This is a genomic window from Veillonella seminalis, assembly GCF_003992065.1.
GTDB lineage: Bacteria > Bacillota > Negativicutes > Veillonellales > Veillonellaceae > Veillonella_A > Veillonella_A seminalis.
This window is the reverse complement of sequence record NZ_RQUZ01000009.1, coordinates 1-115,343: the sequence shown is the minus strand read 5'-3', so window position 1 is coordinate 115,343 and position 115,343 is coordinate 1. Positions and strand designations below refer to the sequence as shown.

The following is a 115,343-nucleotide window of genomic DNA, read 5'->3' as shown; positions in this document are numbered from 1 at the left end:
GTCCGCGCGACATGGATGTGCATGAATTTACACCGGTACAATATCCGGCCAACAAAAAAGAAAGTGGTATCATCACGACGCACTTCGATTATCACTCCTTCGAAGGTTGTATGACGAAACTGGATATTCTCGGCCATGATGATCCGACAATTATTCGTATGTTGGAAGATATTACCGGTATTGACGTTCAAACTATTCCGTTCGACGATCCGGAAACACTCAGTTTGTTCTCTTCTACTAAAGCTATCGGTTTAACGCCGGAACAGCTCATGGGGGATAAAGTGGCGTCTTTGGCTGTACCTGAATGTGGTACCGGCTTTGTACGTCGCATGTTGGAAGACTCTAAACCGCAATGTTTCTCCGATATTGTACGTATTTCCGGCTTTTCTCATGGTACCAATGTTTGGCTCGACAATGCGCAAACTTTAATTAAAAACGGTACTTGTAAATTGAATGAAGCCATTTCCACCCGTGATGACATCATGAACTTCTTAATGCATCGCGGTATTAAGCCTATTACATGCTTTAAGGTCATGGAAAACGTGCGTAAAGGTAAGAAAATCGATAAATTAAACAAACTGGGTGAAAAGGAAACGGATTACGAAGAACAAATGCGTGACGGCGGTATTCCGGAATGGTTTATTGAGTCTTGTAATAAAATTTCCTATTTGTTCCCACGTGCTCATGCGGTGGCTTACGTTATGATGGCATTCCGTATAGCATGGTTTAAAATTAATTATCCGCTTGCTTTCTACGCCGCTTATTTCTCTATTCGTGCCAAGGCTTATGATATGAGAATTATGGCCGGTTCGCTCACTGAACAACGTGCCGAATTTGATCGTTTGAAGGCTTTAGACCGCAAAGCTTCCAATAAAGACAAAGATATGATGAGTGCCCTGGAAGTATCTATGGAAATGAAACAACGCGGTTTTGATTTCCTGGTAGCGGATCTTAATTATTCGGAAGCACGTCGCTTTACGATTCATAATGGTGCTTTATTGCCACCGTTTTTGGCTGTAGACAGCCTGGGTGAAAAAGTAGCGGATTCGATTGTGGCCGAACGACAAAAGAAAGCGTTTACTTCAATAAAGGATTTACAACGTCGTTGTAAAGTATCCGCCAGCATCATTGCAACTATGCGTGATATGGGGTGTTTTAAAGATTTACCGGAAGACGAACAAATGAGTTTATTCTGATAAATAGTATTGAAAATTTGTTAACAGGCATTGTTAATCAAAACAATGTTAAAAAATACAACTGTTAAATAATACACAGTAGACAGTAAAAGGAGGTTTTTATGACCTTAAAAGTAAAAGTTCCGGTATGGATTGGTGTTGATGTAGGTACGACCGGCGTGCGTGCCACGGCGTATACGGCTACCGGTAAAGCAGTAGCTTCAACCGAAGCGTTTTATAGTTTGGAAACGCCACAGTATGATTGGGCAGAACAAAACCCACAGCAAATTTATGATGCCGTTGAAGAAGTAGTTAAAGGCACAGTGGCTGAACTACAGTATAAGTTGGTGACCATTTCCGGTCTGGCTTTAAGTTCTGTAATGCACAGCTTTATTCCGCAGGATGATAAGTTCCAGCTCCTGGGCAATATGATGACTTGGGCCGATAGCCGCAGTGCAGCTATTGTTCGTCGTTTGGAACAGGATCCTAAAGTTAAAGAATTTTATTTTAATACAGGATGTCCGTTACATGCGTGCTATCCATTGGCTAAAATTTTGTGGGTGAAAGAAAATCAGCCGTCTGTATTTGAACGAATGACTCATATCGGTTCTATTAAAGACTTCATTTTTCGCAATTTGACCGGTGAATGGGTGACAGATAAATCTGTTGCCAGCAGCAGCGGTCTCTATAACGCTCATAAAGAGTGCTGGGATGAAGAAATTTTAAACTTTATCGGTATTACAGAAAAATGTTTGCCTGAAGTTGTGTCTACTACTCACAGCAATGCGTTGCTACCGGATGTGGCTAATCGTTTAGGTTTACCGGCCGGGTTACCGGTTGTTATCGGCGCTACCGACGGTGTATTGGTAAATGTCGGTATCGGTGCTGTTTCGGCAGGCCAACTCAGCTGTACAATCGGTACTAGTGGTGCGATTCGTATGTTGACTGAAAAGCCGCGTATGGATAAACAGAATCGTACATGGTGCTATAACTTAACCGATAATATGTGGGTTGCCGGCGGTGCCATTAATAATGGCGGTATGATTTTGCGTTGGATGCGTGATCGTATTCTTCACTTACACGGGCCGCAAATGGAACAGCTTGATGTGGATCCGTACGACTTAATGACAATGAAAGCTCGTCACGTACCGGCCGGTTCCGGCGGATTACTCTTAATGCCGTTCTTTACCGGTGAACGAGCACCATACTGGAACTCCGATTTGCGAGGTGCTTTTATCGGTTTATCTTTAAATCACAGTCGTTCCTATATGATTCGTGCTACCATGGAAGGTATTTGCTATAATCTTCTCTGTGTTTTACAGGCTCTTCGTGATTTTGAAGACGTTAAAGATATTCGCGTAAGCGGTAGCTTTACCAAGTCGGAATTATGGATGCAAATCATGGCTGATGTATTCAACGAATCCATTACATTGCCGACCAACAGTGAAGGGGCTTCCTTCGGTGCTGCTGTGTTAGGTTTCATCTCTGACGGCACTTTAAAGGATATTAAAGATACCGCTGAACTTGTTACGGCTCAGGAAGTATATACACCAAAAGCGGCTAATCGTGAAGTGTATGACGAATTATTCAGCATATATGAGTCTTTATATGTAAATATGAAAGATGATTTGGCTCGTTTAGTTCACTTCCAACAGAACCATCCGTTTAATAGTTTATAACATAGTTTTTGGGGAATGAGTTAGTGTTATTTGCTTAGTTACATGCAACAGTACTTGAATATTAATTGCTTTACTGCGTGATTGTCGAAGAATCTTGTACGGGGTGATTATAGGTAACATGTAGTAAAGTGCGAAATTATTACTATTTGTATTCGAGTTCTGTTGCCGTAATGATATATTATTTTTTTTGAACTTATTGTGTTGGTTCATGTGAAAGGAGGCGCTTCTATGCCACTGGTTATATTGGCATTAGGCATCGTGCTATTGTTCTTCCTTATTGTAAAAGTGAAGTTGAATAGCTTTTTATCTCTTATTTTAGTGTGTATTTTATTGGCTTTCGGTGAAGGCTTGCCGATTGATAAAATTTTCCCGACCATTCAAAAAGGTTTGGGTGCTACCTTGGGCGGCTTAACAATTGTAGTCAGCTTTGGTGCAATTCTCGGCAAACTCATGGCCGACAGTGGTGGGGCACAGCGTATTGCTACAACCTTAATCAACATGTTTGGTCGTGAAAACGTAAAATGGGCAGTTTGTTTAACCGGATTTATTGTTGGTATTGCTCTGTTTTATGAAATCGGCTTCGTACTCTTAATCCCATTGGTATTTACCATTGCTGTAGCAGCTGATATTCCGCTTCTTGAAGTAGGTATCCCTATGGCGGCCGCCTTATCCGTAACTCACGGTTTCTTGCCACCGCATCCGGGTCCGACTGCTATTTCCGTTATTTTTAACGCTGATATCGGCAAAACCTTAATCTATGGTTTGATTATCGGTATTCCGACTGTTATTATTGCCGGTCCTTTGCTTTATAACACTGTAAAAGATATTAAAACGGAAATTCCGGAAGGTCTTCACAATGATAAAAACTTCACTGATGAAGAAATGCCTTCCTTCTTGAGCAGTATTTTAACAGCTTTAACGCCGGTTATCTTGATGGCTATCAGTGCTGTAGGCAAAATGATGGGTATTCCTAAAGATGCGCCTATCATGCATATCTTTAACTTTATCGGCGATCCGAGTGTAGCTTTAACGATTTCCATCATCGTTGCATTCTATACTTTCGGTTATGCGCGTGGCAAAACGACTAAAGAAATTATGGAAACTTCCGAAAAAGCAATTCTTACAGTTGCCATGATTCTCTTCATTGTAGGTGCCGGCGGTGCTTTGAAACAAGTCCTCATCGACAGCGGTGTAGGCGACTATATCGGTCATTTGGTAATGGGCGCTAACTTATCCCCATTATTATTGGCTTGGATTATTGCATCCGTTATTCGTATTGCTGTTGGTTCCGCGACTGTTGCGGCTCTTACAGCCGGCGGTATCGTAGCGCCGCTTATTCCGCTTACCGGTGTAAGCCCTGAATTAATGGTACTGGCTGTTGGTGCCGGTAGTGTAATCTTCAGTCCGCCAAACGATCCCGGCTTCTGGCTTTTCAAAGAATTCTTCGGTCTCACCGTTAAACAAACCGTTCGTACCTGGTGTGCCGTAGAAACAGCCATTGCCGTATGCGGTTTAATTGGTGTAGAAATCTTGAATTTATTTGTTTAGAATATTGATTGTTTGTGTATTACAACCATTTTATAAACAGGTGATAAAAGAATAACGTAATTGGTATAATAATGACTATAACAATTACTCAAAGAGGTTGCTTCATTGGAAAGCAACCTCTTTTTTGTTGAAAAGGTATATTTTATTTTTATTTATATTCAATTTGTTTAAAAATATAATTCTTTTTTATTTTCGTTATGTTTAATAAAAGTAATGTAAAAAGTATTTTTTTAGAAAATAAAAACCTATCTTATTAATAGATTTATCACTTAATTATATAATGTCTTGATTTACAATTTGATTTATTTTGTAATATGAAAATATTATGATTTATTTCATTGTGGGTTGAGATTAGTTAGGTGATAGTATGAAGAAGAAACAAAGAGATATACTGACAGCACTTGCTTTGGGGGCATTTGCTATATGTGGCGTAAATGAAGTGGCAGCAGCTACAGATTATTTGGCTGTTAATTCCGATGATGCAGTTCCGGTAGCAACCGGGACTAACAGTTTAGCTGTGGGACCGGAATCTACAGCTGAGGCAGTAAATAGTATTGCCATAGGTAATGGTACCGGTGTTGTCAATGTGGCTACTTATGGCATAGCGGTAGGAACTAATGCCAAAGTATCGGCCTCGGATAATTATAGTGATACTATGTCAAATTCGGATAAACGAAAAACAAGCGGACAGACTTCGGTAGCTATAGGTGTTAATGCTGAAACAAAGTGGAGTGGCGCAACAGCCGTAGGAGCGGGCGCTAAAGTAAATGGTCTAAATGCGTCCGCCTTCGGCAATGGAGCTAACGCCGTTGGCGAAAACAGTATTGCATTCGGCGGTGCTTCGATGAGCGAGACTTATACGTATTTTGATACTATTTACAATATGAATAACGCTATTGCAATTGGTAAGGAAGCTTATGTTGGGGCCGGTCGAGGTATTGCCATCGGCTTGAAAACAAAAGCAACGGGGATTGCTTCGACAGCTCTCGGGGCAAAGGCAGAAGCTTTGGGTGAGAGTGATACGGCAATCGGTAATCAAGCACATGCTAATGGCTGGGGCGCTTCAGCATTTGGCACCATTGCTAAAGCAGATGGCCTGAATGCTACGGCTATCGGCAATGACGCACGTTCTCAAAATACATATGCTGTAGCGTTAGGGTCTGATGCGATTGCAACCGCAGTGGGGAGCACTTCATTAGGGACTAATACTCAAGCTGACGGTCGTATGTCTACATCGTTAGGGTATAATGTACAAACATCAGGACTTCACGGCATCTCAATCGGTACTAACACTGTGCGAAATGCAAATGCCAATAATGATGCAAATGCCGGTGGCGATTACGCCATTTCCATGGGATCGGATACACATGCAAGAAATACGGATTCTATTGCTATAGGACGTCAAGCTGATTCAACCAGTGCCGGCGGTATAGCAATAGGAGCGGAGTCTTTTGTTGAAATACAAGGCGGAGTAGCATTAGGCAATCAGGCAATTGCTAATCGGTATAGTTTGAAGGATGTGTCGGTAACCAATAAAGTTTCTGCGTCTGAGAATGAAGTGTACGGTGCCGAAAAGTCTTCGGCCACCGATAAAACTTCAATTGCCGGTACTGTTAAAGGAAATTACGGAGCTGTTTCGGTAGGTAATGATGATGGAACCCGTCAAATTACGAATGTAGCTGCCGGCTCGGAAGACAGTGATGCCGTTAATGTGGCACAACTTCGTTCTGTTGAAAATGACATTGGAGCTACGGTTAAAGAATATACTGATGGCTATACAACGATTATAAATAAACACACTAATCAAATTAACGATTTAAATAATCGCGTTGATGATTTGGACGGTCGTGTTAATACAGTAGAACGAGATGTTACCGGGATGAAAGGGGAAATTCATGATGTAGGTGCCATGTCGGCTGCTTTAGCAGGACTTCGAAATTTGGCATTTGATCCGAGCAGTAAATTGAACTTTTCAGTGGCCGGTGGCTTTTATCGGGAAGCTTCAGCCATGGCCTTAGGTGCATCGTATCAACCTAATGAAGATGTGCTTCTGGCATTTGGTACCAGTGTAGGTAATAATGACAACATGTATAACGTATCCGCTACCTTTAAAATCGGTCCGAGCGAAAAACGTCGTGCCGAAATAAACGGCGAGCGCATGGCTCCGATTAGTACCGTTTACATATTGAACGATTAAATGACCATGTTAAAAGAAGATAATCAAAAAGCCAATCAGCGAATTGACCAGCTCGCAAAAGAGAATGAAGAACTTCGTCAAAAACTGGAATTATTTATGACAAAACTTTCAGTTTGAAAATCAAAAATATAGTATATAAAAATAAACACAGATAGCTATACCGGATAACTATAACAGTTTTATAAAAAGGCAGTATTGCCGCCGAATAATAATAAACGTGCCGTATAAGTCTTATGACTCACATTCCTTGATAGATAGTAACTAACAGTACTAAGCATAATCCTCCCAAATCCTTGCTTTTGTACTCCAAAACCTTCTAAAGAGTAATTGTGTTATAATAAAAAGACCTATACGGCACATCTTGCTTTTAATTTCATACTTTTATAGCACGAGAACCTATGCTACCGGCAAGCCGTTCGAGAGAGTAATATTTTAGAGGGAAGCGATGCAGCAATTAGATAGGCTGTATGATAGTGAAGAGGGTGGTGTGAACGTTTGAAGCGACTTTTTTTGCGAAGCAAACCAGGAGCAAAAACGGTTACACCACCCTCTATAACGATTTAATTGCTGCATCGCATAAGAGATAAAATATTTTGCCTCAAACCGCTTGCCATAGTAACAGTTCGTGTGATATACTCATAAAGTATGAAATTACGCACGCAGATCTGATCCGACATCTGTGTCAGGGCTTTTCCTGATTTATACTCGGATATGAAGCTGCGGAGGTTTATTAACAGGAGGTGCCAACATGGCAGTAGTATCAATGAAACAATTATTGGAGGCCGGCGTACACTTCGGTCACCAGACAAGAAGATGGAACCCTAAGATGGCTAAGTTCATCTTCACTGAACGTAATGGTATTTATATCATCGACCTTCAGAAAACAGTTAAAAAAGTAGAAGAAGCTTACGATTTCCTTCGTGAAGTTGCTCAGAACGGTGAAGTAATTCTTTTCGTGGGCACAAAGAAACAGGCTCAGGAATCCGTTAAAGAAGAAGCTATCCGTGCTAACATGTTCTATGTAAACGAACGTTGGTTAGGTGGTATGCTTACTAACTTCAAAACTATCGAAACTCGTGTAAAACGTTTAAAACAGCTTGAAACAATGGCTGAAGACGGCACATTCGAACTTCTTCCTAAGAAAGAAGTTATCGGCCTGCGTCATGAAATGGAAAAATTGGAAAAATACCTTGGCGGTATCAAAGATATGCCAAAAATGCCAGGCGCATTATTCGTAATCGATCCTAAAAAAGAACGCATTGCAATTGCAGAAGCTAAAAAATTGGGTATCCCTGTAGTAGCTACAGTTGACACTAACTGTGATCCTGACGAAATCGACTTCCCAATCCCTGCAAACGATGATGCTATCCGTGCCGTTAAATTGTTAACAGGCAAAATGGCTGACGCTGTATTGGAAGGCCGTCAAGGCGAATCCTTGGATGACCAGGGTGAACACCAAGAAGCTGCTGACCAAGCTTTAGAACAAATGGTTTCTGATTCCGTTGATATGGTTCAGGACGGTCAGGGCTGATATAGCTTTTAACAGCACAGCTTTACAAACTTAAAATGTATCTGACATTGGATAAAGTTTTGCTTAAAAATATTTGATGAATAAGCTTTTTACGGTGAGGATAAACTGCGAAAACAGCAATATTGCTTTTTTCAGAGTGAATACTCCGTATAAAGTATAAAATATTATATAATCGGCAAAAATTTATTTGATAAAAAATGTAGAACGATATAAAATTAAGGTAAGGCTATCAGACCTTACCTTAATTAATGTATAGGAGGTATATATTAAATGGCAATTACTGCTGCATTAGTAAAAGAATTGCGCGAAATTACAGGCGCAGGCATGATGGATTGCAAAAAAGTATTAACCGAAGCTAATGGCGATATCCAAAAAGCAATCGACTTACTTCGTGAAAAGGGCTTAGCGGCTGCTGCTAAAAAAGCAGGTCGTATTGCTGCTGAAGGTGTGGTTGCTTCCTATATTCATGGTGGCGGACGTATTGGTGTTCTTGTAGAAGTTAACTGCGAAACTGACTTTGTAGCTAAAACCGAAGACTTCCAAGACCTCGTAAAAGATATTGCTATGCAGATCGCAGCAGCAAATCCTACGTACTTAAAACGTGAAGAAGTTCCTGCTGAAGTTATTGAACATGAAAAAGCTGTTCTTTTAGAACAAGCTAAAGCAGAAGCTGAAGAAGACGTTAAAGCAGGCCGCAAACCAAAACCTGAAGCTGTGCTTGAAAAAATGGTTAACGGTCGTGTTGAAAAATTCTATAAAGAAAACTGCCTTATGGAACAAGTTTTCATTAAAGATGGTGACAAAACTATTACTGATGTTATTACTGAAAAAATTGCTAAAATCGGTGAAAACATTAACGTACGTCGTTTCGTTCGCTACGCTTTAGGCGAAGGAATTGAAAAGCGTCAGGATGACTTCGAAGCTGAAGTTCGTGCAGCCGCTGGTCAATAAGAGTTAAAGAGATAAGAGAACACCGTCACGTGTTCTCTTATTTTGTAATAGCAGAGGAGTAATAAAGCAATGAGTAATAGAAATTTTAAACGAATCGTCTTGAAGTTGAGTGGTGAAGCCTTAGCCGGTGATCAGGGCTTTGGTATTAACCCGGTAGTAGTTGAAGAAATTGCTAAAGAAATCGCTGAACTCGCTCGTACTACTGATTTGCAGATTGCTATAGTAGTAGGCGGCGGTAACATTTGGCGTGGTTTGGCGGGCAGTGCTAAAGGCATGGACCGTGCTTCCGCTGACTATATGGGCATGATTGCCACTGTTATGAACTCCTTAGCATTACAAGACGCCCTTGAAAATGCCGGTGCGGCTACACGTGTTCAGACTGCTATTGCGATGCAGGAAGTAGCTGAACCATACATTCGTCGTCGTGCTATTCGTCATTTAGAAAAAGGTCGTATCGTTATTTTTGCCGCCGGAACGGGCAACCCATATTTCTCCACCGATACTACAGCTGCACTTCGTGCTGCCGAAATCGAAGCAGATGCCATTTTAATGGCCAAAAAATTTGCTGATGGTGTATATGATTCTGATCCACGCACCAATCCGGATGCTAAGAAATTTGATGAGCTTACATACATGGAAGTAATCAGTCGTGAACTTAAAGTTATGGACGCGACTTCTACGACCTTGTGTAAGGATAATAATATTCCAATCGTAGTGTTCAGCATGGATATTCCAGGCAATATTACACGCGCTGCGAAAGGGGAAGTTGTTGGTACTATTGTAAGAGGTGAAGAATAATGGAAATTCAAGAGTTATTAACCCGTGAAGAAGGCCGTATGGACAAAACCATCGAGGCTTTAAAACATGAGTTTGCTTCCATTCGTACCGGCCGCGCCAGTACAGCCTTATTGGACAAAGTAATGGTTGATTACTACGGCACACCATCGCCAATTAACCAGGTTGCTAATGTAACGGCTCCGGAACCACGTTTGATTTTAGTAAAACCATGGGAAAAATCCATGATCGGACCGATTGAAAAAGCAGTTTTACAATCCGACTTAGGACTTAACCCTAGCAATGACGGCGATACCATCCGCTTGGCTATTCCTCAGCTTACCGAAGAACGTCGTAAAGAACTCGTTAAAGTAGTAAGCAAAAAAGCGGAGGAAGCTAAAGTTGCGGTTCGTAATATTCGCCGTGATGCCAACGATGCTCTTAAAAAAGAAGAAAAAGCTAAAACCATCACCGAAGATGATGCTAAACAAGGTCAAGATAAAATCCAAAAATTAACGGATAAAAAAATTAAAGTTATCGATGACTTGAAAGACAAGAAAGAAAAGGACGTATTAGAGGTATAATGAATACGCCGAACTTAATTGTTGGATTACCTTGGCAGCTTGCACAGAAGATGTTGCAGGCTGCCAATATCCCTTTTTCAGTAACTATGGGGGAGAACTACAATAGATTTTTTACTGTTGCTGACAATGATTTTTACGTAGGCCGAGTGGCGTATGTAGAGGAAGAGGGCTTGTGGCAGATTTTGCTGTATCGCCCTATGATAGCAAGCGGTTTTGAAAACTGCACTGAGGTACAATATGCTAAAGAATTTACTTCGTAAGAAAGAGGCGACCGGTTCAACAAATGATGTTGTGCTGGATCCTAACAATATACCTCACCATGTAGCTATTATTATGGATGGCAATGGTCGTTGGGCGAAACGCCGTGGTTTACCGCGTACGATGGGACATCGTGCGGGGGCTGATGTATTAAAGAAAATCGTAATTGCCGCTGACGAAATCGGGATCAAAGCATTAACTGTATACGGTTTTTCCACCGAAAACTGGAAACGTCCGGCTACGGAAGTGTCTTTATTGATGAGTTTGATTCGTGAATATTTACTGGGAAATGTGCGTGATATGCATGAACATAATGTGCGTATTCGTTTTATCGGTTATATTGGCGGTTTATCGGAAGAATTGCAACAGATTATTGCTGATGCAGAACAATTAACTAAGAATAATACGGGTCTTACCTTGCAGTTAGCGATTAACTATGGGGGACGCGATGAAATAGTAAGAGCTGTTAAAGCTACAGTAGTGGAAGTACAAGCAGGTACTTTGGCGATTGAAGATATTAATGAAAAATCATTTGGTGAACATTTATATACCAAAGAGTTCGATAATGTGGACTTATTGATTCGACCAAGCAATGATTATCGAATCAGTAATTTCTTATTATGGCAATTGGCATATGCTGAGTTTTGGTTTACCGAAACTCACTGGCCTGATTTTACAGCTCAAACTTTATTGGATGCTGTGTATGCCTACCAGCAACGAGAACGGCGCTTCGGCGGTTTGAAGACGGAGGAATAATATGCTGAAAACTCGTGTGATTACGGCATTAATCGGCTTACTGATAGCAATCATTGCTATTACAGCAGGCGGATATATTTTTAACGGTATTATTCTCATACTGGCTTTGTTAGGCTGGCGAGAATATGTGCGAATGTTGAGTAAAGTTAATGTAGTATTACCGGAGCGATGGGGCTATTTATTTACCATCCTCTTGATGGGAGCCTTGGCTTTCGGTTTATATAAGTGGGCTGTTATTGCGGCTGCGGCAGCAATTATGACTATCGGTTTACTTTATATTTTCGGACCTGCCAGACTTGATTTATCAGTAATCAGTTGTTCGATTTTCGGCTTTTTCTACATTAATGGCGGTTTTGCCGCTTTTATGGCTTTACGTGAGAACTCTATTTATGAATTGTTATCGGTTTCTGTGGTTACTGATCATATAGGTATACTCGTTATTTGGCTTTTATTGCTCACAACTTGGGCCAGCGATACTTTTGCTTATTTTGCCGGTGTTAAATGGGGCAAACGCAAAATTGTGCCTACTATCAGTCCGAGTAAGTCTTTGGAAGGCTATGTAGGCGGGTTTATCGGGTGTTTATTAACCGGGATTCTGTATGCTGTCATTGTAGGCATTCCGTTTTCTTTGGGATTCGGAGCCGGTCTTTTAACAGGTATTGTGGCACCGTTAGGTGATTTGTTTGAATCCAAATTGAAACGTTATTGCGGCGTTAAAGACTCAGGTGTTTTATTACCGGGGCACGGCGGTGTATTAGACCGTTTTGACAGTCTTTTATTTTCAGCACCAATGGTATTAATTTACCTTTTGTAATTGAATATAATAAATAATAGAGAACAGTAGTAAAAATAAAGCAAAGGAGTTTCTATGAAAACACTGAGTATTCTTGGGAGTACCGGTTCTATCGGCACGCAAACATTGGATGTGGTACGACAACATCCCGATTTATTTTCGGTAAAAGGGCTGGTAGCATACCGAAATGTGGATATCTTGGAAGCTCAAATTAAAGAATTTCAACCGGAAGTAGCCGGACTTGTAGATGAAACAGCGTTTTTAGAGTTAAAGAAACGCTATCAGGGGCCTACCCGTTTAATCGGCGGGAAAGAAGCGTTAATTGAAGCCGCTACTTTACCGAGTGCCGAACTTGTGGTTACTGCCGTAGTGGGAGCAGCCGGCATTGAACCTACAGTTGAAGCTATCAAAGCTAAGAAAACGATTGGGTTAGCCAATAAAGAAACTTTGGTGGCCGGAGGTCCTTTGATTACGTCTTTGTGCAAGGAATACGGTGTTCAATTATTGCCGATTGACAGTGAGCATAGTGCAATCTTTCAATGTTTGGAAGGTCAGTCTCGTGAAAATGTAGACTCATTGTTGATTACGGCATCGGGCGGACCGTTACGTACTTGGTCGTCTGAAAAAATTGCAACGGCTACGGCCGCTGATTGCTTGCGTCATCCAACGTGGAATATGGGCAATAAAATTACAATCGACTCGGCAACTTTATTTAATAAAGGCCTCGAAGTAATTGAAGCTCATTGGCTGTTCGATTTTGACTTTGATCATATTAAAGTGACCGTTCATCCGCAGAGTATTGTTCATTCTATGATTATGATGAAAGACGGTGCAATTTTGGCACAGTTGGGTAATCCGGATATGCGTGAGCCTATTCAATATGCGCTTACTTATCCTGAACGTAAACCTCTCAAGATGGATACGCTTACCTTTGCTGATGCATTGACATTGGAATTTTTCCTACCTCGCTATGAAGATTTTCCGGCTCTTAAATTGGCCTTTGAAGTAGGGCGTGCAGGCGGCTTCAAACCGGCTGTGTTCAATGCGGCCAATGAAATCGCAGTTTATGCATTCTTGGATGGCAAAATTCGTTTTGCCGATATTTATAAAACGGTTGTTGCTGTTTTAGATAAAATGGAATCAGAACCGACATTTACGCTGGAACATTTGCGTGAAATTGATTTATGGGCTCGTGACACGGCCCGGGCTTTGATTAAATAGGAGAGACTATGTTAACTATTCTTGCCACAATCTTTGTGTTTGGCATTATTGTGTTTATACATGAATTTGGTCATTTTATTACGGCCAAAGCCAGCGGTATGCGCGTTGACGAATTTGCTATCGGTTTCGGTCCTGCTATTGCAAAGAAACGCAAGGGTGAAACTTTATATTCTATTCGAGCTATCCCACTGGGCGGTTATAATAAAATTGCCGGTATGGATCCGGAAGAGCCGTTGGATGATCGTTCATTTTTAAATAAACCGGTATGGAAACGATTTATCGTTATTGCAGCCGGTGCTGTTTTTAACTTTTTATTGGCTATCGTTATTTTCTTTATGATTTATGCCGTAAACGGTATTCAGACTCCATCTATGGAACCGGTTGTAGGGAATATGATGAGCAATTCACCGGCTATGACTGCTCATATGACGGTGAATGACCGTATTGTATCGATTAACGGTAAACCGGTTAATGAGTGGACCGACATTTCTAAATCTTTACAGGGGACAGCTAATACTTTAGTGCCGATTGTAGTTAACCGTGACGGAGTTAATCAGGAATTGACCGTTATTCCGGAAGCTGTTGGTAATGAAGGTCGTGCTGTTATCGGGATTAATCCGGTTATGAATTCCATGCCGTTAAATGTGGCTGAAGCTGTGGTTCAATCCTTGCATACCACCGGTTTTGTATTGGTTAGCATGGTTGACGGCATTTGGTCTATGATTACGGGCCATACGAATGCTGAATTAGCCGGCCCTATCGGGGTAGCCCAAATGGCCGGGCAAGTGGCGGAAAGCGGTTTTGCCAATTTGCTTCAATTTACGGCCCTTTTAAGTTTAAATCTCGGTGTCATCAACTTATTGCCGATTCCGGCCTTGGATGGTGGCCATTTAATCGTATTAATTATTGAAGGAATTACGAGACGACGTTTGCCGGCGAAAGCATTGCAGTATATTCAAATGACGGGGATTGTCATTTTGTTGGCGCTCTTCGTATATGCTACGACTCATGACATCAGCCGTCTGTAATATAGGAGTTAACCTATGATTAACAGAAAAGAAACAACTCGAATTAAAGTGGGTTCGGTACCGATTGGTCATTTTGCACCGGTCAGCGTTCAATCCATGATTACCACGAATCCGGTAGAAACGGAGAAGGCTATTGCCGAAATTAACCGCCTTGCTGAGGCCGGTTGTGATTTGGTGCGCTTGGCCGTACCGGATATGGCCGCTGCCAAGGCTATTAAAGCCGTTAAAGCAGGCGCCCGGATCCCGTTGATTGCGGATATTCATTTTGACTATACATTGGCTCTGGAAGCGATTGACAGCGGTGTTGACGGCTTACGTATTAACCCTGGCAATATCGGCGGTATCGACAATGTAGTAGCCGTTATTAAAAAGGCCAAACCAAAACAGATTCCGATTCGTATCGGTGTAAATGCAGGTTCTTTACCGACTCATATTTTGGACGCCTATGGCGGCCATCCTTGTGCCGACGGTATGGTAGAAGCCGCACTGGAACATGTGCGCATTTTGGAGTCATTAGATTATAAAGAAATGAAGCTTTCCATTAAAGCTACCGATGTACCGCTCATGATAGAAGCGTATCAGAAGCTGTCCGCTAAAGTACCGTATCCGCTTCATTTAGGAGTAACGGAAGCCGGTACTATTACGCAGGGGACTGTTAAATCTTCTATCGGTATTGGTGCATTATTGGCTCAGGGTATTGGTGATACTTTGCGTGTTTCCTTGACAGGGGATCCGATTCATGAAGTTGAAGTAGGTAAAACCATTTTAAGTTCCTTAGGTCTTCGTACTTACGGGGCTACCATGATTTCCTGCCCAACCTGCGGTCGTTGTCGCGTTGATTTGTTCAGCATGGCGGAAACTGTGGAAGCACGTTTAAAGAGCATTAAAGAACCGATTCGTGTAGCCGTTATGGGCTGTGTTGTAAACGGTCCGGGCGAAGCACGTGAAGCCGATTTTGGGATTGCCGGCGGTGACGGTCGCGGTATTGTCTTTCGCAAGGGTGAAGTCATTAAAACTGTTGATGAAAGTGAATTAGTGGATGCTTTATTCCATGAAATAGAAATGTATTTAGAGTCAAAAGCAAAGGAGTCGTAATTCAATGTTAGCCAGTAAGTTATATGCCCCTACATTAAGAGAAACACCTGCTGATGCAGATGTAGTCAGTCAACAATATATGTTGCGTGCCGGTATGATCCGCAAAATGGCAGGGGGGATTTACTCCTATTTACCATTAGCATGGAAGAGCATTCGTAAAATCAAAGCCATTATCCATGAAGAAATGGCGTCTATTGATGCTCAGGAAATTATGATGCCGATTATTCAACCGGCTGAAATTTGGCAGGAATCGGGCCGTTGGAATGTATATGGTGCGGAAATGATTCGTTTTAACGACCGTCACGACCGTTCTTATTGCTTAGGACCGACTCACGAAGAAATGATTACGACACTCGTAAAAGACGAAGTTAAATCGTATCGTCAGTTGCCTTTGACTTTATATCAAATTCAAAATAAATATCGTGACGAACGTCGTCCACGCTACGGTTTGATGCGTAGCCGCGAATTCATCATGAAGGATGCGTATTCTTTCGACCTTGATGAAGCCGGTTTGGATAAATCCTATTGGGATATGTATCATGCCTATGAACGCGTATTCAGCCGTTGCGGTTTGTATTTTAAGCCGGTAGAAGCTGATTCCGGTGCTATCGGCGGCAGCAACAGTCATGAGTTTATGGCTTTAGCTGATTCCGGCGAAGCTGATGTTATTCACTGCGATAGCTGTGATTATGCAGCCAATATTGAAATTGGTAAACCGAGTGTGATGAAACAAGCGGAAGAACCTTTATTGGAACTTACCGAAGTGGCTACTCCGGATGCTAAAACAATTGATGCTGTAGCCGAACAATTATCCTTGCCTTTGGATAAAACTATGAAAGCCGTTGTATTATCCGTTGACGGTGTCGTAGTTTTAGCTATGGTACGCGGTGACCATGAAGTGAATGAAATTGCCGTACAACATGCTGTTGACGGCGGCGTTGAACCGGAAATGGCCAGCGAAGAAGAATTGCAAGCGGCCGGTTTGACCGGTGGTTTCATCAGCCCTGTAGGCTTGAAACAGACGGAAACATTCAAAATCGTGGTGGATGAATCCGTAATGGAAATGTTCAATGCTTGCGGCGGTGCCAATAAAAAAGATGCTCACTTCATTAATATCAATCCTAAACGTGACTTCAATTTGGAAGATATTATTGTAGCCCCAATTCGTTTAATTACGACTGACGATGTATGTCCTAACTGTGGCGGCCATTTAGGAATCGCTAAGGGCATTGAAGTAGGTCAGGTATTTAAATTGGGCACTAAATACAGTGAATCCTTAAACGGTACTTTCCTTGATCAGAATGGCCGTCCTAATCCATATATTATGGGCTCCTACGGTATCGGTGTATCTCGTACCTTAGCGGCTGCTATTGAACAGTTCCATGATGAAAACGGTATCATTTGGCCACGAGCTATTGCACCGTTTGAAGTAGTGGTTGTACCTATTAATGCTAAAGACGAAGCACTTATGGAAGCAAGTACTAAGATTTATGAAGAACTTAAAGCGGCAGGCGTAGACGTATTGCTTGACGATCGTAAAGAACGTGCCGGTGTTAAGTTTAAAGATGCTGACTTGATTGGTTATCCTTTGCGTATTACGGTAAGTAAAAATACCTTGGAATCAGGTGCTGTAGAATTAAAAACTCGTAAAACCGGTGAAGCTGTTGAAGTCGCTATTGCAGATGTTCAAAAAGCTGTAGCCGATACGTTAAATACTTTATAATCTATGGCAGTCGATGGGATTCTATCGACTGCCTTTGCTGTCATTAATTCTTGTTGCGTAATAGTCAATATAAGGAGGTAATGATTATGTTAGTAGATTTTCACATGCACAGTACGGCATCTGACGGCGTAATGCGTCCCTTGGATTTGCGCGATGCCAATAAAGCGGCCGGTATTAAGATGATGTCCGTAACCGATCATGATACGATTGAAGGCTTTTTAGCTATGTTGAAAAAGCCGGATTTAGATATTACCGTTATTCCGGGCTGTGAATTTAGCTCTACCTATAAAGACAAAGATGTTCATATCCTTGGTTATGCGTTTGACTACACAAATAAAGAGTTAGTAGACTATTTAACATTCTTTAGAGAGTCTCGTGAAAACCGTATTTTCAAAATGATTGACTTGTTGGCCAAAGACAGTTACGATGTGTCCGTTGAAGAATTTAAAGCCATGTTTCCGGATGCCAATTCGTTAGGTCGTCCGTTGTTGGCACAGCTTTTAATCAAAAAAGGTTATTTGAAAACAGTAGATGAAGGCTTCGAAACTCTGTTAAGACGGGGCAGTCCTTATTATGTACCGAAATTTAAAGCAGATCCGGTTGATGTGATTAACTTAATTCATGATTCCAACGGTTTGGCTGTGATGGCTCACCCGAAACTTTTAAAGAATGATGAATATGTTAAAGAATTGCTCGAATTACCGTTTGACGGTATCGAAGCCTATCATATTATACAGAAGGCAGAGGATTCGGCTTGGTACCGCAAGATGGCTATACAGCGTAAATTATTGGTTACCGGCGGTTCGGATTTCCACGGTATTCCCGATAAATTGCCATTGGCTATCGGTGACTATTTAATTCAAAGTGAAAAAGTTGCAGATTTTTTACATGTATTACAAGCACATTAATCGACAGGTAAAACATCTGAATTTTTAGGCACAGTTATTTTTTAACTCAGCTGAAATTTTAGTTTTAGCAACTATGTCCTAATAACATATACAGTATTATTGAGAAGACGGAGATACACTATGGAAGTTATTGCTTTTGTAGGACCCAGTGGTACAGGCAAAAGCCATCGTGCGCTTGTGGTCGCTCATGAGAATAATGCAGAATGCATCATTGATGACGGCATTTTGATTCACAATAATAAAATTGTTGCAGGTTTTTCCGCCAAAAAAGAAGCCAGTCGTTTAAAGGCGGTTCGACGTGCTATTTTTCAGGATCCGGAACAAATTCGTTCAGTTAAAGAACAATTAGATATCATAAAACCGGCTCGTATTCTTATCTTGGGCACATCTGAAAATATGGTAAGCAAGATTTCAACGGCATTGGGGATTGGCAAGCCATCTCGTTATATTCATATCGAAGATGTGGCTTCCACTCGTGAAATTGAAAAAGCACAAAATGCACGCCTTAAAGAAGGTAAGCACATCATTCCGGTGCCTACCATGGAATTAAAACCGCATTTTAAAGGATATTTGATTGATCCGATAAAATCTATTTTGCGACGTACGCGCAGCAATAAACCGAATGGCAACGGAACCGAAGATTTTGAAAAGTCGGTTATTCGTCCGGTATTCAGTTATTATGGGCGTTTAACATTCTCAGATCAGGTGATTGAGGCTTTAATTAAGAACAGTTTGGTTAAAGTTCCGGGAATTGTCGGTTGTGAAGATATTAAAATCAAAAAGACCACTAAAGGTACAAATGCATTAATGCTTGAAATGGGTGTTTCCTTATATCGCGGACGTCCCGTGAAGAAGATAATGAATGAAATGCATAAAGCCATCAGTAATGAAATAGAATATATTACGGGTATGTCGGTAGAACGATTGGCAATTGTAGTCAATAATTTGGTAGAACCTAAGCATGCTTAAAGAAGTAACAGAAGAATAAAGAAGGAATCTAAGGAGACGATATGAAGCAGTACTATATATTTACGTATGGTTGCCAAATGAACGAAAGTGATTCGGAACGTTTGGCCCATCAGTTGGAAACAGCCGGATATACGAATACAGAAAATTTTGAAGAAGCGGACTTAATTATTTTAAATACTTGTTGTGTGCGTGAAACCGCAGAACATAAAATTTACGGCCGCATCGGTGAATTAAAACACTTAAAGGAAAAGAATAAGAATTTAATTATTGCAATTACCGGTTGTATGGCCCAGAAAAACCAGGCGGATATGTTTAAACGAGCTCCACACATTGATATCGTGTTGGGAACTCATAACTTGCGTCATATCAATGAAATGGTAGCAGAAGTACAACGTACTCATAAACATCAGATTAATATTGAAATGGATAATACAGTGCTTCATGAATTGGAAGCAAAGCCGATGGGGACATTCTCCGCATGGGTACCGATTATGAACGGTTGTAATAAGTTCTGTACCTATTGCATCGTTCCACATGTGCGCGGTCGTGAAATCAGCAGACCGATTGAGGCCATTGTAGAAGATGTTAAAAAATTAGGTCAAAGCGGTCATAAAGAAATTACTTTATTGGGCCAAAATGTTAACTCTTATGGTTTGGACTTTAAAGACGGTACTCATTTTGGCGATTTAATCGATGCACTCGACGGTATTCCGGGGATTGAACGTATTCGTTATATGACAAGCCATCCTCAGGATATGAATAAAGAAATGATTGATGCTCTAGGTCGTTCAACCAATGTGGTTACCCAGTTGCATTTACCGATTCAATCCGGCTCTAACCGCATTTTACAAAAAATGAACCGCCGCTATACGGTAGAACATTATAAAGAATTAATCGACTATTGTCGTGAAAAAATCAAGGGACTTACGTTGACTACCGACTTAATTGTTGGTTTCCCCGGCGAAACGGAAGAAGATTTCCAAGCTACTTTGCAATTATTAAAAGATATTCGCTATGACATGGCATATACTTTTATTTTCTCTAAACGCTCGGGTACACCGGCTGCTACGATGGCAGATCAGGTGCCTGAAGAAGTGAAACGCGTACGTTTACAAGCTTTGATGGACGTACAAAATGAAATTTCCTTAGAACTTAACAAGGAAATGGAAGGTAAAACGTATGAAATCATTGTTGAAGGTCCGAGCCGTAATGATGAAGATGTTTGGTTTGGCCGCACTTCCGGCAATAAGATGATCTTATTCCCTAAAGATGAGAATTTAAAAATCGGACAAACTGTAAATGCCCGTGTTGATCGTGCACAAACGTGGATTTTATACGGTACAATCGTATAATTACTAATTGATGGCAATATGAGATAATCAAGTTAAAATGTAAGTATTTATCGTAAAAATACAGTATTCTTGATTATTGACTCTATATAAATAGATTATTAGAAAGTGGAGGCGTCTATGAGTAAAAAACAAACGCCTATGATGGATCAGTATTTTTCCATAAAAGAAAAATATAAAGAAGAGTTGTTGTTCTTTCGCCTCGGTGATTTTTATGAACTCTTTTATGATGATGCTTTAACGGCTTCAAGAGAGCTCAATATAACCCTGACCGGACGCAACTCAGGCGAGGCAGAGAAAGCGCCTATGTGCGGGGTGCCGTATCATGCAGCAGAAAGCTATATTGAAAAGTTAATAAAAAAAGGCTATAAGGTAGCTATTTGTGAGCAGGTAGAAGATCCGAAAGAGGCTAAGGGCATTGTTAAACGCGATGTAATTCGCGTTATTACGCCGGGCACGGTGTTAACCGAAAATGGTACGGAAGCTCGCGAAAATAACTTCCTGGCACTTTTCTATCGTACCGATGAGGCGTTAATTCTGGTTTTCTGTGATGTCTCCACCGGTGAAGTCATTTGGGATAGAATTAATCATGGTGAGCGCCAAAGTGCCATACAAGATGCATTGACTATGTATCGTCCATCGGAAATTGTAACGGTTGGTAGTTTGCCGCTGGGCAAAGAATTACAGGACTTTATCGATGTTCAATTGGAAAACGTTGCATTATCGCCGTTCATGCCTAATTTACCGGTAGCCGATGTTCGTGAACAGGGCATGATTCACTTTGCCGATGCCGGTTTGTTGGAAGAAGATGTATTGGAAGGTTTGGGATATTTATTAACCTACCTTGCTACAGTCATTAAAACAGACATTTCGCACATTAATTACATTCATCCGCTTCATATCGGCGATCGCATGGTGCTCGATACATCGAGCCTTCGTCATTTGGAAGTAACTCATAATTTGCGTGATGGCGGTGTAAAGGGAACGCTCTTGCAGGTTTTGGACAAAACCTTGACTCCTATGGGGGCCCGTCTTCTGAAACAATGGGTGGAAAGTCCGCTGATGGATATTCATCACATTGAACGACGCCAACGAGCTATTACGGAACTCATTGTGAAACCGACTGAACAGGGTCGTTTACGTGAATTATTGAAGCTTATTTTTGACTTTGAACGTATTTTGGCTCGCGTAGAAACAGGCTCCGTTTCACCGCGTGATTTTACGTCACTTCGTGAGTCTTTGCGTATTTTGCCGGACTTGGTAACGATTGCCGGTGTTTTTGAAAGTACGCTTTTACAAGAAACAGTAAGTCAAATTGATTGTCATACGGATGTGTATGATTTATTAAATCGAGCTATTGCGGAACAGCCGGCCCTTACTTTGAAGGATGGCCGTGTTATTCGAGACGGTTTCAATCAAGAACTTGATGATTTACGTTCTATGGCAACAAACAGCCAGGAATGGTTGCATCGTTTGGAAGAAGAGGCTCGTTCCAAAACAGGGATCCGACTAAAAACCGGTTACAATAAAGTATTTGGTTATTATTTTGAAGTATCGCATGCCAATGCGGCCGATGTACCGGATTATTTTATTCGTAAACAAACCTTGGCGAATGCAGAGCGATATATTACGCCTGAACTCAAGGAATTTGAAGTTAATATCTTAAGTGCCAAAGATAAAATTATTTCCTTGGAGCAGAAATTATATCAGGAAATTCGTGAATCTGTTAAAGCCGCAGTTAAACCAATCCAGGCAACGGCTCATGCGTTGGCGAATCTTGATGTATTATCCGGTTTGGCCCAAGTGGCCTACGAAGAAAATTATATTTGTCCGACTATGACGATGAACGGTCAAATCACAATTCGTGACGGTCGTCATCCGGTAATTGAGAAGTTTTTAAAACGAGAAGTGTTTGTGCCGAATGATGTTACGTTAAATCATAACGGTGAAGAATTCCTACTCATTACTGGACCTAACATGGCCGGTAAATCCACCTATATGCGTCAGGTTGCGGTACTCATGATTATGGCCCAAATCGGTTCTTTTATTCCGGCTCGTGAGGCTGTAATTTCACCGGTTGACCGTATTTTTACACGTGTCGGGGCCAGTGATGATATTTCTACCGGTCAAAGTACATTTATGGTAGAAATGAAAGAAGTAGCGTATATTCTTAATAATGCCACATCCAACAGTTTGCTCATCCTCGATGAAATCGGGCGTGGGACAAGTACTTTTGACGGTCTCAGTATTGCTCAAGCCGTGGTGGAATATATTTGTAAACATATTCACGGTAAAACATTGTTCGCTACACATTATCACGAGCTTATTTGTTTGGAAGAACAATATGAAAAGCTTAAAAATTACACCGTAGCAGTTAAAGAAAAAGGCAAAGATGTTGTCTTTTTACGCCGTATTGTGCGTGGCGGTGCAGACCGAAGTTATGGTATTCATGTAGCCAAACTGGCAGGTTTACCAAATTCCGTATTAAAGCGTGCCGAAGTAATCTTAGCTGCACTGGAAGGCTCGGCTACGGAACAGGCCGCCGTATCTCACGTAAATAACGGTAGTGTCCGCGAAGCTGCCATGACCGGTACAGCCGGTCAAGTTATTATAAATAATACGGATCCTCAAACAGGTACGGGAACAACGAATCCTGTTCATTCCGGTAATAGCAATGATACGACATTTTCTATGCCCACTAATGCCAATCTGTTTACCACATCCGTTCTTGATGATTTGTTGGCCGTCGACGTGATGAGTTTGACACCGATTGAGGCACTTAATGTACTTTATAAATTACAGGAAGATGCCCGTAAGGGAGGTGGCCGTTAATGGCTTTGATTCATGTCCTTGATGAAGTGACAATCAATAAAATAGCGGCCGGTGAAGTCGTAGAAAGACCGGCATCGGTTATTAAAGAGTTATTGGAAAACTCGCTTGATGCCGGAGCTACGTCCATCGAAGTTGAAATTGCCAACGGCGGCACTACATATATGCGTGTTACCGACAATGGCTCAGGTATGTCAGAAGAGGACGCTCGATTGGCGGTTTTACGCCATGCAACGAGTAAGATTCGTTCCGTTGATGATTTATTTGATATTGCTTCATTAGGATTTCGTGGTGAGGCATTGGCCAGTATCGCTTCGGTATCCCATTTTAGCCTTACAACGCGTAAAGTAGATCAAGAACTGGGGACTCGAATTCTTATCGATGGCGGTAAGTTTACCGATTGTTTGCCTTTTGGGGCACAGCCTGGAACGACCATTGAAGTACGGGATTTATTTTTCAATACACCGGCTCGTCGTAAGTTTTTAAAAACGGAACGAACCGAAAGTGCCAAAATACAGGATATTGTAGGGAAATTGGCTCTCAGTAACCCGCATGTAGCCTTTAAATTAATTAACAATGATACGGTAAGTATTGTTGTACCGGGTAATGGCAATCTTATTGATACAGTGTCTGCTTTATATGGTTATAAAGTCAGTGATGATATTTTTCCCATTGTTTATGAATCGGAAGGCATACATATTCAAGGCGTTGTAAGTAAGCCTACTTTGTTAAAGAGCAGCCGTATTTGGCAAACCGTAGTAGTCAATAATCGTGTTATCGGCGATAAAGCTATCACTAAGGCGATTGATAATGCGTATCATGCATTATTGCCAAAAGGCGGCTATCCTTTAGTATTACTCACTATTACCGTACCGCCGGGAACTGTAGATATTAATGTGCATCCGCGCAAGAGTGAAGTTAAATTTGAAGACGATAAGCCTGTTTTTAAGGCCGTATATCATGCAATTTTACAAGCGTTGCAAAATCCTATGCAACAGGTAGCAGGCCGTAATGACGTAGCTATGTCGGCTATGGATGGTTTCGTGACCGGTGATGACAGCATTACGACGGCGGTTAATTATGATAAAGCTTTTACTCGTCATGATATAGCAAAAATTAATGATATCGATATTAAGGTAGACGGAGAAGGTGCCATTAATCTTGAGTTCGATTCAGTTAATTCTAGTAATCCGGGAAATACATCTCAGCCGACATATCCGTTTACCGGGGTAACCGAGCAGGCTCGTGAGAAAACAAATGAATTTATCAATAAAATTCGCAGTGAAGGCTATGAAGCTCCAAAACGAACAACCTATGAGCAAAGTTCTTGGATTGAATCCGGTGATTTTGAAGATGCCGTGATACCTAAGAGTTATACGGCTGAGGACAAGGAACGATTTCGTCAGTTAGCCGCCAATCTACGGAGTAATTCCGAGTACGGCGAGGCGGGCCAAGCACCGATTTCTCAAAATACAGCCGGCGCAAGTGAATCAAATACACGTTCCTTCAGTGTTAATACTACCGGTTTATTGCCGTTGGGACAGGTAGCAGCTTGTTACATATTGGCTAAAAAAGGCGATAATCTTTATATTATTGATCAGCATGCGGCTCACGAGCGAATTCGTTATGATCAACTCTGCAAATCGGCAGAATCGATTCCCATGCAGGAACTTTTGATATCGCAATATATCGATGCCAATGAAGAGGAGTTAATTATTGCGGAAGAACAAAATGAGACTCTTTTAAATCTAGGATTTCAAGTGGTTCAAGGCGGTCCGACACAATTAAAAATCGAAGGTATGCCTATTGATTTAGTGGAAAGCAAAGGGGAAGAAATCTTGCGCTATGTATTTTCTTTGTTAAAAGATTATCAGACCCCAACGAAAGCACAATTGCGTCATGAAATGCTTGCATATGCTTCTTGTCGCGGTGCTATTAAGGCCGGTCATACCTTGAATACCTATCAAATGTCTGTTTTGATTGAAGATTTATTCCACACCGATAAACCATATGTATGCCCTCACGGACGTCCGACGATTATTAAGTTTACACCGGACGAACTGGGTAAATTGTTCTTACGGAGCTAATGATGAGTGATAGTAATTTAAAGAGTTGTTCTATTGTGATAACTTCACAAAAAGGCAAGGGGAATCTGATAGAAGAGGCTAAGGCAGTCGCTCTTTTATTAGGAGCATCCTATGTAGAGCGTAAGCGCGTATCATTGGCTAATTTGCAAGCCGCACATAAAGGCAAGGATATTTTAATATTCAGTCAAAAAGGGCCTCAACTGTATACGGGTGAAGGTAAGGCTCATGAGTTTCATCTTTCTATGGCGCACTTGCGTTTAATTGCTTATGACCGGGGACAAACAGACCATTTAATTGAAGCTGTCGGTACTGAGCCTATTACATCATTTTTAGATTGTACAGCCGGTCTTGGCAGTGACAGTATTGTTGTGGCCTATGCCAAGCCCGAGTGTAAAAAGATGGTAGCTCTTGAAGGTAATCCGCTTTTGGCCTATGTGACTAATTATGGTTTACGTCATTTTGTCCATGAGAATGATAAGGTTACGGCTGCCTTACGGCGAATTCAAGTATGTGCTATTCGCTTTGAAGATTTCTTGAAAAAATCTGCTGATAACAGCTTTGATATGGTTTATTTTGATCCCATGTTTGAAGTACCGGTGACAGAAAGTCCGCAGTTCTTAAGTTTGCGGGGGCATTTGGTGGAAACTGGTTTTACCGAAGCTGTATTACAGGAAGCTAAACGGGTAGCTAAAAAGCGAGTTATCGTTAAAGAGCGTCCGTTTAGTTCGATTTTTCAAACGCTGCCGCCGGATGAACTATTTGGTGGTAAATATAGCCGTGTCGCTTTTGGTGTTTATAAAGTTTGAAATAGTTTGCAGCTTTGAGTAACATTGAATTATTCGTTGAGTTTAATAGAAAGGAGGTATCGTATGGAGCAATTGATTACAATTTTGGGACCTACCGCCGTAGGCAAAACCGATTTGACATTGAGCTTGGCAAAACGTCTGAACGGTATCGTCATTTCCGGCGATGCCTACCAAATCTATAAAGGCTTGGATATCGGTACGGCCAAACCTTCTATTGAGGAGTTGCAAGCGGTACCTCATCGTCTAATTGATATTCGCATGGCTGATGAATCTTATAGTGCGGCTGATTTTCAGCACGAGGCACGTTTGGAAATTACGGCAGCTCATAAAGACGGTCATATGCCGATTTTATCAGGCGGTACCGGGTTTTATGTACAGTCTCTTCTGGAAGGGTATGATTTTTCCGTCGAGGGACCGAATACACAAATACGTGATCGACTTGATGAGTTATGGCAGACTAAAGGTGATGAAGGACTCTTAGCGTATGCTAAGGTATTGGCTCAAAAAGCTAATATAGAACTTCGTTTTACCGATAAACACCGTTTATTCCGAGCCATCGAATTGATGGAGCAGGGAAATTATGAAGCTCTTACCAATCAAACTAAGGCGGGGCTGTCCTATGAAGGACCTGTAATCGGCTTACGACGCAATCGTAATGAACTGTATGAACGCATTAATTTGCGCGTAAATATAATGGTGGAGCAGGGTCTCTTTGAAGAAGTAGAACAACTTTTGGCGGCCGGTGTTTCACCTCAGTGTCAGGCTTTTAAAGGCATCGGCTATAAAGAAGTGGTGGCCTATTTTAACGGTGAGTATACGAAGGCCGAAGCCATTAATGCTATTCAGCAAAATACGCGCCATTTTGCCAAACGTCAGCTTACTTGGTATAAGCGTATGCCATATATAACTTGGCTTGATTGTGATTCTAATCGCACAGGGGATTCTATTTTTGAAGAGGCTTTAGAAATAATTCATAAATCGGGATTAATGGTTTAAACAGCTAATGTTTAGGCGTATAATTGAGCAGATGATTAAAAATTAATTACTCAATTAATCGTCAATGTTATTTTTTAGGGAGCTTACTGTTTGGAGCTCTAATATTAATTTTTAAGTTAGGAAGTTATTAGATAATGAATTTAGATAGTATACGGGACGAAGCTTTGCGTATGGCAGAGCCTCAATTTAAGAAATTTAAACCTATTGCATTACATAATACGAAGAAAGTATTGGAAGCTTTTAAAGAGTGCCAATTAAGTGATTATCACTTTAACGGGTCCAGCGGCTACGGCTATAATGACAGCGGTCGTGAAAAATTGGATGAAGTTTTTGCCCATGTTTTTAAAGCGGAAAAAGCGTTGGTTCGTGCTCACTTTGTTTCCGGTACGCATGCTTTGGCAACAACCTTAATTGCCTTATTGGGCAGTGGTAAACAGGGTAAAGAGTTTGTATATGCTGTAGGTGCCCCGTATGATACGATGCAATCAGTAATCGGTGTACCGCATCCGGTGCGCAATTCTTTGGTTGAACGTGGTTTTATTTATAAAGAAGTGCCTTTAAAAGACAATACCTATGATTTGGACGGTATTGTGGCTGCGGTTAACGAAAGTACACGTGTTGTCGTTATTCAGCGTTCACGCGGTTACAGTACGCGTGAACCGCTTTCCGTATTGGATATTGAAAAGATTTGTAAGGCTGTTAAGGCTAAGAATCCGAAGACAATTTGTTTCGTTGATAATTGTTACGGTGAATTTACGGAAACTACAGAACCATTGGAACACGGCGCCGATATTATGGCCGGTTCTTTAATTAAGAACGCCGGTGGCGGTATTGCTCCGACCGGCGGTTATGTAGCCGGCAAAGAAACGCTAGTGGAAGACGTGGCCTATGAATTGACGGCACCGGGCTTAGGTGATCACATGGGTTCTTATTCGCCGGGTTATCGCTTATTCTTCCAAGGCTTATTCTTGGCTCCTCATGTAGTATTGCAGGCACTGAAAGGTGCTGTATATACAGCAGCGGTAGGTACACTTTTGGGGTATGAAGTATTTCCGAAAGTTGATTCCGATCGTTTTGACTTGATTCAAGCTATTAATCTTAATAATGCGGATGAAATGGAACAGTTTTGTCGCGGTATGCAGGCTTATTCGCCGGTAGATGCGCATGTTCGTCCGGTTCCGGGCGATATGCCGGGCTATACGGATCAAATTATCATGGCCGGCGGTACTTTTGTACAAGGTTCATCCATTGAACTCAGTGCCGATGGTCCGGTACGTGCACCATATACTATTTTCATGCAAGGCGGCCTTGTATTTGAACATTCGATGCTCGGTATTTTAGGATCAGCTGAAGAAATTTTAGCTAATCGAAAAGCGTAATAGTTTTTGAGCCGTAAATAGCAGTAGTTCTTACGAATCATGTAAGATTTAGATCTGAGCTTTAATGTAAGTGCAAATTTAAGATGTAAAATAAGGCGTAAGTATAGGATGTAATGTGATTCCAAAAATCATAAGATTAAGATATCTCTATATATTACGCCTGTTTTATGGTATACTAACTGTTGCTTTAGTATAAGTAATGTGTATTTTTTAGAATAATTGAGATTTTTTAGAACGATAAGATGCTAGTTCTGATTAATAGCGATTTTTCTTGAAAAAATTAATTACTTTAAAGCATTTGTGTATTTTTATTTTTATTAGTCGGTATATACATATTCGGACTTTCACTCTGTATGATGTATATTGAGTTTACTGAACAGGTCAGGCGACCTACAGAAGGAGAAAGCATGGAAAACGTTGTAGCAGTTGCAATGAGTGGGGGCGTCGACAGCTCCTTAACAGCGTCGATGCTGTTAGAACAAGGGTATAAGGTATTTGGTATTACCTTGCGTTTATGGGTAAGCGATGCAGATCCTGAGGATGTGCCGTTAGCCGTAACGGATGCTAAGAAAATGTGTGATTTTCTCGGCATTGAGCATCATGTAGTAGATGCTCGGGATGTTTTTTACGAAAATGTAGTTGATTATTTTGTTAACGAGTATGCCGCTGGGCGTACACCGAATCCTTGTGTATTCTGCAATAAAAATATTAAATTTGATCTGTTGTTAAAACGTGCGCTTGAATTGGGTGCTACGCATATGGTAACAGGTCACTATGCACAGGTGCGTTATAATGAAGCAACAAAGCTTTATGAAGTTCATAAAGGGGCAGATCCATCCAAGGATCAGAGTTATGTACTCTACACCTTGAATCAAGATATCTTAAGCCATTTGATGTTCCCATTGGGCGCTCAGAAGAAGACCTTGACTCGTGAAATGGCAAATGACCGCGATTTACCGGTAGCTAACAAGCCGGATAGCGAAGATATTTGCTTCTTACCAAATCACAATTATCAGGGCTTTATTCAAAAACAATTGACTGAAGCACCTAAATCGGGCAATATTGTTCATGAAAACGGTGAAATTTTAGGCCGTCACAACGGTTTGTTCAACTACACTATCGGTCAGCGTAAAGGTCTCGGCGTTGCTTATAAGTATCCGCTTTACGTAGTACGCCTTGATGGTGAAAAGAACGAAGTTATCGTCGGTCCTGATGAAAGTTTATTCACAAATCGCATGATTTGTAAACATTACAACTTCTTATCCGGTACGATTCCAAAGGAATTACATGCAGCCGGCAAGATTCGCTATGCAGCGAACCCTTCGCCATGTGTAGCCCGTATCCTTGACGATGAAACCATGGAAGTTGTCTTTGAAACGCCACAACGCGCTATTACACCGGGTCAATCCGTAGTATTCTACGAAGGCACTCAAGTATTAGGCGGCGGTGTAATCGAAACTGTTTGCTAAAGATTGGTAAGCAAATATAATACTATATGCAGAACGCCTGTAACCAAGTGCGGTTACAGGCGTTTTTGTACCTTAGTAATAATAGACGATATGCCATACTAATGTTATAATATTTAAATAGATTATAGTATATGTATATAGTAAGCAAAGTTAAACTAGAATTATTTAATAATTTTAGTTCTTTTATATTTATCGAGATTTAAGTGCTATTCAATTATTTTGCTACTTAAATCGTTGAAAATGACGAAGTTAAGCCATTTGTGAGGAGAATAGAGCATGTCAACTGACCATATTCGTAATTTCTGTATTATTGCCCATATAGACCACGGGAAATCCACCTTGGCTGACCGTTTGATAGAAGCAACGGGAACGCTCACAAAACGTGAGATGGAGGCTCAGGTGCTTGATTCCATGGATTTGGAACGTGAACGTGGGATTACCATTAAAGCCCAATCCGTTCGCTTATTGCATACCGCTAAAGACGGTAACCAATACACCTTAAACTTGATCGATACCCCGGGCCACGTGGATTTCAGTTATGAAGTATCCCGTTCCTTAGTTGCTTGTGAAGGGGCTTTGCTCGTTGTAGATGCAGCACAAGGCGTTGAAGCACAGACTTTGGCCAATGTTTACTTGGCGTTGGAACACGACTTGGAAATTATTCCGGTAATTAATAAAATAGACTTACCGAGTGCCGATGTGGAACGTGTAAAAAAAGAAATTGAAGATATTATCGGTCTTGATGCATCCGATGCGATTTTGGCGAGTGCTAAATCCGGTATCGGTATTCAGGATATTTTGGAAGCCATTGTTGAACGTATTCCGGCACCGGAAGACAAATCGGATCAACCGACACGCGCTCTTATTTTTGACTCCCGTTTTGACTCTTACAAAGGCGCTATCGCTTATGTACGCGTTAAAGAAGGTTCTCTTAAAAAACGTGACATCATTCGTATGATGCACGATAATAAAGACTTTGAAGTGACCGAGCTTGGCGTTTTCACACCAAACTTATTGCCGGTGGATGAATTGTCATGCGGCAGTGTAGGTTGTGTGGCGGCGAGCATTAAAAATGTAGGCGACTGCCATGTAGGAGATACAATTACTAAAGCTGACGATCCGGCGGCAGAACCGTTACCGGGTTATCGCAAAGCGGTATCCATGGTGTATTGCGGTCTCTATCCGACAGACAGCAAGGATTACGACAATCTGCGTGATGCTCTTGAAAAACTGAACTTAAATGACGCAGCTCTTGAATATGAACCGGAAACATCCATCGCTTTGGGTTTCGGTTTCCGTTGCGGTTTCCTTGGTCTTTTGCACATGGACGTTATTCAGGAACGTTTGGAACGTGAATACAACTTAACGTTAATTACGACGGCGCCGAGCGTAAACTACAAAGTACATAAGACAAACGGTGAGATTTTAGAAATTGACAATCCGTCCAAATTGCCGCCACCTACGGAAATTGACTTCATCGAAGAGCCGTATGTAAAGGCAACAACCATTGTTCCTAAGGACTTTGTAGGTGCCATTATGGAATTATCGCAGGATAAGCGCGGTGAATACCAATCCATGGAATATTTGGACGAAACTCGTGTATCCATCGTATATCACTTGCCATTGGGCGAAATCATTTACGATTACTTTGATAAATTGAAATCCGCTACGAAAGGCTATGCTTCATTAGACTATGAACTCATCGGTTATCAGGCATCGCCGATGGTTAAGATGGACATTCTCTTAAATGGGGAACCGGTTGACGCTTTGAGTATTATTGTTCATAAAGACAGAGCGGCTACACGCGGACGTGCCTTGGCTGAAAAGTTAAAAGAACTCATTCCGCGTCAAATGTTTGAAATTCCGATTCAGGCAGCAGTCGGTAATAAAATTGTGGCTCGTGAAACGGTTAAAGCTTGGCGTAAAGACGTGTTGGCTAAATGTTACGGCGGCGATATCAGCCGTAAACGTAAATTGTTGGAAAAACAAAAAGAAGGTAAGAAACGTATGAAGGCGGTAGGTAGTGTAGAAATTCCGCAAGAAGCGTTCATGGCCATTCTTAAAGTTGACGACAAATAATTCAGATTAAATTTTAAATTATATTACCACTTCAATTTGGGCTTAATAATAGTTCAGATACTGGTTTTTCAAAAAGATAAAGGAGATTGTGTATGGATTTAACATTCACACCCTCTTTTGCGACTTCTCGGGATATGGGGGTGTACCTTCATATCCCGTTTTGTCGTAAAAAATGCTCTTACTGTGATTTTGCCTCCTACGAAGGTTTGGAAGCCTATTATGATGATTATGTTGATGCTTTGTGTGCTGAAATAAAACTATGGGCCGAAACATATCCTAAAAGTGCTAAAATTCCGGTAAACACGGTTTATTTTGGTGGCGGTACACCAACACAGTTATCGTTAATTCAGTTAGAGCAGATTTTAGATACTTTATATACTTACTATCCTTGTGATTCTGTCCGTGAATTATCCATGGAAGCGAATCCGGGGGAAATCGACATTGACTACCTGAAAGGGCTAAAATCCCTAGGTGTTACTCGCCTTAGCTACGGCGTTCAGACTTTTGATGATGATTTGTTGCAGCTGCTCAGACGTGGTCATAATGCGCATATGGCGAAACAGGCGATTACCGATGCTTTATCCGTTGGTTTTCAATCGGTAAGTGGTGATTTAATCTATGCACTGCCGGGACAGTCCTTAAACGACATAAAGACCAATGTAAAAACATTGGTCGATTTGGGTGTCAGTCATATTTCGATTTACGGTTTGCAGTTGGAAGAGGGCACTAATTTACATAAACAGGTGGAATTGGGGGACCTTGATTTGCCGTCAGATGACGAAAACGAAGCCATGTATGATTGTATGCTTGATGAACTTAGTGCTAACGGCTTTGAGCGTTATGAAATCTCCAACTTTACCAATAACGGTTCCTACAGCTATCATAATCTGCGTTATTGGCAGTATAAAGACTATTTAGCTTTCGGTGCCGGGGCCTATTCCTTCTATAATAATGTACGACGCAATAACGAGCCCTATGTAGTACCTTATATAAATCGTTTGCGGCAGGAATTATTGCCGGTTGTGGTTGAAGAGAAAATCAGTGAAGACCGCGCAGTAGAAGATTTTTGCTTTTTGGCATTGCGTACGAAGTGGGGGCTTTCCGAAAAAGCCTTTAATGAACGTTTCAATATGTCCGTTCGAGATATTTTCGGCGATGAAATAGATTTGTTAATAAAGCAGGGTTTACTAATAGCGGACGTAGATACTTGGCGACTCACTCGTGACGGAGCTAAGCATGGTAATTATGTGTTTAGTCAGTTTATTCGGTAAGTGAAGATTGGTATACCGACTTGTTGATTGGTATAATTCAATCAGATAACAAAAAAAGACGCACTCATGTGCGTCTTTTCTAATGTGGTGGAGATAAGCGGGATCGAACCGCTGACCTCTTGAATGCCATTCAAGCGCTCTCCCAGCTGAGCTATACCCCCATGCATTACAGATAATATAATACTAAATAGATTAGACTTTTGTCAATAAAAATTTACGTGACAGTGACAAAATAAATATGATAAATTTACATAGCTCGATCAAGGGAGAATATACATGTGTAACTTGTCAGAGGTATGTATTCGTGGTATGCTTTTACTATTAATAAATGGAATATTTTAGTGATGTAAAGTAAGGAAGATTGGACCATGAAAGACTATGTGAATTTTGGCTGGCGAGCTTGCTTTGCCGGCATAATTTTCGACTTATTAAGTTTATGTGCTGTATTTTTAGTGAGTAAAGGCATTTACGGATATGTAACGGGTGACAGATTTTATTTAGTTTCCGGTGTTGTTTTATTTGTTGTTATTACCGTTGCCGGACTTTTATGTCGTAATTTATACACCAAAGGTTTGACTAAACGGTTTCCCGATACACATGTATCTAATACTGCCTTTCTTTTTATTTTATATGCGGTAGCGTTAACCGTGGCGATTGTGCTCGGTATTATTGCTATGTTGATTATGGTGCTTTTAATGCAGGAAATGCAGTCGGGACAGATAGTCGATACATATAACGGTATGAATATTTACTTGCTTTATATGGGGGCATCGGCAGCTACTTATTTTTACTTTTTACTATATACGACGGCCAGTGTGGAATATGTATGGCGACGTTTTTTACAGAAGAATGTGGCCTTACTCAATACGGAAGAGGCTAAAGATAAGGTGGATGCTACCGACGTAATAACGGCTATTATTGAAGCCGGTGAATCATCTCTCGATAACAGTAATCGTGAGAAAAGGGGGCGTTTTGAAAGGGGAAAATCTTCGTATGCATCGGATGACAGTTTGACAGGTATGACCGAGGCTGCGGTAAACAAAGAAGAAGTCGAAAAAGCTACCGATATTGAATCTATAGGCGGTTCCAAAGCTTCAGTATAGTTTCTCTTTATGCTGACAGCGATTAAGCACTTAATTTTCAAAAACTTTACTTCGTTAAATCATAACTTTTAGTTATTTGGTGATATTTGTCACAGCCCTTTAAAATAAGAATATGATACAAATAATATAATGAATTATACATAACGGTATAAAGTGTAAGGTCTGTCGGTATTGTAAGTGATTGTATCAAACTGAGGGTACAACAATATACGTTTATTGTTAATCAAATGACTGAGGAGTACATATGAAAACATCCATTATTTTACACTCTTTATTTAGTGAATTTTCACGCGAACAACTACACGCTATTATAGAATTAGTTGACAAATATAAAGGGAATTTTCGAATCGTAGCTACAGGGATTCAGATTTATGACATTACCAAGGAAGACAAGGCGGCGATTTTGGAACAATTACCTGAAGGGGTACAACAGGTTAAGCATGCGGCGGTTAACTCTGTTACGGCTTGTCGCGGTACTGACGGTTGCTCCCATGCGTTTATGCAGACTATTCCGGTAGCAAAATATATTGACGAGCATCATTTCGGTGAAGATATGCCAAATAAACTTCGCATCGGTATCAGCGGTTGTCCGCGTTGTTGTGCGGAACCGATGATTAAAGATATCGGTTTGTACGGCATGCCTGACGGTTATGTATTGGTAGCCGGCGGTAAAAGCGGTAATCGTCCTAAAGGGGGCGAAGTATTGGCAAAAAAACTAACACCTGAAGAAGCACAGAATAAAATTGAATTTTTAATGCAATGGTACAAAGATAATGCCATGCCAAAAGAAAAATTCGATCACATGTTGGCTCGCTTAGGTAATCCGTTCGCAACAACAGCCGAAGTTGAATAATTAAATACTATCACCTTGAATGCAATTAAACTCTTTTAAGAATTGATTTTATCGGTCATCTTAAAAGAGTTTTTCTTTTTATTCCCTGATTGATGTATAATATGAATATGAAAAATAGCGGAAGAGCTATGGAAGTTTTTAAAGTATAAAGCCGGCAATAGAACCGGTTAAACGGTTAAAAGGTTAACATGTAAACAGTTATAATATTAAAATGGTTACAGGCTTCAGTATTTTACTATTATTAAAAACGGCGATTCGAGGAAATTATGATATTAGGACCGAATTTTACACATCGGCCGCTAACGTGGCAAGAAAAATTCAAAAACTCCTTAATGACCAATCCGCAGCGCTTATTGGCATTAAGCTTTGCTTTACTCATGCTGTTTGGCGGATTTTTATTGAGTCTGCCTTGGGCAACGCTTGACGGGAGCAGAACGCCTTTTGTAGACGCACTCTTTGTGGCTGTTTCCTGTGTGTCTGTAACGGGACTAAGTACCGTAGACACTTTTCAACATTGGAGCATTTTCGGGCAGACAGTGATGGTATTACTTATTCAAATCGGCGGTTTGGGAACGATGACGTTTACTACATTTATCTTCATTGTGTTACGACGCCGCGTAGGCTTAGAGAATAAATTGTTGTTACAAGAAGATATTGGTCAAGACAATATTTCTGTCCGGACTGTGCTTAAACAGATTGCGATTCTTACTTTTGGCTTTGAGTTTTTGGGCGGCATAGCTTATACTTTGGATCTATATCCGTACTTAGGTTACAGTGCTGTTTATTACGGATTTTATCAGGCGGTATCTACGTTCTGTAATGCAGGTTTTGTTTTCTTCGATAATAATTTACCGTATAAAATGGTGGGTGACTGGGGCTTTACTCTTACAACTTGCGTGCTCATCCTTATTGGCGGTTTTGGGTATATGGCGTCCTTTGATATCTGGAATAATCGTAAACGGGGCTTTACTCATTTAACATTACATACCAAGGTAATGCTCATGGGTGAACTTATTTTAGTTACTTTTGGTACGCTTAGTATTTTAGGCTGGGAGTGGAATCAAACGTTGCAAGGTTTACCATTGGCTACTAAATTCCAGGGGGCTTTGTTCCAAGCTATAACGCCGCGTACAGCGGGAATATCGACTTTAAATTATGCGGACTTACATCCTATAACCGTTTTTATTACAGTTGTTCTCATGTTTATCGGGGCCGGACCAAATTCGACCGGTGGAGGTATCAAAATCAGCACTATGGCGGTACTTTGGGCTACGTCTCGATCATTGTTTACAAACACAAGACGAGTTGAAATTTTTGAACGAAGTTTAAGTCAAAGTGTTATCTATAAGGCTTGCGGTATTGTGTTCTTTTCGGCTATATTGGTGGTATTGGGCACCTTTGTGTTAGCCGGTGTTGAAACATTCCCGTTTTTAGATTTATTATTCGAAGTTACGTCAGCGTTTGCCACGGTGGGGCTTACCATCGGGATTACACCGGAACTTTCAACAATCAGTAAATTAACACTTATTATAGTGATGTATACGGGACGTATCGGAGTGCTTACCTTGATAGGGGCTTTCTTCTTAAAACGCCGCAGTACGACGACGGCTTATTATCCGGAAGACAATGTATTGTTGTAGCTGAAAAGGTTATGGTTGATGGCATGTGTAGTCGGTTATTAAAAAACAGAGGTAATATAAATGAAGCGTAAAACAATCGGTATTATAGGTTTAGGACGTTTTGGCGGTACATTGGCCAAACAGGTTGCGGCTTTAGGTCATGAAGTGGTAGGCATTGATATTGAAGAAACGTTGGTGCAAAAACTGGCTCCGTATTTAACGCATAGTATTGTGGGCGACTTCAGTGATGAAGATACGATTCGTCAGTTAAATTTACAGGAACTTGATGTGGTAGTAATTGCTATCGGCGATAATCTAAAGGCTAAGCTTTTATCTGCCATGGTCCTTAAAGAATTACATACTCCTTATATTGTCGCAAAAGCGTCCACAACGATGGAAAGTAAGTTATTGGAACGTGTCGGTGCCGATTTGATTATTTTCCCGGAAATGGATATGGCAGAACGGGTTGCTCAAATGCTGACTCGTGAAAATATTGTTGATTATTTCCAATTGTCGCAAGATATCGGCTTGGTGGAAATGGGAATACCGCAATTTATGGTAGGTCATACATTGGTGGAACTTGATATTCGTAAACATTATAATGTAAATATTGTGGCGGTGAAACGTGATAAAAATGTCATTGCACCGCCGAATCCGAATAATCCGCTGCAAGATGATGATATGTTAATTGTAATCGGGCGTAATGAAGATATAACTAAACTGAGTCAATAAAATTTACAATCAAAAGTGAACGATAGCAGGGGACGTATGTGCTTTCTCAATAAATCTTAATTAATGAGATATGACTTAAGTTAGTAATGGGCCGTTTTTTGAGGGCTTATATACTGATTATGCATGCTATGTGCACTGCTCGTTGACAAAGAGTAACATTAAACATATAATTCAAGTAGAGAAAAAGGGGGCTTCCACGTAGTGGAGAGCCCCTTTGATTGTGTAATAGTGAAAGAGAAAAGTTTTTGTGTAGTGGACTAGATAAGAATCGGTTCGGAGCAGGTGGGATTCTTGGTTGATTGTAGGCATCCGAAGAAATTTCCTTAGGTAAAGCTTTTAATTATCTTTAATTTTTCACTTTGTTATTGTGTTTTTATCTAAGGAGATGATGACATGGCAGTACAAAATCATCACGATGAGGTCCGTCCGATTATGGATCCGACCAAAAATTATGAGGAAATTAACAGTTATGTTATTTTCTGGGGGCTCTTCTTTGCCGCATTATTTGCTTTGGCCGTAGGTTATTTATGCTTGAAGATCGGGCAGACAGTCGACGCTTTTGCGCCGGTATCTATTTTGGCTATGGGGATGGCGGTTCTTTTCAAACGTAAGAATGCTTTCGCTGAAACCGTTCACATTCAGGCGATTGCCAGCTCGGGTACTAACGTACTTGCAGGGGTAATGTTCATTTTACCGGCTCTTTTTATTCTCGATATTCATAGCGTAACGGTTTTTCAGATGATGGTGCCTATCGTATTAGGCGGTTTATTGGGCGTATTCCTTTGCGTATTCTTCCGTCAGTATTTCTGTGAAGAAATGCACCATGCGTATCCGTTCCCAAGCGGTCGTGCCGCTGCCGAAGTATTGAGCAGTAATGACGGCGGTAAAGCAAAACTCATGGCACTTAGCGGTTTACTCGGTTTAGGTTATGATTTTGTATTGAACTCTCTCGGTTGGTGGCGTGAAGTTTTCTCCACTACTACATTTCGTTGGGGTCAAGTTTTCCAGCAGAACAGTAAAATGCACTTATCTTTAGATAGTGATATTGCTTTATTAGGTTTAGGTTATTTCACCGGTATTCGTTATGGTTCTATTATTGCAGCCGGTTCTTTCTTTGCCTGGTTCGTGATGGTTCCGTTATTTTACTTCATCGGCGGCGACCATATGATGATGGTAGGGGGCAAAGAAATTCTCTTGGCCGATGCATCGACCGGTGACGTATTCAAGACTTATGTTCGTCATATCGGTATCGGTATGCTTGCCATGGCCGGTGTTATCGGTTTGTTGACCATGTCCAATGTAGTAAGCAAAATAATGAAACGCGCTATTGTTGATATGTTCAGCCGTGGTAAAACCACTACAGTTACTGTATTGCGTACCCAGCTTGATTTACCATCTTCCGTATTGGGCTTAGGTATCGTTTTAACAACCATTTTATTTGCTATTTTCTTCCACATTTTCTATGCTGAAACATTCCTACAAACAGTTTTAGCTTTCTTTATTGTATTGATTTTATCGTTCTTATTGTCAGTTGTAGGTATCAGTTCCATCGCGTTTACCGGTAATGAACCGGTATCCGGCATGACGATTTTCATGATTTTAATCAGTGCCGTTATTTTGTCCGCAGTTGGTATGGGCGGTACAACCGGTATTATTGCTATCTTGATGATGGCAGCCTTCTTGGCAACCACTATCGGTGTAGCCGGTAACTTCATGTCCGAATTGAAAGTAGCACATTTAACCGGTGCTACGCCTGCAAAAATGCAATTGTGGCAATTGGTTGGTGTTGTCATCGCCAGCATCGTATGCGTTGGCGTTTTGATTTTGCTTAACAATGCATATGGTTTCGTAGGTGACGGTGCTTTAAATGCTCCTCAGGCTAATGCTATGGCTGCTATCGTTGAACCTTTGATGACCGGCGGTAGTGCTCAATGGGAATTATATATTCTCGGTGCTATCTTTGCCGTATTACTTTGGATGATTGGCGTGCCGCCATTGGCATTCGCTCTTGGTGCTTACTTACCGATGGAAATCAATATACCGATTTTAGTAGGCGGTTTCATTTCTTACTTAGTTAAACGCAGCAGCAAAGACGAAGCTGAAAGTGAAGCTCGTGTAGCTGAAGGCGGTACTGTAGCCTCCGGTTTCGTAGCCGGCGGTGCTATCGGCTCCTTAATCAGTGCCGTGCTTAAAATTGCCGGTGTTGATTGGTTCTTGGATGCTTGGGAAAAGACTCCGGAAGCAACTTACCTCGGTATCGTTATTTATCTTGCTTTGTGCGTAATGATTTATAAAATTGCAACCCGTAAACGAGTGGCTAAATAATTTAGTTGCCGATGTACTATGTGGTAAGTCATTAATGTAAATGACTTGTAATTTATAAGTTAATTTAAAATGTTTTACATAAGGGCTTTTAAAGGTCAAAGATCTTTAAAGGCCCTTTGATTTTTTGACTAATCAGTAAATAGGCGAGGTTATACGAAATTTGTACGAAATAAAAGCTTGACATTTTGACGTTTTATGATAACATTATAGCTGTGATTAGCACTCGATGTTGATGAGTGCTAACAATGAGGTGTGAACATGGATGAACGTAAACAGCGCATCTTACACGCTATCATACAAGACTACATAAAGTCGGCCGAGCCGGTCGGTTCAAGAACATTGGCTAAAAATTATAATTTGGGTGTCAGCCCGGCCACAGTTCGTAATGAAATGGCCGATTTGGAAGAACTTGGTTTCTTGGAACAACCGCATACATCAGCAGGTCGTATTCCATCAGCTAAGGGTTACCGATTCTATGTAGACGCTATGTTGCATTCGAACGGCACAGAGCGCGAAGATGCAGAAAAAATCAATAAAATATGGCAAGAAAAACCGGCTAACTTTGAAGATTTCTTCTTAAATGTAGCCAAACTGATTTCGCAAATCAGTCATAACATGAGTTTATTTTTGGCGCCGGCGCATGATACGTCGGTTTTAAAATTTATTCATGTGCTACCGATAGGTGAGAACCGGGCCATCATGGTAGTGGTAACCGATCAGGGTGCATTGGACAATGAGCCGATGTATTTTAAAGAAGCTGTCAGTGATGACGTTTTAGCTTCATTGGCAATTCGCTTTACCAATGTCCTCAAGGATGTACGGCTATCGAGTATGACCATGCAGAACTTGGAAGCTACGGTTCAGCTCATTGAAGGGCCGCGAGCGGTATTACTCATATTGGCTGAGACTTTATATCGAGCCATTGCTAAACGTAAGCTGTTCTATTCGGTCGGTACGACTGAACTTTTGGAACAACCGGAATTCAAAGACATAAAGAAAGTACAACCGATTCTGTCGATGTTGGAAGAACAGGATCAATTGAATCAGTTACTGGCTGCGTCTAAGAAGAACGGTATCGGCATTACCATCGGCAGTGAAAATCAGGCGGAACCGCTTAAAGATTTAAGTGTTATTCAGGCTGATTTTGGTGATAAAGATGAGCGAATCGGTACATTGGCTATATTAGGACCTACTCGTATGGAGTATAGCCGAATCATTGGTATTTTATCGTATATGCAAGATTTTATGCGTGCATTGGCGGAAAATAAAAACAGAAAGTAATGAGGTGATACTCACGATGGGAGCAGACGAGATGAAACAGGCTGAAGACTTTACGCAAGAAACAGTAACTGATGAAATGAACGTTGCCGACGAACCTAAAGTAACTGTAGAAAGTGCAGAAGATGTTGCAGCTACTGAAGCGAAAGCTGCAGGTGAAACAGTAACGACGGAAGCTGATGCCGTTAAAGAAGCATTGGCGGAAGCAGAAAAACGATTTGTTCGTTTGCAAGCCGACTTTGATAATTTCAAGCGACGCACGTTGCAGGAAAAAGATCAATTGGCCGGATTTGTTAAAGCAGATGTAATGAAAGATTTATTCTCCGTGCTGGATAATTTCGAACGGGCTTTACAGGCTCCGACAACAGCTGAAACAAAAGCATTCCTTGACGGTTTTGTGATGATTCATCAGAACCTTATGGCAATGCTCAGTAAACATGGCTTGGCTGTAATCGATGCGGTAGGGAAACCGTTCGATCCGAACTATCATCAAGCAATCATGCGTGTACCGTCTGATGAATATGATGACGATACAGTATGCGAAGTATTACAAACCGGTTATACCGTAGATGGTAAAACGGTACGTCCGGCTATGGTTAAAGTAGTTCATAATGATTAATTTCGCTAAGTAAAACGGAATAGATTAAATCTGAACCGTTAGCTTATATTTGAGATTAACATGACAATATATAGCAATTTATGTGAACACATAGGAGGTCATTTAAAATGGCAAAAGTAATTGGTATTGACTTAGGTACAACAAACTCTGTAGTCGCTGTTATGGAAGGCGGCGAACCTGTCGTTGTTACAAATCAGGAAGGTTCTCGTTTAACTCCTTCCGTTGTAGGTTTTGCAAAAAATGGTGAACGTTTAGTTGGTCAGTTGGCAAAACGTCAGGCTGTTTCCAATCCTGAACGTACTATTTCTTCCATTAAACGTCACATGGGTAGTGACTACAAAGTAAAAATCGACGATAAGGAATATACACCGCAGGAAATTTCTGCAATGGTTCTTCAAAAATTGAAGGCTGACGCAGAAGCATACCTTGGTGAAACAGTAACTCAGGCAGTTATTACGGTACCTGCTTACTTCACCGACAGCCAACGTCAGGCTACTAAAGATGCCGGCGCTATCGCAGGTCTCGATGTTCTTCGTATCATTAACGAACCAACAGCTGCAGCTTTGGCTTATGGTGTAGATAAAGACGAAGAAGGCAAAGTTCTCGTATTTGACCTTGGCGGCGGTACATTCGACGTATCTATCCTTGAACTCGGTGACGGCGTATTCGAAGTAAAAGCTACCAGCGGTAACAACCACTTGGGCGGCGATGACTTCGACCAACGTATCATGAATTGGATGATTGAAGAATTCAAAAAAGATACCGGCATTGATTTGTCTCAAGACAAAATGGCCGATCAGCGTTTAAAAGAAGCGGCAGAAAAAGCTAAAATCGAATTATCCGGTGTTATGAGTACTAACATTAACTTACCATTTATTACAGCTGATGCTACCGGCCCTAAACATTTGGATTTAACTTTGACTCGTGCAAAATTTGAAGAATTGACTCACGACTTGGTAGAAGCTACTATCGAACCTACTCGTAAAGCTTTGGCCGATTCCGGTCTCAGCGTAGGCGAAATTGATAAAATTTTACTTGTTGGTGGTTCTTCCCGTATTCCGGCTGTTCAAGAAGCTATCAAACGCGTTCTTGGTAAAGAACCAACTAAAAACGTTAACCCTGATGAATGTGTAGCCGTTGGTGCTGCTATTCAAGGCGGTGTACTCGTTGGTGAAGTTAAAGACGTATTGCTTCTCGACGTAACTCCATTGTCCTTGGGTATCGAAACATTGGGCGGTGTTTTCACACGCATTATCGATCGTAACACTACGATTCCTACATCCAAGAGCCAGGTATTCTCCACAGCTGCCGATAATCAACCGGCTGTAGATATTCACGTATTACAAGGTGAACGTGATTTTGCTGCGGACAATAAAACACTTGGTCGTTTTGAATTGACCGGTATTCCTGCAGCTCCACGTGGAGTACCTAAAATTGAAGTTACATTTAATATCGATGCTAACGGTATCGTTAATGTAAAAGCTAAAGATATGGGCACCGGTAAAGAACAGGCTATTACCATTACATCTTCCGGCGGTTTGAAACAAGACGAAATTGACCGCATGGTTAAAGAAGCTGAAGCACATGCTGCTGAAGATAAAGCTAAAAAAGAAGAAATCGAAGTTAAAAACAACGCTGATTCCTTAGTATACCAAGCTGAAAAAGCTGTTAAAGACTTTGAAGGTAAAGCTGATGCTGCAACTCTTGAACAAGTTACTAAAGCTAAAGATGCTTTGAAAGCCGCTATTGAATCCGGTAATGTAGAAGACATCAAAGCTAAGAGCGAAGAATTGACTAAACCTTTATACGAATTATCTACTAAGATGTATGAACAGGCCCAAGCTGCTCAGCAGACTGCCGGTGATGCTCAGGGCGCTCAAGGTGCTCAAGGCGGCGCACAGCAGAACGATGATGTTGTAGATGCTGAATACACAGAAGTAAAAGACGATAAAAAAGACTAAGAGGACGGTAATTAACTGATGGCGAAGGATTATTATGACGTCTTAGGGGTCGATAAAAATGCCTCTCAAGATGAAATAAAAAAAGCGTTTAGAAAAAAAGCACGCCAATACCATCCTGACGTAAACCGCGACAATCCGAAAGAGGCGGAAGAAAAGTTTAAAGAAGCAAACGAAGCCTATGAAGTATTGTCTGATGAAACCAAGCGAGCCCAGTATGACCAATACGGTCATGACGCCTTCACTCAAGGTGGCGGCGCCGGGGCCGGTGGTTTCGGCGGCTTTGGCGGTCAAGGCGGTTTTGGTGGGTTTGGCGGCCAGGCCGGCGGCTTTGGAGATATTTTTGACATGTTCTTCGGCGGTGGCGGTCAACAAAATAACGGTCCGCAAAAAGGTGACGATCTTCGTCATGATGTGGAAATCAGCTTTGAAGATGCCGCTTTCGGTCGTAAAATGACGATTGAAGTGCAACGTCACGAAGAATGTACTCATTGTCACGGTACCGGCGGTGAACCGGGCAGCAAGGTAGAAACTTGTCCGCGTTGTCATGGTAGTGGTCAAGAAACTGTGGTTCAAAATACACCGTTCGGTCAAATGCGTTCTGCTCGTACTTGTTCCGTTTGTCACGGTTCCGGTAAAAAGATTGAAAAAACTTGCAGAGTTTGTCACGGCAGTGGTGAAAATGTGGCTCGTCGCAAGATTGAAATAAAAATTCCGGCCGGTGTTGACAGCGGTTCCCGTTTGCGCGTAGCTAATGAAGGTGAACCGGGGATTAAAGGCGGTCCTAAAGGCGATTTATATGTTTACATTTATGTAAAACCAAGTCGCGAGTTCGAACGTCAAGGCAATGAAGTAGTAAGCGAAGCTAAAATTTCCTTTGCTCAGGCAGCCATCGGCGCCACAATCATGGTTAATACCTTAGACGGTAAAGTAGAACTTAAGATTCCTGAAGGTACACAGACCGGTACAATTTTCCGCTTAAAAGGCAAAGGGATTCCGTACTTACGAAATCCGAGTCAGCGCGGTGACCAACATGTTCGTGTAACGGTTACGACACCTAAGAAATTAACTCAAAAACAACGTGAGTTGTTGGTACAATTTGCTAAAGAAGGCAAAGAAGATGTATCTGTGTTAAAAGAGAGTAAGAGCATTTTAGAAAAAATCGGTGATAAATTCAAAGATGCCTTATGCGGTGATTGAAAAGCTCGCCTGAACTTCATGTTCAGGACCGGAGGTATATAATGAAATGGATAGAAATATCCGTTGCCATCGAAAGAGTAGTCATTGAAGAGGTGACTACTCTTTTTGACACATTCAGCAGCAACGGTTTTATAGAAGAAGATTTACCGAATGAACCGGCATGGGTACAGCTTACTTTATATGGTGATGCTGAAAAGACGCCGAAAGAATGGGAAACATTGATTGGTAATGCTTTAAAGACGGCACAGTTTGACTACAAGCATTTATATGCCAAAGAAGTTACTGACAACGATTGGTATAATAATTGGCAGCAATATATTGAGCCAAGTGAAATTTTACCGAATGTGGTGATTCGACCGGCGTGGAAAGAATATACACCAAAAGCCGGTGAAAAGGTTTTAACCATTGATTCCGACTTATCTTTTGGCACCGGAGCTCACGAGACGACGAAAGCCTGTGCTGAATTAATGGCTAAATACGGTCAAGAAAAAAAGACTTGCCTTGATATCGGTACGGGGACGGGGATTTTACTCCTTGTAGCTCATACTCTGGGAATTCCCCATTTAGTCGGTATTGATATTGAGGAAAGGGCGGCAGAACAGGCTAAGGCTAATTGTAAGACTAATGATGTTGAAGCAACAATTATCTGCGGTGATTTGGCCACCGATTTCACCGGTAAAGCGGGTTTAATCATGGCGAATCTTACGGTTGATCCTTTGAAGATTCTGTTGCCTGCTATAAGCACTAAATTAGCCTTAGACGGCATTTTAATCATCAGTGGTATCATTGATGACCGCTATGAGGAAATCATGCCGTATATAAAAAATAATTGGCAAATTGTCGAAGAAGTGGTTAAGGGCTCATGGCACACATTTGCCTTAAAGCAATGAGTCTCTTAGTTGAGTTAAAATTTTATAAGCTTGTTGAAAATTAAGAGCTTAAACACATTAAAGAGTAATTTCTCGAAGTTTTACAATTGACATTGTGAATTAACCGAGGGGTTACTCTTTTTATGTTATAATTATAGATAGAATTATTTAGAAATAAGAGTTGAATTGTCGAGTCCCTTGATATATGATAAGAAGGTTGATTCCCATAATTTAACACATTCAAATTGACATATTTTACTCACGAAAGGCACAGATAATGAAGAAAATATTTATCGATGCACCTTTAGATACATTAATAACCATTCCGAAAGATACAACCCATCATCTTTTAACGGTATTTCGTCATAAAATGGAAAAACCTGTTTTGGTTGGCGGTAATGACGGTAAAAGCGGTGTTTATCAATTGTTGGAAGTGATTAACGGCGAGGCTGAGGCTCGGCTTATAGGCGATATCAACGATGGCGTTTCAGCTGAAGTTGAAATTGTATTGGTGCAAGGATTTTTAAAAGCCGATAAATTGGAATGGGTTTTGCAAAAAACAACAGAACTTAATGTTCATTCAATCTATGCTGTGCCCATGAAGAATTGTGTAGTACAATATAAAATGGATAAATTACCGCAAAAAGTACAACGTTGGGAGAAAATTATGAAAGAAGCTTCTCAGCAATGTGGCCGATCCAAATTACCTGAATTTATGGCTGAGGTTACGTTAGCCGATGTATTGGCACGAGAACAGGCAAAAGGCAGTCTTTTATTGGTAGCTTATGAAAATGAGCACAGTTTGACTTTAAAAGCAGCTTTGGAGCAGGTGGAAGCAGAGGATTTAATTCAACGCGTTGTTATCTTCATCGGGCCTGAAGGCGGCTTAAGTAATGAAGAATTAGCTCAATTTGAAACAGCCGGTGCCCAGGTAGTAACCTTAGGACCAACTATATTACGTGCTGAAACAGCAGCTGTCAGCTCTGTCGGCATGTTACAATATGCGCTGAATATGGATTAAATAATTGTATCGGATACAGGATGAGTCATACATTATTTCAATTATCCGGACTGAAGATAGATACAGTATTTTTATCTGTAATTGATAGGAGAATAGGCAAAAAGATATGAAAACAGTGGCTTTTACTACCTTAGGTTGCCGTGTAAATCAATATGACACGGACGCTATGCGTGGTTTATTTATACAAAGCGGTTATACACCGGTAGATTTTGATGAAAAAGCAGATATTTACGTAATTAATACCTGTTCCGTAACAAACATGGGGGAACGTAAATCCCGTCAATTGATTCGCAAGGCAAAACGTACCAACGAAGATGCATATATTATTGTTACGGGGTGTTATGCTCAGCTGGCTCCTGAAGCCATTGCTACTATTGACGGTGTTAATTTGGTAATCGGTACCAACAATCGGCATCGTGTGGTGGAGTTAGTAGAACAACTCGAATCTACAGAAAAACAAATCAGTATAGTTCGGAATATTATGGAGCAGGCCACTTTCGAAGAGATGCCGCTTTACGGCAACGAAATAGACAAAGCTCGTGCCTTCATGAAAATTCAGGAAGGCTGTAATAATTACTGTACATTCTGTATTATTCCTTACACTCGCGGCAAGCTTAAATCCCGTCGTGTGGAAGATATTGTAAAAGAAGCTAAACGTTTGGTAGAGCATGGTTATCACGAAATCGTATTGACCGGCATTCATCTTGGCAACTACGGCATTGAATTACTTGAAAAACCCAATTTAGCTCATGTTGTTAAAGCTTTATTGGAGATTCCGGGATTGGAACGCATTCGTTTGGGATCTATTGAATCGGTGGAAGTTTCGGAAGAGCTTGTTGATTTAATGGCGAAGGATCCGCGTTTCTGTACACATTTACATTTACCGCTCCAAGCCGGGTCCGACCATATTTTAAAACTCATGAATCGTCATTATAATCTTCAGGAATTCAAAGATTTAATTGCTCGTTTGCGTAGTCGCATTCCGGGGTTGGCTATTACCACCGATATCATTGCGGGTTTCCCGGGTGAAACAGACGAAGATTTCGAAGAAACTATGAGAACCGTTGAAGAAATCGGTTTTACTCATATTCATGCTTTCCCATATTCAAAACGTGAAGGTACGCCGGCAGCGACTATGGAAGATCAAGTCCCGGAAGCCGTTAAGAAGACACGTGTGGCGCTTTTGAAGAGTTTAGGACAAAAAGGTTTACAAAAGTTTGCTGAACAAATGATTGGCAAACCTGCCGAAATCCTTATTGAACGTGAAGAAGACGGTTATTATCTGGGCTTTACAAATGAATATATTCACGGTAAAATAAAGAAAGGGACAACTGCACACGACGTAGGGACAATCATCGGCGGCACCGTTACCGCTTTTGACGGTGAAACTTTGATTATCGAAGCGTAATACAAGCTTTCAGGTTATGAAATATTAGATGGTTTTCTCTGTCAGCAGTTATCAAATTAAAATCCGTGTTCTATAAAAGGAGCGATGACGCATGAGCGACGAATGTATTTTTTGTAAAATTATTAAAGGGGAAATCCCTTGCAACAAAGTTTTGGAAAATGATAAGTTTTTAGCGTTTCACGATATTAACCCGGTAACAAAGGTTCATATTCTTGTAATTCCTAAAAACCATGTAGCCAACATCGCTCATTTGACAGAAGAAAAAGCAGCTTATGTGGAAGGTATTTTACCATTCATTAAAGACGTGGCTAAAGAAGCCGGCCTTTCTGCTGACGGCTATCGTGTTGTATTTAATACCGGTGCTAAAGCGGGACAGTCTGTATTCCATTTACATGCTCATATTTTAGGCGGTCAGGAATTAGGTTGGCCTGAAATTTAACGCTCATAAATCATTTATAAAGAGACCTATGTTTTTTTATACTGTTTTAATGTAAAAAACTTGCATAAACACAAGTCATAATTGCGTTCAAATATTGACAAACATAGTGTCAAACATTATAATATCTTTATGTGCGTATAGTAAATACCTGCACTTCCATCGAATAATTGGAGGGAGGGATATAGATGTCTGAAATTAAAGTCGGTAAAAACGAAACGCTTGAAAGTGCACTTCGCCGTTTTAAACGCTCCTGCCAAAAAGCGGGTGTTTTATCTGAAGTAAGAAAACGCGAACACTACGAAAAACCAAGCGTAAAAAGAAAGAAAAAATCTGAGGCTGCACGTAAGCGCAAATTCAGAGCGTAAGATTTATCTTGGAGGCACGGTATGTCCTTAAAAGAACAGTTAAAAGCGGACATGAAAGAAGCCATGAAAGCTCGCGAAGCGGGTAAAACAGCTTTATCGGTAATCCGCATGGTTAACGGTGCAATTAAAAATACAGAAATTAACGAAAAGCGTGAGCTTAGCGATACAGATATACTAGGGATTTTGGCGAAAGAAATGAAAATGCGTCAAGATTCTCTGGCTGAGTTTGAAAAAGGTCAGCGTGAAGATCTCGTGGCCCAGACTAAAGAAGAAATGGAAATATTGAAAAAATATTTACCGGCTCAACTGAGTGAAAACGAGATTCGCACTATCGTAGTCAATGTAATCAGCAGCTTAACAGCGCCTGTGAAAATGGGTGATGTAATGGGCAAGGTAATGTCTGAAACCAAAGGTAAAGCTGATGGCAAATTAGTTAATACGATTGTACGTGAAGAAATTGCAAAGGTTAACGGTTAACCTTTTGTTGACATACTAAAGTAAGTATGTTAATATACCCTTAAAGATAATATTAGGTCAATGAAGGCCCCTTAAACACTGTTTTATAACAGTGTTGAGGGGTCTTTTTGCATTTTAGCTCACAAGGTGTTTGAGAAACTAAGTCCTGGAGCTTTTGAGAAGGAGGAATTCTTATGGTAAACGATTTGTTGTATTACATCCCGGCCGGTCAGTATGGTAAAGAAGGGGTCTTGGCCTTATTGGAACAGCATCCGGAAATTAAATTTGTTTCTCTGGTCGGTGTCGATTTGGCCGGTAATGATACGGATGAAAAAATTCCTATCGCTATGTTCTTTGATGATTATGAATCTTTCTTTGAAGGTCGTGCCGTACAGACTGACGGTTCCTCCGTTGTTTTGACCGGTATTGCTACCTTGAATAATGCTCGTGTAGATATTTGGGGCGATCCAAGCGTTAACTGGTTCATTGATTACAACTATGAAAACATCGATCCGGCAACAGGTTTACCGACAGGTACGCTTCGTATTCCTGCATTCTTGATGCACAACGAACGATATGTTGACTCCCGTTCCATTTTGAAAGAAACCTTAGACTTTGTTAAAGCTGAATTAATGACACTTTTGAAAAAAAACAAAGTAAAAGGCATGGAACATGTTAATGCAGATGACATTGCCGATTTAATTTTCACAACGGCTACGGAATTGGAATTTTGGGTAAAAACTCCATCTAAAGTAGTCAGCACCAAAGAATTATCCACTTCTCAGAAATTACAGGAACAGTATTGGCAGCGTACTCACGGCACTGTTCGTACCGCTATGGAACAGGCTGTTGAAATGCTTGATGCTTACGGTTTGAAAGCCGAAATGGGTCATAAAGAAGTAGGCGGCGTTAAAGGTAAAATAGACGACGAAGGCCATATGGACCATGTATTGGAACAGCTTGAAATCGACTGGAAATACACCGGCAATCCTTTGCAGACTGCCGATAATGAATTACAGGCTCGTATTATCGTTCGTGAAGTATTCCGTGAAAACGGTCTTGATGTTACCTTCCAGGCAAAACCTATTATTGGTGTAGCCGGTTCCGGGGAACATACACATTTCGGTTTAATGGCTAAAATGAAAAACGGTAAAATGGTTAACTTGTTCTCCCCTGAAGATATGAAAAAAGCTTTCTTGAGCCCGCTTGGTATCGGTGCGATTATGGGGCTTCTTAAAAACTACGAAGTTATTAACCCATTCATTACGTCTACTACCGACTCCTTGAATCGTTTAAAACCGGGTTTTGAAGCACCAATTTGTATCGTAACATCCTTAGGTAATCAGCCGGATGAACCAAGCCGTAACCGTACTATCCTTTGCGGGTTGATTCGTGATATCGGTAACCCAATGGCAACTCGTTTTGAACTTCGTTCGCCAAACCCTTACACCAACACCTACACAGCTATTGCCTTGATTTACTCTGCTGTACTTGACGGTTTGCGCTATGTAATCACATCCGGTAAAACGCCTGAAGAATTATTGGCTGAATTGTCCAAAAATCCGGAAGATACGGCAGATTATTTAGAAACAGGTCGTGCTTATCGTTCTGAAAAGAATGTATTCGAAGATTATACCGAAGAAGAACGTAACAGTCGTTATGGTGTACCACCTGCAACCGTTTGGGAAAATATCTTAGGATTCAAAAACAATCCTGCTAAAGTTGAAGCTTTGGTTAATGGCGGCGCTTTTGCCAAAGACCTTATGGAATCCTTCATCGCCGGTATTTTGAATCGTTGGAAATTGGAATTGATTAACCGTTTGATTCCTGCCAATATCAACACTATTCGTGCTATGAAACCAATTCACGGTGATGACGGTTTGGATATCTCCCGTTGGGATGCTATCAATGAAATGCGTTATTATTTGGCAAAAGATACAGGATCCAATACATCCTTGTTCACACGTATCGGCCAGGCTATTACTGCCGGTGATTATGATACGGCTTCTAAATTGCAGATGGAAATGAATGAAAAAATGCTTGATTTGGAAGCTAAATACGCGGAATATACACGCAATGTATTATAAGATATTCTCTTGTCTGCACTTGGTTCGTATCCCTTAGGGCGTGAGTAAGAAATATGTTAGTCGTTTGTTGCGACTTTCTATGAGAATTAACAATATATAGGAAAGCAATACAGGTCCTCTCGCAGTTCCGAGTTCTTAAGAACAAAGTCGCTGCTTAGAGGACCTGTTTTGTTTTCTTTATTAATAGTGCATCAACTTCAGTGAAAGTCGCAACATCCTAAAATATCTCCTTGCGGCACGCCCTAAGTTCTTGCGAACAAGGCGCTGGTCAGAAAGGATATCGGGGCTGAGGGAGAGGACCTGTTTTGTTTCATTGTTCATAGTGCTACATACATTATTAAAAGCGCAACGGCGAAACACGATAGCGCTTTACGAATTTATATACCAAGGTGCCGACATGGAAAATATCGGGGACGGAGAGAATTTGTTTTGAATTATTTGTCTGAATAACGTAAAATAGTACTAAGTATTGGGTTGTACCGTATTCGTATCAGGCCCGGGATTAAGGAGAGTCTCGGGTTCGCGTAATTGGAGGACAACATGAATAAAAATAGCTTTCCTACAGCTTTGACTATTGCCGGCACGGATCCGTCCGGCGGCGCCGGTATTATGGCTGATTTGAAGTCGTTTCAGGCCCGTCAGGTGTATGGCATGGCGGCTGTTACCAGTGTAGTGGCACAGAATACAAAAGGTGTTCGTCTCATTCAAAATGTGGATTTAGAGATGCTCGAAGCACAGTTGGCCTGTGTTTTTGAAGATATTCCGCCATTGGCTCTCAAAACAGGCATGATTCCTAATGTAGAAATGATGCGTATTATCCGTAAATATGTGGACGGTTTGGTACCGTATGTCATGGATCCTGTTATGGTAGCTACCAGTGGTGATCATCTTATTGATGCACAGGCCCGTGATCAATTTAAAGCCGAATTAATGCCCGTAGCAACGTTAGTGACTCCAAATTTATCGGAAGCCGAATACTTGGTAGGTTTTTCAATCGAAAGCGAAACCGATGTAGAAAAAGCGGCTCAATTTGTTTTGAATGAAATGGGCCCTAAGGCCGTTATTATAAAAGGCGGTCATTTTGGTGAAACGGCGAAAGATTATCTATATATTAAGGGTAAAAAACTCGTTACCTTTGAAAGTCCGCGTTATGATACGCCGAATACTCATGGCACAGGTTGCACCTTCTCAGCTGTAATTACGGCAGAACTCGCTAAGGGGAAATCTTTGGTAGAAGCAGTTGGTATCGGCAAGGATTTTATCACTAAAGCCATTAAAGAGAATCCGGGACTCGGCAAGGGTCATGGACCGGTAAATCACATGGTCATCGTGTAAGATAAAGCTGATTTTAAGATTGAATAAAAAATAGGAACGAAGAATTATGTCTTATATAAAATTATTGCGAGAACAAAATCCGCTCGTAATTTGTTTAACCAATGATGTGGTTAAAAATTTTACCGCTAACGGCTTATTGGCTGTGGGTGCATCGCCGGCCATGAGTTCTTGCATTGAAGATTTAGAAGATTTATTGCCTTACGCCAAAGCTTTATTGGTGAATATTGGGACGGTAAATCCTGAATTGGCAACTTTTTATAAAAAAGCGGTTGCCTTAGCAAATAAGTTAAACGTACCTGTTGTTTTAGATCCGGTAGCATGCAGTGCCGGTGCTTTTCGCAAAAAAATCGCTATGGATTTGTTAGAAGAGCATCAGATTACATTGCTGCGTGGTAATGCCGCTGAAATAGCCGCTTTAGTTAATGACAAACGTAACGAATTAAAATCCGGTAATTCATCACAGGTACAGGAAGTTGTGAGTAAAGGCGTAGACAGCGAAGGCGTTTCAAATCCGGGACAGTTAGCAGAGCAGGCAGCTAAACTGTTTGGCATGACAAGTATAGTTACAGGACCGGTAGATGGTATTTCTAATGGAGTTAAAACCGTAGAAGTAGCACATGGCTCGGCTATGATGCCGCTCGTTGTCGGTACAGGCTGTTTATTGGGGGCTTTTTTGGGCAGTTTTATCGGTATTGAACCGGGCAGTGAAAGTAGCAAGGAAGACTTTGTATTTCATTCTGCTTTACATGGCCTTACGGCCTATTCGTTGGCCGGTGAAATGGCTGAAGCCGAATGTAAACGATTGTATAATAAAGTTGAACCGGGGAGTTTTCAGATTGAATTCTTAAACGCTTTATATCGTATTCAGGATTCAGATGTGGAGGCATAAATTAATGGTAAATAGTTTTAAACGTGAACAATTAAAAGTTTACTTTATTTGCGGTACTCAGGATTTTAAAACGTCTGATAATTCTCTTGAAGCTGCCTTAAATTGCATAGAAACAGCATTAAAAGCCGGCATTACTATGTTCCAATTTCGTGAAAAAGGAACCGGTTCTTTGAATGGTGCGGCTAAAGTTGACTTCGCCAAAAAAGCACAAGCTTTATGCAAAGCGTATAAGGTACCGTTTATCATGAACGATGATATGGATTTGGCAGAAGAATTAGAGGTAGACGGTGTTCACATTGGTCAGGATGATGATCCGATTGAAGAAGTACGTTGTCGTTTTCCAAATAAAATTATCGGTTTATCCATTCATTCGCCGGAAGAGTTTGCTGCTTCACGGGTTGATTTAGCCGATTATATCGGTGTGGGGCCTGTTTACGGCACTCAATCCAAGGATGATGCTAAAGCGCCTATAGGACTTGAAGGTATTGCTACATTGCGTAAAACCGCCGGTTCGATGCCTATAGTAGCTATTGGCGGTATTACCGTGGATAATGCGGTCGCTATAGTTCAACATGGTGCTGACGGCGTATCTATTATTACGGCGATTACCCATGCGGATGATATAGAAGATGCGGTAAAACAATTACAAGAAAATTAGTTTTCAAAATTGTTAGAGAATAGTTGTACTGTAAGCATTGTTTAATAATTGGGCCGTGAGACGATTATATGATTTTTACCATGAAAAAATATCATAATTCGATAGATTCAAATTTATCGATTGATGAAGTATAATATAAATGTAAAGTGAAATACTATTATGTATTAAAAATCTAAAGAAAGTATGTCGATGTAATTCGTCTATACGAAAGGAAAATTATTATGAAATGTAAACATGCAACTCGTCCGGTTCCAACTGATCCACATGAAAAAGCTCGCTATGATCGCGCTATGAAACACATTGAATATGCCAGAGAACAGGGTATGTCCAGTGAAGAAATCCATACATTATTTAAACAAATTATGGATTTTGATTACAAGGATATCGATAAAGTACCAAACGATGAAGCACATAAAAAATTCCGTCAGGCTTTGGTGCATGCTAATAAAGCACGTGAAGAAGGTAAATCTGATGAAGAAGTTCATGCAGTATTTAACCGTATCATGAACGGTGAAACTGCCGGTAACTGCAAACATCGTAAGGAACAAGCTTAATTGTCCTAATAGTAAGATATTATAAGAAGCCTATAAATTATTTTTTGATATATTGTAGTACATATTGAAGAAATGAAAGAGCGATGTTTAATTTCATCGCTCTTTTTTAGTATCAAAATTGCATAGATTTTGATAAAAACATATATAATATTTACATGATTTTATCAGATTTGACACATTTTTTAATATGTAAAAATTGTTGATTATTTAGATGTTAACTGGCATATATCATATTAATAAGGGTTTTATTTATGTGTTACATGAATCGTTCATTTATGTCATACTGTTGAGTAAGATGTGTATGAGGAGTTTGCTAGTATGGATGAACAAAAAAACAGTTTATTTAAGTGTATTGGCGCCAAGGTGACTTATTACCGTACTCTGCGGGGCTTGACGCAACGCGAACTGGCCGAAAAAATCGGCATTAGTCCCAGCACTTTAAATAAAGTGGAACGTGGTGCCTATAATCAGAATGTATCAATTGCTATGTTATTGAATATTGCTGAAGGTTTAGATGTAGACGTAACATATTTTCTGACTATAACCGAAGCGGATAAGAAAGTATTGTTCTAACAGTACTATTTTGTGATAATATAATGCTTAAGACAAGGCAGTAATGTCTATCCGGTATTAAGCTTGTGATAGCTTATAGTTTCCCATATTCAGTTATTTGCAGTATGGAAAGTAGGTACTTTATGGCAGATGTTATTGATTTTGAAAAAGCATTACAACGCAAGAAACAGAAGATCAAACAGTCATTAACTGATACGACGGACTTGTTAGACAGATCGTTTACAGATGATGAATTAGTTGATGTTGCGCAATTCGACAAGAATATTGAGAAAGTTTTTAATAAGATTGAAGATGTGGCAGCTAATGTTACACCATTTACAGAGTCTCGTGTAGAGGCGTGTTTAGACGAGCTTTTTTTCGAGCTGTTTGCAGGCATTGAAGAACGTGATTTTGATAATTCGGAAGCAACGGATAAATTACTTACTAAGTTAGATGATATTGTGAAAAATAAATAAGAAAATTTACAGCAGGTTAAACCGGTATTAGTTTTGGCCTGCTTTTTTTATTGGGACATCCCTATGTCCGGTTGTCTTGCTATTATATTAGTGACTTAAGAATTAGTTTATGTTTACTAATTAATTTTTGCCGGGAGGGTGTTACTATGGAAAAACATGATATTGTCTTTGTACTGTTGGCCAATGCAATGCATAAAGTTGATGGCGATAAAAGCCAAACATGGTTTGTAGCCAACCAATTTATTAAAACTTTTAACTCTGGAGAGGTTGCCAAGGATTATTTGATCAATACACACATTGCTTCACTTAAAAACGGCAAAGTAGATATTGGTGAAGTCAGTGAATCAAGCGCTGAAGATAAAGGCGCTTTTTTCAAAATGTATCCGATTGGTAATGAAAGTGATTATGCAATGTTTATTACGGTAAAAGGGGAATCAAGTAAGTCTGTAATTGGCTTTACTGTAAAAGAAGAAGTCATTTAGTTGTATGAAAAAAGAATATAGGGAAATAAGCGTTTAGTTTGGACTAAGAGTTTAGTTTAGATTAAGGTTTAGTTCATACTAAGGTTAAATTTAGATTAAGAGCCTCAACAATCGTATAGATTTATGTCTGTATATTGTCGGGGCTCTTTTTTATAAAAACATTTATTTGGCAAGTAGCTGCTAATTTAGTCAATATAAAGTGGATACGTTATGCTGAATATTTAATTAAAGATTAACTAAAGTTGCCTATTTATGTACACCATAAAAATCAAAATTATGGCATACTAAACATAAGAAAAAGATGAATGACCTCTTTGGTAGGACAACCCTATGTCGGTCTCATTTGATATGGTATTAGTGACAAAATATATTGTTGGTTTTGCACACTACATACTTTTGGGGAGGTTTATCTTATGTCATATACATTGAAACAACTATTGAAACTCATCAGCGCTAAGGTCGCTTTTTATCGGACGCTGCGCGGTTTAAAACAACAGGAATTGGCAGACAGAGTCAATATGAGCCGCAGTACTATCAATAAAGTAGAACGCGGCAGCTATAACGATAATCTTTCGATAGATATGCTTATAACGTTGGCAAATGGATTGAATATCAATGTGCGTATGCTACTGGAAATCTCTGACGATGAAGAGCAATTACTCCGAGAAATGGATCTATGGGAAGAACAATTCGATAAGTTTAGAAAATCACCTATTTGACAATCTTTTTACAAAGTTGAATAAAAAAATTAAAGGAAGTAAGCTCTATGTGCTAAAATCCGTTGTTGGCATTGTTGTCAAATTTATGATGCTATTAATTGTTTTCACCAAGATTGGCCTCTATCTATTGATTCATTATATTTGGTAATAATTCACTATTACTATTGTTGAAATAGAACAGAAAAGAGTTAACTATTCTCTTAGCTTAGTCAATGCTGATTTACTTGACGCTTATAGGTTAATGCGTTAAGATATACGTAAGACGAGCCGTCATAGTGTTTCGTAGCGCTAGGCTCATCTCCAGTGAAATTTGCAAATTGAGAAATGGCCTAGTCGTTACAAATTGATTAGGTCATTTTTCATTTAAGAATTAAGACCACTAGAGTAGCAAAAGCTATCATTAGAGATAACGTTTCGAATACATTCATGATCTCACCTCCTTAATGGAGATGACCCAGTCACACTATAACGGCTCTTGATTATTAGTATACTCTTTTATATAGTAAATTTAAATATAATAGCGAAAATATGTTCTTGAGGAAATGTTGAAAGAAGTTGTTTATAAAAAGCCGACGATGAAAATCCATCGCCGGCTTTTGTTATATGGTAATCTGTATTATTATATTGAGTATTCAAGCCTTATGATCATTTGTGTTTTACGACCACAACACATCTCCGTCAAATAAACTCTCACCAATCCTCAGTGAATCGGTATACTGCCACATGTGAGTCGATGGAAGATCGCAAGTTCTATTATACTGAGCACACCATTTAGGACAGGCCAGCTGCGCACCGTCGATATGATTGGTCCACCAATCCAGATTGGCATATACGCCGGCATAAGCGTAACCGGCTTGCCACGCAGTATTGATAAAGGCACTGCAACGATTGGTAATTTGCTGCGTATTCCAATAAGGGGCTTCTTCCACATCATACCAAAGGCCCATGGCAAGTTTGGCCGGTATGATACCGCAATCGGTTAATATATGGGTGGCAAAAGCAGCTTCTGCTTGAGCATCATGGCAATTATTAGCATATGAATAATAATATACACCGATACTCAAACCGGCGTTTATAGCACCGTTTACATTTTCGTAGAAACGGCTGTCCAGGTGACCGCGGCCATAGCCCAGCCGTATGATAGCGAATTCGATTCCTGCATCACGAACTTCTCGCCAATCGATGATTCCGTTATGTTCACTCACATCAACTCCATAGTGTCTAATCATTATATTTCCTCAATTCTTCGTTAAAGAATACTGTTAGTGCTGCTAAGGCTCTATTCTTATGTTGCTGCATGGCTTGTCGGCTGATGCCGTACTGTTTAGCAAGCCGAGCCAGAGGAATATCGTTAATATAATAATCACTGAGTAGCTTTTGCTGAGCCGGCATGAGTCTTTTGAATGCATGAGCGACGGCTTTTTTATTAACATTGGCTAGGGCGATTGATTCGGCGGAGTCTGAGGGGGCCAAAATCTCCTCAAAGGTCATGGCACCATCTTCGCCGTCGGTAGGCGTGTTCATAATAAACGTTTCCCGTTGCCATTGTTTACGCAGTTTTTTAAAAGCATTGTATTGACCGTATTTGATGCGGCTTTTGACAAAACCGGAGAAGGGAATATCGCCGTTTAAATCATATTCTTTAACGGCACGTATAAACAGTTCCCAAAGCATACTTTCCATATCAGTCGATTCGCATTGTATGGCACTGACATGTGCGTATTTATGTATTAATCCTTCATATTGTTTGCATAATTGATTAAGTGACGCTTTATCTCCGGTTTGAGCTAATTGAACTATAGCATTAGTCGACAAATCAGAATAGGGCGTTTGAAAAAGCATGTAAAAACCTCTTTTCGTTTTTGTTATTTAGTTACAATCAAATTTAAAATGATGTATACATCAGGGATGATTTGAAATGAATTCAAATAAAACGTAATTGCAATTACGGGTATCAGTATAGAAGGTTTGTACTTTTCAAGCAAATTCACTGAAAATTGAAAAAAGTTTGCCACCTCAAATCTTGATTTATTACTTGTAAAAGTATAGAGTTGAGTTTGTCGGTAATATGTCAATTTGTTTCATAATTATTGAATTTTATATTTAATTTGCGATTGATTTAGTAGTGTATTAAATTAACATACTGTTTGTCATCTTCATGATTGTATTTATATTTTCATAACAGTCGTAGTAGTGCGTAGTATTATCTACTAAGTAATTTAAATAACTTGTTTGAAAGCTATTTGGGTGGTTAATAATTACAGCCATATTTGTATGTAAAGAAGGAAATATAGAGACGAGAACAATAAATCCGGGTGAAACGTAAAGAAAAGCTTTAATAAGTTGACCGGGGGAACTTATTTTTTACGGGGAGTGTTGAATGTATGTCCGAAAATGACAGGAAAAATTTAATAAATCGCGCATATTATATCGATGCCGGTAAAGATTTTATAATTCCGCAATATATAAATTTTTTCCTCTGTGCTTTGGAAGAGTTATTAGAGGAAACATTAGTCGATATAAACTGTATGCCGTCAGTTATGAAGCCCTTTAACGAAGGTTATATGTTATTGGTAGAGTATTTGAAGTTACATATTTTTTCACGACGTCATGCAAGTAAAATAGTAGAAAAATTTAACGAAGGCTATATGAAGGTCATGGATCCTGAGCTACCATGGGATAAAATGAGATTCACAAGGTTTGCTGATGAGGCACATATGCTTATGACTAAAATCTGTCATTTAGTGCACTATGAGCAACGTTATGCCTGCGCTCATCAGATGCAATCGTCAATGTTGACGGAATACTCGATAGAAGACTTGATTACTTATACGCGTTTACACGTAAATGAAGTAACTTGTAAATCGAAGGAGAGGCCAGAATTTAATAGCGGTTATATTTATATTAAGGGCTGCAACCGACTGATTTGCGATATCAATAAAAACCTTGTTACTCTATGTCACGAGCAGGCAACGCACGGGCTTCGTACTTTATTGTTACGTGGGATTGATTTATATACGATTGTTAAACGATTGGAGAATTTAACTGAGTTTATTAAAACAACCAAAAAGATTTCACGTCCTTATATTTGTCGTGAGGTAAAAGAAGTCCATCACTTATTTCAAGCATTTGAAACAGATTTTTTAACTATTTTCTCAATGAATGAGCAATCAGCTGAGACAGTTCCATCGGGGTGCAGTGCGTATTCAAAATCTATGGCAACAACGCTTAAAAGTTTAGCGGTTAATCTGGTGTCATTACGTTGGGGATTATATTTTTTAACACTCACTTACGGCAGCGGTCATATTAACCAATCCGGTGAAATCGAAGTGCGTGAAATTCGGATTGGGAAGGTCGATAATTCAATCAGTTCCACCTCTTGCACTATTAGTTAAATGATAGTATAATCAACTATAGAAAAGATGCTCGATTTGATACTAATTACTTTTAGGTGAGTCATCTTAAATAATTATATATAGATAGTCTTTGAGGCAAGGTGCGGAATATATGTATTCCAATTCCTGACCGGCGGTCATAGTCCGCAAGCTCTGAAATGGGTTGACTCGGTGGGATTCCGAGACCGACAGTATAGTCTGGATGGGAAAAGACACGCTATACGTTTGCGTTTTAGTTAAGCTGTTGACATTCAAATTGCAATAGTTAATCCTTTGTGATGAATGTTTTACTGATGACAGTCAGTATTAAGACCAGCATTAAAACAATAAAACTTAAGCCTATAACGTAAATAACTCAGGGACTATAGATACTATAGTTCCTTTTTTGTTAGGAGTTGAGTTCATAATATGAGAGATGAACAATATACGGGGAAGCCGAATACGGCTGAATATGAAACTGATAAACAATATATGATGCGTGCATTGACATTGGCTAAACGAGCAACGGGTTTTACACATCCCAATCCAATGGTTGGTGCCGTTGTTGTGAAAAACGGTGAAATCATCGGTGAAGGGTATCATCAAAAAGCCGGCGAAGCTCACGCAGAGGTACATGCTTTGAAGGCTGCCGGTGAAAATGCTAAAGGTGCCACTTTATATGTAACGTTAGAACCTTGTGCTCATTACGGTAAAACACCGCCCTGTGCTAAACATGTCATCGAAGCCGGTATTAAACGCGTTGTAGTCGGTTTAATCGATCCGAATCTGCTTGTTGCGGGCAAGGGCATTCAAATGATTCGCGAAGCCGGTATTGAAGTGACTACCGGTATTTTGGAATCGGAATGCGCCAAGCTTGTGGAAGGCTTTTTAACCTTTATAAAAACAGGTAAACCATTTGTTACGTTGAAGTCGGCTATGTCGCTGGATGGTAAGATTGCTACACGGACAGGCCATTCGCAGTGGATAACAAATGAGACGGCACGCATGGACGGACATAAGCTGAGAGCCCTTCATGATGCAATTTTAACCGGCATCGGCACGGTGCTTAGTGACAATCCGAGTCTTAATTGTCGTTGGCAATCGGATGACACCAATGAGCATGTAGTTCATCAGCCCGACGTAATTGTTCTTGATAGTATGGGCCGTACACCAACGAATGCGAATATATTTAAACAAGCGAATCGTAAAGTATATGTTTTCGTAAGTTCTGCCTGTGAAACTTCACGCATAAAAGCGTTGGAAGATGTGGGTGCACAAGTTGTGATTTTGTCTGACACGACGGATACGACTGATAATATTGAAACAGCCGATGCTTTAGCGACAAAACAATCCGGATCAGCGAAAGTTCAACTACCGATTGATGCGATTTTAACGAAATTGGCCGAATTAGGTTTTACATCGGTCCTAGTAGAGGGCGGCAGCCAAGTTATTGCTTCTTTTGTGGAAGCAAAAGCTTTTGACAAAATCGTAACCTACATCGGCAATACGATTATTGGAGGGCAGGCAGCTCTTGGTGCCATCAGAGGTACCGGCATCGATCAATTGGCCGATGGTGTTGATTTAACTTTTGAATCAGTAGAAATTTTAGATAATAATATAAGAATCGAAACCTATTTAACAGGAAGGAGCGGTGCCTATGTTCACGGGAATCATTGAAGAAGTAGGACATGTAGTCAGCGCTCAACATAATGCACAGTCCATGCGACTTACCATTGCCGGTGATGTGATTTTTAAAGATATGAATATCGGTGATTCTATTTCGGTTAACGGTGTTTGTCTTACCGTAACATCTTTTGTGGGCAAACAGTTCGTCGCCGATGTTATGCCGGAATCGGTGAATATGACGACGTTTTCCAAATTTAGTTCCGGCCAACCGGTTAATTTGGAGCGTGCTATGGCCGCGAACGGACGGTTCGGCGGTCACATGGTAGCCGGTCACGTAGATGGCCAAGGACGAATTCGTCAAATCCGCAAGCTCGATAATTCGGTCGTTTTCACGATTGAAACAACATCGGATGTTTTGGACTATATCATTTATAAAGGGTCGATTGCCGTTGACGGAGCCAGTTTGACGGTTTCTAAACGAGAGAGTACGTATTTTGAAATTTCCATTATTCCTCACACAATTGCCAACACAATTTTGGCTAATGCTACAGTGGGAACGGTGGTAAATCTGGAAACAGACATAGCCAGTCGTTACATTCGTCATTTTATGACGCTTGATAAAGCACCGGAATCAGCTACTGCGACAAATAATGAGGCTAAGCAGGAGTCAAAGAGTTTTTCAAAAGATTGGCTCATGAGCAAAGGCTTCATATAAAACACAGTGATAAATAATTAATAAGAAACAACATACAATAACAGTTATATTTTATAGATTCACAATTCATGTTTTAAGGAGATGCTATTATGGCAAAAACATTGAACACCATTGAAGAAGTTTTAGAGGACATTAAGGTTGGCAAACCGGTCATTATCGTGGACGATGAAAAACGCGAAAACGAAGGCGATCTCATGATTGCCGCTGAATTTGCGAGCATGGAAAACATCAATTTCATGGTTAAAGAAGCGCGCGGTATCGTTTGCACACCTATGAAAAAAGAAGATTTGGATGCCCTTGAAATCGGTCAGATGGTGACTAAAAATACAGATAACCATGAAACGGCTTTTACCGTAAGTGTTGACCATGTAGATACGACAACCGGTGTTTCGCCTTACGAACGTGCTTTGACGATTCGTGCATTGGTTGATGGTAAAGCTCGTCCGGAAGATTTCCGTCGTCCGGGCCATGTATTCCCATTACAGTATAAAGAAGGCGGCGTGTTGGTGCGCCAAGGCCATACGGAAGCATCCATTGATTTGTGTCGCTTAGCCGGTCTTAAAGAAGCGTCCGTTATTTGTGAAATTACTAAAGATGACGGTAACATGGCTCGTCTTGATGATTTATTGGCTTTTGCCGAAAAACACGATTTGAAGATTGCTTCCGTTGCTGAGCTTATTGAATACCGTAAATTGCATGAACCAATCATTACTTTGGCAGCAGAGTCCAACTTACCGACCGAATTCGGTGATTTCAAAATCTTCGTTTTCAAAAATTACTTGGATCATAAAGAACATTTGGCAATTGTTAAAGGTGATGTAAGCGGTTTTGAAAATGTATTGGTACGTGTTCACTCTGAATGTTTAACCGGCGATGTGTTCGGATCCAAACGTTGTGATTGCGGGGAACAGCTTCACCATGCGTTACGTACGATTGAAAAAGAAGGTCGCGGTGTGGTTGTCTATATGCGTCAGGAAGGGCGTGGTATCGGTCTTACCAATAAAATCAAAGCCTACGCTTTACAGGAAAAAGGCCTTGATACGGTAGAAGCCAATGTTGAATTAGGCTTCCCCCCTGACATGCGCGAATATTCCTTAGCGGCTCAAATTATTCGTTTCTTAGGTATTAAGAGTGTAAGCCTTATTACCAACAATCCGATTAAGAAAACAAGCTTGGAACATTGGGGCATTACCGTGAATAAACGTGTTCCTGTTATCGTAAAAGCCAATAACATTAACGCCGGTTATTTACAGACTAAAAAGGAAAAAATGGGCCATTTGTTATAATTGATATGATTTAAATTGAAGCGTACGATTTAAAAGTAGATGATTTTTCAAATTATAAATAAAAATTAAAATCTATCAGAATCTATAGGAGGATATTATGATGGTTACAGAAGGTAAATTGTTAGGCACAGGTAAACGCTTTGCTATTATCGGTTCTCGTTTTAACGAATTTATTACATCTAAATTAATCGGTGGTGCCATGGATGCTTTATTGCGTCATGACGTAGCGGAAGAAAACATCAATACAATTTGGGTACCGGGCGCATTTGAAATTCCGATTGTTGCCAAAAAAGCAGCACTCAGCGGTAAATATGATGCTGTTATCTGTGTAGGTGCTGTAATTCGCGGATCCACTACACATTATGATTATGTATGTAGCGAAGTTTCCAAAGGTATCGCTCATATCAGTCTTGAAACCGGTGTACCGGTAATGTTCGGTGTGCTTACCACCGAAAATATTGAGCAGGCTATTGAACGTGCCGGCACGAAAGCAGGTAACAAAGGTTTCGATTGTGCTATGGGCGCTATTGAAATGGTTAACTTATTGGAACAAATTTAAGGTTTTACTATTAAATGCTTACCCGCGGAGCGTAACTCAATGGGTAAGCATTTCACTTCAATTAGAGAAATTGTTAACAGTAAATGAAAGGAAAATATATATGGATTTTATTCGTCGTTATACGACTAAAGAAGGTGTTCGTTTAGCGTTTGCCGTAACGACTGACACCGTAGAAGAAGCCAGAGTGCGTCATGATTTGAGCCCGGTAGCTACAGCTGCTTTGGGCCGTACTATGACAGGTGCTCTTTTGATGGCCGGTGATTTTAAAAACGAAGAAAATGTAAGTCTTCGTTTGAACGGTAAAGGTCCGTTAGGTGTTGTTCACGTTGATGCCTTCAGTGATAACACGGTTCGTGGTTATGTTGATAACCCTCATGTAGAAGTACCGTTAAAATATGCCGGTAAACTCGATGTGGGCGCTGCTGTAGGTAATGACGGTGAAGTGCAGGTAACTCGTTTCACCAAACTTCGTCAGGACTACACGTCCCAAAGCCCTATGCAAACAGGTGAAGTAGCGGAAGATTTGGCTTATTATTTATACACTTCGGAACAGATTCCGGCCACAATTAGTCTCGGCGTGTTGGTAAATACGGATCAAACGACGTTGGCTGCTGGCGGTTTTCTTGTGCAGGCTTTACCGGATGCAACTGATGAAGCGTTAGCTCAAGTTGAAGCCAATATCAATGAATTAGGACCGATTTCCGCTTATTTGGAAGCACATCCCGACGGTAAAGGTTTGGTTGAAAAAGTTCTTGCCGGCTTAACGTTTGAACAAGTTTATGAAGGAGATGTAGCCTTTAAATGTACTTGCAGCCGTGAACGCTTTGAACAGATTTTGGCAACTTTACAACCGGCCGATAAAGAAGAACTTCTTGAAGATGAAACAACTGAACTTGTTTGTCATTATTGCAACGAAAAATATCAGTTCAGCCGCGATGAATTGAAACAGATTTTTGACGAAGCCTCCCGTAATGACGGGGTAGCTCATTAATCGGCTAAAGGTCTGCCGGATAAATCGGATAAACAGATTAAATCACACCTTAGATTATGATTTACGTTAATCAGATTTTTTGATAAAGACGATTCAGTCCGCAAAAACAAATGATTAACGCAATCAGTTAGATTGTGGTACAATAGAATAGACGAGCCTTAGGGCAGTAACTAAGGTATGGAATCTCCGGGGCTCAGGCTCCGGAGATTATTTTTTGGTAAAGAAAGATAAGACGAGGTGACTATAATGGGTGTAATCGCAGTTATTGGCGGTACCGGTGTGTACGATCCATCTATGTTTGAACATATTGAGGAAAAGACTATGGCAACACCGTATGGTGAAATTGCTTATACGAAGGGCAGTTATAAGGGGAAACAACTTATATTCTTGGCTCGTCACGGCAAAGGCCATTCTATTCCGCCTCATTTGATTAATTATCGTGCCAATATTTGGGGCTTAAAGAAATTGGGCGTTACCATGATTGTGTCCACTACGGCAGTGGGCTCTTTAAATACCGATTATGCACCGGGCCATTTTGTTTTGGTTGATCAATTCCTTGATTTTACAAAATCTCGTGTATCTACTTTCTTTGACGGTAACGGCAAAAAAGTTGTTCATTTAGGCGTAGGTAATCCGTATTCACCAGCTCTTCGCAAGGTTATTATGGAAGCCGCCGAAGAGCTTAACATTGACGCACATAACGGCGGTACTTATGTATGTACGGAAGGCCCTCGTTTTGAAACACCGGCTGAAATTAAAATGTTTAAAATGATGGGTGCCGACACGGTTGGTATGACCAATGTACCGGAAGTCGTTTTGGCCGGTGAAGCCGAAATCGCTTATGCTACTATTTCAATGGTTACTAATTTTGCGGCCGGTATTTCACCAACTGAACTTACGCATCAGGAAGTACTTGATATTATGGCGGAAATGTCCGATAAATTTAAAGCTTTAATTTTACGAACTATTGAAAAATTAGATCCCAATCAAGATTTGCCTTGTCATCATCGTTTGGCTGAATATGGCGGTTTTAAGGCCGCTTTGGGTAAAGAGGGCGAATTACTATGAGTTTAGAAGCAGCAGTTCATTCCCTTGATACGTTAAAAAGTGAATCCATGAAAAGCATTACTTGGAATGGGGAATCTTTGATTTTGTTGGATCAGACAAAATTACCGAATCAGGAAACCTATATTGATTGTACCGATTGGCGTCAGGTAGCGGAAGCTATAAAAAAACTTAGAGTGCGCGGAGCTCCGGCTATCGGTGTAGCCGCCGGCTACGGCCTTATCCTCGCGGCTAAGGAAGCCATTGCTTCAGCATCGGATGAAGTAACGCAACGGGCAAATTTCTTAACATTTGCCAATACATTAAAAGAAACACGTCCCACAGCTATTAATTTGGCATGGGCTATTGATCGTATTGTAACGAACATAGTATTTCCTTCTGATGCGATGGTTACTGCTTTACCGTTAATTGAGGCGGAAGCGAAAGCCATTGATTTAGAGGACCAACGTTTAAATGCGGCTATGGCTAAAGCCGGGGCTACTTTGTTTGAAGGTAAAAAAGGCATTCGCATTTTAACTCACTGTAATGCCGGTGCGTTAGCTACAGCCGGTTTAGGTACCGCCTTAGGCGTAGTTCGTGAGTTACACGCTAACAATCAATTAGAACGTGTATATGCGGACGAAACAAGACCGCTTTTACAAGGTGCTCGTTTAACGGCTTTTGAACTTCATCATGACGGTATTCCTGTTACTTTATTGACCGATAATATGGCGGCCTATGCTATGCAGCAGGGGCTCATTGATGCCGTAATTGTTGGAGCTGACCGTATTACGACGGAAGGGGATGTGGCCAATAAAATCGGTACCTACGGTGTAGCCTTGGCGGCTAAAGCCCATAATATTCCGTTTTATGTGGCAGCACCATACAGTACCTTTGATTTTACCTTAGCAAAAGGCAGTGATATTCCGATTGAAATGCGCAGTGCTGATGAAGTAAAATGTTTTGCCGGCACCCCGACTGCACCGGAAGGTGTTGAAGTGTTGAACCCGGCTTTTGACGTAACACCTCATGAATTAGTAAGTGCTATTATTACCGAAGAAGGTGTTTTAACGGCACCGTACAATAAATCAATTACAGATTTACAAAAGAAAACAGCTCGATAGTAAGTTACCTCCGGCTTTGATCATAAAGCCGGGCATATAAATTAACATTTTAAAATTTATTTTCGATATATTTAAGAATTAATCAAGAAAGAAGCGATCATCATGGAATCATTAATCAGAGACATCGAATTGGCACCGGAAGGCCGTAAAAAGATTGAATGGGTGTCCAATTTTATGCCGGCTCTTAACAGCTTGCGTGAGGAATTTAAAGCAAGCCATAAATTTGAAGGCAAAACCGTTGTTGTCAGCGTTCACTTGGAAGCTAAAACAGCATACTTATCCACAATTTTGAAAGAAGCCGGAGCCGATGTAATCGTAACTGGATCTAATCCTTTATCTACACAGGATGATGTAGCGGCAGCCCTCGTTGATATGGGCCTTACCGTTTATGCTTGGCATGATTGCACCGAAGAAGAATACTTTATGTTCTTAAATAAAGCGTTAGACCATAAACCTCATATTATCATTGATGACGGCGGTGATCTTGTTAATTTGTTGCATACCACTCGTACGGACGCTAAAGAACGTCTTATCGGCGGTTCCGAAGAAACAACGACCGGTGTGCATCGTCTCCATGCGTTGGCTAATGAACACAAATTAACATTCCCAATGATTGCTGTTAACGACTCCTATTGTAAATATCTTTTTGACAATCGTTACGGTACAGGCCAATCCGTATGGGACGGCATCATGCGCACCACCAACTTAACTGTTACCGGTAAAAACGTTGTTGTAGCCGGCTATGGCTGGTGTGGTAAAGGTGTTGCTATGCGTGCCAAAGGTCTTGGTGCTCATGTTATCGTAACCGAAGTGGATCCAATCAAAGCTATTGAAGCTGTATTTGACGGTTTTAAAGTAATGCCTATGATTGAAGCCGCACCAATCGGTGACATTTTCATTACCGTAACCGGTTGTAAAGATGTTATCCGCAAACAGCACTTTGAAGTGATGAAAGATAAAGCCATCATGTGTAATGCCGGTCACTTTGACTGTGAAGTTAACGGTGTAGAACTCGCTGAAGTTGCCGTTTCTCATAAAAATGTTCGTAAAAATATCGAAGGCTACAGCTTAGCGGACGGTCGTATTTTATACTTATTAGCGGGCGGCCGTTTGGTTAACTTGGCAGCCGGCGATGGTCATCCTGCTGAAATCATGGACTTGTCCTTCGCTATGCAAGCTTTGGCAGCCGAATATTTACTCGATCATGGTAAAGACATGGAAGCAACTGTTCACATCTTGCCTCATGAACTTGATGTTCGCATTGCTAAAGTTAAATTGCAAAACATGGGCTATGATTTAGATTCGTTAACCCAAGAACAATATGACTATTTGCATAAAGTTCAATAAAGTATTGAGTAAATAAGGAATTGAGTAAATATCTCAAAGGAAACCAAAAAGTTTCAGAGAATTTTTCCGGAACCTTATGGGCCTTATGAATGCAAACGATAAAAAATAATTGGACATGAGGAGACATAAATGGCTGATATTGTAATTCGCAATATAGACTGCATTACCGGTGAAAGTAAAGAATCCGGTAAAGATATGTTGCATAATGTAACATTAATCATCAAAGATGGCTATATTGATAAAATCTTAACTGATGAAGAAAGTAAAACACCGTTCGGACAAGAACTGATTGATAAAGAATGCGGTAATGCTGCCTATATTTTAGACGGTAACGGCCGTGTGGCGGCACCGGGATTTGTTAATACACATACTCATATTGCCATGGGCTTGTTCCGTAACTATGCAGATGACTTGGAATTGATGGATTGGCTCCAAAATGCTATTTGGCCGGCTGAAGCCAAGTTAACTAATGAATTGGTGCAAATCGGTACACGTCTTGGGATTGCCGAAATGTTCCGTTCCGGTACAACTTGCTTTAGTGATATGTACTTCTTTATGAATGATACGGCTAATGTAGTTAAAGAAACAGGCATTCGTGCCGTGTTATCACGCGGCATGGCAGGGGGAGCTCCTACAGCCGAACAGGCCTTGATTGACAACCGTCATTTGTTCAATGATTGGCACGGTTTTGACCATGACCGCATCAAAGTTATGTTGGGACCACATGCACCATATACATGCCCTGACGATTATATGAAAAAAGTTATGAACCTCAGCCATGAATTGGGCGCTCAAATCCACATCCACTTATGCGAAACTAAAGGGGAAGTGGAAAATGTAATAAAAGCTACCGGTAAAACGCCAATTGCTCACTTCAACGATTTAGGCGTGTTTGACACGGGCTGTGTAGCGGCTCACGGTGTTCATTTAACAGATGAAGACCTCGATATCATGAAAGCCAAAAATGTGCGTGTAGCTCATAATCCGCAGTCTAATCTTAAACTAGCCAGCGGTATTGCCGATGTACCGGCTATGCTCGCTAAAGGCATTACAGTAGGTCTGGGCACTGACGGTTCGGCCAGCAATAATAACGCGGATATGCTTGAAGAAGTTCGCTTGGCAGCCACCTTACATAAAGCAACTCATTTTGATCCGAAAGCAATTCCGGCTCATCAGGCGTTGCAATTGGGTACCGTTGAAGGTGCTAAGGTCCTTGATTATAGTGATTTGGGCCTCGTTAAGGAAGGCTATCGTGCCGACCTTTGCTTATACGATGTAACCGGGATGCATTGGTTACCGCGTTATAACGATATAGCTTCTTTGGTATATGCAGCTAACTCTACTGATGTACAAACTACAATCGTAGCCGGTAAAGTGGTTATGAAAGATCGTGAATTACTTACTATTGATGAAGAACAGTTACGCTATGATGTAATGAATAAATCGGAAGTTTTTAAAAATTAAAATTATAAGGAAAAACTACGGCATTTATGGCCGTAGTTTTTTATATAAAAGCATTTTTTATATAAAAAGATTGAAAAACAAGGTCGTACAGACAAAAAAAGAGTGCCGAGCATAAGCTCGACACCCTTAATGAGTCGATTATGTTACTAATCTTAGATTAATTTTTTAACAGCAGCTACAGCAGCGTCAAAGTTAACGGAGCTGGTTACTTCCGGAACATATTCAACATAAGCAACTTTGTCGTCTTTACCGATAACAACGATACCGCGAGTTAACAAACGAAGTTCTTCAATTAAGAAGCCGTATGCTTCGCCAAAGCTTGCATCTTTATGGTCGGAAAGGGTAACTACATTATCAACACCGGCAGCACCGCACCAACGTTTCTGAGCGAATGGAAGGTCCATGGAGATAGTTAAGATAACTACTTCATCGGAAAGTTCAGTAGCTTCTTTGTTGAACCAACGAGTCTGTGCATCACAAACACCGGTATCAAGAGAAGGAACTACGGAAATAATTTTTACTTTACCTTCGAAATCTTTTAAAGATTTTGCCTGTAAACCATTATCTAATACAGTAAAATTAGGGGCTGCTTCGCCAACTTTTACTTCTTTACCTAATAATGTCATTGGATTGCCTGCGAATGTGATTACACCGGTACGTTTTTCCATAATGAATAACCTCCTAAGATTAATTCAAATTTTAATATCTGATTTACTATATGTGACAGAGAATAATTTTCAATGTCACCGGGGAGTGTAGTCAACATATTTACTAATATGTGCATCACTCTGCTTACAATATTAAGTATAACATGGCAGTAATTATAAGTAAAATAAAAATTGATGATTTTCGATGTGATGAAAACTATGTTACAATATAAACGTAAAAGCTATTAATGTATTCGTACTGTAAACAGTTAAAATTATTATTTTGGAGACGATTAATGAAAAAACTAACTATTTTTTCACAATTTTTCAGAGGCTACGGCCCTATATACTTATTGGGTATATTAATACTCATTACTATTGATATATTATTCTTATATGTACCGCGCCTCACAGGGGAAGCCATTAACACCTTATATTACGGTAAGGAAGGCCTTACTACATATATAGGGTACTTTTTTATATTGGCTATAACTGTTACCATTCTTAAATTCGCGTCTCGCCATTTGCTTTTGGGCTCCATACGACGTTTTGAATTTTTACTGCGCCGCCGTCTATTTGATCATGCTTTATATATTCCTACAGCCTATTATGAAAAAAACGGTCCGGGTAAGGTTATGGCATTAATGACCAATGATGTAACATCCATACGTGTTTCATTGGGGCTGGGAGTTATGATTTTAGTAGATGCTATCTTCTTTGGTATCTGTTCTTTTTTCTTGATGGCTAAAGAAATCAGTTATTCCTTGGCTGTCATCACTTTACTACCGATGCCGTTTATCTTAACAGCGATGCTCACCGTGAGTCGTCGCATGCGCAAAAGGCAAAAAGAAGCTCAGAATACTTATAGTGATTTGACTGAATTTGCACAGGAATTATTTCTCGGCATGCCGGTAATACGTGCATTTAATCGAGAAATGCGCAGTTTGTGGCGTTTTAATAATATCAATAAAACAAACTATGATAAAAATATGAGAGTAGCTTTACTTGACTCCATTTTAGCGCCCCTCACTTTTGTGGCACCGTTTATGTGTCATGCCATCGCCATTTTTATCGGCGGTCGTTTGATTATTGCCAATAAAATTACAGTGGGTGATTTTGTGGCGGTAACCGGCTATTTAAGTTTAATTATCGGTCCGATTATGGGGATTGGTTCCTTATTGTCAGTTCTTCAGAAGGGTTTGGCCTCCCTTGACCGTATTTATGATTTTCTTATGATTAAGGAAGAAAAGTTATCCGAAGACGAAAGAGAGTTGCCGTTAGCAGCAATAACGGTTAAAGATTTAACATTTACTTATCCTGAAACTAAAGTACCTATGCTTCACAATGTTAATCTTACGGTTAAACCGGGAGAATTTATCGGCATTGTAGGCGGTCCCGGTTCCGGTAAGTCTACCTTATTTAAGCTGTTAATGCGACTTCATGAAACGCCGGCTAAGAGTATCTATATCGGCGACGAAGATATTACAACTATGCCGCTTCAAGTATTGCGACGAAGTATTGCTTATGTGCCGCCGGAAGCGTATTTATTGGGTACAACTTTAGGTGAGAATATTGCTTTCGGTGAAGCATCCGATCATACCTTAGCATTGCAGACTGCCGCAGAACGGGCTGCGTTAACACGCGATTTAAGTGAACGTTTGAAACCGGCCTCTAAACGTTTAAAAGAAGGCGGTACCGATTTATCGGGCGGTCAGAAACAACGTGTTAATATAGCCCGCGGTCTTTATAAGAATGCGCCTTACTTACTGTTGGATGACAGTTTCTCGGCCCTTGATACCATAAGTGCCGGTTCTATTATTAAAACGTTGCGTGAAGGTCGAGATCAGAGTTTACTCTTTATTTCACAGCGCCTGGAAGCACTTCGCGAGGCCGATCGTATCGTTGTTTTTAAAGACGGTACCATTGTTGAAGAAGGTACTCATGATGAATTAATAGCTAAAGCTGGTGAGTATCATCGCTTATATGCTCAACAGTTTGAAGAACCGCTTATCGGCGTTGATGAGGAGGAAGGAGACCTATGAGCAAGCAACACACCAGCTCCTATTCGGTGCAGGAAGAAGTAAAATTGACCAAACATCATGACATCTTGCTGTTACGTCGTTTAGGACAATATATAAAGCCTCACTTCTTCTTACTTCTTTGGGCAGCAGTATTTTTGTTAATAGCGTTGGGTCTTGAATTAGCACGACCGATGCTCATGAAGAGTGTAATAGATACAGCGTTCCCTCAGCGTGATGTCGGTATTATCATGCAATATGCAGGGCTGTATTTCATGACAATTATTTTCAGCATTATTGCTATGTTCGCTCAAAATTATACTTTACAAAAGTTCGGACAAAGCATAATCTTTGAAATTCGCAATACCGTATTTGCTAAAATTTTGGCTCGTACTCCGGCTCATTTCGGCGAACTGCCGATCGGTAACTTGGTAACTCGTGTGACGAACGATACGGAATCTTTGCGCACGCTTTATACAGATGTAGTACTTAAGCTCGGCAGCAGCATACTTATGATTATCGGGATTTTAATCTCCATGTTTGCACTCGATGTAAAGATGGCATCCGTCGTTTCTTTACTTGTACCTATCATGGCTGTTTTAATTTTTGTGTATCAGAAATATGCCCGTAAAGCATTTCGCGGTGTTCGTACGAAATTAGCTGCATCTAATACATCAGTGCAGGAAATGCTTAATTTTATCATTATTATTAAGTCATATGTAGGCGAGCGTATCATGGCGAAACAATACGACCGTATCAGCCGCGAATTTTTGGAAGCCGGCTTGTTTGAAGTTAAGACATTTGCATTTTTCCGGCCGATTGTTGACGGTTTGTTATTTGTCATCATTATAGCCATTTTCAGTTTCACTAACTGGTTTGATTCGGTTACTGAAGCAGGTACCGTATTTGCTTTCATTCAATATATGGATAAATTTTTCCAGCCGATTAAGGAAATTGCCGATAAATATAATAATCTTCAAAGTGCGTTAGCCGGTGCGGAACGCTTAGTTCCCATTATTAACGAAGAGGCAGATACAACGATTGAAGCCGTTACGATTCCGGATGAATTTAAAACGATTAATTCCATTGAGTTTGACCATGTCTGGTTTTCTTATGATCACTCTGAAAATTACGCCTTAAAGGATATTTCCATCAAGATTGACGGCGGTCAATTTATCGGTATCGTAGGGCCTTCAGGCGGCGGTAAATCAACTTTAATGAGTTTATTAATGGGCTTTTACCAACCGACTAAGGGGATTATTCGTATCAACGGGTATGATACAGCTGATTATCCGCCGGCTGTATTGCGCGAAGTTATGGGGTACGTGTTCCAGGACAGCCATTTATTTAAAGGGACCATTCGTGAAAATCTATCTCTTTATGATGATACGATTCCGGAAGAACAACTTATGGCGGCGGCACAAAAAGCCCATTTACATGCCATGATTGAACGTTTGCCGCAAGGGTATAATACACCGGTCGGTTATCTCGGTTCTTTATTATCAACCGGACAAAAACAATTGTTGGCATTGGCCCGTGTATTGATTCGCGATCGTAAGGTACTTATTTTTGACGAAGCAACGGCCCATATTGACAGTCATACAGAACAATTGATTCAAGAATCTATTGAAACTATACGAGGCGAAAAAACTATCATCAGCATCGCTCATCGTTTGTCTACTATTCGCTCGGCTAATCGCATTTATATGATTAAACAGGGGCAAATTGCAGAAGAAGGTGATTATGATTCACTAATTTCTCAAAAAGGTGAATTCTTTGCCCTCTGGGAGGCAAGATAAGTATGGAAATGATTACGTCAAAAGAAAATAAAACATTAAAATATGCCCAATCTTTACTACAAAAAAAATATCGTAAACTTAACGGTGAATATTTGGCGGAAGGGTTACGTACCGTTACCGATATGATGGCTACCGGTTTAGTGACGACGATATTTGTTCGTGAAGACATTGACTATCAAAAAATAGTTAAAGAAGCTGAACAGCTTCATATAAAAGTATGGCAAGTTCAGCGAAATCTGATGAGCCACATTGAATCAACCGTGACCGGTCAAGGCATAGTTGCCATTGTAAAAAAAGAAGTGCAGGATATTTCAACATTAAAGGTTTCAGACGGTTTATATGTACTCCTCGATGAAATACAAGACCCGGGAAATTTGGGAACCATCATTCGTACAGCTGTAGCCGCCGGCGTAAAAGGCCTGTTTTTAACAAAAGGCAGCGCAGACCCTTACAATGAAAAAACAGTGCGCAGTACTATGAGTGCCATCACCAAGATTCCGATTTTTGAAAATGCTTCCACAGAGGATGTGAAAAGGTTGATGGCTGACAGTGAGTTGACTGCCTATGCGACAGCCTTACATGATGCTTTACCGATTCAGGAAGTAAAATTTGCCAAACAAACGCTTTTATTACTGGGGAATGAAGCAAACGGTCTCAGTGACGATTGGTTTGAAGTCGCTAAACACCGTATTACTATTCCTATGTATGGTCCTATTGAATCCCTTAATTTAGCGGTAGCAAGTGCTTTATGTATGTATGCAGTGAGAGAGAGTTGGTTATAATGCAGGAACAGGCAATCAGTCAAATTTTAATGGCTTATAAAGAAGGCATACTTGATTTAGACGAGTGTAAATCGTCCATTACCGAGTTAATCAGTCAATCCGTACAAGCGGAAGAACGGTCACGCAACTTACAAGATGCAGTGCTTGATTTGGATCGGGCTAAGCGGCAGGGCTTTCCGGAAGTCGTTTATTGTGAAGGTAAAACCGATGAGCAATGTATTACGATTCTTAAAGAGTTAAACTTACACTACCAAACTTATATGGGCACAAGAGCTCGTGAAAGTATTTATAATGCTTTAAAACCTCTTATTCCTGAAATTCAATACGATAAGACAAGTCGCATTATTTATCGTCACAGCAATGAGAATATACGGAATGAAAACAGAAATATTGCGGTTGTAACAGCCGGTACCAGTGATATTCCGATTGGTGAGGAAGCCGCTTTAACGGCAGAACTTATGGGCAATGAAGTTACCCGTATTTATGATGTAGGCGTAGCCGGTATCCATCGTTTATTTAATCGTTTGGATGATATAACATCAGCCAATGTAGTTATTGTGGTAGCCGGTATGGAAGGCGCTCTGGCCAGTGTCATCGGAGGTCTTGTTACCAAACCGATTATTGCTGTGCCTACCAGTGTAGGGTACGGTGCCAATTTTAAAGGCTTAGCCGCATTATTATCTATGTTGAATTCCTGTGCCGCCGGCGTCGGTGTTGTGAATATTGACAACGGTTTCGGAGCCGGTCGATTAGCTCATATGATTAACAGTCAGCGATAATCGGGGGAAATAATATGAGTTCAGAATTAATTCAAATTGAAGCAAACATTGATAACATGAATCCGGAACTGTACGGGGCACTGTTGGATACGCTTTTAAAAAACGGCGCCAACGATGCCTGGTTGACACCGATTGTAATGAAAAAAGGGCGCCCCGCTGTTATGCTCAGCGTTTTGGTTAAGGCTGTTGAATTAAAAAATATGAGTCGTTTGATTTTTGAAAATACAACGACAATAGGTTTCAGATATTTTGACGTAGACCGGATAATTTGTGAAAGAGAATTTGAAGAGTTTTATTACAAAAATCAACTTATTCATTTGAAAAAAGCATTTCACGAGGGAAAATTAGTCAATATTTCCCTTGAATACGATGATTTGGCGAAAGCTGCTCTTGAATTAAATATGCCCGTAAAAGTTTTAGAAAAAGAAGTATGGGCAACCTTAACAAGTCCACTGTTTTAGTGTACAATATAGACTCACAAGTTATTTATTTCATGTTGATAAGTGTAAAGGGGAAATTTTATAGGAATATTACAGACAGTTCATTAATTGTTTATAAATTTTTCCTAAAATTAAATTGTAATAGTAAAATTTCACTATACACTACCAATAGACATATGTTAAAATAAAATATATCCTCTTTAAATGAACAGTTGTTTAAAAGTAGAAGGTGCATATGATACGATTAATTGTTAATGCCGACGATTTCGGCTTACACCAAGCCGTTAACGAAGGTATCATTAAAGGGCACAGAGAGGGGATTATTACAAGCACATCTTTACTGGCTAACGGCGACGCTTTTGACGAAGCGGTAGCTATGGCCAAAGAAAATCCTCGATTGGGGATTGGCGTCCACACAGCCCTTGTGGGTGGTTTAAAACCACTATGTGATGCCGATGAAGTACCGAGCTTGCTAGATGAGCACGGTCGTTTTCTGACATCGTATCCTGCTTTCATTAAGAAGGCGGTGTCAGGAGATATTAATTTTCAAGAAGTTTACAAAGAATTGGATTTACAATTTGAAAAAGTGGTATCCTCAGGGCTTACCATTACGCATGCCGACGGGCATCAGCATTTGCATGTATTACCGCAAATTACGCCGATTATGACTTCATTGTTAAAAAAATACGGTATCAAAAAGATGCGTATTCCGGCGGAAGATCGTTTTTTCCGCAACGGTATTAATCAATGGGGGCGCTTTGCCGGTAAGGTAGGTTTGGCTGAAGTGGCTGATAAAGCGTATACGTTTTCGAGTCGTATGGGCATTTGGTCACCACGTTACTTCTGGGGGATGATGAGTGGCGGACAACTCACTGAAGAACGATTAATGGAAATTCTTCCTCGTGTTGCCTCAACCCGAGGCAGTCATGAAATTATGACTCATCCGGGGAATAATGACTGTGCTCTCAACGCTTTGTTCCCTTGGAATTATCATTGGGAAGGTGAATTGGCCGCAATGTGTGCGGAACCGGTAAAACAATTTATTAAGTTCCACCAAATTCAGCTGGTTAATTATGGTGAATGTGAATGAATAAAATGCTGAAGCGAGGCTTATTATTAGGTCTTTTGCTACTGATTATTTCCGGACTCACTATTTATTTCACCATTGATTTAAAAGCGTTACGAACTCTGGAAACCTTTAATTTTACGTCTCTTATATTAGCCTTGGTTGCCTTGGCGGTGGGAATGTATTTTGACGGTTTACGATTACAGCGATTAGTACAAATGGGCGGTTACAAATTACCGATAAAAGCTGTTTTGCGTGTTATTTTCGGTAACTATTTTATGGCCATGCTGACACCCGGTGCCAGCGGTGGTGCGGTAGCTCAAGTTTTAATTCTTAAAAGCTACGGGGTGCCCGTCATGAAAGGGGCTCCGATTGTACTGATTCGAACTGTATTTTCTATTTTGTTTTTAATTGCTATGTTACCGGTTATATTTTTACACGGCTCCATAACAATTCCTTACATCAGCAATACAGCCTTGATTCAAATATCTGTACTTATGATAATTTGTACAATCGCAGGCTTATATATGTTGCAAACAGCTTTAATGAAAAGATTGGTTTACATGCTGGCGGAACGCCTTAATAAAGGTAATCCTAAAAGTTGGTTGGCCAAATTAGCTGAACTGAATGAAGGTTTTAGCTTAATCTATGCAAGACCGTTTCAATCCATAGTAGTTTTCATCGAATCCGGTTTGAGTTTGCTGGCGTTATATACGATAGCACCGGCTTTGATGATGGCTTTTACATGGGATATACCGATTGTGGAAATCCTCAATCGCATGATTTTATTAAATCTTATTTTGTATTTTGCCCCTACACCCGGTGGAACCGGCGTAGCGGAAGGTTTATTTGTTTATTTGTTTGAGTCGTTTTTACCGGCAGGGTCCGTCGGCATCGTTGCTGTCGGCTGGCGTGTAGTGGCTGAATATTTACCGTTTTTCATCGGTATGTATTCCGTATTTACACTGTATGGCCGTCAATTTGTTGCCGACTCGGTAATGACTGATGAACAGGAAAAAGATGGAGGTAGTAACATTGGCTAAGTTAAAGAAAGACAAATTTTATTTGGTTCAAGAAGACATTCTTCCTGAAGCAATAAAAAAGACCATTAAAGTAAAAGAAATTTTAAAATTAGGGGAAGCTAAAACTATTAATGAAGCCGTTGAACGCATGGATTTAAGCCGTTCCGCCTACTATAAATATAAAGACTATGTTTTCCCGTTTTATGAAATTGCGCAAGGTAAAATCGTATCCATTACCGTATCTATGTCTAATGATCCGGGCATGTTATCGAGCATTTTACGTGCCATTGCCGATAGTAACGGCAGTATTTTAACTATCAACCAAGATATTCCGCTTCAAGGAATTGCCAATGTAACTATTGCGTTTGAAACTAAAGACTTATCCACTTCATTGGAAGAATGTTTGGATAATATTCGAAGCATTCGCGGTATCTTAAAAGTTGAAATCTTAGGTCAAGCTTAATAAAGCATATTGAAGATAAGTTCAGTTTCCGATTGATGCTGTAAATAAAAAATAATAAAAAGGCGTAGCCCCGACTTATTTAATAGGCCGGGGCTACACTATAAGAGAGAGGGAGAAGATGATGGAACAAGTTAATGTGGCCTTATTGGGATTTGGGACCGTAGGGCAAGGAACATTTGAGTTATTGGTTAAAAATAATGAATTAATTGCTAACCGCACCGGTATTGCTATTAAAGTGACTAAGATTTTCGTGCGTAATATTGATAAATACAGCCATATTACTTTGCCGGAAGGTACGCACTTTACAAATGACGTGGCGGAGATTTTTGATGACGCATCAATTCAAGTCATTGTTGAAGTTATGGGAGGCCTCACTTTTGCACGCGAATGCATTGAAAAAGCATTGAATGCAAAGAAAAGTGTAGTTACAGCCAATAAAGATTTGTTGGCCGAAGCGGGGCCTTATTTGTTAGACCTTGCTGTGAAAAACGGTGTAGATTTACGCTATGAAGCCAGTGTTTTAGGCGGCATTCCCATCATCCGTACGCTATATGAATCATTGGGGGGCAATAAAATAACGGAAGTGGTAGGTATTTTGAACGGTACCACCAATTTCATATTATCCAATATGACTGAAAAAGGGGCCGGTTATGCGGAAGTTTTAGCTGAAGCTCAAAAATTAGGTTATGCGGAAGCAGATCCTACAGCAGACGTTGAAGGACTCGATGCAGCCCGTAAGTTAGCTATTTTATCATCTATTGCTTTTAATCGCCGCATTTTCTTTGAAGATGTATCGGTAGAAGGAATTACCAAGATTGACGCTACGGATATTGCTTTCGGTAAAGAATTCGGTTATACCATTAAATTATTGGGGATTGCCAAAGAAACCAAGAAAGGCTTATCACTTAATGTGCATCCGTCTTTCATTTCCAGCAATCATCCGCTGGCATCCGTTAGAGGATCTTATAATGCCTTGTACGTCAAAGGTAACGGTATTGATGACGCCATGTTCTACGGTCGTGGTGCCGGCAGCTTGCCGACCGGCAGTTCTGTAGTGAGCGATATTATGGAAATTGCCAAAAACATCCATACCAATAATTTAGGCCAATTGAAGCCATTCTACTATTTCGAAAAGAATTTATATGCATCCGGTAAAATAGAATCTTCCTATTACATTCGTATTCTTGTAGACAACTCTACCGGTGTATTGGCGAAAGTAGCCTCTAAATTGGCAGAACAGCGTATTTCCGTACAGGCGGTGACCCAACGTAATGAAAATGAAACTACATCGACCTTAGCCATTGTTACATCTTCCTGCCCGCGTTCCTATATTTCGAATGTAATCAACGCGTTTAACAATCTTCGCGTTGTTCGAGAAGTAGGCAGTGTTATTCCGATCATGACGGATTAGGGGGTAAAACGTATGGAAAAGATTACAGTTCAAGTACCGGCTACCAGTGCTAATTGCGGCCCCGGATTTGACTCTTTAGGGCTTGCTTTGGAGCTTTATAATATATTTACTTTCACCCCCGATGAAACGGCAACTGTAAACAAGTATACTTTTTCCGGGTTCGATGCGGAAACCTTGGCTAAAGAAGATCAATCTCAAAATTTAGTGGGGCAGGCCATGGGTGCTGTTTTTCAAAAAGCAAATACCGAACCCGTATACGGTTTAATCCACAGTGAAACCGTTATTCCGCCTTCACGCGGGTTAGGGAGCAGTTCTACGGCTATTGTGGCCGGCTTACTCTTGGCTAATCGCTTATTGTCCAAGCCGTTAACCGCCCATGATCTTTTGGTGTTAGCCAATGATATTGAAGGGCATCCTGATAATGTGGCGCCGGCATTACTCGGTAATTTGGTCTGTGCCGTAAATCATCCTAATGAGCTTTTATATACGACAGTTGCTTTACCGGAAGAATTATTATTTGCCGTTGTGGTTCCTGAAGTATCTGTATCTACAGAGTACGCACGCAGTGTTTTACCGAAGATGATTGCTCACAAAGAAGCGGTAGCCAATGTGAGTCATGCTACTTTGTTTGTCACTGCTTTATTGCAGCATAAATTGGATTATTTGCGAATCGCCTTGGAGGATTATCTTCATGTGCCGTATCGTAAAACATTAATTCCTCATTGCGACGAAGTATTTAATGCGGCTCTTAAAGCCGGCGCTTACGGGGCAACTATCAGCGGTTCCGGGTCTACCTTAATTGCGTACTGTCCTCGTTCTACCGCCCAGACAGTAGCCAATCGAATGGGGGATGTTTTCAATACTAATAATATTCCTTGTCGAACCTACGTACTTAAAGCCGATACAATGGGGGCTCGCTACGTATGATAAACGTTCATAAAATTGCCAAATAATGGCAATTACTATATAATTATACTGTGGGCAGATATTAATCAAAATATGATATAATACTACTCATCGGAACATATTTCATTTTTACAGTTTAACTTTAAAAATAGGTACTATAAGATGAATGATTGCTTGTTCCGACCATCTGAAAGATGGCGTTATATTATTTGTATCAAACAGATACATATATTAAGAAAGAGGCAAAAACAATATGAATAATGTTAAGACTGCTGTTTTACTGGCATTGATGACCGGGTTATTGATGGTAATCGGACAGTTGGTCGCCGGACGAGCCGGTCTTATGACGATGTTTGTTATTTCGATGGCTATGAACCTATTCAGCTATTGGAATAGTGATAAACTTGTACTCAGCATGTACAATGCAAAACAAGTATCGTCAACGGATAATCCGGAATTGTACAATATGGTGGAGCGTTTAGCTCAACGCGGTAATTTACCGATGCCAAAAGTGTACATTATTAACTCCGAAGTACCGAATGCGTTTGCAACGGGACGTGATCCTGAACATGCGGCCGTAGCCGTTACCACAGGGATTATGAATCTCTTGACCGATGATGAAATTGAAGGCGTTTTGGGTCACGAATTGACGCATGTTAAACATCGTGACACTTTAATCAGTACGATTGCTGCCAGCCTTGCCGGGGTTATCACTATGATTGCCAATATGATGCAAATGTTTGCCATTTTCGGTCGCAGTGATGATCGGGAAGGTTCAAATCCGATTGCGATGTTGGCTACCATTATTTTAGCACCGATTGCTGCCGCTTTAATTCAAATGGCCATTTCACGCTCGCGTGAATATTTAGCCGATGAGGGCGGTGCCGAAATGAGTGGTAAGCCGTTATCATTGGCATCAGCTTTGGCTAAAATTGATTATTATTCCAAGCATGGTATGTTGCCCGGCGGGGAATCTCAGCTTGGTACAACGGCTCATATGTTTATCATCAATCCTTTGGGAAGTGTTAAAGATTTTACCAGCTCACTATTCAGTACGCATCCAAGTACTGAATCTCGTATAGAAAAATTAAAAGAAATTGCAAGTCGTATGCGTTAGGAGGCAGTTTTATGGAACACACGTTAGTACTCGTAAAACCGGACGGAGTCAAAAAGAAACTTTGCGGTGAAATTTTAGCTCGTTATGAGCGTAAAGGATTAACAATCAGCGCTTTAAAATTAATGCAAGTACCACGTGAGTTGGCCGCTGCCCATTACGACGAACATAAAGATAAAGCGTTCTTTCAGGAATTGATTGATTTTATTACTTCCGGTCCTGTATTGGCCATGGTATTAAGCGGTGACAATGCTGTAGCAGCGGTACGCCAATTGAACGGTGCTACCGACCCGCTAAAAGCAAATGCCGGCACAATTCGCGGTGACTACGGTTTACAAATCAACGAAAATGTAGTCCATGCATCAGATGCCGTAGCTACAGCTGAACGTGAAGTTGCTCTTTGGTTCCCTGAATTCAAAGCGTAATATCTTTCTTTTAACAAATGAGGTGATTAGTATGGGTGCAAAAGTATACACTAAAACAGGTGATAAAGGTTCTACATCACTCTATACCGGTGAACGACTTTCTAAAGCGTCTTTACGTGTCGAAGCCTATGGCACAATCGATGAATTGCAATCGGTTTTAGGTGTGGCTCGTGCCTTTTCCGAACACGAAGATATTCAACAAGTTATCTACGACATTGAAAAAGAATTATGGCAACTCATGGCTGATGTAGCAAGTCTCGGCCAAGAACCGACCATTACGGACGCTCACATCGAAAATTTAGAAAAAATCATTGACAGCTATGATGCTAAAATGGAACCGCTTACTAAATTTATCGTACCGGGTGATAAAAAAAGCTCCGCTTTATTACATCAATCCCGTACTGTAACACGTCGTGCCGAACGTGCATTATGGCGTCTGTCCGAATCGGGGGAAACAGTACATGATGTAGATATCCGTTATTTAAATCGCTTGTCCGATTGCTGCTATATGTTAGCACGTGCCGAATTTGAACTATAAGTTGGTGGCAGTAACTTAATACGATTTGACACGTGAATACGGTCATCAATATAAAAAGCTATGTTACCGAACAATTCGCGTAACATAGCTTTTTCTTTTCGCATATAGATTCTTTTAATATAAACGATTTAATAAATTGAAACAGCAAGAGAAAATTATCGGAGTTGGATAATTTCTTCTCAGTTGCTATTAAATATGACTGATTGTTTAATTAAGCTTGATCGATTGTGCCCTTATTCAGTACATCTTCGGGACTTGGGTAATAGAAAAAGACCGTCATAATTTCATAATTAAATTTTTCACGGATTTTAGCGGCTAAAATGGTTTCAAATTCAATTAGATTATTGGAATCAAGATCGCCGTCTTCAACCAGAACCAAGAGCTGTGGTTCTACTTCCGGTGCATTGGGCGGCAATTCATCGGGGCTAAGGGGAATATTTACAATTACGCGACCTGTTGCCACATATTGATCATTTTGGTCATTGATGACGATGCGGTACGTATTTTCCCATAAAGTAGCCATCAGCTTTACGAATAAATTTTTCATTTCCATAGGTATACACTCCTTATCATTCTTTGATTTATTGTATACTTATTTTAGAAAATATTGCAAGTCAGAGTTAAGTTGTTCAAGTAATCTAAAAGTTGTTAAAGTATATCAGCTTAATTTGCTTCACCTGGTTTGTTCAACTTAATTTGATTAAATAGACATAGTAAGGGAGAGGATATATCTCATGACTAATGAAGAGAGTCGAATTATATTATGCACGGGTGGTGCTCGGAGCGGTAAAAGTGAATTTGCGGAGCGACTCGTTCTATCCTTGCCCGGACGAAAAGGATACGTTGCCACCGGTCAGATTTTTGACGATGAAATGGAAAATCGTGTAGCCAAACATAAGGCTCGGCGCGGTAACTTATGGCATAATTTTGAAATCCCTTATGACATAACCGCTTCATGGTCAAAGATTTTAGATGCATGCGATGTTATTCTCGTTGATTGTTTGACTATGTATGCCACTAATGCTATGCTAAAAAAAGAGCCTCAAAATCAGGCTGAATGCAACGCTTTGGCGGATGCATTAGTAGCTGAATTGAAAGAGGTCATAGAGGCAACTTATGCAGCCGATAAAACGGTTGTATTTGTAACCAATGAACTGGGCCTTGGGATTGTTCCCAATAACAGAATGGCCCGCTTCTTTCGTGATATTGCAGGTTTAATTAATCAAACAGTGGCCCAAGCGGCCGATGAAGTATATTTTACAATCAGTGGCATTACCACAGAGCTAAAGGCTAAGGAGGTTCATATATAATGGCAAAAAAACTCATGTTCCAGGGAACCAGCTCCAATGTAGGTAAAAGTATTTTAACGACGGCTCTTTGCCGTATTTTTTACCGTCGCGGTTTAAAAACCGTACCGTTTAAAGCCCAAAATATGGCTTTAAACTCCTATGTAACACGTTGGGGCGATGAAATCGGCCGTGCCCAAGTTGCTCAGGCAGAAGCAGCCGGTATTGATCCGATTGTCCAAATGAACCCTGTTTTGCTGAAACCTACGGGAAATCAATCCTCGCAAGTAGTCCTTATGGGTAAGCCTGTCGGCGTTTACAGTGCGAAAGAATATCACACTCATTACTCATTAACAGCGCTTGATAAAGTAAAAGAAAGCTTAGACTTTTTAGATAAAAACTTTGATATGATCGTCATTGAAGGGGCAGGCAGTCCGGCTGAAGTTAATTTAAAAGCCAATGATATCGTAAATATGCGTGTTGCCAAGATGACAAACTCTCCGGTAATGTTAATTGCCGATATTGATCGTGGCGGTGCTATTGCATCCATCGTAGGTACTTTGGAATTATTGGAACCGGAAGAACAAGATTTGGTTAAAGGCATTATTATCAATAAATTCCGCGGTGATATTAATTTATTAAAACCGGCTCTCGATTTTATCGAAGAACGGACCGGTCGTAAGGTAGTGGGTGTTATTCCGGCTATCGACAATCTCGACATCGATGAAGAAGATTCGGTAGCATTGGAAAGCAAACATACGACTATTAATCGTGAAATTACCATTGCCGTTATGCAAACACCTAAGATTTCCAATTTTACCGATTTTGATGCCTTAGCTTATGAACCGGATGTATCGGTGCGCTTCGTAAAACCGGGTGATGCTATCGGCGAGCCGGATATGGTGATTTTACCGGGCTCTAAAAATACGTTAGCCGACTTGAAATATTTGGAAGAACGCGGTTATGCGGAAGATATTAAAGCATTAGCCAAGAAGGGTGTGCCTGTATTCGGCGTGTGCGGCGGTTACCAGATGTTAGGCGAAAAACTGCATGATCCGGATGGTGTGGAAGGTGATATTCCGGAACTTGAAGGCCTTGGTTTATTGCCGACCGAAACCACTATGACGGGCACGAAAATGACGCATCAAGTTTCTTTTAACACGGTTAAATTGCCATTCCTCGGCATAGATTATACGGGCGAAAATTTACGTGGGTATGAAATCCACATGGGTGATACTCACGGTGTAGGTGCCGTAGCCGATTGTTTTGCCATTACCTCGCGCAGTGAAAAAACGGTAGCTGTTATGGACGGTTTTGTAAATGAATCGGGACTGGTTATGGGGACCTATATTCACGGTATTTTGGATAATGACAGCTTGCGTCGTCAAATTCTGAATGCTTTACGTAAACGTAAGGGACTCGAACCGTTGGATGAAGTATTCCACTATTTTGAACACAAAGATGCCGCTTATAATCGTTTAGCCGATATTGTAGAAAAACATCTTGATATGGACTATATCGATAAATTATTAGAGGAACAAGCATAATGGAATGGTTTTTACATAATGCGTATTATTTTATTCCGTTATGGGCCTTTTTACTTGATTGTATTGTAGGGGATCCCAGAAGTCGTTTTCATCCGGTTGTCCTTATCGGCGATGTAATTTCTTTTTATGAGAAGTTTCTCTATGGCAGACGGGATTCAAACGGAAAAAAGCTTTTCTATGGCGGTTTAACAGTATGTTTAACCCTATTGACGGTTACACTTATAGGTTTCTTACTCGTTTTAATTGCCGGAACAATTCATCCGTGGGCAGGCTATGCTATGCAGGTTATTATTGTATATATTACAATCAGCCCACGCTCACTGGCGTCAGCCGGTTTAGAATTGGCTCAGCTCTTACAAAAGGGTGATTTAACCGAAGCACGACGTAAAGTGGGCTGGATAGTAGGTCGCGATACGACTGAACTTGATGAAAGTGAAATAACCAGGGCCACCATTGAGACAGTGGCAGAAAACACAGTTGACGGGATTATCTCGCCTTTACTGTTCTTTGCCGTTTTTGGTCCGTTGGGCGCTTTATTTTATCGAACGGCCAATACGATGGACTCCATGTTGGGCTATAAAAATGAAAAGTATTTATATTTCGGCCGGATAGCCGCAAGATTTGACGATGTGCTAAATTGGATTCCGGCTCGTATTACATTTCTCTTATATATACTGACCGCCTTTGTCTTACGTCACGATTGGCGAAATGCTTGGCGTATAGGGATTCGTGATGCCCATAAACATCCGAGTCCGAACGGTGGCTATGCAGAAGCACCGGTAGCCGGTGCTCTTCATATTCGTCTCGGCGGTTACAATAAATACGGTGATACCATGACATTCCGTGCCTATATGGGGGACCCCGATACAAAAATGCGAGGCGTTCACATTCAAAAAACGATTGGCATGATGTATGTTTGTTCTTTGCTCGGTGTTGTGATCAGTGCCGTATTAACTAGAATCTTGGTGATATTATGAAGTCTTTCTTTATCGGCTTACAATTTTTGACACGTTTAAAACTAGTCAATCAAACGGAATGGGATATTCACGATTTTGGTAAAAGCGTGGTAATCTTTCCGATTGTAGGACTCGTTATCGGTGCCTTTATGGCTCTTATTTATTGGCTGTTGGCACCATATATATCCATTACTTTATTGGCTTTATTACTGGTTGTATTTGAATTTCTTTTTACCGGCGGTTTACACGCCGACGGCTTTATGGATACATGTGACGGGCTTTTTTCCGGCCGTGACAGGGAACGTAAATTAGAAATTATGAAAGACAGCCGGGTCGGTTCCAATGGAGTCGTAGGGTTTGTCTTTTTAACACTCTTAAAATGGCAATTAATAGCACATGTAAATCCTGAGTTCTTATGGCAATTTTTGTTTTTTATGCCTATTATCAGTCGTTACTCCCTAGTACTAAGTATTCGACTCTTTCATTATGCCCGCCCTGAAGGCATGGGGAAGGCATTTGCCGTATATTCCCCTAAACTTACATTGCTTTGGGCTACGCTCATTACATTGTTACCGATTATTTACTTCCAAGGGATTTACGCCATTTTTATGGGATTGGGAATTTTAATTAACTTAATCTTAAATTCCCATATTTCAAAACACTTGGGCGGCGTAACTGGTGATACGTACGGCTTTGTCATTGAAACGTCAGAGTTATTGTTAGTCTTGGCTGCTGTTGCAACAAGCATTACAATGTAACGGCACACTAACAAACTTTTTACTTAGTATTTACATTCTTTTGTGTTATTTTGTGTATATTAGTATGGAGGAACGACAGGTGTCATATTATGTACGAGCACCAGGGACATGCGGTGAATTTTTGCAAGGGTCCATTGATGGTCAACCTTTTTTGGTTACCTGTCCTATTAATCGCTATTCCTATGCCTTAAGCGGAGTAAAACAACCTTTAAGGCCTTATTATTGTTCCTTGCAACCCAAAGCCGCCTTGGCAGCCCAAAAAGTCGTCAATACGCTTGTGGCGGAAGGATCTATACCTATCAGTGCAGCGCTGCAACGAGCTTGGCGGAGTCCTGTTTACGTGCGCTCCGATATAGCTCAGGGTAAAGGCATGGCATCTAGCAGTGCCGATATCAGCGTTGCCGCTATGGCTACAGCCTTGGCATACGGTCGAGCTTTAACCTTGGAGGAATTAAAAGATATCTCTTTAAGTATTGAACCAAGTGATGCCTCATTTTATCCGGGCGTTGTTCGTTTTGATTACATTAAAGGAACCATTACTGAACCGTTGGGACAGTGTCCGCCTATGAAAATTATGATTTTTGATGAAGGTGGCGAAATTGATACGGTCAGTTTTAATGCTCAACACGGGCTTCATGATTTAATTGCCGAAAAAGAACCGTATATCAAAGAGTCATTAGCGCTTTTTAAAGAAGGTATTGCAACTCACAATGTGTCCTTAATCGGTCAGGCAGCTACTTTAAGTGCTTTTGCTAATCAGCGTATTTTACACAAACCTTTATTATATGCACTGCATGAAATCGGCAATCACTTTAACAGTGTCGGTACGATAATTGCTCACAGCGGTACTATTATGGGCCTTTTATTCCCATCTGACGGCGCACCGTTGGCTGATTGCCGAGCGGCTGTCCATCAGGAATTACCGGATTTATTATATTTAGATACTGTCGAAACAACTAATGAAGGCATAACTTTTATGAAGCGTTAGGAGGTGCTCAGACATGAAAAATACCCACGGCGGTAATATTTATAAAGTGGCGGCCGCTCATAACGTAGCACCACAGGACATTACCGATTTCAGTGCCAATATAAACCCCTTAGGCATGAGCCCTAAAGGTCAAGAAGCATTAAAAGCTCATTTGAATGAAATCATTCATTATCCCGATCCGGAATACACCGATCTTCGCAGCAAAGTGAGTGAAGTACTGGATGTGCCTGATGAAAATATTTTAGTAGGCAATGGGGCGGCCGAATTGTTATACGCACTCATGACTTTACCGGAAATAACTGAAGTATTGGTACCGGCGCCCGGTTTTTCGGAATATACCTTAGCGGCTCGTGCTAAAGGCTTAGATGTTTTAGAATATGAAATGATTCCCATGTCGGCATCCGATGAAATAGAGTCTTTACATCAATCACTCAGCTTTTTCGGCAATTCAAAGACACATCAGCCGATTACTCATTTTGCCGTGCCTTATGAGGACCTTAAGCAACATTTGAAACGTTGTGCCGAAGAACAAATTCGTACCTTGATTTGTCTCGGTAATCCCAATAATCCGGACGGCAGTTTGCAAACCTTAACGGAAGTATTCGAGTTAGCGGCTCTGGCCGAAGCATCACGCAGTTTACTTCTCATCGATGAGTCCTTTATAGAATTCACCAATGAATCTCATAGTTTACGACCATACTTGACAGAGTATCCGGCTATTATCATATTGCATTCACTCACTAAGTTTTATGCGATTCCCGGTTTACGTTTAGGCCTCTTATTGGGACAAGCGTCTATATTAAAAACTATTGCCCCTCAGGTACCTACATGGTCGGTTAATCATCTGGCTCAGCAATATGGTATTGCGGCCCTTCAAGATGAAGTATACCGTCAAAAAACGCGAGCAGTAGTGGCTCGCGAAAAAGAATGGCTTTACGGAGCTATCAATAGTTTTGATTTTATAACGGCACTGCCGCCAACAGTCAATTTTCTGCTCTTACATTGGCATCCTGCCAATCCGAGCCTTTCCGATTTTATGAATTTCTTAGAAGACAAACAGCTGCTAATCCGCAGTTGCGAAGCCTACAGCGGGCTGGGACAAGGATGGTTTAGAATTGCTGTCAAAGATAGAACCGATAATGAATTGTTAATATCATATGTAAAGGAGTTCGCCCATGCACACAATTTACTTAGTTCGCCACGGTCAGACGGAATGGAATAACAGTGGTTTTTATCAAGGATATACGAATGTGCCGCTTAATCAGGTAGGGATTGTTCAAGCTGATGCGGTAGCCAAAGAATTGGCATCAATCGAGTTTGATTCCATTATTGCCAGTGATTTAGATCGTGCTCACATTACTGCTGAAAAGATTTTAGGTAATCGTCAGATTCCGTTTAAAACGGATGAACGTTTACGTGAAATTAATTTCGGAGATTGGGAAGGCTTTACTTACGATCAGATTGAAGCCAAATGGCCACATTCCATTTACACTATGTATCGCAGTCCCGATAAAGTAAAAATCTCAAACGGTGAATCATTCCAAGATTTACAAGAACGTGCATGGCAGGCCGTTACTGATGAAATGAAAGCTGTCGGCGAAGACAAAACTATTCTTGTTGTCGCTCATGGCGGTACCAATCGTACCTTAATTTGTAAAATGCTCAACTTACCGCTTCATTTTGCTTGGAACTTCAGTCAAGGCAATACGGCCATCAGTCGCGTAGAGTTTTACGGTCTTACGGAAGATGACCATAATACCTTGAGCCTTTTGAATTACACCAAACATTTGGAATCCATTCAATTATAATTACTCGTGATTATCATGAAGTTACGTTTAGATAAGTTTTTAGCCAATAAAGCATTGGGCAGTCGTAAAGAAGTCCATAATCTCATCAAACAGGGACTGGTTACGGTAGATGGTGTAGTGGTTAAGAAAAAAGATATGCCCATTGAAATACCGAACCAAACAATAGCTGTTAACGGTGAAATTATAGACAATCGTCAAATATATTATGTTAAATTTCATAAACCGGCCGGCTATGTGTGTGCCATAGAAGATTCACGACATCCGACCGTAATGGAATTATTACCGCCGGAATTTCGCACTATGGGGGTCTCCCCGGTAGGACGCCTCGATAAAGATACGGAAGGCTTGCTGTTACTCTCCAATGACGGGGCCTGGGCTCATCGTATTATAAACGGCAAAAAGCATGTTCCCAAACGATACTATTTTGAATATAGCGGTACGCTTATCGAAGAAAGGTTAGAACGCATCCGTTCAGGCATTATATTGGGGGATGGCACTGTTTGTAAGCCGGCTGAAATAATTCTGCCTTCTGAAACCGATAAAGAAACTGAAAGCACTCAAGATTCGGTTATGCTTAAAAGCGCCGAAATTATAATTGAAGAAGGTAAATATCATCAGGTTAAGCGCATGATAGGGGCGGCCGGTGGCGAAATCACCTATTTAAAGCGTCTTACTATAGGTCATCTTGACTTAAAGGACATTCCCGAAACAGGTGAATTTGTTTATCTGGATGCGTCGGACTACGAAAAACTATAGTCAAAACGCTCATTTTGTGGTATCATGAAATGAAAAAATTTATAGCAAGGGAGTCTTATCATGAACGGCTTATTACGCCTACAGGATTATTTGACTGCGCACCAGTATGATGGCATACTCTTGCTTAGCCAGACCAATCTTAGATATTTTGCCAGTTTTACGGGAACTACAGCCGTAGGTTTTGTGACACCGGATACTGCTTTTATACTTACTGACAGCCGTTATACGGAACAAGCTCAGAATCAATGTGAAGGTTATGAAGTAATTCAATACAAAGGTTCTACTTGGGAAACTATAGCTGAGATTGTCAAAACTCGTAATATTACATTATCTGTTTGTGCGTTCGAAGGTAATTATGTACCGGTTGACACGTACCAAACATTTTCCGATATTTTAGTGGGAAGTCGTTTTGCGTCCGTTAATTTAACATCTTTACGGGCGGTTAAACGGCCTGACGAACTTACGCTCATGCGTGAGGCTGCCCGTATCGGTGATGAAGCATTTGCTGCTTTATTGCCGCAATTAAAAACGGGTATGACGGAACGAGACGCTCGTGTCATTTTAGAAATTGAAATGCTCAAACGAGGGTCTGAAGAACCATCATTTGACACTATTGTGGCGTCGGGACACAGATCCAGTATGCCGCACGGTGTAGCGTCTGATAAAGTTATTGAAGACGGTGATTTTGTCACCTTTGATTTCGGCGCTGTATATCAGGGCTATCATTCGGATATGACTCGCACCATTGTTATGGGAACAGCCTCCGAATTACAGCATAAACTCTATAAAGTTGTGCTTGATGCACAACTGAAAGGCTTAGCCGCCGTAAGAGCCGGTGTTACGGGTAAAACCGTAGATGCCGCTTGTCGCGAAAGCATTACGGCCGATGGCTACGGTGATTATTTTAGTCATGGTACCGGTCACGGTGTAGGTCTCGACATACATGAAGAACCGGTAGCATCACCGCGTTCCGATACGGTATTGGAGCCTAATATGATTGTTACTGTTGAGCCGGGTGTTTATCTTCCCGGTGAAATAGGTCTTCGCATTGAAGACAGTGTTATAGTTACTGACGATGGCTATGAGCTACTCACTCATACCTCGAAGGAATTAATAGAAGTAAAAGGTTAAACGGAGGGATTTAAATGATTTCTAGTAATGATTTTCGTCCGGGCGTAACAATTGAGCTCGATGGCAACGTGTGGCAGGTTGTAGACTTCCAGCACGTAAAACCGGGTAAAGGTGCTGCATTCGTACGTTGTAAATTAAAGAATTTGCAGACCGGTTCCGTAGTTGAACGTACTTTCAACGCCGGTGAAAAAGTGCCTAAAGCACATGTAGATCGTCGTCGTATGCAATACTTATACGAAGCTGACGGTGCCTACACATTCATGGATAACGAAACTTATGACCAAGTAGAGTTAAACCTTGAACAGTTAGGCGAAGCTAAAAACTTCTTGCTTGAAAACATGGAAGTTAGCATCGTGTTCTTCCAAGGTATCGTAATCGGTATCGATTTACCGGTAGCAGTAGAACTTCGCGTAGTTGAAACTGATCCCGGCATCCGTGGCGATACGGCTACAGGCGGTAACAAACCGGCTACATTGGAAACCGGCTATGTTGTTAAAGTGCCATTGTTTATCGAAGTTGGCGATGTTCTTCGCGTCGATACACGCACCGGCCAATACATTGAACGTGCGTAATATCAGTTAATATCAAAAGCATTTGTCTTTAACGTACGTTGTTCGAGGCAAATGCTTTTTATGCTATAAAAAGAAAGGCAGGGTACTATGAGTGATAATAAAACGTTCTTTGAAGGAGTTACTAAAATAAGCGATAACGTGTATGGCACGATTGCCTCCTTGAAAGCATTGGAAGTTAAAGGCGTCGCTTCCATGAGTACCACTGCAGGCGATGATTTTGCCAATTTAATCGGTATGAAAAGTCAGTGGGAAGGTGTCAGGCTCCAACGAGTATCCGATAATAGTATAACCATTGAATTATATTTGGTTGCTCGCTACGGCTATCGCATTCCCGATGTGGCTTTACGCGTTCAGGAACATGTTAAGACCGGGATTGAAACCCTAACCGGTACACATGTAGAGGGTGTTAATATCTTTATTCAGGATATTGCCTTTGAAAATACGGGGGTCAAATACATTTAAACGGGAAAGGAGCGATACGTAATGGATGTAAAGTCAACTAATCCTCAATTACAGGTGGATGTTTCCGATGAAGTTATTTTACAAATAGCGCACCATGCATTGACCTTAATTCCGGGATATCATTCCTTAAACAGTAATTTTTACTCCGGTATGGTGGACGGCATTGCTCGCAATTTCGGTCAGAAACGTTTGCCCGGCATTAATGTTAAACATCGTAAAGAAGGCCTTGAAATCAATACATATATTAATGTCCTTTACGGATATCCCTTAATGACCATGGCTGAGCAAATCCGTCAACAAATTCGTAAGGATTTAAAAGAATCCGTTAACCTTGATTCAGTGCGAATTGACGTTCATTTTGAAAATATAATCGATCCCAATCAAATCACAGAGGAGTTAACTAATGAAGCAAAATCGTAATCGTCGCCAGGCACGGCTGTACGCATTTCAATCTTTATATGCTAAGGAATTTCATAATCCGGAAGAGACCGTTATTATGCCGGAAGAAGAATCCAATTCTAACGGTGCCATGGATGTTGCCTATGCAGAAGCTATTATTAACGGCGTAACGGCTAATCAGTCCATTTTGGATGAATTATTACAGGCCCATTCGCCAAAGCGCAAAATAGGACAATTAGGAGCGGTAGAACGCAATGTATTGCGTCTGGCTGCATGGGAACTTACCGTATCACCTGAAGCAATCAATCCGCGTATTGTAATCAATGAAGCCGTACAATTGGCCAAAGACTTCGGTTCTGATAAAGGCTATAAATTTATTAATGCCGTATTAGATGCAATTGCCAAAGAAAAACAGGTAAAAAAGGATTCACCGGCTGTTGCCGTTGAGAATGAATCTGAAGTCAAATCAGACGTAAAGGCCCGGTGAGGCAACTTATGAAAGTTTATTTAGGGTTCGATACGAGCTGTTATACGACGTCCTGTGCTTTGGTCAATGAAAAAGGCGAATTAATAGGCCAAGCTCGAAAATTATTAGAAGTAAAAGCGGGTGCTCGCGGTTTGCAACAATCACAAATGGTGTTTCAACATACCCGAGCATTGCCCGAATTAATAAAACAATTACCGTCAGGTGTCCAACTAGCGGGCATTGGAGTCAGTGCGTTTCCACGCCGTGAAAAGGATTCCTATATGCCTGCTTTTTTGGTGGGACGAGGAATGGCTCACAGCCTGGGCCATCTGGATAATATACCGGTATATGAATTTTCACATCAGGAAAATCATATTTTAGCGGCCCTGCGTGTTTTACAATATATTCCGCAGGAACCGTTTTATGCACTTCATGTATCAGGCGGCACTACAGAACTTTTGTATTGTGAACCGGCTAAAGATACCTTTTTTACGGCAGAACTGATAAATGGGGCTTTAGATTTACACGGCGGTCAATTTGTCGACCGCGTCGGCGTTGCGCTGAACTTACCGTTTCCGGCAGGTCCGCACATGGAAAGGGTCGCTAAATCGCTATGTCCGAACCCTGAAGATTTGAAAACTGTAATTAATCGACTGGTAGCCGTTTCCGATGCTGAAAACTCAGGGGACAACAAATTTAGAATACTGCCGGTGTCTGTAAAAAACGGAGCCATCAGTTTTGGCGGACCGTGCAGCGAAACTATGCGTCGTATTGATCGTGCTAAAAATGCAGGTCAATTTAACGAGGAATATACAGCTAAAACAGCACTAAATGTATTCCACTGTATGAGTCGCTCTTTACAAAAGATGTTGACCTATCACCGGCAACAACGTGCCGCAGATACACTGATTGCGGTGGGCGGTGTAATGGCTAATAGTTTTTTACGGCAATCCTTGCTTGATTTTGGCAGATCTCATAAAGTTAAAGTACTGTTTGCGCCACCCGAGTACAGCTCCGATAATGCAACCGGTGTAGCTTATGGTGCGGCCTTGTCAGATACAACAAACAATAAATAGATATTGTTTTATGTAACAGTTAATCACCGGGATTAGAGGAGGAATTATATGGATGTTTTCTCCATTTCCAAACTTAACAATTTAATAAAACGCGTCTTGGAACGGGAATATGTACTGAAAAATTGCTATGTGGCCGGAACAATTGCCAATTTAAAACGCCACAGCACGGGGCATTATTATTTTTCATTAAAGGATGATGACGCCTCCGTAGATGTAGCTCTTTGGGCCGGTACAGCGCAAAAAAAAGGACTTGTAGGCCAATTGGAAAACGGTTTATTTGTAACCATGCGAGCTACGATTAATTTCTATGAAAAGACCGGTCGTTTGAGTTTAATCTGCAATGATATGGAGATTGGTCAAAAAAGCCCGTATCAGTTAGCCTTTGAAGCTTTAAAAAAGGAATTAACGGCGCTCGGCTATTTTGACGAAGCTCACAAACAACCGTTGCCGCTTATGCCGGCTACCATCGGGCTCGTTACTTCTGAATCGGGAGCTGTACTTCATGATATCTTACATGTAGCACGGCAACGTAATCCTTTCGTTCAATTTAAGCTGTTTGCCGTGCCTGTACAAGGTGATAAAGCGGGGCCCCTTATTGCCAAAGGGATCGAACGGGCCGATGCGGATAAAGAGGTAGAACTTGTTATTGTGGGCCGCGGTGGCGGTTCCATGGAAGATTTATGGTGTTTTAACGACAGAGTGGTAGTAGAAGCTGTATATAACTGTAAAACACCAATCGTATCAGCAGTGGGGCATGAAACGGACTATACTTTATGTGATTTTGCAGCCGATGTACGCGGTGCAACGCCGAGTCATGCCGCCGAGCTTACGGTCTCTCCGGTAAGTTATCTTTTGGAACAATTGGAATCCAAAGAAACCTACTTACATCAATACATGAAGCAAACCATTGAAACCAAAAAACAAGAATTACAAGCTATTTTTAACAGAAAGTTAGGCATTCCCGCATTAACTTTAATTCATCAGGAAAGCTCTAAACTGAATGATTTGGAGCATCGTTTAACCGGTGCCGTGCAACAGGCCGTAGGTAAGAAACAAAATAATCTGCTTCTCATGGGGCAACAATTGGAATTATTAAATCCTTTGCACTTACTTTTAAAAGGGTATACAAAAATCGAACATCAAGGGACACCGATTCATTCTGTAACGGCTCTTACTGTAGGGGATTCGGTTAATATTACTATGAACGACGGCTCATTAACAGCCAAGGTAGAGGAGATTATAAAAAATGGCTAATACTCTTAAAAACTATGAAAAGAAATACGCAGCCTTGGAAGAAATTGTTCGCACCTTGGATGCTAACGAATTATCGGTTAATGATTTATTAACCCAATATAAAAAAGGACTCACACTCGTCAAAGAATGTTCCGATATGCTGCAAAGCGTGGAAGGGGAAGTTCGCCAAATCATCGAGGAAGTCCGTATAGGCAATGAAAGCCAGAAATAAATTTTCTGAAATATACAAATTATCCGTGTAATTACACAATAATCTATGTATAAATTCTATAAAATGATGTATAATAACTATATTCAAACAAGTCAGTCAAGCTGACTTAACAGGCCAATCAGAGGCAGGAGGATATATGTTAAAAGAGTATTTAAAGGCGAGTAAAACATGGACCGAAGATTTCTTGAAAGAAGTGTTAACTTCGCCAAATACAGAATATGAGAAACTTTATGAATCTATGCGCTACAGTTTACTCATGGGAGGCAAGCGAATCCGACCGATCTTAACAAAAGCTGTCATGGAGTCGCTCGGTGTTTCACCGGAGCCTTACAAGGAAATTGTATGTGCCATTGAATTAATTCATACCTATTCCTTGATTCATGACGATTTGCCGGCCATGGATAACGATGACTATCGACGCGGCAATTTGACGAATCATAAAGTATATGGTGACGGACTCGCCGTATTGGCAGGTGACGGTCTATTAACATATGCCTTTCAATTAATCTGTCAAAATAAAGCGGCTACACCGCAGCAACATCTTAAATGCGTCTTGGCTTTGGCCAAAGCGGCCGGCCCGGAAGGCATGGTGGGTGGCCAAGCTTTCGATTTATTATCGGAAGGACGACATATTCCGCTCTCGGAACTGCAAGTACTCCATCGTGGTAAAACAGGTGCTTTATTCTTGGCTGCTATCGAAATTGGTCTTATTTTGAGTAATGCTGCAGCCGAAGTACAAAAAGCTTATATGAGTTATGGCGATCAGTTGGGCTTACTCTTCCAAATTACCGATGATATTCTCGATGTAACCGGCACCATTGAGGATTTAGGCAAAATGCCCGGCAGTGATGAAAAGCAAGATAAATCAACCTATGTTTCCGAATTAGGTGAAGCCGGTGCTCGCGCTAAAGCAGATGAAACAGCAGCCGCCGCTAAAGCAGCATTGGCTACGGTATCAAATAATACCGCTATTTTAGAAGCATTAGTAGACTACCTTGTACATAGGACGAATTGATATGCAATTTCTTAATGAATTATTCAATAATTATATTGCGCTGAGTGCCTTCTTGGGGTGGTTTTCGGCACAAGCTTTAAAATTTGTCATTGTGTTACTGCAATATAGACGGTTTCAATGGGAACGGCTCATCGGTTCCGGTGGCTTTCCCAGCTCTCATTCTTCCCTCGTAGTAGCACTTTCTACGGCAACAGCGTATATATACGGTGTTACCTCCGATTTATCGGTAATTTGCATAACTTTTTCACTTATTGTTATGTACGACGCATCCGGCGTTCGACGGGAAGCGGGACGGCAAGCACAAATTTTAAATCAATTAATGGAACATTTCAAGAAGCGTAATATTCCGGTCTATCTGGATGACGGTCACGTGCTCAAAGAGCTCTTGGGCCATACGCCGTTTGAAGTATTCGGCGGTGCTTTTTTAGGCTATGCCGTGGCTTCCATTATTTACTATAACTTTTTATAACTAAGGAGCTTTATGAGTACGAAAGAACGGTTAGACGTCTTATTGGTTAATCGCGGTCTCTTTGAAAGCCGTGAAAAAGCCAAAACAGCCATCATGGCCGGCCAAATTTTTATGGGCACCGTATGTGTGGATAAGGCCGGTACCAAAGTACCGATTGATGCTGACCTTAGCGTCAAAGGAAACACTTTGCCTTATGTGAGTCGTGGCGGTTTAAAATTGGAAAAGGCCTTACAACTATATCCCATCGATTTAACTGATGCGGTTATGGTTGATATCGGTGCCTCTACCGGCGGTTTTACCGATTGTGCTCTTCAAAACGGAGCCGCCAAGGTATTTGCCATTGATGTAGGCTATAATCAATTGGCTTGGTCACTGCGTCAAGATAAACGCGTAATCAACATGGAAAAACAGAACATCAGAACCGTTACAGCGGAACAGTTGGGTGAACTCGTTGATTTCATTTCCATTGACGTAGCGTTTATTTCGCTGGACAAGGTATTGCCGGTAGCCGTTACACTACTCAAAGATACAGGTTCTTTAGTGGCTCTTATTAAGCCGCAATTTGAAGCAGGCCGTGAGAAAGTAGGCAAGGGCGGCATTGTGCGCGACCCGGCCACTCATGCCGAAGTATTGACACGTATTTTACATGTAGCCGAAGATGTAGGCTTACATCTTCACGGTGTAACCTATTCACCGATTAAGGGGACTGAAGGTAATATAGAATTTCTGGGATATTTTAAGAAGACGACGGACGGTGCTTTAGCGATTACACCTGAATTAGTGGAATCAGTAGTAGCCGCCGCGCATGAACTGTAGGTGATCGTATGCGAGTAGGATTTATTCCGAATATGGGGAAAGAGAATATTATTCCTATTTTGCAAGAGGCAAAAAGCCTTTGCGAAAAAAACGGCATGGAGGTTTGGCTGCCTTCGGATTTGGAGGAATTCAATTTACCCGAACTATTAGGCGTGCCGACTAAACAAGTATTGCCGCGACCTGAAATTTTTAAGCATCTTGATATGGCGTTCAGTTTTGGCGGTGACGGTACTTTGATTCATTTGGCTCGCCAAATTTATGAATACGATGTACCGATTTGCGGTATCAATTTAGGCGAATTGGGGTTTTTAAATCAAATCGAATTAGTCGATATGGAAGACCGCATCAAGAAGATTGCCAATGGTGAGTATCGTGTGGAAAATCGTATCCATTTGGCCGCTGAAATTCGCACACCTCATGGTGTAAAAAAATTGACGCCGGTCATTAATGAAGTAGTCATTACGCATGAAAAACCGGGACGTATGGCGCGTATTAACTTATCTATTAATGAAGGTTATACGCAGATGTATCCGGCCGACGGTTTGATTGTAGCATGTTCTACCGGTTCTACGGGCTATAACTTGTCAGCCGGCGGCCCTATTATGGCACCGGACAATCATTCCATCATCGTCACACCGGTGGCACCGCATTTGTTGCAAAGCGTATCTTTAGTGCTGAAAGAAAGTGCCCGTATCGATTTAACCATGCCGCAACGCCAGGAGAAACTTCATATTTGTATTGACGGTACGTTCGACTATCAATTCAGTAATGAAGACAGCCTTCACATTGAGGCCAGTGCTCTTTATAGTCGCTATGTCAGGTTCTATGACGTGAAATTTTTTGCTACCTTATTCCGTAAATTATCGGCACGAAGAGATGAACTTTTATGATTAATTATAATCATGTTGTACAGTTCCAACATATCTTTTGGGACGAGCAACTTAAAAGCGCCAAAACAATTATCGATGCCACGGCAGGCAATGGTCATGATTTACTGTATCTGGCCAATCATTGCAGGCCCGGTGCCACAATTTGGGGGCTGGACAAACAGCCGGAGGCTATTGAGGCATCAACTAAACGATTGCAAACGGAGTGCAAACGAACCGATATCGAATACTGTTTGGTTCAAGGTAAGCACGAAGATATCTTAGCCAATACAGCTAAAGACTCGGATGATTCATCTGTTATAGAATCCATCGACTTACTGATTTTTAACTTAGGCTATTTACCGGGGAGCGATCATTCGATGATGACGCAAGCCGGTTCAACAATACAAGCTATCAAAGGGGGATTAGGTTTATTAAATCCAAAAGGGCTGATTACTGTCGTAACATATCCGGGCACACCGGAAGGTGAGCAGGAAAATAGGGCAGTACGTGAGTTTTTAACAAGCTTACCGCAAAAACAGTACGATTCGGCTACTTGGGAATTAATTAACCAAGCCAACAAACCTCCCATTTTATATATTATTAAAGGACGGTGACTTATGAAACGTTACAGATATAATAAAATTAAAGAAATTGTACAATCGCGTTCCATTGAAACTCAAGAGGAATTGGCAGCCGCTTTGGCAGCGGAAGGTATTGAAGTTACTCAAGCTACCGTATCGCGTGACATTAAAGAATTAATGCTGATTAAAATTCCTACCGGTGACGGCCACTATCGTTACGCTTTATCTCCGGAAGAGAATGTACTGCTTATCGGGAATCGCATCAGTCGCCTGTTCCAAGAATCTATTACACGCGTTGATTTCACCATGAATCAAATTGTGTTACATACGTTGCCGGGCTCCGCACAATCAGTGGCATTCGCTATCGACCATGCCAAATGGGCTGAATTAATCGGCACATTAGCCGGTGATGATACCATTTTGTTAATCGCTCACTCCGTTGAAGATGTACAGCCGATTTTAAAACGTATTTCCGATCTTATGAAAGACTAATAATACTGTACTTAAGCCTATGCGTGTATAACGTATAGGCTTAGTGCTTATTATCCGTTTCTTTTACTTTTACATCTTTTAATGCAAATTTAGTTTTTTTATGTGATATTACCTGTAAGGGATTAAGGACTTGTGATCTATGCTTACACAAATGGGAATTCGTAATTTCGCCTTAATTGAACAGATGAATTTACACTTTTCAGATGGTATTACCATCTTTACCGGTGAAACCGGTGCCGGTAAATCCATTTTAATGGATGCCTTCAGTATTCTGCTGGGTGAGCGGGCGAGCAGTGATTTTATTCGTCACGGCAAAGACGCTTTCGTCATTGAAGGCGTGTTTGATGTAACCGATGATACCGAACTATTAAATCTGTTAACAGCTAAAAATATTCTGGTCGAAGATAATCAATTGATTTTATCGCGTTCGTTTAACCGCCAAGGAAAGTCAACTATCCTTGCCAATGATCAGGCCATACCGCTTAAAGCATTGCGAGAAATCGGTCTTTATTTGGCGGACATTCACGGGCAATACAGCAATCAACTCTTATTAAATCAGGATATTCATCATAAATATTTGGATGAATTCACAAAAGCAGGCCTAAATGCTTTTGAAGCTTACGTAGCAGCCTATAAGACTTATAAAACGGCTAAAGCTCAATTGGACGGACTGGAAGCAATGGCGGCCGAACGAGCCCGAGAACTGGATATGCTCCGTTTTCAGATTGACGAAATCGAAGAGGCCCAATTAAAACCCGGTGAGGATGAAGCAATTACAGCCGAACTCAAACGGTTAGACAGCTTTGAACACTTAGACAAAGTCTTGGGCGCTTGTTATAACGCCTTTTATAGCGACCGTCATGCCATTTTGGAAGCCGTGAACAGTATTAAGTCTGAAGTACAGGATTTAGTTCGTTATGACGGAGAACTTAAAGAGCTGTCTGAATTAGTCAATTCCGCTTATTTTCAATTGGAAGAAGCCGCTCAAGGTCTTGATCGTTATCGTGACTCCATTTCCTATGACGAAGAACGTTACGCCTATTGCCAGGAACGTGATTCATTGATTTACGGTTTAAAACGTAAATACGGCGAAACGATTGAAGCTGTTCTGGAATTTGAAAATAAAGCACAAGCTCGTTTGGAAGAATTGGAAGCACAAAGCTATGCCAAAGAAGATTTGGAAAAAGCCGTGCAATTGGCCGAAGCAGATGCGATAGCTAAATTGGCTGCACTTGATGCCATTCGTGAGAAAAACAGTGCCATCATCGCTGATCAATTGCAACAACAATTAAAAGATTTAGGTATGAGTAAAGCAAAATTACAATTCGTCATCGAAAAGAGTGACGAATTACTGCCGCTGGGCGCCAAACGCATTGAACTCTTATTTAATGCCAATGCAGGGGAGGGTTTGTTACCGTTGCATAAAGTAGCATCCGGTGGTGAAATTTCCCGTATTGCCTTAGCTTTTAAGACAGTTTTCAATACCAAAACATTTAAAACACTTGTGTTCGATGAAATAGACGTAGGTATCAGTGGGGATATTGCCCTGCAGGTAGCCGCCAAAATTCAGCAACTCAGCAACAGTACCCAAGTTTTCTGCATCACTCATTTGCCGCAAACGGCAAGTATTGCCAAGCATCATTATCATCTATCGAAGCAAGAAGTGGACGGGCGCACGGTATCGAGCTTGACCGAGCTCACAGAAGAGGAACATGTGGAGCAGATTGCCCGTATGATGTCCGGACAGAACTTCTCGCACACAGCTTTAGCTACAGCTAAAGAAATGATTGAGCATTTTAAAAAGAACCATTAAAACCTTTAATTGCCAATAGCAGATTATGCCATTTATTATTATGTCTATGTATACAGAATACGATTTGACGGCATTACAAAATAAATGTATACTATTGGTAATCACTTTGAATTTTAAATTAAATATGCGGAGATAGAGGCGCGATGATTAAGAGTATTTATAAGGAGCCGGGCAGGGCTGTGAGATATGAAGAAAGGGAGAATCGCCGAAGCTTGTTTGTGCCGACAAACACAGCTGGTTGTGCATCGAATAGGTGTATGACTGTCATCATTTGATGGAGTGCTAGCTCATTGTTCTGACTATCGTAGTTTTGTCATATACTTATGATAAACCACTTAGTCGTTCAGGTAACCATACCAAGATCAGTGGCAGCTATCCGCTGGTCTTTTTTTTGGGAGGAATGAACATGATTACAGTGATGGTATGTGGCGCGACCGGTAAAATGGGTCGCGAAGTCATAAAGGCTGTTCATAATGATCCGGAATTACAGTTTGTCGGCGGTATCGACCCTAAACAGGCCGGTGAAGATGCCGGTACAGCTGCCGGTATTGAGGCTTTGGGTTTGCCTTTATACGAAACTTTGACAGCTGCCTTGGCTGATAAGAAACCGGATGTGATTGTTGATTTTACCAGTCCGGCCATTATTTTTGAAAACGCCAAAATAGTCTTAGGTGCCGGCGTTCATATGGTAATCGGTACAACCGGCCTTATCGCTGAGCAACGTGAAGAATTAGCGACTATAGGCAGAGCCAACCATGCCAATTGCCTGGTAGCACCAAACTTTTCCTTAGGAGCTGTTATGATGATGAAGACTGCGGCCAATTTGGCACCGTATTTTCCGAATGTGGAAATCATCGAATTACATCATAACCATAAATATGATGCACCATCCGGTACGGCTGTTTTAACAGCAAAACTCATTAATGAAGCAAAACAAGCTGCCGGTGCCGTAGGAGCTGAAGATTTAACACGTGAAAGTTTACCGGGTGCTCGCGGTGCCAAGGTAGATGATGTAACTATTCACAGTGTTCGCTTACCGGGTTATGTGGCTCATCAGGAAGTTTTATTTGGGGGTTATGATGAAACACTGACCATCCGCCACGATTCGTTAAGTCGTTTATCTTTTATGCCGGGTGTTGTGTTGGCTTGCAAAAAAATTGTTGATAAACCGGGACTTACATACGGCTTAGAACATTATCTGTAATTTAAAATATTATATGGAATCTCAGCATATTAATGCTTTAAATTTAATTATTTTATGGTAATATTATAAAATTGGGAGAGATACACATGAGAAAACCAAATGTTGCTATTTTAGGCGCTACCGGCGCAGTAGGCCAGGAATTCATCAAATTAATCGAGGAACGCCAATTTCCATTTGAAAATCTTAAATTATTGGCATCCGCTCGTTCAGCCGGCACGGAATTAACAGTATGCGGTAAAACTTATGTGGTTGAAGAAGCCTCAGCAGATTCTTTTGAAAATATTGATATTGCTTTATTTGCAGGTGGCTCCATTTCCAAAACATTGGCTCCGGAAGCAGTTAAACGAGGAGCTATTGTTATCGACAACTCCAGCACTTTCCGTATGGATCCTGAAGTGCCGCTCGTAGTACCCGAAGTAAATCCTGAAGACATCAATAAACATAAAGGTATCATTGCCAATCCGAACTGTTCCACTATTATTATGGCCTTGGGACTTAAACCACTTCACGATTTATCGCCGATTAAACGTATTGTTGTCAGCACTTACCAGGCTGTATCGGGAGCCGGCAAGGAAGGCATTGATGAGTTGGACAATCAAGTAAAAGCTCATACTGAAGGTAAACCGATGGAAGCGAATATTTTACCTAGTGCCTCGGCACCTAAGCATTATCCGATTGCGTTCAATGTTATTCCGCAAATCGATGTCTTCTTGGATAATGATTACACAAAAGAAGAAATGAAAATGGTGAATGAAACACAAAAGATTTTGCATGATGATTCTATCCAAGTCGTTCCGACTACAGTACGTATTCCGGTATATCGTTCCCATTCCGAGTCTGTATTGGTTGAAACAGAATCTCCGGTGAGCGTTGCTGATTTTAAAGCTGCTTGCGAAAAATTCCCGGGCCTTGTAGTGAACGATAACCCACAGAAACAAGCATATCCGATGCCACTTTATACATCCGGCAAGGATGATTGTGAAATCGGCCGTATTCGCAAAGATTTATATAACGATAAAGGCATGAATTTCTGGATTGCAGGCGATCAGATCCGCAAGGGAGCCGCCTTAAATGCATTGCAGATTGCCGAATATTTGGTGACCAACCAATCATTTTAAAGAATAGTTTTAGAGGAGGTTATTATGAAAACCTTAGGTCGCGTATTAACTGCTATGATTACACCGTTTAACGCGGATGGTTCAATAGATTTTGAAGGAGCTGTCACATTAGCTAAACATTTACTCAACAATGGATCTGACGGTCTTATTGTATGTGGTACTACCGGTGAAAGTCCTACTATAGATAATGAGGACAAGCTCAAGCTATTTGAATTAATTGCCCGTGAGTGTGGCCATTTAGGTTCTATCGTAGCCAATACAGGTTCCAATAATACCCAAAGATCTGTATCTTTTACGGAAGCTGCCTCTAAAACCGGTGTTCATGCCGTAATGGGTGTTGTACCGTATTATAATAAACCAAACCAACGCGGCTTATTCGAACATTTCAAAGCCATGGCGAATGCGACTGACTTACCGGTGATTGTATATAATGTACCGGGACGTACCGGCGGTAAAATTACGCCGGCTACTATAGCTAAATTGCGTGAAGCATGCCCCAATATTGCAGCCGTTAAAGAAGCAAGCGGCGATATTAATGTGGCAGCCGAAATCTATCATTTATTGCCGGAAGACTTCATGATTTACAGCGGTGATGACGGCTTGACTTTACCTATGTTGGCAGTCGGCGGTTGCGGCGTAATTTCGGTAACTTCTCACGTAGTGGGGAATGAAATGCAAGCCATGATTCAAGCTTATGAAGCCGGCGATGTAGTCAAAGCTAAAACTATCAATAAAGAATTATTTCCAATCTTTAAAGCTATGTTTGTAACAACTAATCCGATTCCGGTAAAATATGCCGTTCGTCAGTTAGGCTTACCGGCCGGCCCGTTCCACTTACCAATGTGTGAGCCGTCGGACGAAGAAATCGCTGTTATTAACGAAGCAATAAAACCCTATATAAAATAATAAAATATTAACTGTAAAATAGAGTCCGGTTCATTATTATGAATCGGACTCTTGTAAATAAAAAACGAACACTTGTTTCTTAAGCCAAAATAAAGGAAGACAAACAAGTGTTCGTTTTTATATATTTGATTTAAAATATAAATGACAGAACAGATATTAAATATGATCACGAATTAAACCGATAACTTTTCCTTCAATAGTGCAAGACTCAGTATAAATAGGCTCGAAATCACTATTTTCAGGTTGTAAACGAATTCGGTCTTTTTCACGATAGAAGCGTTTAACTGTTGCCTCGTCATCGATGCGAGCGACTACAATATCACCGTTATTGGCGGTTTCTTGGTTACGAACGATAAGTAAATCACCTTCATACATACCGATATCACGCATGGATTCGCCGCGTACGCGAAGTAAGAAACATTCGGAATTACCGATTAGAGATAACGGCAACGGAACAGTTGCTTCTTGATTTTGAATGGCCGTTACGGGCAGGCCGGCTTGCACAGTACCGATTAAAGGAACATTACGTAAACGGGCTTGTAACATTTCAAAAGTTTCAGAAGAGGTTACTTGTTTATCGTTGGAAACTTCAACTTTAGGTGCCATTTTAGGCTTAAGTCCTACAACTGTAATGGAGCGGTTCTTATTCACATCACGGGTAATATAGCCAAAGCGTTCTAATGTATTGAGATGGCTCTGAACCGTAGAAGTAGAGCTTAATCCCATATACTCACAAATCTCACGAACACTGGGGCAGCGATATTTTGTTTCCAAACACATGGTAATATAATCCAAAATCTTCTTTTGCTTTGAGTTAATATCGGTAGCAGGTCGTCTCACGGTTAAAACCTCACAATCTAAAATACTGATTAAATACTTTACTTATAATAATGATACAAATATATAGCGTAAATTATATTATTAAATATAATTTATAAAATGGCGTACATAAACTATCTCAATGTTATTATAGAACGTATTTACAAATATTGTCAAATAAAAGTTCGATTTTCACTTGACCGAACATTTATTCGCGTGATATACTAAGCATGTAAACAAACATATATACCGTTAGTAATGTTCGTTTAAATACAAAGTCGAAAGTACAGTTCAATGAGGTGATAGTTATGAAACGCGATTTTTTAATTGTTTTCAGTATGTTCTTAACTTTAACTGTAAGTTATTTTATGAATACGCCAAGCATTGAGTTAGATATGCAAAATGTCCGCACCGTAACTGTGAAAACCGGTGATACCGTTTGGGGTCTTGCTTCACAGTATACGAATGATCATATAGATGTACGTGAAATGGTTCACGCCGTAAGCACATTAAATAAATTGGATGAAACAGCCAACTTAGAACCGGGACGTACACTTAAAATACCTACCGTTAAAACAAAGAATGCTAAGCTGTTTACTGAATACCTGGCTCAGAATGAATAATTTGTTCGTAATAATAATATCGAACAGAATTTTCCAAGCCACTAATTTTGTTGACAATTTAATATATATATAAAGGAGCTATCCGGCGGCTGGATAGCTCTTTTTGTTCGATAATTGATTTAAAGGGATTTTAACCAATTTACCTGTCATGAATGTAAACGGCACTTTGAATATATAACTGTATTTGAAGATATAGCTCATAGTCCTTATACTTGCAGAGCTTATTTTCGTCTGCTGCCGAATATAGTACTGATCGGATTGTCGACAAATTTATTGGCTTCGTTAATATAGCGACGTACCATATTCACACTGTGATGACGAGTCTGACGCATAATGTTACGTTCTTCAACACCAAACGATGCAGCCGTCGTGGCAAAACCGTGTCGTAAACTGTGTGCACCGTACATTGCCGGATCAAGACCGATGAGCTCAACATATTTCTTTACGATGTCGGCAATACTTTTATCACTCAAAGCCGTTTTACGGATATCCATTTTCTTCGTAAAACCTCTGAAAATTGGGCCACTTTTAATACCAGTATACCGGATCCATGCCTTAACGGCCCTTACAGCGCAAAATTCGGCGTTTTCTATATAAGGGATAGCTACAACCGCGCCTTGGCCTTCTTGGTCAGCTTTTGAGGATCGTACAAAAATTTCTAAACCCTGTGGTGAGAAAGTTAAGTCTTCGACCATCAAGGCACTGATTTCACTGCGTCGAAAAGCACCCATAAACCCAATCAACAGTATAGCCTTATCACGTAATAATTGAATCTCCGGCAAATTAAGCTTAGCCATCTCATCAAAGATATCTTCCAAATCTTCTAAAAGGATAGGGGTTTTACCTTGTTGATAAGTCCCTTTAAGACGACGAATGCCACGCAAAGCTGAACTAACCAGCGAAGATTTACAAGGATTATCGGCCATACCGGAGGCATTAAAATTTTCGGAAATGGCACTGATGCGTCTTGATATGGTATTAGCTTTGGCGTGATCGGCTAAATCGTTAATATAATTGACAATAGTTTCCGGAGTAGCCGGGAAAAAATCTACATGGCGCGATTCACACCAATATACAAAATCATCCCAGTCAGACTCATAAGCATCAACCGTATTATTTGATTTAGAGGATAAAATGCTTAATTTAGCTTTATCCGAGAGTTTGCTGCTGGCCATGAGTATTTCGTTGTCACGCAGATAAAAATGCTTGTTAGACGGCATATAGAACACTCCTTATATAAATGAGCTTAGCTGACATATAGCTAATGTATGATTAGTCAGATGATTATAACATAGTCAAACTTAGAGTATGGAATACCATTGATTCCATAAAGACAGAATAAGTATGAAAGCCCGAAGAAACAGCCCAAACACTGATTAGGGCTTAATTAGGGGGATTTTTGTATAAAAAATTACTTCCGATAATATAACGACATCTGAAAATCGCATGGATACTAGGGGCATCAAACCTTTGCCGATATTTTGCCGCAAAAGAATTTAAATATCGGCAAAATCAAGCGCATCTTTATTAGAGAATTCTATCCATTAATGCAATCGCCTCTGCTTCGCGTTTTTGCGTTACATCATCATAAAATTTAGCCGTCGTATACATACTTGCATGTCCCAAACGTTTGCTCACATAATCAATCCCCATACCGGACTCAATTAACATCGTTGCATGAGTGTGACGAAGACCATGAAATGAACCCTTTCCAAAATTTTCCTTACACCAAATACCGAAATATCTAAGACTATTAGAAGTTAATCCTGTTCCGGAACTATCGGTACACACCAACGATGAATCATTAGTGTAAAAAATTCCTGCTTTGAATCTATCTTTTTTTTGTTGCAATTCTTTCTGCTTTAATGCAGCCATTAATTTTTTTCCAAAAGTAACAGAACGAATAGAGGTCAAACTTTTTGGTGTATCTTTTTTAGGAGCACTCTTTTTATCATACTGACTAAATTCAATCTTGATTATATGATTTTCAAAATCTACATTATCCCAAGTTAATGCCAGACATTCACCTAACCTCATACCACAACAATAAGCAAGCATGATTGGCATATAAAAAGAATGGGGAGGAGCAAATCGTCTAAATTTTCCTCCTACAATTTTCTTCGGATTGTGGCAAGAAAAGCTCTGCTTTATTTGTCAAAAGGAAACTTTACTTTTTCACAGAATAAGCACAAAACAGGTAATCCCGACTGGTTGATTGCTTTCTATAAAGAAACGGTAAAGCATATCTGTTTTGTAGTCGAGACAAAAGGCTCCATGAATTCGATGCAGCTTCGCCTGAGTGAGGAGTCAAAGATCCACCGTCTAAGGGACATTTATTTCAAAGCGATCTCCAGCGGGAATATCATCTACGATGTGGTAGACAGCTGCAAATCTCTGCTGGAGAAGGTGATGAAGTGATTTCGGCACGGTATGGAATGGTGGTAATGTATATGGGCATTTTCTTGGTGATAATGAGGTCGGAAAAAGCAGCGTTCTGGTGAAAATGTAGACGGTATCTTTATTGAAGAACCAGAAAATCATTTAAGTCCTGTAAATTTTCGGAGACTTGTTCAGCAGGTAGCGTTTGCAAAGAATTTCCAGCTTTTTGTCACAACACATAGCAGCGTGATAAGCACCCGGCTTAAGAGTAACAATCTGCTTATTATGTATCAGGAATCTGATAATTTAACGATATCGCGTTGTAGGAACAGCTTCTAAGCTAGGTAAGGGTTATCCCGTAAGAGCTTGGAAAACTGGACCTAGATGGGAAATAAATGACTTAGAGTCATATTATCCTGAAGGTGATGATCGTTTTAATAAATTTAGATTTGATATAGGTAAATCCAATACTCCCTTAGATAAAGCTAAGGAGTTATGGCCAATTTGGTATGAAAATAGAATTGTAAAGAGGGCATCTCCTGGGCATTGGATTGTAAAAAGGGATTTATATGATTGGTGGTTACGTGAAATAAAAAATAAGTCACGGCAAGGGCATCGTTATTATGGTATTTTTACATTGGCGACTTATGCGATGAAATGTAACATACCCTTTGATGAATTAAAAGCTGATGCTGAAGCTCTCCTACCTTTATTTGATAAAAGAACTACTGACGAATCTAATCATTTTTCTATGGATGATATAGATGCTGGTTTAAAAGGCTATAGAACTAGAGCATTTACATGTACTATTGATTTTATAGAACGAGTAGCTGGAATTCAAATAAAACGTAATAAACGAAATTATAAGAAACAAAAGGATCATTTATTTATTGCCAGAGGGATTAGAGACCTAAAAATTCAGCTTTCTGGTAAATCTGATTGGCGTGAAGGTAACGGACGACCTATTGGTAGTGGAACTAAAGAAAAAATCGTTACTTGTTGGAAATTAAAAAATCCAGAGGGACGAAAAGCACAATGCATACGAGAGACGGGATTATCTAAAATGACAGTTTACAAATATTGGCATATAGATGATAAGTAATCGGTAGATTTCAGTTAAAAAAATATAAATAGTCCTTATTGTTGTTTAAACATTGCTAATTAAACATATAAAAATACACATAAAATTACAATTATAATTTTATGTGTATTTTTTTATATGTTTTTTATTGAAAATTGATTATAAACCAACTTTTGCGACTAATTTAGCAACAGTTTCTTTTAATTCAGCATTTTCTTTTTCTAAAGAATTAACCTTATCTTCTAATACATAAACAGTACTGATTGGAGCTGTTTTATATTGTTCTTTGAATTTCCGTTCAGTAGTAGTCTGACCAACTTTGAAAGAGGCCCCAATATTAACCATATTATCGTTATTACCAACAGTAGTGCCTACACTAAACATAGTTTCTTCGTTAGGATGATAGAATGCACCTAATGCTAGCGCTTGTTTATCTTTGTAGAAACCGCCAGCAACTGCTACATTAAATTTATTATCTGGATCAAAGTCCATTGGATGTAACCCTGCTAATGCAGCACTCATAGCGCCAACACGAGTAATATCGTGTCCTAATTTATTGATAGAATTTGTATTAGTAGATACTTGTTTATTTAATTCAGCAATATTTTGGGTATTTGTATCTACTTGATTACCAATATTAGTTACGGTAGTATTTAAGCTACTAATATTATTAGTATTAGTAGTTACTTGGCTGCCTATATTAGTTATTGTTGAATTAATAGTATTAATATCTGATTCGGTAACGTCTGCAGCTAATTTATTGTCAGAAGTAAGATGTAATCCATCACCATAATTGACAGATAGAATATGAGATCCATCAGAATTATCAGTAACAGAAACTGCATCTCCAGCAGTATAAGTTGCATATGTCCGTACAGCTTTTAGTTGAGCTACATTTACTGCATCTGTATCTTCAGTTCCTGCTGCTAAATTTATAATTTGGCGTTTATAATTATCGGTTCCAAGAGATACAGCTCCTAACGTTGAATGCCAGGTATTTGAATAACTGGTTGAATTTGTATTTGTAGTTGGATCATATCCAAAATAACCAGATTCTCTTGAAGCTACAGAGAGAGCACCTAATGCTGTTCCACCAAATACTGTAGATCTAGAGTTATACCCTAAGGCGGTAGCATCTAGGCCAGTAGATTTAGAGTAATTACCAACAGCAGTACTACCATAGCTGCTTGTTGTAGTATTTGATCCGATTGCTACAGAATCAGATCCAGTTGCAAAAACATAATTACCTACGGCTAAACTATTATAACCACTTGATGTAGCTTTTGTTCCTAAAGCAGTACTATTTTTTTGCAGAAGCATTGGAAGCATATCCAATTGCAACAGCTTCATAGTTTGTTCCTTGCGCTTTGTAGCCTATTACAGTAGCAAAGGCTTTATTATTTTTATCTGAAGTATTAACTGCGGTTGTTTCAGTACCAATAACTACGGAAGTTCCTGCAGCAGTTACTTTATTCCCAATAGCAACTGTACCATTGTCTGTAAGAGTGTTAGTGGATCCATTGATAACGGTCCCCCCTCCAATGTTGATAGAACTACTTGCAGCTAAAACAATATTTCCTATACTAACATTTGCTAATACACTTGCTAATACACTTGCTAATATAAATTTACTTTTTTTCATTGACAATCCTCCCTTTAACTCTAATAAATTATCATTTTTAACACTAACCATGAACAAAATAAGCACATATATAATATATATTAAAACACTAATGCTGTCAATTATAAAAAAACGAAATAAAATAATAAGAAAAATATAAATATATCCATTATAAAAAAATAATATATACACAGCTTGAAAAAATATGTAATAAAAAATTAATTTATTTAATAATAATAATTTTGGTTTATAAAATAGATATAAAAATATAAGTTATTAGTAAAAAATAATTTTAGATAGAATATTAAAAATTTTATACATATCATATTGTATACATAAAAAGATGTGTATGATATAATTATGGTAAAATACATATAAAAAGATATGTATAAATTAATATAGATTATAAATGAGGGATAAATAAATGAATGTAATTACAGTTATTAATCAAAAAGGTGGAGTAGGTAAAAGTACGACTGCTGATGCTATAGGTTCAGCACTACAATTAAAAAAGAAAAAAGTATTGTTTGTTGATTTAGATCCTCAAGGGAACTTATCTTATTTACTTCATAAAAATAATGATGAAGTTACTATTTGTGATTACTTCAAAGACAAAAAAGCAGGAAACAATCCAAATATAAATGATTATTATCCAGTATACTCAACGTGGAGATTTGATTGCTAGTGATCCACTTTTAGCTGAGGCTGATATATTTTTAGATATGAAGGGAAGAGAGTATTATTTAAAAGAAGCCTTAGATGGTATTAAGGAAGAGTATGATTTTGTAATTATTGATACTCCACCAGCATTAGGAATATTAACGGTTAATGCGATGACGGCATCGACAGGCATCTTAATACCAGGTCAAGCAGATATATTAAGTATACAGGGAATTAGCCTAATTTATAATACAGCTCAAAATGTAAGAAAAATCTCTAATCCTCAACTATGTATTTATGGAATTGTTTTAGTAAGATATAATCCAAGAACCATTATCTCTCAAGATTTAACAGAAGCATTAGAACAAATTGCAGATCAAATGGATACTAGATTATTTAATTTTAAAATTAGAGAGTGTACGGCGATAAAAGAAGCACAAGCACAGAGAGAAAGTATATTTAGCTATGATAAAAAATGTAATGCGGTCACAGATTATGAAGGAGTATTAAAAGAATTATTGAAGGTGATAAAAAATGGCAAAAAAGAAAAATAAGAGCTTTGAGGCTGCTGGTAAGAGTGCTTTTTTTCAAGTAGTCAATCAAAAGAAGTAGATAAAACTGAAGAAGAAAATAATTTAAAAGCTCAATCCTCGGAAAAAATAGATTCTAATAAAAGTAGAATTAATACAGAAGAAAAGAAAATAGAACAAACGGGGATAAAAATAAAGAAAAAATATGATGGTTAATTGTAAACTGAAATTGAACATATAAAAAATCCATAGTGAATACCGATTTGTGTTATGATTAATGTCGCT

At 40.3% G+C, this 115,343-nt stretch carries 115 protein-coding genes, 1 tRNA gene and 2 riboswitches (1 of these 118 running past the window's edge); of the genes, 105 read left to right on the top strand and 11 right to left on the bottom strand.

Annotated features, from left to right (window positions below):
• The 26 genes from EO126_RS07430 to hemW form a co-directional block, all read left to right on the top strand.
• On the top strand, positions 1 to 1,196 hold the 3' portion of the coding sequence (locus tag EO126_RS07430; protein ID WP_127008225.1) for a PolC-type DNA polymerase III. Its footprint begins 2,407 nt before the window's first position; the window shows 1,196 of its 3,603 coding nt (coding positions 2,408-3,603); its start codon lies off the left edge, out of view; its stop codon occupies positions 1,194 to 1,196.
• Between the two features lie 101 nt (positions 1,197 to 1,297).
• Positions 1,298 to 2,854 (top strand): gluconokinase, encoded by a 1,557-nt coding sequence (locus EO126_RS07425; RefSeq protein ID WP_006556665.1) that lies wholly within the window; start codon positions 1,298 to 1,300, stop codon positions 2,852 to 2,854.
• A gap of 228 nt (positions 2,855 to 3,082) precedes the next feature.
• Positions 3,083 to 4,402, top strand: coding sequence for a gluconate:H+ symporter (locus EO126_RS07420; RefSeq protein WP_127008223.1), 1,320 nt, complete (start codon positions 3,083 to 3,085; stop codon positions 4,400 to 4,402).
• Positions 4,403 to 4,769: 367 nt separating this feature from the next.
• Entirely contained in the window at positions 4,770 to 6,599 is a 1,830-nt protein-coding gene (locus EO126_RS07415) for a YadA-like family protein (protein ID WP_127008221.1), read from the top strand.
• 748 nt (positions 6,600 to 7,347) lie between these two features.
• On the top strand, positions 7,348 to 8,130 hold the full coding sequence (rpsB, locus tag EO126_RS07410; protein ID WP_127008219.1) for a 30S ribosomal protein S2: 783 nt from the start codon (positions 7,348 to 7,350) through the stop codon (positions 8,128 to 8,130).
• Between the two features lie 270 nt (positions 8,131 to 8,400).
• Complete coding sequence (tsf, locus tag EO126_RS07405; protein ID WP_006556669.1) at positions 8,401 to 9,081, top strand: translation elongation factor Ts; 681 nt, start codon at positions 8,401 to 8,403, stop codon at positions 9,079 to 9,081.
• 69 nt (positions 9,082 to 9,150) lie between these two features.
• A complete protein-coding gene (gene pyrH / locus EO126_RS07400; protein WP_006556670.1) occupies positions 9,151 to 9,879 on the top strand; it encodes a UMP kinase in 729 nt (242 codons plus the stop codon).
• Entirely contained in the window at positions 9,879 to 10,439 is a 561-nt protein-coding gene (gene frr / locus EO126_RS07395; RefSeq protein ID WP_006556671.1) for a ribosome recycling factor, read from the top strand. Before pyrH ends, frr begins: the two co-directional genes overlap by 1 nt.
• Positions 10,439 to 10,699, top strand: a complete 261-nt coding sequence (locus EO126_RS07390) for a hypothetical protein (RefSeq protein ID WP_006556672.1) — start codon at positions 10,439 to 10,441, stop codon at positions 10,697 to 10,699. The genes frr and EO126_RS07390 overlap by 1 nt, the downstream gene beginning before the upstream one ends.
• Entirely contained in the window at positions 10,677 to 11,453 is a 777-nt protein-coding gene (locus EO126_RS07385; protein WP_006556673.1) for an isoprenyl transferase, read from the top strand. Before EO126_RS07390 ends, EO126_RS07385 begins: the two co-directional genes overlap by 23 nt.
• A gap of 1 nt (position 11,454) precedes the next feature.
• Positions 11,455 to 12,267, top strand: a complete 813-nt coding sequence (locus EO126_RS07380; protein WP_127008217.1) for a phosphatidate cytidylyltransferase — start codon at positions 11,455 to 11,457, stop codon at positions 12,265 to 12,267.
• Between the two features lie 54 nt (positions 12,268 to 12,321).
• A complete protein-coding gene (locus EO126_RS07375; RefSeq protein WP_127008215.1) occupies positions 12,322 to 13,467 on the top strand; it encodes a 1-deoxy-D-xylulose-5-phosphate reductoisomerase in 1,146 nt (381 codons plus the stop codon).
• A gap of 8 nt (positions 13,468 to 13,475) precedes the next feature.
• The gene (gene rseP / locus EO126_RS07370; protein ID WP_127008213.1) at positions 13,476 to 14,495 is read left to right on the top strand and encodes an RIP metalloprotease RseP; all 1,020 of its coding nucleotides are present in this window, start codon (positions 13,476 to 13,478) and stop codon (positions 14,493 to 14,495) included.
• A 15-nt stretch (positions 14,496 to 14,510) separates the two neighbouring features.
• Positions 14,511 to 15,590, top strand: coding sequence for a flavodoxin-dependent (E)-4-hydroxy-3-methylbut-2-enyl-diphosphate synthase (ispG, locus tag EO126_RS07365; protein WP_006556677.1), 1,080 nt, complete (start codon positions 14,511 to 14,513; stop codon positions 15,588 to 15,590).
• Between the two features lie 4 nt (positions 15,591 to 15,594).
• Positions 15,595 to 17,313: a proline--tRNA ligase gene (locus EO126_RS07360; RefSeq protein WP_006556678.1), complete on the top strand. Its 1,719-nt coding sequence runs from the start codon at positions 15,595 to 15,597 to the stop codon at positions 17,311 to 17,313.
• Positions 17,314 to 17,399: 86 nt separating this feature from the next.
• Positions 17,400 to 18,221 (top strand): PHP domain-containing protein, encoded by an 822-nt coding sequence (locus EO126_RS07355; protein WP_164726715.1) that lies wholly within the window; start codon positions 17,400 to 17,402, stop codon positions 18,219 to 18,221.
• Positions 18,222 to 18,341: 120 nt separating this feature from the next.
• Positions 18,342 to 19,190, top strand: a complete 849-nt coding sequence (locus EO126_RS07350) for an Asp23/Gls24 family envelope stress response protein (RefSeq protein ID WP_006556680.1) — start codon at positions 18,342 to 18,344, stop codon at positions 19,188 to 19,190.
• Between the two features lie 41 nt (positions 19,191 to 19,231).
• Positions 19,232 to 20,542, top strand: coding sequence for a tRNA (N6-isopentenyl adenosine(37)-C2)-methylthiotransferase MiaB (gene miaB / locus EO126_RS07345; RefSeq protein ID WP_127008209.1), 1,311 nt, complete (start codon positions 19,232 to 19,234; stop codon positions 20,540 to 20,542).
• A 117-nt stretch (positions 20,543 to 20,659) separates the two neighbouring features.
• Positions 20,660 to 23,371 (top strand): DNA mismatch repair protein MutS, encoded by a 2,712-nt coding sequence (gene mutS, locus EO126_RS07340; RefSeq protein WP_127008207.1) that lies wholly within the window; start codon positions 20,660 to 20,662, stop codon positions 23,369 to 23,371.
• Positions 23,371 to 25,455 carry a DNA mismatch repair endonuclease MutL gene (gene mutL, locus EO126_RS07335; protein WP_006556683.1) on the top strand — a complete coding sequence of 695 codons (2,085 nt, stop codon included), beginning with the start codon at positions 23,371 to 23,373 and terminating at the stop codon, positions 25,453 to 25,455. Before mutS ends, mutL begins: the two co-directional genes overlap by 1 nt.
• 35 nt (positions 25,456 to 25,490) lie before the next feature.
• Positions 25,491 to 26,261, top strand: a complete 771-nt coding sequence (locus EO126_RS07330) for a class I SAM-dependent methyltransferase (RefSeq protein WP_164726714.1) — start codon at positions 25,491 to 25,493, stop codon at positions 26,259 to 26,261.
• A gap of 63 nt (positions 26,262 to 26,324) precedes the next feature.
• Complete coding sequence (gene miaA / locus EO126_RS07325; RefSeq protein ID WP_006556685.1) at positions 26,325 to 27,257, top strand: tRNA (adenosine(37)-N6)-dimethylallyltransferase MiaA; 933 nt, start codon at positions 26,325 to 26,327, stop codon at positions 27,255 to 27,257.
• A gap of 134 nt (positions 27,258 to 27,391) precedes the next feature.
• Entirely contained in the window at positions 27,392 to 28,636 is a 1,245-nt protein-coding gene (locus tag EO126_RS07320; protein WP_006556686.1) for a methionine gamma-lyase family protein, read from the top strand.
• Positions 28,637 to 29,043: 407 nt separating this feature from the next.
• Complete coding sequence (gene mnmA, locus EO126_RS07315) at positions 29,044 to 30,105, top strand: tRNA 2-thiouridine(34) synthase MnmA (RefSeq protein ID WP_127008205.1); 1,062 nt, start codon at positions 29,044 to 29,046, stop codon at positions 30,103 to 30,105.
• Positions 30,106 to 30,381: 276 nt separating this feature from the next.
• On the top strand, positions 30,382 to 32,184 hold the full coding sequence (gene lepA / locus EO126_RS07310; RefSeq protein WP_127008203.1) for a translation elongation factor 4: 1,803 nt from the start codon (positions 30,382 to 30,384) through the stop codon (positions 32,182 to 32,184).
• Positions 32,185 to 32,276: 92 nt separating this feature from the next.
• Positions 32,277 to 33,455, top strand: coding sequence for a radical SAM family heme chaperone HemW (hemW, locus tag EO126_RS07305; RefSeq protein ID WP_127008201.1), 1,179 nt, complete (start codon positions 32,277 to 32,279; stop codon positions 33,453 to 33,455).
• A gap of 85 nt (positions 33,456 to 33,540) precedes the next feature.
• Here hemW and EO126_RS07300 read toward each other — a convergent pair.
• Positions 33,541 to 33,616 (bottom strand) — tRNA-Ala (locus EO126_RS07300).
• Between the two features lie 207 nt (positions 33,617 to 33,823).
• Here EO126_RS07300 and EO126_RS07295 point away from each other — a divergent pair.
• The 24 genes from EO126_RS07295 to EO126_RS07180 all read left to right on the top strand — a co-directional run bounded on the left by EO126_RS07295 (position 33,824) and on the right by EO126_RS07180 (position 57,452).
• Entirely contained in the window at positions 33,824 to 34,558 is a 735-nt protein-coding gene (locus tag EO126_RS07295; protein WP_006556690.1) for a hypothetical protein, read from the top strand.
• Positions 34,559 to 34,802: 244 nt separating this feature from the next.
• Positions 34,803 to 35,411, top strand: a complete 609-nt coding sequence (locus EO126_RS07290; protein ID WP_006556691.1) for an NAD(P)/FAD-dependent oxidoreductase — start codon at positions 34,803 to 34,805, stop codon at positions 35,409 to 35,411.
• Between the two features lie 266 nt (positions 35,412 to 35,677).
• On the top strand, positions 35,678 to 37,051 hold the full coding sequence (locus EO126_RS07285) for a TrkH family potassium uptake protein (protein WP_006556692.1): 1,374 nt from the start codon (positions 35,678 to 35,680) through the stop codon (positions 37,049 to 37,051).
• Positions 37,052 to 37,111: 60 nt separating this feature from the next.
• Positions 37,112 to 37,762 (top strand): potassium channel family protein, encoded by a 651-nt coding sequence (locus tag EO126_RS07280; protein WP_006556693.1) that lies wholly within the window; start codon positions 37,112 to 37,114, stop codon positions 37,760 to 37,762.
• 393 nt (positions 37,763 to 38,155) lie between these two features.
• Positions 38,156 to 40,087, top strand: coding sequence for an OPT family oligopeptide transporter (locus EO126_RS07275; protein WP_006556694.1), 1,932 nt, complete (start codon positions 38,156 to 38,158; stop codon positions 40,085 to 40,087).
• A 258-nt stretch (positions 40,088 to 40,345) separates the two neighbouring features.
• Positions 40,346 to 41,368 carry a heat-inducible transcriptional repressor HrcA gene (gene hrcA, locus EO126_RS07270; RefSeq protein WP_006556695.1) on the top strand — a complete coding sequence of 341 codons (1,023 nt, stop codon included), beginning with the start codon at positions 40,346 to 40,348 and terminating at the stop codon, positions 41,366 to 41,368.
• A 16-nt stretch (positions 41,369 to 41,384) separates the two neighbouring features.
• Positions 41,385 to 41,984 carry a nucleotide exchange factor GrpE gene (gene grpE, locus EO126_RS07265; RefSeq protein ID WP_040771318.1) on the top strand — a complete coding sequence of 200 codons (600 nt, stop codon included), beginning with the start codon at positions 41,385 to 41,387 and terminating at the stop codon, positions 41,982 to 41,984.
• A 107-nt stretch (positions 41,985 to 42,091) separates the two neighbouring features.
• A complete protein-coding gene (gene dnaK / locus EO126_RS07260) occupies positions 42,092 to 43,945 on the top strand; it encodes a molecular chaperone DnaK (RefSeq protein WP_006556697.1) in 1,854 nt (617 codons plus the stop codon).
• 18 nt (positions 43,946 to 43,963) lie between these two features.
• Entirely contained in the window at positions 43,964 to 45,142 is a 1,179-nt protein-coding gene (gene dnaJ / locus EO126_RS07255) for a molecular chaperone DnaJ (RefSeq protein WP_006556698.1), read from the top strand.
• Positions 45,143 to 45,183: 41 nt separating this feature from the next.
• Positions 45,184 to 46,032, top strand: coding sequence for a 50S ribosomal protein L11 methyltransferase (locus EO126_RS07250; RefSeq protein ID WP_006556699.1), 849 nt, complete (start codon positions 45,184 to 45,186; stop codon positions 46,030 to 46,032).
• 256 nt (positions 46,033 to 46,288) lie between these two features.
• The gene (locus EO126_RS07245; protein ID WP_006556700.1) at positions 46,289 to 47,032 is read left to right on the top strand and encodes an RsmE family RNA methyltransferase; all 744 of its coding nucleotides are present in this window, start codon (positions 46,289 to 46,291) and stop codon (positions 47,030 to 47,032) included.
• Between the two features lie 106 nt (positions 47,033 to 47,138).
• The gene (gene mtaB / locus EO126_RS07240) at positions 47,139 to 48,440 is read left to right on the top strand and encodes a tRNA (N(6)-L-threonylcarbamoyladenosine(37)-C(2))-methylthiotransferase MtaB (protein ID WP_127008199.1); all 1,302 of its coding nucleotides are present in this window, start codon (positions 47,139 to 47,141) and stop codon (positions 48,438 to 48,440) included.
• 91 nt (positions 48,441 to 48,531) lie between these two features.
• Complete coding sequence (locus EO126_RS07235; protein WP_006556702.1) at positions 48,532 to 48,879, top strand: histidine triad nucleotide-binding protein; 348 nt, start codon at positions 48,532 to 48,534, stop codon at positions 48,877 to 48,879.
• Between the two features lie 185 nt (positions 48,880 to 49,064).
• Positions 49,065 to 49,244 (top strand): 30S ribosomal protein S21, encoded by a 180-nt coding sequence (gene rpsU, locus EO126_RS07230; protein ID WP_004695751.1) that lies wholly within the window; start codon positions 49,065 to 49,067, stop codon positions 49,242 to 49,244.
• 21 nt (positions 49,245 to 49,265) lie between these two features.
• A complete protein-coding gene (locus EO126_RS07225) occupies positions 49,266 to 49,721 on the top strand; it encodes a GatB/YqeY domain-containing protein (RefSeq protein ID WP_006556703.1) in 456 nt (151 codons plus the stop codon).
• Positions 49,722 to 49,894: 173 nt separating this feature from the next.
• Complete coding sequence (locus EO126_RS07220; RefSeq protein ID WP_127008197.1) at positions 49,895 to 51,787, top strand: type I glutamate--ammonia ligase; 1,893 nt, start codon at positions 49,895 to 49,897, stop codon at positions 51,785 to 51,787.
• A gap of 540 nt (positions 51,788 to 52,327) precedes the next feature.
• Positions 52,328 to 53,122 carry a bifunctional hydroxymethylpyrimidine kinase/phosphomethylpyrimidine kinase gene (thiD, locus tag EO126_RS07215; protein WP_006556705.1) on the top strand — a complete coding sequence of 265 codons (795 nt, stop codon included), beginning with the start codon at positions 52,328 to 52,330 and terminating at the stop codon, positions 53,120 to 53,122.
• A gap of 46 nt (positions 53,123 to 53,168) precedes the next feature.
• Positions 53,169 to 54,011 carry a hydroxyethylthiazole kinase gene (thiM, locus tag EO126_RS07210; protein ID WP_006556706.1) on the top strand — a complete coding sequence of 281 codons (843 nt, stop codon included), beginning with the start codon at positions 53,169 to 53,171 and terminating at the stop codon, positions 54,009 to 54,011.
• Positions 54,012 to 54,015: 4 nt separating this feature from the next.
• Positions 54,016 to 54,669: a thiamine phosphate synthase gene (gene thiE / locus EO126_RS07205; protein WP_127008194.1), complete on the top strand. Its 654-nt coding sequence runs from the start codon at positions 54,016 to 54,018 to the stop codon at positions 54,667 to 54,669.
• 221 nt (positions 54,670 to 54,890) lie between these two features.
• Entirely contained in the window at positions 54,891 to 55,223 is a 333-nt protein-coding gene (locus EO126_RS07200) for a hypothetical protein (protein ID WP_006556708.1), read from the top strand.
• 318 nt (positions 55,224 to 55,541) lie between these two features.
• A complete protein-coding gene (locus tag EO126_RS07195) occupies positions 55,542 to 55,796 on the top strand; it encodes a helix-turn-helix domain-containing protein (RefSeq protein WP_006556709.1) in 255 nt (84 codons plus the stop codon).
• A gap of 122 nt (positions 55,797 to 55,918) precedes the next feature.
• Positions 55,919 to 56,251, top strand: coding sequence for a hypothetical protein (locus EO126_RS07190; protein WP_006556710.1), 333 nt, complete (start codon positions 55,919 to 55,921; stop codon positions 56,249 to 56,251).
• A 146-nt stretch (positions 56,252 to 56,397) separates the two neighbouring features.
• Positions 56,398 to 56,733, top strand: a complete 336-nt coding sequence (locus tag EO126_RS07185) for a hypothetical protein (protein WP_006556711.1) — start codon at positions 56,398 to 56,400, stop codon at positions 56,731 to 56,733.
• A gap of 413 nt (positions 56,734 to 57,146) precedes the next feature.
• Complete coding sequence (locus EO126_RS07180; RefSeq protein ID WP_127008192.1) at positions 57,147 to 57,452, top strand: helix-turn-helix domain-containing protein; 306 nt, start codon at positions 57,147 to 57,149, stop codon at positions 57,450 to 57,452.
• 359 nt (positions 57,453 to 57,811) lie between these two features.
• On the opposite strand, the gene EO126_RS11210 is transcribed toward EO126_RS07180, so the two are convergent.
• The 3 genes from EO126_RS11210 to EO126_RS07170 all read right to left on the bottom strand — a co-directional run bounded on the left by EO126_RS11210 (position 57,812) and on the right by EO126_RS07170 (position 59,294).
• Positions 57,812 to 57,880 (bottom strand): putative holin-like toxin, encoded by a 69-nt coding sequence (locus EO126_RS11210; RefSeq protein ID WP_225723647.1) that lies wholly within the window; start codon positions 57,878 to 57,880, stop codon positions 57,812 to 57,814.
• A gap of 228 nt (positions 57,881 to 58,108) precedes the next feature.
• A complete protein-coding gene (locus tag EO126_RS07175; RefSeq protein WP_127008190.1) occupies positions 58,109 to 58,681 on the bottom strand; it encodes a GH25 family lysozyme in 573 nt (190 codons plus the stop codon).
• A complete protein-coding gene (locus tag EO126_RS07170) occupies positions 58,674 to 59,294 on the bottom strand; it encodes a sigma-70 family RNA polymerase sigma factor (RefSeq protein WP_006556714.1) in 621 nt (206 codons plus the stop codon). Before EO126_RS07170 ends, EO126_RS07175 begins: the two co-directional genes overlap by 8 nt.
• A gap of 542 nt (positions 59,295 to 59,836) precedes the next feature.
• Here EO126_RS07170 and EO126_RS07165 point away from each other — a divergent pair.
• From EO126_RS07165 to EO126_RS07120, 10 genes are all read left to right on the top strand, one after another.
• Positions 59,837 to 60,847, top strand: a complete 1,011-nt coding sequence (locus EO126_RS07165) for a hypothetical protein (RefSeq protein WP_127008188.1) — start codon at positions 59,837 to 59,839, stop codon at positions 60,845 to 60,847.
• An 83-nt stretch (positions 60,848 to 60,930) separates the two neighbouring features.
• Positions 60,931 to 61,065: riboswitch (FMN riboswitch) on the top strand.
• A gap of 190 nt (positions 61,066 to 61,255) precedes the next feature.
• Positions 61,256 to 62,503 (top strand): bifunctional diaminohydroxyphosphoribosylaminopyrimidine deaminase/5-amino-6-(5-phosphoribosylamino)uracil reductase RibD, encoded by a 1,248-nt coding sequence (ribD, locus tag EO126_RS07160; RefSeq protein ID WP_127008186.1) that lies wholly within the window; start codon positions 61,256 to 61,258, stop codon positions 62,501 to 62,503.
• A complete protein-coding gene (locus tag EO126_RS07155) occupies positions 62,484 to 63,167 on the top strand; it encodes a riboflavin synthase (protein ID WP_127008184.1) in 684 nt (227 codons plus the stop codon). The genes ribD and EO126_RS07155 overlap by 20 nt, the downstream gene beginning before the upstream one ends.
• 89 nt (positions 63,168 to 63,256) lie before the next feature.
• Positions 63,257 to 64,453, top strand: a complete 1,197-nt coding sequence (locus EO126_RS07150) for a bifunctional 3,4-dihydroxy-2-butanone-4-phosphate synthase/GTP cyclohydrolase II (RefSeq protein ID WP_127008182.1) — start codon at positions 63,257 to 63,259, stop codon at positions 64,451 to 64,453.
• A 97-nt stretch (positions 64,454 to 64,550) separates the two neighbouring features.
• Complete coding sequence (ribH, locus tag EO126_RS07145) at positions 64,551 to 65,012, top strand: 6,7-dimethyl-8-ribityllumazine synthase (RefSeq protein WP_006556719.1); 462 nt, start codon at positions 64,551 to 64,553, stop codon at positions 65,010 to 65,012.
• Between the two features lie 100 nt (positions 65,013 to 65,112).
• Positions 65,113 to 66,003, top strand: a complete 891-nt coding sequence (gene hslO, locus EO126_RS07140) for an Hsp33 family molecular chaperone HslO (RefSeq protein WP_127008180.1) — start codon at positions 65,113 to 65,115, stop codon at positions 66,001 to 66,003.
• 246 nt (positions 66,004 to 66,249) lie between these two features.
• Positions 66,250 to 67,071, top strand: a complete 822-nt coding sequence (gene mtnP / locus EO126_RS07135) for an S-methyl-5'-thioadenosine phosphorylase (protein WP_127008178.1) — start codon at positions 66,250 to 66,252, stop codon at positions 67,069 to 67,071.
• 47 nt (positions 67,072 to 67,118) lie between these two features.
• Positions 67,119 to 68,171, top strand: coding sequence for an S-methyl-5-thioribose-1-phosphate isomerase (gene mtnA, locus EO126_RS07130; RefSeq protein WP_127008239.1), 1,053 nt, complete (start codon positions 67,119 to 67,121; stop codon positions 68,169 to 68,171).
• Between the two features lie 102 nt (positions 68,172 to 68,273).
• On the top strand, positions 68,274 to 69,518 hold the full coding sequence (locus EO126_RS07125) for an adenosylhomocysteinase (RefSeq protein WP_127008176.1): 1,245 nt from the start codon (positions 68,274 to 68,276) through the stop codon (positions 69,516 to 69,518).
• 129 nt (positions 69,519 to 69,647) lie between these two features.
• Entirely contained in the window at positions 69,648 to 70,982 is a 1,335-nt protein-coding gene (locus tag EO126_RS07120) for an amidohydrolase (protein ID WP_127008174.1), read from the top strand.
• Between the two features lie 152 nt (positions 70,983 to 71,134).
• On the opposite strand, the gene tpx is transcribed toward EO126_RS07120, so the two are convergent.
• The gene (tpx, locus tag EO126_RS07115) at positions 71,135 to 71,650 is read right to left on the bottom strand and encodes a thiol peroxidase (RefSeq protein ID WP_006556725.1); all 516 of its coding nucleotides are present in this window, start codon (positions 71,648 to 71,650) and stop codon (positions 71,135 to 71,137) included.
• Positions 71,651 to 71,925: 275 nt separating this feature from the next.
• Here tpx and EO126_RS07110 point away from each other — a divergent pair, with 275 nt between their 5' ends.
• The 13 genes from EO126_RS07110 (at position 71,926) to EO126_RS07050 (ending at position 84,392) form a co-directional block, all read left to right on the top strand.
• Entirely contained in the window at positions 71,926 to 73,671 is a 1,746-nt protein-coding gene (locus EO126_RS07110; protein WP_006556726.1) for an ABC transporter ATP-binding protein, read from the top strand.
• A complete protein-coding gene (locus EO126_RS07105; protein ID WP_006556727.1) occupies positions 73,668 to 75,446 on the top strand; it encodes an ABC transporter ATP-binding protein in 1,779 nt (592 codons plus the stop codon). The genes EO126_RS07110 and EO126_RS07105 overlap by 4 nt, the downstream gene beginning before the upstream one ends.
• Before the next feature lie 2 nt (positions 75,447 to 75,448).
• The gene (locus tag EO126_RS07100) at positions 75,449 to 76,228 is read left to right on the top strand and encodes a TrmH family RNA methyltransferase (protein WP_006556728.1); all 780 of its coding nucleotides are present in this window, start codon (positions 75,449 to 75,451) and stop codon (positions 76,226 to 76,228) included.
• Positions 76,228 to 77,007 carry a nickel pincer cofactor biosynthesis protein LarB gene (gene larB, locus EO126_RS07095; RefSeq protein ID WP_006556729.1) on the top strand — a complete coding sequence of 260 codons (780 nt, stop codon included), beginning with the start codon at positions 76,228 to 76,230 and terminating at the stop codon, positions 77,005 to 77,007. Before EO126_RS07100 ends, larB begins: the two co-directional genes overlap by 1 nt.
• A 14-nt stretch (positions 77,008 to 77,021) precedes the next feature.
• On the top strand, positions 77,022 to 77,468 hold the full coding sequence (larC2, locus tag EO126_RS07090; protein ID WP_006556730.1) for a nickel pincer cofactor biosynthesis protein LarC2: 447 nt from the start codon (positions 77,022 to 77,024) through the stop codon (positions 77,466 to 77,468).
• A 214-nt stretch (positions 77,469 to 77,682) separates the two neighbouring features.
• Positions 77,683 to 78,537 carry a ChbG/HpnK family deacetylase gene (locus EO126_RS07085; RefSeq protein ID WP_006556731.1) on the top strand — a complete coding sequence of 285 codons (855 nt, stop codon included), beginning with the start codon at positions 77,683 to 77,685 and terminating at the stop codon, positions 78,535 to 78,537.
• Positions 78,534 to 79,556, top strand: coding sequence for a lysylphosphatidylglycerol synthase transmembrane domain-containing protein (locus EO126_RS07080; RefSeq protein ID WP_006556732.1), 1,023 nt, complete (start codon positions 78,534 to 78,536; stop codon positions 79,554 to 79,556). Before EO126_RS07085 ends, EO126_RS07080 begins: the two co-directional genes overlap by 4 nt.
• Positions 79,549 to 79,998 carry an ACT domain-containing protein gene (locus EO126_RS07075; RefSeq protein WP_040771327.1) on the top strand — a complete coding sequence of 150 codons (450 nt, stop codon included), beginning with the start codon at positions 79,549 to 79,551 and terminating at the stop codon, positions 79,996 to 79,998. Before EO126_RS07080 ends, EO126_RS07075 begins: the two co-directional genes overlap by 8 nt.
• A 121-nt stretch (positions 79,999 to 80,119) precedes the next feature.
• Positions 80,120 to 81,409 (top strand): homoserine dehydrogenase, encoded by a 1,290-nt coding sequence (locus EO126_RS07070; protein WP_006556734.1) that lies wholly within the window; start codon positions 80,120 to 80,122, stop codon positions 81,407 to 81,409.
• Positions 81,410 to 81,421: 12 nt separating this feature from the next.
• A complete protein-coding gene (gene thrB, locus EO126_RS07065; RefSeq protein WP_006556735.1) occupies positions 81,422 to 82,336 on the top strand; it encodes a homoserine kinase in 915 nt (304 codons plus the stop codon).
• 232 nt (positions 82,337 to 82,568) lie between these two features.
• On the top strand, positions 82,569 to 83,432 hold the full coding sequence (gene htpX / locus EO126_RS07060) for a zinc metalloprotease HtpX (protein ID WP_006556736.1): 864 nt from the start codon (positions 82,569 to 82,571) through the stop codon (positions 83,430 to 83,432).
• Between the two features lie 11 nt (positions 83,433 to 83,443).
• A complete protein-coding gene (gene ndk, locus EO126_RS07055; RefSeq protein WP_006556737.1) occupies positions 83,444 to 83,854 on the top strand; it encodes a nucleoside-diphosphate kinase in 411 nt (136 codons plus the stop codon).
• 31 nt (positions 83,855 to 83,885) lie between these two features.
• Positions 83,886 to 84,392, top strand: coding sequence for a cob(I)yrinic acid a,c-diamide adenosyltransferase (locus tag EO126_RS07050; protein ID WP_006556738.1), 507 nt, complete (start codon positions 83,886 to 83,888; stop codon positions 84,390 to 84,392).
• 211 nt (positions 84,393 to 84,603) lie between these two features.
• On the opposite strand, the gene EO126_RS07045 is transcribed toward EO126_RS07050, so the two are convergent.
• Positions 84,604 to 84,945 (bottom strand): hypothetical protein, encoded by a 342-nt coding sequence (locus EO126_RS07045; protein ID WP_006556739.1) that lies wholly within the window; start codon positions 84,943 to 84,945, stop codon positions 84,604 to 84,606.
• A 181-nt stretch (positions 84,946 to 85,126) separates the two neighbouring features.
• Here EO126_RS07045 and cobU point away from each other — a divergent pair, with 181 nt between their 5' ends.
• The 26 genes from cobU (at position 85,127) to dapA (ending at position 107,345) form a co-directional block, all read left to right on the top strand.
• On the top strand, positions 85,127 to 85,702 hold the full coding sequence (gene cobU, locus EO126_RS07040) for a bifunctional adenosylcobinamide kinase/adenosylcobinamide-phosphate guanylyltransferase (RefSeq protein WP_127008172.1): 576 nt from the start codon (positions 85,127 to 85,129) through the stop codon (positions 85,700 to 85,702).
• A complete protein-coding gene (locus tag EO126_RS07035) occupies positions 85,702 to 87,225 on the top strand; it encodes a cobyric acid synthase (protein WP_006556741.1) in 1,524 nt (507 codons plus the stop codon). Before cobU ends, EO126_RS07035 begins: the two co-directional genes overlap by 1 nt.
• Complete coding sequence (cbiB, locus tag EO126_RS07030) at positions 87,225 to 88,202, top strand: adenosylcobinamide-phosphate synthase CbiB (RefSeq protein ID WP_006556742.1); 978 nt, start codon at positions 87,225 to 87,227, stop codon at positions 88,200 to 88,202. The genes EO126_RS07035 and cbiB overlap by 1 nt, the downstream gene beginning before the upstream one ends.
• Positions 88,199 to 88,939 (top strand): adenosylcobinamide-GDP ribazoletransferase, encoded by a 741-nt coding sequence (gene cobS / locus EO126_RS07025; protein ID WP_006556743.1) that lies wholly within the window; start codon positions 88,199 to 88,201, stop codon positions 88,937 to 88,939. The genes cbiB and cobS overlap by 4 nt, the downstream gene beginning before the upstream one ends.
• 79 nt (positions 88,940 to 89,018) lie before the next feature.
• Positions 89,019 to 89,927 (top strand): GHMP family kinase ATP-binding protein, encoded by a 909-nt coding sequence (locus tag EO126_RS07020; RefSeq protein ID WP_006556744.1) that lies wholly within the window; start codon positions 89,019 to 89,021, stop codon positions 89,925 to 89,927.
• A gap of 13 nt (positions 89,928 to 89,940) precedes the next feature.
• Positions 89,941 to 91,149: a pyridoxal phosphate-dependent aminotransferase gene (locus EO126_RS07015; protein WP_006556745.1), complete on the top strand. Its 1,209-nt coding sequence runs from the start codon at positions 89,941 to 89,943 to the stop codon at positions 91,147 to 91,149.
• A complete protein-coding gene (cobC, locus tag EO126_RS07010) occupies positions 91,103 to 91,735 on the top strand; it encodes an alpha-ribazole phosphatase (RefSeq protein WP_006556746.1) in 633 nt (210 codons plus the stop codon). The genes EO126_RS07015 and cobC overlap by 47 nt, the downstream gene beginning before the upstream one ends.
• A gap of 15 nt (positions 91,736 to 91,750) precedes the next feature.
• Positions 91,751 to 92,491, top strand: coding sequence for a pseudouridine synthase (locus EO126_RS07005; protein WP_006556747.1), 741 nt, complete (start codon positions 91,751 to 91,753; stop codon positions 92,489 to 92,491).
• A gap of 60 nt (positions 92,492 to 92,551) precedes the next feature.
• Positions 92,552 to 93,622: a M24 family metallopeptidase gene (locus EO126_RS07000; protein WP_127008170.1), complete on the top strand. Its 1,071-nt coding sequence runs from the start codon at positions 92,552 to 92,554 to the stop codon at positions 93,620 to 93,622.
• A gap of 14 nt (positions 93,623 to 93,636) precedes the next feature.
• Positions 93,637 to 94,194 (top strand): elongation factor P, encoded by a 558-nt coding sequence (gene efp, locus EO126_RS06995; RefSeq protein WP_006556749.1) that lies wholly within the window; start codon positions 93,637 to 93,639, stop codon positions 94,192 to 94,194.
• An 87-nt stretch (positions 94,195 to 94,281) separates the two neighbouring features.
• Positions 94,282 to 94,656, top strand: coding sequence for an Asp23/Gls24 family envelope stress response protein (locus tag EO126_RS06990; protein ID WP_006556750.1), 375 nt, complete (start codon positions 94,282 to 94,284; stop codon positions 94,654 to 94,656).
• 21 nt (positions 94,657 to 94,677) lie between these two features.
• Positions 94,678 to 95,076 carry an Asp23/Gls24 family envelope stress response protein gene (locus EO126_RS06985; protein WP_006556751.1) on the top strand — a complete coding sequence of 133 codons (399 nt, stop codon included), beginning with the start codon at positions 94,678 to 94,680 and terminating at the stop codon, positions 95,074 to 95,076.
• On the top strand, positions 95,060 to 95,542 hold the full coding sequence (gene nusB, locus EO126_RS06980) for a transcription antitermination factor NusB (protein ID WP_127008168.1): 483 nt from the start codon (positions 95,060 to 95,062) through the stop codon (positions 95,540 to 95,542). Before EO126_RS06985 ends, nusB begins: the two co-directional genes overlap by 17 nt.
• Before the next feature lie 8 nt (positions 95,543 to 95,550).
• Positions 95,551 to 96,597, top strand: coding sequence for a tRNA (adenosine(37)-N6)-threonylcarbamoyltransferase complex transferase subunit TsaD (locus EO126_RS06975; RefSeq protein WP_127008166.1), 1,047 nt, complete (start codon positions 95,551 to 95,553; stop codon positions 96,595 to 96,597).
• A gap of 48 nt (positions 96,598 to 96,645) precedes the next feature.
• Complete coding sequence (gene xseA, locus EO126_RS06970; RefSeq protein WP_006556754.1) at positions 96,646 to 97,851, top strand: exodeoxyribonuclease VII large subunit; 1,206 nt, start codon at positions 96,646 to 96,648, stop codon at positions 97,849 to 97,851.
• Complete coding sequence (xseB, locus tag EO126_RS06965; protein ID WP_006556755.1) at positions 97,844 to 98,062, top strand: exodeoxyribonuclease VII small subunit; 219 nt, start codon at positions 97,844 to 97,846, stop codon at positions 98,060 to 98,062. The genes xseA and xseB overlap by 8 nt, the downstream gene beginning before the upstream one ends.
• Positions 98,063 to 98,198: 136 nt before the next feature.
• Positions 98,199 to 99,077, top strand: a complete 879-nt coding sequence (locus EO126_RS06960) for a polyprenyl synthetase family protein (protein ID WP_127008164.1) — start codon at positions 98,199 to 98,201, stop codon at positions 99,075 to 99,077.
• A 1-nt stretch (position 99,078) separates the two neighbouring features.
• Positions 99,079 to 99,546 (top strand): divergent PAP2 family protein, encoded by a 468-nt coding sequence (locus EO126_RS06955; protein ID WP_006556757.1) that lies wholly within the window; start codon positions 99,079 to 99,081, stop codon positions 99,544 to 99,546.
• Between the two features lie 12 nt (positions 99,547 to 99,558).
• Positions 99,559 to 100,362, top strand: coding sequence for a TlyA family RNA methyltransferase (locus EO126_RS06950; RefSeq protein WP_127008162.1), 804 nt, complete (start codon positions 99,559 to 99,561; stop codon positions 100,360 to 100,362).
• Positions 100,363 to 100,370: 8 nt separating this feature from the next.
• Positions 100,371 to 101,252: an NAD(+)/NADH kinase gene (locus EO126_RS06945; protein WP_040771330.1), complete on the top strand. Its 882-nt coding sequence runs from the start codon at positions 100,371 to 100,373 to the stop codon at positions 101,250 to 101,252.
• The gene (gene mnmM / locus EO126_RS06940) at positions 101,249 to 101,845 is read left to right on the top strand and encodes a tRNA 5-(aminomethyl)-2-thiouridylate-methyltransferase MnmM (RefSeq protein WP_006556760.1); all 597 of its coding nucleotides are present in this window, start codon (positions 101,249 to 101,251) and stop codon (positions 101,843 to 101,845) included. The genes EO126_RS06945 and mnmM overlap by 4 nt, the downstream gene beginning before the upstream one ends.
• A 3-nt stretch (positions 101,846 to 101,848) precedes the next feature.
• Complete coding sequence (argR, locus tag EO126_RS06935; protein WP_006556761.1) at positions 101,849 to 102,304, top strand: arginine repressor; 456 nt, start codon at positions 101,849 to 101,851, stop codon at positions 102,302 to 102,304.
• A 139-nt stretch (positions 102,305 to 102,443) separates the two neighbouring features.
• Positions 102,444 to 104,117, top strand: coding sequence for a DNA repair protein RecN (recN, locus tag EO126_RS06930; RefSeq protein WP_127008160.1), 1,674 nt, complete (start codon positions 102,444 to 102,446; stop codon positions 104,115 to 104,117).
• 125 nt (positions 104,118 to 104,242) lie between these two features.
• Positions 104,243 to 104,410: riboswitch (Lysine riboswitch) on the top strand.
• 113 nt (positions 104,411 to 104,523) lie between these two features.
• Positions 104,524 to 105,321: a 4-hydroxy-tetrahydrodipicolinate reductase gene (dapB, locus tag EO126_RS06925; RefSeq protein WP_127008157.1), complete on the top strand. Its 798-nt coding sequence runs from the start codon at positions 104,524 to 104,526 to the stop codon at positions 105,319 to 105,321.
• An 86-nt stretch (positions 105,322 to 105,407) separates the two neighbouring features.
• Positions 105,408 to 106,439 carry an aspartate-semialdehyde dehydrogenase gene (locus EO126_RS06920; RefSeq protein WP_127008155.1) on the top strand — a complete coding sequence of 344 codons (1,032 nt, stop codon included), beginning with the start codon at positions 105,408 to 105,410 and terminating at the stop codon, positions 106,437 to 106,439.
• Positions 106,440 to 106,463: 24 nt separating this feature from the next.
• Positions 106,464 to 107,345: a 4-hydroxy-tetrahydrodipicolinate synthase gene (gene dapA, locus EO126_RS06915; RefSeq protein WP_127008153.1), complete on the top strand. Its 882-nt coding sequence runs from the start codon at positions 106,464 to 106,466 to the stop codon at positions 107,343 to 107,345.
• Between the two features lie 156 nt (positions 107,346 to 107,501).
• Here the strand turns inward: dapA and lexA are convergent, their stop codons facing one another.
• On the bottom strand, positions 107,502 to 108,185 hold the full coding sequence (gene lexA / locus EO126_RS06910) for a transcriptional repressor LexA (RefSeq protein ID WP_006556766.1): 684 nt from the start codon (positions 108,183 to 108,185) through the stop codon (positions 107,502 to 107,504).
• A 287-nt stretch (positions 108,186 to 108,472) separates the two neighbouring features.
• Between lexA and EO126_RS06905 the strand changes: the two genes are divergently transcribed.
• Complete coding sequence (locus EO126_RS06905; RefSeq protein ID WP_006556767.1) at positions 108,473 to 108,787, top strand: LysM peptidoglycan-binding domain-containing protein; 315 nt, start codon at positions 108,473 to 108,475, stop codon at positions 108,785 to 108,787.
• Between the two features lie 221 nt (positions 108,788 to 109,008).
• Here the strand turns inward: EO126_RS06905 and EO126_RS06900 are convergent, their stop codons facing one another.
• Both EO126_RS06900 and EO126_RS06895 read right to left on the bottom strand, forming a co-directional pair.
• A complete protein-coding gene (locus EO126_RS06900) occupies positions 109,009 to 110,007 on the bottom strand; it encodes a site-specific integrase (RefSeq protein ID WP_127008151.1) in 999 nt (332 codons plus the stop codon).
• A gap of 307 nt (positions 110,008 to 110,314) precedes the next feature.
• Positions 110,315 to 110,845, bottom strand: a complete 531-nt coding sequence (locus EO126_RS06895; protein WP_276317388.1) for a site-specific integrase — start codon at positions 110,843 to 110,845, stop codon at positions 110,315 to 110,317.
• An 18-nt stretch (positions 110,846 to 110,863) separates the two neighbouring features.
• Between EO126_RS06895 and EO126_RS10955 the strand changes: the two genes are divergently transcribed.
• The 3 genes from EO126_RS10955 to EO126_RS06880 all read left to right on the top strand — a co-directional run bounded on the left by EO126_RS10955 (position 110,864) and on the right by EO126_RS06880 (position 112,268).
• Positions 110,864 to 111,205 (top strand): restriction endonuclease, encoded by a 342-nt coding sequence (locus EO126_RS10955; protein WP_240631454.1) that lies wholly within the window; start codon positions 110,864 to 110,866, stop codon positions 111,203 to 111,205.
• A 96-nt stretch (positions 111,206 to 111,301) separates the two neighbouring features.
• Positions 111,302 to 111,505, top strand: a complete 204-nt coding sequence (locus EO126_RS11205) for an AAA family ATPase (RefSeq protein WP_081651703.1) — start codon at positions 111,302 to 111,304, stop codon at positions 111,503 to 111,505.
• Positions 111,506 to 111,818: 313 nt separating this feature from the next.
• On the top strand, positions 111,819 to 112,268 hold the full coding sequence (locus EO126_RS06880) for a hypothetical protein (RefSeq protein WP_071822321.1): 450 nt from the start codon (positions 111,819 to 111,821) through the stop codon (positions 112,266 to 112,268).
• 138 nt (positions 112,269 to 112,406) lie between these two features.
• On the opposite strand, the gene EO126_RS06875 is transcribed toward EO126_RS06880, so the two are convergent.
• Both EO126_RS06875 and EO126_RS06870 read right to left on the bottom strand, forming a co-directional pair.
• A complete protein-coding gene (locus EO126_RS06875; RefSeq protein WP_127008148.1) occupies positions 112,407 to 113,597 on the bottom strand; it encodes a YadA-like family protein in 1,191 nt (396 codons plus the stop codon).
• Positions 113,548 to 113,889 (bottom strand): hypothetical protein, encoded by a 342-nt coding sequence (locus EO126_RS06870; protein ID WP_127008146.1) that lies wholly within the window; start codon positions 113,887 to 113,889, stop codon positions 113,548 to 113,550. The genes EO126_RS06875 and EO126_RS06870 overlap by 50 nt, the downstream gene beginning before the upstream one ends.
• 403 nt (positions 113,890 to 114,292) lie before the next feature.
• Between EO126_RS06870 and EO126_RS11060 the strand changes: the two genes are divergently transcribed.
• Positions 114,293 to 114,553 carry a ParA family protein gene (locus tag EO126_RS11060; protein WP_127008144.1) on the top strand — a complete coding sequence of 87 codons (261 nt, stop codon included), beginning with the start codon at positions 114,293 to 114,295 and terminating at the stop codon, positions 114,551 to 114,553.
• Positions 114,510 to 115,082 carry a ParA family protein gene (locus EO126_RS06860; RefSeq protein WP_127008142.1) on the top strand — a complete coding sequence of 191 codons (573 nt, stop codon included), beginning with the start codon at positions 114,510 to 114,512 and terminating at the stop codon, positions 115,080 to 115,082. The genes EO126_RS11060 and EO126_RS06860 overlap by 44 nt, the downstream gene beginning before the upstream one ends.
• Positions 115,083 to 115,343: the final 261 nt, after the last annotated feature.

What these genes read in the sequence shown, in the direction of transcription:
- EO126_RS07425 (WP_006556665.1), top strand. Translation starts at nt 1,298, where the DNA reads ATGACCTTAAAAGTAAAAGTTCCGGTATGGATTGGTGTTGATGTAGGT.
- EO126_RS07420 (WP_127008223.1), top strand. Translation starts at nt 3,083, where the DNA reads ATGCCACTGGTTATATTGGCATTAGGCATCGTGCTATTGTTCTTCCTT.
- EO126_RS07415 (WP_127008221.1), top strand. Translation starts at nt 4,770, where the DNA reads ATGAAGAAGAAACAAAGAGATATACTGACAGCACTTGCTTTGGGGGCA.
- rpsB (WP_127008219.1), top strand. Translation starts at nt 7,348, where the DNA reads ATGGCAGTAGTATCAATGAAACAATTATTGGAGGCCGGCGTACACTTC.
- tsf (WP_006556669.1), top strand. Translation starts at nt 8,401, where the DNA reads ATGGCAATTACTGCTGCATTAGTAAAAGAATTGCGCGAAATTACAGGC.
- pyrH (WP_006556670.1), top strand. Translation starts at nt 9,151, where the DNA reads ATGAGTAATAGAAATTTTAAACGAATCGTCTTGAAGTTGAGTGGTGAA.
- frr (WP_006556671.1), top strand. Translation starts at nt 9,879, where the DNA reads ATGGAAATTCAAGAGTTATTAACCCGTGAAGAAGGCCGTATGGACAAA.
- EO126_RS07390 (WP_006556672.1), top strand. Translation starts at nt 10,439, where the DNA reads ATGAATACGCCGAACTTAATTGTTGGATTACCTTGGCAGCTTGCACAG.
- EO126_RS07385 (WP_006556673.1), top strand. Translation starts at nt 10,677, where the DNA reads ATGCTAAAGAATTTACTTCGTAAGAAAGAGGCGACCGGTTCAACAAAT.
- EO126_RS07380 (WP_127008217.1), top strand. Translation starts at nt 11,455, where the DNA reads ATGCTGAAAACTCGTGTGATTACGGCATTAATCGGCTTACTGATAGCA.
- EO126_RS07375 (WP_127008215.1), top strand. Translation starts at nt 12,322, where the DNA reads ATGAAAACACTGAGTATTCTTGGGAGTACCGGTTCTATCGGCACGCAA.
- rseP (WP_127008213.1), top strand. Translation starts at nt 13,476, where the DNA reads ATGTTAACTATTCTTGCCACAATCTTTGTGTTTGGCATTATTGTGTTT.
- ispG (WP_006556677.1), top strand. Translation starts at nt 14,511, where the DNA reads ATGATTAACAGAAAAGAAACAACTCGAATTAAAGTGGGTTCGGTACCG.
- EO126_RS07360 (WP_006556678.1), top strand. Translation starts at nt 15,595, where the DNA reads ATGTTAGCCAGTAAGTTATATGCCCCTACATTAAGAGAAACACCTGCT.
- EO126_RS07355 (WP_164726715.1), top strand. Translation starts at nt 17,400, where the DNA reads ATGTTAGTAGATTTTCACATGCACAGTACGGCATCTGACGGCGTAATG.
- EO126_RS07350 (WP_006556680.1), top strand. Translation starts at nt 18,342, where the DNA reads ATGGAAGTTATTGCTTTTGTAGGACCCAGTGGTACAGGCAAAAGCCAT.
- miaB (WP_127008209.1), top strand. Translation starts at nt 19,232, where the DNA reads ATGAAGCAGTACTATATATTTACGTATGGTTGCCAAATGAACGAAAGT.
- mutS (WP_127008207.1), top strand. Translation starts at nt 20,660, where the DNA reads ATGAGTAAAAAACAAACGCCTATGATGGATCAGTATTTTTCCATAAAA.
- mutL (WP_006556683.1), top strand. Translation starts at nt 23,371, where the DNA reads ATGGCTTTGATTCATGTCCTTGATGAAGTGACAATCAATAAAATAGCG.
- miaA (WP_006556685.1), top strand. Translation starts at nt 26,325, where the DNA reads ATGGAGCAATTGATTACAATTTTGGGACCTACCGCCGTAGGCAAAACC.
- EO126_RS07320 (WP_006556686.1), top strand. Translation starts at nt 27,392, where the DNA reads ATGAATTTAGATAGTATACGGGACGAAGCTTTGCGTATGGCAGAGCCT.
- mnmA (WP_127008205.1), top strand. Translation starts at nt 29,044, where the DNA reads ATGGAAAACGTTGTAGCAGTTGCAATGAGTGGGGGCGTCGACAGCTCC.
- lepA (WP_127008203.1), top strand. Translation starts at nt 30,382, where the DNA reads ATGTCAACTGACCATATTCGTAATTTCTGTATTATTGCCCATATAGAC.
- hemW (WP_127008201.1), top strand. Translation starts at nt 32,277, where the DNA reads ATGGATTTAACATTCACACCCTCTTTTGCGACTTCTCGGGATATGGGG.
- EO126_RS07295 (WP_006556690.1), top strand. Translation starts at nt 33,824, where the DNA reads ATGAAAGACTATGTGAATTTTGGCTGGCGAGCTTGCTTTGCCGGCATA.
- EO126_RS07290 (WP_006556691.1), top strand. Translation starts at nt 34,803, where the DNA reads ATGAAAACATCCATTATTTTACACTCTTTATTTAGTGAATTTTCACGC.
- EO126_RS07285 (WP_006556692.1), top strand. Translation starts at nt 35,678, where the DNA reads ATGATATTAGGACCGAATTTTACACATCGGCCGCTAACGTGGCAAGAA.
- EO126_RS07280 (WP_006556693.1), top strand. Translation starts at nt 37,112, where the DNA reads ATGAAGCGTAAAACAATCGGTATTATAGGTTTAGGACGTTTTGGCGGT.
- EO126_RS07275 (WP_006556694.1), top strand. Translation starts at nt 38,156, where the DNA reads ATGGCAGTACAAAATCATCACGATGAGGTCCGTCCGATTATGGATCCG.
- hrcA (WP_006556695.1), top strand. Translation starts at nt 40,346, where the DNA reads ATGGATGAACGTAAACAGCGCATCTTACACGCTATCATACAAGACTAC.
- grpE (WP_040771318.1), top strand. Translation starts at nt 41,385, where the DNA reads ATGGGAGCAGACGAGATGAAACAGGCTGAAGACTTTACGCAAGAAACA.
- dnaK (WP_006556697.1), top strand. Translation starts at nt 42,092, where the DNA reads ATGGCAAAAGTAATTGGTATTGACTTAGGTACAACAAACTCTGTAGTC.
- dnaJ (WP_006556698.1), top strand. Translation starts at nt 43,964, where the DNA reads ATGGCGAAGGATTATTATGACGTCTTAGGGGTCGATAAAAATGCCTCT.
- EO126_RS07250 (WP_006556699.1), top strand. Translation starts at nt 45,184, where the DNA reads ATGAAATGGATAGAAATATCCGTTGCCATCGAAAGAGTAGTCATTGAA.
- EO126_RS07245 (WP_006556700.1), top strand. Translation starts at nt 46,289, where the DNA reads ATGAAGAAAATATTTATCGATGCACCTTTAGATACATTAATAACCATT.
- mtaB (WP_127008199.1), top strand. Translation starts at nt 47,139, where the DNA reads ATGAAAACAGTGGCTTTTACTACCTTAGGTTGCCGTGTAAATCAATAT.
- EO126_RS07235 (WP_006556702.1), top strand. Translation starts at nt 48,532, where the DNA reads ATGAGCGACGAATGTATTTTTTGTAAAATTATTAAAGGGGAAATCCCT.
- rpsU (WP_004695751.1), top strand. Translation starts at nt 49,065, where the DNA reads ATGTCTGAAATTAAAGTCGGTAAAAACGAAACGCTTGAAAGTGCACTT.
- EO126_RS07225 (WP_006556703.1), top strand. Translation starts at nt 49,266, where the DNA reads ATGTCCTTAAAAGAACAGTTAAAAGCGGACATGAAAGAAGCCATGAAA.
- EO126_RS07220 (WP_127008197.1), top strand. Translation starts at nt 49,895, where the DNA reads ATGGTAAACGATTTGTTGTATTACATCCCGGCCGGTCAGTATGGTAAA.
- thiD (WP_006556705.1), top strand. Translation starts at nt 52,328, where the DNA reads ATGAATAAAAATAGCTTTCCTACAGCTTTGACTATTGCCGGCACGGAT.
- thiM (WP_006556706.1), top strand. Translation starts at nt 53,169, where the DNA reads ATGTCTTATATAAAATTATTGCGAGAACAAAATCCGCTCGTAATTTGT.
- thiE (WP_127008194.1), top strand. Translation starts at nt 54,016, where the DNA reads ATGGTAAATAGTTTTAAACGTGAACAATTAAAAGTTTACTTTATTTGC.
- EO126_RS07200 (WP_006556708.1), top strand. Translation starts at nt 54,891, where the DNA reads ATGAAATGTAAACATGCAACTCGTCCGGTTCCAACTGATCCACATGAA.
- EO126_RS07195 (WP_006556709.1), top strand. Translation starts at nt 55,542, where the DNA reads ATGGATGAACAAAAAAACAGTTTATTTAAGTGTATTGGCGCCAAGGTG.
- EO126_RS07190 (WP_006556710.1), top strand. Translation starts at nt 55,919, where the DNA reads ATGGCAGATGTTATTGATTTTGAAAAAGCATTACAACGCAAGAAACAG.
- EO126_RS07185 (WP_006556711.1), top strand. Translation starts at nt 56,398, where the DNA reads ATGGAAAAACATGATATTGTCTTTGTACTGTTGGCCAATGCAATGCAT.
- EO126_RS07180 (WP_127008192.1), top strand. Translation starts at nt 57,147, where the DNA reads ATGTCATATACATTGAAACAACTATTGAAACTCATCAGCGCTAAGGTC.
- EO126_RS07175 (WP_127008190.1), bottom strand. Translation starts at nt 58,681, where the DNA reads ATGATTAGACACTATGGAGTTGATGTGAGTGAACATAACGGAATCATC.
- EO126_RS07170 (WP_006556714.1), bottom strand. Translation starts at nt 59,294, where the DNA reads ATGCTTTTTCAAACGCCCTATTCTGATTTGTCGACTAATGCTATAGTT.
- EO126_RS07165 (WP_127008188.1), top strand. Translation starts at nt 59,837, where the DNA reads ATGTCCGAAAATGACAGGAAAAATTTAATAAATCGCGCATATTATATC.
- ribD (WP_127008186.1), top strand. Translation starts at nt 61,256, where the DNA reads ATGAGAGATGAACAATATACGGGGAAGCCGAATACGGCTGAATATGAA.
- EO126_RS07155 (WP_127008184.1), top strand. Translation starts at nt 62,484, where the DNA reads ATGTTCACGGGAATCATTGAAGAAGTAGGACATGTAGTCAGCGCTCAA.
- EO126_RS07150 (WP_127008182.1), top strand. Translation starts at nt 63,257, where the DNA reads ATGGCAAAAACATTGAACACCATTGAAGAAGTTTTAGAGGACATTAAG.
- ribH (WP_006556719.1), top strand. Translation starts at nt 64,551, where the DNA reads ATGATGGTTACAGAAGGTAAATTGTTAGGCACAGGTAAACGCTTTGCT.
- hslO (WP_127008180.1), top strand. Translation starts at nt 65,113, where the DNA reads ATGGATTTTATTCGTCGTTATACGACTAAAGAAGGTGTTCGTTTAGCG.
- mtnP (WP_127008178.1), top strand. Translation starts at nt 66,250, where the DNA reads ATGGGTGTAATCGCAGTTATTGGCGGTACCGGTGTGTACGATCCATCT.
- mtnA (WP_127008239.1), top strand. Translation starts at nt 67,119, where the DNA reads ATGAAAAGCATTACTTGGAATGGGGAATCTTTGATTTTGTTGGATCAG.
- EO126_RS07125 (WP_127008176.1), top strand. Translation starts at nt 68,274, where the DNA reads ATGGAATCATTAATCAGAGACATCGAATTGGCACCGGAAGGCCGTAAA.
- EO126_RS07120 (WP_127008174.1), top strand. Translation starts at nt 69,648, where the DNA reads ATGGCTGATATTGTAATTCGCAATATAGACTGCATTACCGGTGAAAGT.
- tpx (WP_006556725.1), bottom strand. Translation starts at nt 71,650, where the DNA reads ATGGAAAAACGTACCGGTGTAATCACATTCGCAGGCAATCCAATGACA.
- EO126_RS07110 (WP_006556726.1), top strand. Translation starts at nt 71,926, where the DNA reads ATGAAAAAACTAACTATTTTTTCACAATTTTTCAGAGGCTACGGCCCT.
- EO126_RS07105 (WP_006556727.1), top strand. Translation starts at nt 73,668, where the DNA reads ATGAGCAAGCAACACACCAGCTCCTATTCGGTGCAGGAAGAAGTAAAA.
- EO126_RS07100 (WP_006556728.1), top strand. Translation starts at nt 75,449, where the DNA reads ATGGAAATGATTACGTCAAAAGAAAATAAAACATTAAAATATGCCCAA.
- larB (WP_006556729.1), top strand. Translation starts at nt 76,228, where the DNA reads ATGCAGGAACAGGCAATCAGTCAAATTTTAATGGCTTATAAAGAAGGC.
- larC2 (WP_006556730.1), top strand. Translation starts at nt 77,022, where the DNA reads ATGAGTTCAGAATTAATTCAAATTGAAGCAAACATTGATAACATGAAT.
- EO126_RS07085 (WP_006556731.1), top strand. Translation starts at nt 77,683, where the DNA reads ATGATACGATTAATTGTTAATGCCGACGATTTCGGCTTACACCAAGCC.
- EO126_RS07080 (WP_006556732.1), top strand. Translation starts at nt 78,534, where the DNA reads ATGAATAAAATGCTGAAGCGAGGCTTATTATTAGGTCTTTTGCTACTG.
- EO126_RS07070 (WP_006556734.1), top strand. Translation starts at nt 80,120, where the DNA reads ATGGAACAAGTTAATGTGGCCTTATTGGGATTTGGGACCGTAGGGCAA.
- thrB (WP_006556735.1), top strand. Translation starts at nt 81,422, where the DNA reads ATGGAAAAGATTACAGTTCAAGTACCGGCTACCAGTGCTAATTGCGGC.
- htpX (WP_006556736.1), top strand. Translation starts at nt 82,569, where the DNA reads ATGAATAATGTTAAGACTGCTGTTTTACTGGCATTGATGACCGGGTTA.
- ndk (WP_006556737.1), top strand. Translation starts at nt 83,444, where the DNA reads ATGGAACACACGTTAGTACTCGTAAAACCGGACGGAGTCAAAAAGAAA.
- EO126_RS07050 (WP_006556738.1), top strand. Translation starts at nt 83,886, where the DNA reads ATGGGTGCAAAAGTATACACTAAAACAGGTGATAAAGGTTCTACATCA.
- EO126_RS07045 (WP_006556739.1), bottom strand. Translation starts at nt 84,945, where the DNA reads ATGGAAATGAAAAATTTATTCGTAAAGCTGATGGCTACTTTATGGGAA.
- cobU (WP_127008172.1), top strand. Translation starts at nt 85,127, where the DNA reads ATGACTAATGAAGAGAGTCGAATTATATTATGCACGGGTGGTGCTCGG.
- EO126_RS07035 (WP_006556741.1), top strand. Translation starts at nt 85,702, where the DNA reads ATGGCAAAAAAACTCATGTTCCAGGGAACCAGCTCCAATGTAGGTAAA.
- cbiB (WP_006556742.1), top strand. Translation starts at nt 87,225, where the DNA reads ATGGAATGGTTTTTACATAATGCGTATTATTTTATTCCGTTATGGGCC.
- cobS (WP_006556743.1), top strand. Translation starts at nt 88,199, where the DNA reads ATGAAGTCTTTCTTTATCGGCTTACAATTTTTGACACGTTTAAAACTA.
- EO126_RS07015 (WP_006556745.1), top strand. Translation starts at nt 89,941, where the DNA reads ATGAAAAATACCCACGGCGGTAATATTTATAAAGTGGCGGCCGCTCAT.
- cobC (WP_006556746.1), top strand. Translation starts at nt 91,103, where the DNA reads ATGCACACAATTTACTTAGTTCGCCACGGTCAGACGGAATGGAATAAC.
- EO126_RS07005 (WP_006556747.1), top strand. Translation starts at nt 91,751, where the DNA reads ATGAAGTTACGTTTAGATAAGTTTTTAGCCAATAAAGCATTGGGCAGT.
- EO126_RS07000 (WP_127008170.1), top strand. Translation starts at nt 92,552, where the DNA reads ATGAACGGCTTATTACGCCTACAGGATTATTTGACTGCGCACCAGTAT.
- efp (WP_006556749.1), top strand. Translation starts at nt 93,637, where the DNA reads ATGATTTCTAGTAATGATTTTCGTCCGGGCGTAACAATTGAGCTCGAT.
- EO126_RS06990 (WP_006556750.1), top strand. Translation starts at nt 94,282, where the DNA reads ATGAGTGATAATAAAACGTTCTTTGAAGGAGTTACTAAAATAAGCGAT.
- EO126_RS06985 (WP_006556751.1), top strand. Translation starts at nt 94,678, where the DNA reads ATGGATGTAAAGTCAACTAATCCTCAATTACAGGTGGATGTTTCCGAT.
- nusB (WP_127008168.1), top strand. Translation starts at nt 95,060, where the DNA reads ATGAAGCAAAATCGTAATCGTCGCCAGGCACGGCTGTACGCATTTCAA.
- EO126_RS06975 (WP_127008166.1), top strand. Translation starts at nt 95,551, where the DNA reads ATGAAAGTTTATTTAGGGTTCGATACGAGCTGTTATACGACGTCCTGT.
- xseA (WP_006556754.1), top strand. Translation starts at nt 96,646, where the DNA reads ATGGATGTTTTCTCCATTTCCAAACTTAACAATTTAATAAAACGCGTC.
- xseB (WP_006556755.1), top strand. Translation starts at nt 97,844, where the DNA reads ATGGCTAATACTCTTAAAAACTATGAAAAGAAATACGCAGCCTTGGAA.
- EO126_RS06960 (WP_127008164.1), top strand. Translation starts at nt 98,199, where the DNA reads ATGTTAAAAGAGTATTTAAAGGCGAGTAAAACATGGACCGAAGATTTC.
- EO126_RS06955 (WP_006556757.1), top strand. Translation starts at nt 99,079, where the DNA reads ATGCAATTTCTTAATGAATTATTCAATAATTATATTGCGCTGAGTGCC.
- EO126_RS06950 (WP_127008162.1), top strand. Translation starts at nt 99,559, where the DNA reads ATGAGTACGAAAGAACGGTTAGACGTCTTATTGGTTAATCGCGGTCTC.
- EO126_RS06945 (WP_040771330.1), top strand. Translation starts at nt 100,371, where the DNA reads ATGCGAGTAGGATTTATTCCGAATATGGGGAAAGAGAATATTATTCCT.
- mnmM (WP_006556760.1), top strand. Translation starts at nt 101,249, where the DNA reads ATGATTAATTATAATCATGTTGTACAGTTCCAACATATCTTTTGGGAC.
- argR (WP_006556761.1), top strand. Translation starts at nt 101,849, where the DNA reads ATGAAACGTTACAGATATAATAAAATTAAAGAAATTGTACAATCGCGT.
- recN (WP_127008160.1), top strand. Translation starts at nt 102,444, where the DNA reads ATGCTTACACAAATGGGAATTCGTAATTTCGCCTTAATTGAACAGATG.
- dapB (WP_127008157.1), top strand. Translation starts at nt 104,524, where the DNA reads ATGATTACAGTGATGGTATGTGGCGCGACCGGTAAAATGGGTCGCGAA.
- EO126_RS06920 (WP_127008155.1), top strand. Translation starts at nt 105,408, where the DNA reads ATGAGAAAACCAAATGTTGCTATTTTAGGCGCTACCGGCGCAGTAGGC.
- dapA (WP_127008153.1), top strand. Translation starts at nt 106,464, where the DNA reads ATGAAAACCTTAGGTCGCGTATTAACTGCTATGATTACACCGTTTAAC.
- EO126_RS06905 (WP_006556767.1), top strand. Translation starts at nt 108,473, where the DNA reads ATGAAACGCGATTTTTTAATTGTTTTCAGTATGTTCTTAACTTTAACT.
- EO126_RS06900 (WP_127008151.1), bottom strand. Translation starts at nt 110,007, where the DNA reads ATGCCGTCTAACAAGCATTTTTATCTGCGTGACAACGAAATACTCATG.
- EO126_RS06895 (WP_276317388.1), bottom strand. Translation starts at nt 110,845, where the DNA reads ATGCTTGCTTATTGTTGTGGTATGAGGTTAGGTGAATGTCTGGCATTA.
- EO126_RS10955 (WP_240631454.1), top strand. Translation starts at nt 110,864, where the DNA reads ATGGGGAGGAGCAAATCGTCTAAATTTTCCTCCTACAATTTTCTTCGG.
- EO126_RS06880 (WP_071822321.1), top strand. Translation starts at nt 111,819, where the DNA reads ATGAAATGTAACATACCCTTTGATGAATTAAAAGCTGATGCTGAAGCT.
- EO126_RS06875 (WP_127008148.1), bottom strand. Translation starts at nt 113,597, where the DNA reads ATGAAGCTGTTGCAATTGGATATGCTTCCAATGCTTCTGCAAAAAAAT.
- EO126_RS06870 (WP_127008146.1), bottom strand. Translation starts at nt 113,889, where the DNA reads ATGAAAAAAAGTAAATTTATATTAGCAAGTGTATTAGCAAGTGTATTA.
- EO126_RS11060 (WP_127008144.1), top strand. Translation starts at nt 114,293, where the DNA reads ATGAATGTAATTACAGTTATTAATCAAAAAGGTGGAGTAGGTAAAAGT.
- EO126_RS06860 (WP_127008142.1), top strand. Translation starts at nt 114,510, where the DNA reads ATGATTATTATCCAGTATACTCAACGTGGAGATTTGATTGCTAGTGAT.